The sequence below is a fragment of the Bradyrhizobium sp. CB82 genome (assembly GCF_029714405.1).
Taxonomy (GTDB): Bacteria; Pseudomonadota; Alphaproteobacteria; order Rhizobiales; family Xanthobacteraceae; genus Bradyrhizobium.
This window is the reverse complement of record NZ_CP121650.1, coordinates 6,490,884-6,601,153: the sequence shown is the minus strand read 5'-3', so window position 1 is coordinate 6,601,153 and position 110,270 is coordinate 6,490,884. Positions and strand designations below refer to the sequence as shown.

Genomic DNA, 110,270 nt, shown 5'->3' with positions numbered 1-110,270 from the left:
AGTCAATCGCGGCTCTTCGCGCATGTCGGCTGCGGGTCTTGGTTGTGTGGAAACTCGGGCCGGTCGGGCAGCTGTAGACGTCCTCATCAGGCAGATAGGCGAAAGTCCTGTTTGCCGAACCGGCCCTCCGCCTTGGCGTTTCGACGTCATGGGCTTGGGCAAGGTGACTGCAACGCCAGCCTCTTCGCAGACTAGTCATCTGGAATGAAAGTTCGTCACATAAAAGAGCGCAGGGACCTCTGAAGGAGAGTGCTTGTGGCCAATGCAGGTAGAGAGGCCGGCCGATTGCGCCGTTAAGCGAGATGCCCGGGTTACCTGCTGGGCACCCGAGACCTTCGAGAGCCGGCTGGGGTTGGTTATCCGCCGCTTCGCGGATTATTGCGACCCTCGTGGTAGTGCAATGCTACAAATCCTCCCTTAGGGGACGGTCGTGGCAAAAAGTTGAATTTGATCCTGTTGATGGTCGATGTCGTCGGGCCTTGGCGTCCGAATCTCACAACAATGCCGATGACCTCCGGAATGCTGGGTGCGTTCGTTAGAGAGGAATTAACCCGACTTGGTCTCCGCAACTGCGCCGGAAGTTGACTTGAATCAAGAGGTCGATGGGCGAATTGCGCTTTCATTCGCGTGTATTTTGGAGAGTGGCCAATGTCGGCGGAAAGTCATTTTGAGAGCCCGGATCAAACGCGGCAAGGCATGTCCATGAAGGCCCGAGCTGGCATCGTTCTTCTGGGATTCCTCGCCATTGCCGGCGCGCTCTTGTTCACCGAGCACAGGGCTCACGTGCTCGGATTGCTGATCTGGTTGCCCCTTCTTGCATGTCCGCTGATGCACTTCTTCATGCATGGAGGACACGGCCACCATCACGGCGGCGGTCGACCGAACGATCCAAGGAGCGTGTGATGCGCGACACCGCACCCGCCTATGGCCTCTGGAGCCTCGTCGTCGTCAATTCGGCAGTGTTCATCCTGTTCGCCTACAGCTTCTTCAAGCCGCAGACATCCCGCGACTGGCGCTCGTTCGGGGCCTTCAGCGCGTTTCTGATTGCGCTGTTCGTGGAGATGTACGGCTTCCCGCTCACCATCTACTTCCTTTCCGGCTGGCTGCAGTCGCACTACCCGAACGTCGACTGGTTCTCCCATGACGCCGGCCACCTGCTCGAGATGATGTTCGGCTGGAAGGCGAATCCGCACGCCGGACCGTTCCACATCTTGAGCTTCATCTTCATCGGCGCAGGCTTCGTCCTGATCTCCGCCGCGTGGAGGGTGCTGTACGATGCGCAGCAGATCCGCAGCCTCGCGACCACCGGCCCCTACAGCTACGTCCGACACCCGCAGTACGTCGGTTTCATCCTGGTGATGTTCGGCTTCCTGCTGCAGTGGCCGACGCTTCTCACGCTCGCGATGTTTCCGGTGCTGACCGTCATGTACGTCAAGCTGGCGCGCGACGAGGAGCGGGACGCGAGGTCGGAGTTCGGCGAGGCCTATACGAAGTACGCTGAGCACGTACCGGGCTTCATACCGCGGCTGAGCCGAATCCTCGGGCAGGGCTCGACCGGCAGTTATCGTCACGGCTGATCCGGGGCGGCCACGATGCGCGACACGCGGGGCCGCTGGCGACTATCCTCGATCCTCCTGGCGGCTTCCGGCATCCTGTTGGTTGGTGTCGGCATCTACTTTCTTTTCCTCCGGCCTCCATTGCTGCCAGAGGACATCCGGTACATGAGCCTTACCCCGGCTGAATTGCAGTCGATCGGGCCTGGACTGACATCGTGGCTAACCCACGTATTTCGCGTCATGGGCGGCTACGTGGCGGCTACGGGAGTGCTCGCGCTTACCCTGGCCTTGACGTCCTTCCGTGACCACCGCGCTGTGGCTGCGGCCGGCGCCGGGGTTGCCGGCGTGCTCTCGATTGGGTTGATGGCCGCCGTCAACTTCATGATCCATTCCGATTTCAAGGGGGTCCTGCTCGGCATGGCGCTCGTCTGGTGGGCGAGCATCGCAATGTTCGTCCGTGAATCCGCCCGTTCTTCGAAGGCCGGCGGCGAGCCGGGCGCGAGCCCCTGACCTACATCAATACCGGAACGGTGGATCCGTCCGACAATCGCGTCCCGAAAGGGCAGCCATGAGCGAAACCATTTTCACCGCCAAGGCGCTTACGAAGACCTACGTCTCCGGCGAGGTGACCGTGAAGGCGCTCAACAGAGTCGATCTGGAGATCGCCGAGAAGGAAGTGGTCGTGCTGCTCGGGCCCTCCGGCAGCGGCAAGACCACGCTGCTCAACATCATGGGTGGTCTCGACCGGCCAAGCAGCGGCAGGCTATTCTTCCGCGACCTGGACTTGACGGATCTCGAGGATCGCGAGCTGACGAGGTACCGCCGAGATCACGTCGGCTTCGTCTTCCAGTTCTACAATCTGGTGCCGAGCCTCACCGCGCACGAAAATGTCGCGCTGGTCACCGAGGTCGCCAAGAAGCCGATGCGCCCGGCCGACGCTCTCGCGCTGGTCGGGCTCGAAGAGCGGATGCATCACTTCCCCGCCCAGCTATCCGGCGGCGAGCAGCAGCGGGTCGCCATCGCCCGTGCGATCGCGAAGCGTCCGGCGGTGCTGCTGTGCGACGAGCCGACCGGGGCGCTGGACTCGAAAACCGGCATCCGCGTCATCGAGGTGCTGCTCGGGGTCAACCGGCAGCTCGGGACCACCACCGTCATCATCACGCACAACGCCAGCATCCAGGAAGTCGCCGACAGGGTGCTGTTCTTTGCGGACGGCAGGATCTCGAGGATCCGGAAGAACGAGAGCCGGCGCCAAGCGGCCGAGCTCACCTGGTGACGACATGACGACGCTCGACATCAAGCTGTTTCGGGACGTCAGGCGGCTCTGGGCGCAGGTGCTCGCCGTCGCCCTGGTCGTCGGAGGCGGTGTCGCGACGCTGGTGCTCGCCGTCGGTTCGCATCGGTCCCTGGAAGAAACGCGGATCGCGTACTACGAACGCTACGGCTTCGGTGACGTGTTCGCTCAGGCCAAGCGGGCACCCAAGGCGCTCGCCGACAGGATAGGAGAGATCCCCGGCGTCGCCGCCGTCGACACCCGCATCGCCAAGCTTGCGCTGCTGGACATTCCCGGCTTCTCCGAACCCGCCAGCGGGCAGTTCGTTTCGCTGCCCGACAACGCCGAGCCGCATCTCAATCGGCTCTACATGCGATCCGGGCGGCTTCCGGAGCCGGGACGGTCCGAGGAGGTCGTCGTCAACGAGCCGTTCGCCCGAGCCCACGGCTTCTCCGAAGGGGCGCGGTTCTCGGCCATCCTGAACGGCAAGAAGCGCGAGCTCGTCATCGTCGGCACGGCGCTGTCACCAGAGTTCGTCTACACGGTTGGGCCCGGCGACCTGATGCCGGATGACCGCCGCTACGCGATCGTCTGGATGTCGGAAAAGGCGCTCGCCGGCGTCTACGATCTCGACGGTGCCTCTCGGCGGTGTCGGTCAAGCTGCAGCCCGGCGCCTCCGAGCGCGAGGTGACCGCGCGGCTCGACGCCTTGCTCGACCCCTACGGTGGGCAGGCGGCCCATGGTCGCAAAGACCAGACCTCGCACGCCTGGCTCGACCATGAGCTCGACATGCTCAACAACATGAGCCGCACGCTGCCGCCGATCTTCCTTCTAGTCGCCGCCTTCCTGGTCAATCTCACCCTGACCCGGCTGGTCGCGCTCGAGCGCGAGCAGATCGGCCTCCTGAAGGCGCTGGGCTACGCCGACAGCAGCATCGTGCTGCACTATTTCAAGTTCGTCGCTCTCATCGTGGTGATCGGGATCGTCCTGGGCGGCGTGGCGGGCACATGGCTCGGACTGCGTGTCACTGCGTTGTTCGGCGACTTCTTCCACTTCCCGTTCCTGGTGTTCGCGAAGGCGCCGGATCTATACGTCACCGCCGGCGCGCTCAGCGCGGCCGCCGCCGCCGTGGGCGCGCTGCGGGCGCTGCGCGAAGTGGTCAGGCTGCCGCCGGCCGTCGCCATGCAACCGCCGGCCCCGCCGGTCTACCGGCGGCTGCTACCGGCGAGCATCCAGCTCGACCAGGTCGTGTCGCAGCCGACGCTGATGATGGTCCGCAACATCGCGCGCCATCCGGTCCGGGCGGCCTTCACGGCGCTTGGGATGGCGCTGGCCACCGCGATCCTGGTCGTCTCGCTGTTCACCCGCGACACCATGGAGCAACTGATCGACGTGACCTATTTCCTCGCCGACCGGCAGGACGCGACCATCGGCTTTTCCGAGAAGCGGATCGAGAACGTGGTGGAGCAAGTGAACCGGCTTCCGGGCGTTCTCGCTGCCGAGCCGTTCCGCGAGGTGCCCGTCCGGATTCGCCATGGCAACGTCGAACGGCGGATCATCATCAGCGGCCGGCCGGCCGACGCGGATCTGAGGCGCATCATCGATGCCGATCTTCGGCCGGTCGCGCTTCCGGAGACCGGCCTCGCCATCTCCGCCATGCTCGGGCACATCCTCGGGGTAGGGGCCGGCGACACGGTCGAGGTCGATTTGCTGGAGGGCGCCCGCCGTACCGTCAGCATGCCGATGGTGGCGACCGTCGAGGATTATTTCGGCATCAGGGGAATGATGGACATCGAGACGCTCCGCAAGCTGATGCGCGAGGCGCCCGTCGTGAACAGCGTGAACCTCAGCCTCGACGAGAACCGGAAGGAGGATTTCTACGCGGCCGTGAAGTCCATGCCGACGGTCGGCGGCGTGGCGCTGCAGCGCGTCTCTCTGGCGAACTTCCGCAAGACGGTCGCGCTGCTCGTCACCACGATGGCGAGCATCTACACCGGGCTCGCCGCCGTGATCGCGTTCGGCGTCGTCTTCAACAACGCCCGGATCTCGCTGTCCGAACGGGCGCGGGAATTGGCCAGCCTGCGCGTGCTGGGCTTCACCCGCGGCGAGGTGCTTCACATCCTCCTGCTCGAACTCGCCATCCTCACGCTGATCGCTCAGCCGCCGGGGTGGGTGATGGGCTACGGGCTCGCCTGGGTCATGAAGACGAACCTGGCCGGGGAACTGATGCGCGTGCGCCTCGTCGTCGAGCACTCCACCTACATGGTCGCCACGTCCGTCGTGGTGCTGGCGGCCACCGCCTCCGCAGCGGTCATCCGCGAACGCATCGACAAACTGGACCTCGTCGCGGTCCTCAAGACGCGAGATTAGCCATGTCGGCAAAGTGGACCAAACGTTTCATCGGCGCTGCGGCCTTGGCCGCCATGGCGGGAGGGCTGGCCTGGTTCGCCTGGCCCCGCCCGGTTCTCGTCGATCTCGCGACCGTCGCGAAGGGTCCGATCGAAGTCACGGCGGACGACGACGGCAAGACCCACGTGCGCCACGTCTACACCGTCTCGGCGCCCATAGCCGGAAAGGTGCTGAGGATTTCGCATCCGCTGGGCGAGCAGGGACCTTCGCTTCACGTCGGCGACGAAGTCGTGGCCAACCAGACGGTCATCGCCCTGATGCAGCCGACGCTACCGGGATTCATCGACGTTCGCTCGCGCGACCAGCTTAAGGCCGAGGTCCTGGCGGCGGACGCCGCCATCCAGCAGCAGGAGGCCGAGGTGCAGCGGATCGAAGCCGCGCTGGATTTTTCAAAGACCGAATTTCAGCGGGCCCAGACGCTCTCGCGGACGCAGACCATCTCGGCCCAGGCCTTCGACAAGGCAAAGTTCGACGTGGCCACCAACGAGGCCGCCTTGGCGAGCGCGAAGGCTCAGGTCGACATGCGCCGCGCGGTGCGTACCAGCCTGGCGGCCCGGTTGATGGACCCAGCCAACACCGCGCCCCCAGAGCCGACGTGCTGCGTCCGGGTGCTCGCGCCGGCGAGCGGACGGCTGCTGAAGATCGTCCAGGACAGCGAGGCGACCATCCTGCCCGGGACTCCCCTCGTCGACATCGGCAACCCTCTCGATCTGGAGGTCGTGGCCGACCTGCTCTCGACCGATGCGGTCCAGATCAAGATAGGTGCCCCCGTCCGGATCGACGGTTGGGGCGGTCAGCCCATCAAAGGGAAGGTCGTCCGCGTGGACCCCGCCGGCTTCCTGAAAGTCTCGGCGCTCGGCATCGAGGAACAGCGGGTCAGGGTGGCCATCGACTTCGCGGACCCGCCCGAGGCGTGGGCCTCGCTCGGGCACGACTATCGGGTCGTCGTCCACGTGACCACCTGGAGCGCTCAGGACGCCCTGGCCGTGCCCGTGAGCGCCTTGTTCCGGAAAGGCGACCAGTGGGCCGTTTTCGCCGACGACAGCGGCCGCGCGAAAACTGTGCCGGTCAACATCGGCCACCGGAATAACCGGATCGCCGAGGTTCTCGCCGGGCTCGGTGCGGGAGATCGGGTCGTGCTGCACCCCAGCGACCGGGTCACAGATGGAGGGCGGATCTCGGAGCGTTACGTTAGGTGACCGGCGCAGGTGTGGCGTGAAGAAGGTCGGCAGCAGCCTAAGGGTAGACAAACGTCTCGGTCGCTGCGCGAGGACCCCGCGTTCTCCCGTTCGTGTTTCAGGAATGCCTGCAATCCGTGAAGCTTGAAGACTTCATCGGATTCGTCGCTGAACACGACCGCGTCCCCGTCGAACGCGATACGAACTTCATCGCTCGGATCCTCTTGGCGAGCTTGGGGAGCCGTGCCGAGTTTCGCTGCGGCGGCCCCGGCTTCCATTGCCGCCCGCACGTCTATGATTTCGTTGGAGAGAAAGAGATCCAACTCCCATGCGGAAATGAAGGGGCCGAGCGAGCGACCGCTGGTAAAGCTGCCGGCCTTTATTCCGAGCCCGTATCGGTCGATGGAGTTGAACGCGCGAAGGGAGAGGTCGGGTGAATTCCGCGAGAGGAGAAACACCTCCACACACGGCTTTTGAGCCGGATCGTTCAGCCTCAACAGTCTTTCCACGACTTCGAAGCCCGGTCCTTTCTCAATGAGAGTGTCCTCTCGGTTGAGCTGCAACGCTGCGTAGACCTGAACCCCTTCGTTCAGGAAGACTGCATGCTCTTCCTCGAGATTGAAGAGGGAGCGGGTCGAACTATTCGCAGCGGTTGAGACCCGAGGGCTTCGCGTATGTCGGTCATGGTGCCTCCGTCCTCACTATAGGGTGGCTCGTACGGCGCTTCGCCGCTCATGGCGAACGCGCTCGTGCGCACGGTCTCGTGTTTCATCGGAATAGCTCTGCTGATGCTGTGATGTGAGCAGGTCGCGCGCCTTGCGGGCGCGGCCAAAGCTGTTGATTTATTGGAGGATCGGTGACACGCTTCCGAGCGGTGCCGGAGGCGAGAACTCGTTTTGCGCTATGAGCTCGCGCCTCGTTCGGTGCTAAGCCAAGAAGCGCTCAGTAGTCCCACCAGGCCGGGACCCAACGAAAGAGCTCGCCGGCGGCCGCGACACGTCCTATGGACGGGAACGGCATATGCGTGCCCACCAGCCACGAACCGGTCGCCACCAGCTCCCGCAAAAGTTCGAGCCGGACACGGGTCGCCTCCGCAGGGTCGTGCTCAAAGCCGTTGTGCCATTCGGGGTGGTCGAACGAGACCGGAAATATGGCGTCGCCAGCGAACATCAGCCGGTCGTCGCCGGAGGCCAGGCGAACCACGCTGTGCCCGGGGGTGTGGCCGCCGGTGCGACGGACGGCGACTCCGGGCGCAATCTTGGACTCTTCTTCGAAGAGCTGTAGCTGGCCGTGATATTCGTCCAGGAATTGCTTGGACGCCCGCCGAGCCAAGTCTGCGAGCACCGGCGGCATGGCAGTGCGGGAGAAGTCGGGGGAAGCCCAGAACTTGACCTCGGCGGCGGCCACGTGGATCCGCAGGTCCGGGCGCAGCCGCTTCTTCACGCCGTCGACGAGCAGTCCGCCAACGTGATCGAAGTGCATGTGGGTCAGCACCACGTCGGTCACGGAGCCAAGATCGATGCCAGCGGCCTCGAGGCGCTGGCCCCACTGTCCCGCCCGCGGAAAGTCCGGGTACTCCTCTCCCAGCCCAGCGTCGATGAGTATGGTTTGGCCGCCGCTACGCAGCACCACCTCGTTCAGTGCCCAATCGAACGCCTCCCGCGACAAGAACATGTTGTCCAGCCAGGCCGCCCGGACGGCCGGATCGGCATTGGTAGCCATGGACTCGGATGGCGGCGTTAGCACCCCATCGCTGATCACGAGCACCTCGATTTCGCCGATTCGCAGTGCATAGCGCGATGGAACCAGCTCGTCGGTCGCGGTTCTGCCGTGACGGGGGGTATTGTCGAGGTTCTTGATAGGCTTCTGCTTGATGCTGCGGATCGTCTGGTTCATCTTCAAGACTCCATTGCTTGACGTTGAGGTTCGGTCTTGATGTTGAATTCTGGATGGGCCGCGCTTCGCGTCGAGGCGCGGCCCGTGTTGCGTCGGGCGCCTACAGTTTGGTGACTTGCTCCGGATCGGCCGAGGCGAGTGCGGCGGTGCGCTCGGGCTTGGGCGGATAGATCCAGACGCCGTTGATCTCCTGCTTGGTTTTCTTGGCGACATCGCCGACCATTTCCACCGTGCGCTCCCAGCCCCGCGTGAACAGTGCGCCGGCTTCGCCAAGGTCGAGGCAGGTGACGTAGGCCTTCTGGTGATAGGGTCTCGTCGGGACGCCAAGCAGTTCTGCCGCGGCGTTGTTGCCGGCGAAGGCGCCCATCCGCGTGGCGTGCTGGCACGACATCAGCGCATAGTTGCCCTCGTCGTCGCAGGCGGCGCGAGCGGCATCGCCGGTGGCGAATACGTCGGGCACACCGGGCACGCGCAAACAGGGATCGACCAGCAGCCGGCCGAAGTTGTCGCGCTCGGCGGGGATCTGCTGCGTCAATGGGGCGGCGCGAATGCCGGCGGCCCAGATGACCGTCTCCGCCTCGATGTGATCGCCGTTTGAAAGCGTGACGCCGGATTTGTCCAGCGCGGCGACTCCGACGCCCACGCGGGTTTCCACGCCGACCTTTCGCAGGGCTTCCTCGATGACGGGGCGGGGGCCTTCGCCCATGTCGGGGGCGATCGACGGATTGCGTTCGACGATGATGACGCGCGGCTTTGCACCGTTGCCCAGGATCGCGCGCAGTCGCGTGGGCATTTCGGTTGCAGCCTCGATTCCGGTGAAGCCGCCGCCGGCAACGACGACTGTGTCGCGACCGTTCACCGCAGGCCGCTTCGGCAAGCTATGCAGATGTTTGTCGAGGGCAACCGCATCATCGAGCGAGTCGACGCTGAAACCATGTTCGGCGAGTCCGGGAATGTTGGGGCGGAACAGCCGGCTTCCGGTGGCCACGACCAGGCGATCGTAGGAAAGGGTCTTTCGCGTGCCTTTGTTGGTCGCGATCTGCACCATGCGAGACTTGGTGTCCACCGTCTCGGCACTGCCCTGCACGTGCACGACGTCGATGGCGTTGAGGACGTCGAGCAGGGGCGCGGTCATGGTTTCGGGTTTCGGTTCGTAGAGCCGCGGGCGAACCACCAGCGTCGGCTCGGGCGCAACCAGCGCGATCTCGAGCTCTTCGGGCGAAACGCCCTTGATATCGCGCAGGCGTGCTGCGGAAAGGGCGGCGTACATGCCGGCAAAGCCGGCGCCGATGATGACTAATCGCATGTGTTGGCTCCTGTGGTTGGACTTCCAATAGTCCGCGCGCTGCCGCTCGCTGCTTGTGCAGCGCTCGACGACCACGCGAAGAGGTGAAATGAGAGGTCTCGGTCCTTACGGACGGAGGCAGTCCGTTATCGATGACACCGGCATGAGGGTCTTACATGCCGGCGCGGCAGTCCGACGAACCGAGCGGCCAGCCGGAGCGAAGTGCGATCGGCTGTGCCGCCTTAGCCAAGCCCTCAAAGGGCAGCGGCGGAGCGGTCCTGATCATGATGGACGTGACCGGCTTGATCATTTGCAGCGACGGCGTGGGCACTTCGTCGTCCCCTCCCGCGGCTGACGTGAAGCGGACAGCCAACGAAAGTCCATACAACGTTGCCGTGGTAAGGCCTCTGCGCTGTGATGTGATTGGCAGCCGGCTGACGAAGTTCCTCCAGGTCATCTTTAGTCTCCGTCTGTTGGTTCGGACATGATGATGGTCTAACCGATCAGTCCTGCCGCTGCCCCAGAGGGATTGCCGTCACTGTAGAGCGATTGCTGCTAACGCATGCGCCTCCGGCAGTCGCGCGGTGTCTCGCCGGTCATTTTCCTGAACGCCGCAGCGAAGGCGGTCTGCGAGGAATAGCCAAGAGCGGCTGCGATCGAAACGATGGACTCATCGGTGTCGCGCAGCATGTTCATCGCCTGCTCGATCCGGTGCTGCCGCAGCCAGGCATGCGGCGACAACCCTGTGCTTTCCTTGAAGGCGCGGCAGAAGTGGAAGCGCGACAGACCGGCGTCCGAAGCCAGGGCTGCGAGCGAGACGTCCGCTTCGGCATCCGAGCGTAGGCGCTCGACCGCGCGGCGGAGCGCCGTCGGAGACAGCCCACCCAAGGTCGGCTGAAAGCGCGCCGGCGTACCGGCGTGCGCAGCCAACACCCGTGTGGCGAGAAGGTCGGTCATTTGTTGCCTGAACAGGGCATCAAGGGCCGCGCTACCATCCATTGCTTCCACTGCGCTCGTGAGCAATCGAGAAGTAATGAGGTCGGGGTGCGCGGTTCGCTCCAGGAGGTCACCGACCCCGGCCATCTCGGCTTCGCCTGCGACACGCTCGAGCGTTCTATGCGGTAGATAGAGCTGAACGACATCGACGGCTCCAGGAATGTCCCATCGGGCGCTCGAGCCGGCTGGAATGATCGTCACAACCCCACTGCGCGCCGTTCCGATCGCGACCGATCTTCCGCTGCGGCGCTCCAGCCGCTGTGTGCCGGTCGGATACGTCATGACGACGTGATCGGTCATTGGCTCGACGACATCGTGCAGAGCGCCGTGCTTCCAATGGGCAATCGCGCCACCGAATGGTTCCGACGCAATGCGTATCGGCGCGGTTCTTAGCACGCGCGCCATTTCGGCATCGGCGGCACGCCGTTCGCCGCTCGGCAAAATGCGATTGTGCATCTCGGGAGTGTCTGGGTGATTTTCGTGAAGATCGCGCTTGGTCGGCGTGCAGCTCATGGACCTGTCCTCGCCGTTGAGTGGCATTTCGTTTGAGCGTTGGGCGCGCCTTCTACTGCTCTGCAGGTCTTCGGTCTTTCCCAAAACGGGGGTGCTTTGCCTGATTTTGCTCCAAGCCGCTGTCACGCGTCTGCGACCTAGATCCCGCTCAATAGATGCGCACTGCCGCCCTTTGCTGACAAATGAGGCAATTGACGACTCGGGTGTTGAGTAGCGGGGCTGTGAAGGGACAACCGCGATGGATTGTCACAAAATTGCCGTGACCAAAGGACTCTAGACGGTCGTTCGCTCACGGCGGATAATGAGCTGATGTTCTGCGGACCTAGGGACAAACCGGCTCCGCGCAAGTTCACGGATGAGATCGACGCATGGCACAGGCGGGCGCCTACGGCGCGAAGCTCGGGCAGCCTTTGAACCTGAAGGACGCGCCCTCGCTGATTACGCGTACCCTGCGTAGTGCCGAACTCGCGGTTGTCGAGACGCGGGATGACAATCCCGTGCCGGGCCTCTGCGGCGCCTTGCCTTCTGACGATGCTTATCTCGTCAGTCTTAAGTTTCGCGATTACCCGAACTGCGAATGCTGGGAGCGCGGCAGGTGCGTCATCAAGGCGGATATCCGCAGCGGCGCGACATATCTGTACGATTTGAAACGCGATCCGCGCTACGTCATCGACAAGCCGTTCCACTCCTTGTTCTTCTATCTGCCGCGCTCGGCGCTCGAGGACATCGCCAAGCAGAGCGGCGCGCCGCGCATTGGCGAACTCGCCTATCAGCCCGGGATCGGCCATGACGACGCGATTGTCCGCCATCTCGGCGCGTCGCTGCACCATGCACTGCATCGGCCAAATGAAGCCAACCAGCTTTTCGTCGACCACATGATGCTCGCGCTGTCAGCGCATGTCGCGCAGGTCTATGGCGGGCTGCGGCGCAACACCGATCTCGCGCGCGGCGGACTTGCGTCGTGGCAGATGAAGCGTGCCTGCGAACGGCTGGAGTCCGACCTCGGTGGAAGCCTTTCACTCCAACAGATCGCCGCTGAGTTCGACCTTTCCGTCAGCCATTTTTCCCGGGCGTTTCGTATGTCCACCGGCTTGCCGCCGCACCAGTGGCTGCTGCACCAACGTATCAAGGCGGCCAAGCAGTTGCTGAGCGTTCGCGACCTGCCGCTGGCCGAGATCGCGATCTCGGCGGGGTTTGCCAATCAAAGCCACTTTACGCGGGTGTTCTCTTCGCTGGTCGGCGTCAGTCCGGGCGCGTGGCGCCGCGAGAAGCATGGCGGCTCGGAAACCGAAACATAGTCGGCTTACCCTCGCATCCTCTGCGATATGGCGTAGGCGGCGCGGCGCGCGGCAAAGATCTCGTCCAGGGGATGACCGATGCCTTCGGCGAGAGTTGCCGGATTGAAGTTCGCCTCATCGCACGTCTCGTTGGCTTCGACTCCCGTGATGACAATCGTGCCTAGCCGCACCGCTTCGCGCTCGTCTTCGTCCGGCCATCGGACGGTCACGTCCATGACGGGATCGCCGCTCCGGTCGAGCAGCGCCATCACGCTGAACCTGACGTCGCGTGCCGCGATCCGCTGATCGAGATCGTCGCTCAGGAAGTCGGCAGACTTTCCCCTGGCTTCGTCCTCGGTCAGCGTAACCTCTCCGCCGACCGGCTCGACCTTGAATTTGATGAAACGCGTCTCGCCCCTTGAGTTCGTCGCGGGAAAGGCGTGCACGCCCCAATAGGTCGTCCCTGCAAAGCTTCCCGGCAAAGGCCGCGCGGCGAGATAATTCGCCTGAAACAGCGTTTCGGGATTGGCGGCGGCGAAAGCCTTGACTCTTGCTGCATCGATCTTGCCGTCCGGCCCGGGAATGCGCGCCTTCAGGAAGTCCAACATCTGGTCGAGCGTTCTCGCAAAATGCACAGGCGCGTTTTGGGTAAAGATTTCCGAGCGCTGGCCGTCGCTGCCGAGCCGGAAGGCGAAACCGCGCAGGATAAGCTTGTCCGTGTCTGCGACCTTCGGATGGGCGCCGCCTACAGAGAAGCGCGCCAGCACGCGGGATGGCTTGATGAAGCTCCGGGATTTCGTGATCTCGCTAGCCTGATTCGATGGGGCATAGGTGCCGCGAACGCATCGGCCCTTGGCAAAGCTCGCGCGGGCCTTTGGCGGCGCGCCGGCTACCGCTCGCAGGGCTTCGATGATTGGCGCGGCGGTGGCGGCGCTGCTCGGGAACTCGGGCATTCCTGGTCTTCGGCCTGATCTTGGGTCTCGTTGTGGGCGCTGCGCGGGTCCGGTGTCTTCCCTGAATCGGCCGTGTCTTGTCCGATCCTGCTCGAGGCCTGGGATCGACAGCCGATCGAAGCCGCGAGCGATGGCGATCATCTAGTCTAGCGGACCAGCCGCGCCGCCGCGCCAGAGCGATTGACGTAATTCCAGAGCTATTGCTGCCAATCCGGGAATTCCCGATCGCTCGCCCGCTCGCGCGAAACCAACAATCATGATTCGAAGTCTGACGGCCGTTCTTCACGGCCGGGGCCGCGGGCTCCGCGCTCGGCGGCTTTGCCTTTGCGCATGGCGGCTGGATGCTCGCATCCTGGATCGGCTTTGCGCTGCCGGCCGCGGCGTTGATCTACGAAGTTAAACTACGGTGCACTCAATGACGGAACCGCCTTTGAGAGCCAAGGGCGTCGAGGGCTCATGAGTTGAGGACACGATTGACGGGAGTGATGTCCGTCGTTTCCGTTACCTGCCGGAACCTCGCACCTGGGGTATGGCGCGGTCGATATCGACCGCGTCATAGCCGTTGTGTAAAGCGGGCAGGGTATCAGTAATCATCCGGCACGTAGGCCGGCGCGCCCCAGCCAGGCTCGCTATATCCATAGCCGCCATAACCGCGGCCCCAGTAGCTGTTGGTGTGGTGCCAGCCGCCCAGACGGCACTGGCCGACGCCAGCCGCCAACTGGCCGCCACTCATCGCCGGGCCTGCCGCGCCAACGGCGTTTTCACTCGATGGGGTACACCAGCCCGGTCCGCGTCCCGCGGCAAGAGACGGGCTCGAGGTTGCGAGCGGCAAAATCGTGGCCATCAGAGCGGCCGCGCCGAGAAGTTTCAAACGCGTCATTGTTGTCTCCATTGCTTGGATTGACAGAGGGCCAATCCCTGCCGCCGCCAGCCGTTCCGCTGGAACGCTCGCGATTTCGCGAGCTGCAAAGATTTCATTGGGTTTCACGGAACAGCGTGGATCTGCACAGTCTTCACGTGAGCACATCTTGGCGAGCGCGCATCATCTGCGCGCGACCAGCACGCCCAGAAGAAACGCCACCAGCAGCGACGGCAGCGGCGCCTCGCGCACCATACCGCGCACGATGTCCGGCCAATGCTGGTCGGGATCGGTCTCGCCTGTCGGCCAGATTCCCCATTCCGATGCCAGCACGCCGATCTCGCGCGGCGTGAGCTTTGAGGCGTCGCGGACGCGGTAGATGGCGGCTTCCGAACGGTCCCGCGCGGGCAGCGCCATCAGCGTGCTGAGCGCGGTGCGCAGCGTCATCTCGCCGTAGCCTTGCAAGCGAACCGACTCTTCCGGGTCGGATGTCATGTGTCTTCTCCCTCACGCGGCGAAGTGACGGGCGAGGGTGAACACCGCCGTCGCGCAGAGAACCAGCGTGGAAACCGCGCCGGCGATGCCGCGCGCGAGGCGGGCGCGTGTCAGGTGCCTTGCCATGTGCCTCTCCTCTTCTTTCGAGGGAAATCGTGGCGCGGCCGGTTGGTTCCTCGGGCGGCGAGGCAATCGTGGTGCGGGGATGATGGCATATTGCCAGTGATTTGCCCGACGTGTCAAACGATTTCGTAAAATCCGTAAGGCGTCATGCCGTCAAGCGTCGACTCCTTTGCATGGGGTTGTTTTTCAAATTTTGGCGTGCCGCGACCGACGCCAGGGCATCGATGGATGCCGCGAGGATCTTCGTGCTGCTTCAGGTCTGCATCGTTGATGGCACGGCACGGGCAAGGATTCGGAAACTATCCGCCGTCTCTCCGTCCGCCGCTAACGAATCGAAAAAGATTCTGACGCACCTTTGGCCCCGCGAACGGGAATTGGGGAGTTTTTGATATGGACGGGCAAGCCATCCTGGAGAACGTGCGGCGCTATCGGGCGATCGCGTCATTGCACCGCCAGACGGCCGCGTTCCGGCCGCGTCAGAGCTGGTCTCTGCTGGAGCAGGCGAGCGAGTGGGAATCCCGCGCACTTGCGGAGCTCGAGGCTTACTTCGCTGGCGGCGATCGTCGCGTACAATTGAGGGTAGCGTAAACGGCGCGCGTGGTCTTGTTCCGACCGCGATCACGCCGGCGGTGGCATTTACCAGGGCCTCGTACGGGCCATTTCCGGAGGTGCACATCTATCGCGGGCCCTGAACAGGTGTGCTAGCCTGGTTGGAACCTCGGCCGCGTTCGCGGTGCAAAAGGGGATTTCCAATGAGCCGCACGGGAACGTTCTCCGGACCTAAGCTACGACCGTGGTCCTGGCAGGCCTTCGCGTTCGCCTTCATTATGGTAATGGTTTCGGCCGGCCTTCAGGGCGCCTGTGCTCTATTGGGCGCCCAGCTCTATTTCGCCGCGTTCCTGCCGGCCGTTTTCATCGTGGGGATCGTTGCGGGAGCGCCTGCGGCGGTGTTCGCCATACTGTTCACTGTTCCGCTGGTGTGGTGGGCCTTCATGCCGCCCTTCTTCGAATTCAGCCCGCTGACCCGTGCCGACGCGCATGACATCAATCTGTTCTTCCTGTTCAGCGTGCTGTTGATCGGCCTTGCCGATCTCTGTCGTCAGGCCATAACGATCATCAATGGCGGTGGCCTCAAGGCGACCGACAAGACGGTCGCGCCGAATTCATGATAGTACGCGCGGTGCCCGTTCCGCGTCGCGGACACGCGATGCGGCCAATGCGGAGCTCCAGCGGCAATTGAAAGCGGCGTCGGTTAGCGTCCGCGCAATTCCGGCACATCAGGCAGGTAGTTCGAACCCTCCGAACCCAGGAAATCGAACATCGCCTGCGCCGGCGGCAGCAGCACCTTGTCGCTGCGGCGGATCACATACCATTGCCGGACGATTGGCAGGCCCGCGACGTCCAAAATGACGAGGCGGCCTTCGGCGAGTTCATGCGCCACCGTATGTGCGGAGATGAAGGCGATGCCGAGGCCTGCGATCACCGCCTGCTTGATGGTCTCGTTGCTGCTCATTTCCATGCCGATGATCGGCTCGAGATCCGACTTCTGGAACAGGCCTTCCATCAGCGTCCGCGTGCCGGATCCCGGCTCGCGGGTGAGGAAGGTCTCGTGGACGAGGTCGGTCAAGTTGAGGCCGGAATCCTTCTCCAGCCAATGACCCTTCCGCGCGACGATGACGTGCGGGTTGCGCCCCAGCTGACGCACGTCGACCGTGACGTCGGCCGGTGGCCGACCCATCACCGCGAAATCGAGATCGTAGCCATGCATGGCCTCGCGGATTTCCTCGCGATTGCCGATAGTCAGCTTGATCTCGATCTTCGGATAGCGCTGCGAGAACGCCGCGATGGCGTGCGGCACGAAGTATTTTGCGGTCGAGACCGCGCCGAGATGTACCGTGCCGCCGGTTCGCCCCGCCAGAAGATCGAGCGCACCCTGGCAATCCGCGATCGCGGCTTCGACACGATCGGCGAGCGCCAGCACCTCCTGGCCCGCTTCCGTCAGTAACATGCCGTCGCCGGTCCGCTGCACCAGCGGCAGCCCCGCCAGATCCTGCAATTGCCGGAGTTGCTGGGTGACCGCCGGCTGTGTCAGCCCGAGATGCGTCGAGGCCGCCGTCACGCTGCCCTTGGCCGACAGCGCGGCGAGCGACCGGAGCTGCCGGATCGTCAGATGCCGGAGCTGGCTTGCCGGATGGCCATTATAAGAAAATTCTTTGGCGCTCATTATGAATAGAAATTTTCCTTATTGGCTTGGCCCTGTCAAATTCTTCGTGTTGGGACCAGCCGCTCCATTCCTCGATCCGGGAACGAGGACCGCGGCGGCCGCGAGGGGATGGACCCAAGATGACCGGACAACTCAGGCTGGACGACTATCTTCAACGGTATTTTGAAACCGCGCCCGAGGCGCTGGCCGTGGCGGCCGCGGTCGATGCCATTGCCGCCGCGGCGATCGAGATCGCCGACCTCACCGGCACCGGTCAGCTGTCCGATGCCTCGGGTTTGACTACCGGCTGCAACAGCGACGGCGATTTGCAGCGCGACCTCGACCTGCGGGCCGATGCCATCCTGCGCCGCTGCCTCGCCAAAGCGCCGATCGCCGCGCTTGCCTCGGAGGAGATGCGCGAGCCACAGATCGTCGATCGCGCGGCAAAAATCTGCGTCGCGATCGATCCGCTCGACGGCTCCTCCAACATCGACATCAACATGACCGTCGGCACGATCTTCTCGATCCTGCCGGCACCCGATGATCTCAGCCTCGCCTTCCACCAGCGCGGCTCGGCGCAGCTTGCGGCGGGGTTCGTCACCTACGGTCCGCAGACCTCGCTGGTGCTGACGCTCGGGGCTGGGGTCGACGTCTTCACGCTCGATCGCGCTCGCTCTTTCCACCTGGCGCGGCGCGGCGTGCAGATCCCCGAGACGGCCGACGAGTTCGCGATCAACGCCTCGAACCGCCGGCACTGGGATGCGCCGGTGCGCGCCTTCGTCGACGAATGCCTCGCCGGCGTCGACGGTCCGGCGAACCGCAATTTCAACATGCGCTGGGTCGCCTCACTCGTCGCAGAAGCCTATCGCATCCTGACTCGTGGCGGCGTGTTCCTCTATCCATCCGATGCGCGTCCCGGTTACGGCGACGGCCGCCTCCGCCTGACCTACGAGGCGCATCCGATGGCCTTCGTCATGGAGCAGGCCGGTGGCGCGGCCTCGACCGGGCGCGAGCGCATCCTCGATCTCGCCGCTCACAATCTGCACCAGCGCGTGCCGCTGATCATGGGCTCGCACCACGAGGTGCAGCGCGTCGAGGAGTTGCATTGCGATCCGCTGTTGGTCGCGAGCGTGTCCGCGCCGCTGTTCGCGCGGCGCGGCTTCTTCCGGCTGTGAGGAGGATAGCGCATGTCCAGGAAGCATCCGATCATCTCGATCACCGGCTCGTCCGGTGCCGGCACGACCTCGGTCAAGAAGACCTTTGAGCAGATCTTCTTCCGCGAGCGCGTCAATGCCGTCTACATCGAGGGCGACGCGTTTCACCGGTACGACCGGGCCGAGATGCGCACGCAGATGGCGAAGGAGGCCGAGCGCGGCAACAAGCACTTCAGTCATTTCAGCCCCGAGACCAATCTGTTCGAGGAGCTGGAGCGGGCGTTCCGCGACTATGGCGAGACGGGCACCGCGGTCACGCGCCACTACATCCACGACACCGAAGAATCCGCGTTGCATGGCGCACCTCCCGGCACCTTCACCGAATGGGAGCCGCTGCCGGAGAATTCGGACTTGTTGTTCTATGAGGGCCTGCACGGCGCCGTGGTCACCGACAAGGTCAATGTCGCGCGCTATGCCGACTTAAAGATCGGCGTCGTGCCCGTCATCAATCTCGAATGGATCCAGAAGCTGCACCGTGACCGGAGCGCGCGCGGCTATTCGACCGAGGCCGTCACCGACACCATTTTGCGGCGGATGCCGGACTACATCCACTACATCTGCCCGCAATTCACCGAGACCGACATCAACTTCCAGCGCGTGCCGACGGTCGACACGTCCAATCCCTTCATCGCGCGCTGGATCCCGACGCCGGACGAATCGATGGTCGTGATCCGCTTCAAGAACCCGCGCGGCATCGACTTTCCCTATCTGCTCTCGATGCTGCCGCACAGCTTCATGTCGCGCGCGAACTCGATCGTCTGTCCGGGCGCCAAGCTCGATCTCGCGATGCAGCTCATCCTGACGCCTTTGATCATGCAGCTCATCGAGCGCAAGCGAAGCCTGAAGTGATGCACGACAGCGACAACAACGGGAGGGTCCGATGAACATCTCGGTTCATGCCGAAGCCGACCTCAATGCAGTCAGCCATGCCGACCTCGCCAACGCCGTCCGCTTTCTCGCGGTCGATGCCGTCGAGAAATCGCAATCCGGCCATCCCGGCCTGCCCTTGGGCATGGCCGATGTCGCGACCGTTCTGTTCTCGCGATTCCTCAAATTCGACGCCGCGCATCCGAACTGGCCGGACCGCGACCGTTTCGTGCTGTCGGCTGGCCACGGCTCGATGCTGCTCTACGCGCTGCTCTATCTCACCGGCGGCGCCGTCAGCCTCGACGACATCAAGGCCTTCCGGCAATGGGGCTCGAAGACGCCGGGGCACCCGGAATACGGCCATACGCCGGGCGTCGAGACCACAACCGGCCCGCTCGGGCAGGGGATCGCCACCGCGGTCGGCATGGCGCTCGCCGAGCGCATGGCCAACGCGCAGCATGGCGATGGCCTCGTCGATCACTTCACCTACGTGATCGCCGGCGACGGCTGCCTGATGGAAGGCATCAGCCAGGAAGCGATCTCGCTCGCCGGTCACCTCCAACTCGACCGTCTCATCGTGCTGTTCGACGACAACGGCATCTCCATCGACGGGCCGACCTCGCTTGCGACCTCGGACGATCAACTCGCGCGTTTCGCCGCCTCCGGCTGGTCGGTCCGCCGCGTCGACGGACACGATCCGGAGGCCGTCGCCCAGGCGATCGCGGAAGAGCGCAAAACCGCAAGGCCGTCGCTGATCGCCTGCCGCACCATCATCGGTTACGGCGCGCCGGACCGTCAGGGCACCGAGAAAGCGCATGGCGCGCCGCTCGGCACCGAGCAGACGGCGGCCGCCCGTCGGACTCTCGGTTGGGACTATCAGCCCTTCGTGGTCCCGATCCCGGTCCTCAATGCGTGGCGCATGATCGGACGGCGCGGGCAGGTCGACCGTCTCGCCTGGCTCGATCGCTATGAGCGCGCAGACCCTGCGCAGCGCGAGCTGCTCATCGAGGGCAAGGTTCCAGCCCTGCCGAATGCCTATGCCCAGGCGTCGGCGAAATTGCGCGAGACCTTTGCCACCGAGCGTCCGAAGCTTGCAACGCGGCAGGCCTCGCAACAGGTGCTCGATGGCATCGCCTCGTCGATCCCGGGGTTGATCGGCGGTTCAGCGGATCTGACCCATTCCAACCTGACGCACGCGAAGACGCAGGTTCCGATCACGCGCGGCAGCTTCACCGGTGACTACATTCACTACGGCATTCGCGAGCACGGTATGGCTGCCGCGATGAACGGCATCGCACTGCATGGCGGCTTCATCCCCTATGGCGGCACGTTCCTCGCATTCTCCGACTATAGCCGGCCGGCGATCCGGCTTGCAGCCCTGATGCAGGTGCGTGTCATCCATGTGATGACCCATGACTCCATCGGGCTTGGCGAGGACGGCCCGACGCACCAGCCGGTCGAGCATCTCGCCGCTCTGCGTGTGATCCCCAATCTCCTGGTGTTCCGCCCCGCGGATGCCGTGGAGACGCTGGAGGCCTGGGACTGCGCGCTGGAAGCGACGACGCGTCCTTCGGTCCTGTGCCTGTCGCGTCAGGCTTTGCCGACCTTCCGCAGCGATGCGCGCGGCACGAACCGCGTCGCGCGCGGTGCCTATCTCGTCGTTACGCCTGAAGAGGGCCGCGATGTGACGCTGATCGCAACCGGATCGGAGGTTTCGATCGCGATCGAGGCCGCGCGCCTGCTCGCGACCGAGCGTATCCGTGCGGCCGTGGTCTCGGCGCCGTGCTTCGCGTTGTTCGAGGAGCAGCAGGAGGAGTACCGCGCTGCCGTGCTGGGCACTGCACCGCGCGTCGGCATCGAAGCTGCCGTCCTTGGAGACTGGCCGCGCTGGATCGGCGCGGACGGCGAATTCGTCGGCATGCGCGGCTTCGGCGCCTCTGCGCCGGCGCCAGTCCTCTACCGCGAATTCAACATCACTTCGCAGAGCGTTGCGGAGGCGGCCAGGCGCTCGGTCGCCCGCGCAGGCAAAGGACAATAGGAGGACGTCCCTTGGCACGCATTACCCTTCGACAACTGCTCGATCACGCAGCTCACCACGGCTACGCGGTCCCGGCGTTCAACATCAACAATATGGAGCAGGGCATCGCGATCATGCAGGCGGCGGCCGAGGTCGATGCGCCCGTGATCATCCAGGCCTCGCGCGGCGCGCGCAGCTATGCAGGCGATCTCATGCTTTCGCACATGATCGACGCACTGGAGCGGACCTATCCGGACATTCCCCTGTGCATGCACCAGGATCACGGCAACGACGAGGCGACGTGCGCATCCGCGATCGCGCACGGCTTTACCTCGGTCATGATGGACGGCTCGCTGAAGGCCGACGCCAAGACGGCGGCCGACTATGACTACAACGTCGCGATCACTCGCCGCGTCGTCGACCTCGCACATTGGGTCGGTGCCTCCGTGGAAGGCGAGCTCGGGGTGCTCGGCTCGCTCGAGCACCGCGGCGGCGAGCAGGAGGATGGTCACGGCGTCGAAGGCACGGTCAGCCACGACCAGTTGCTGACCGATCCCGATCAGGCGGTCGACTTCGTCCGCGCCACGAAGGTCGATGCGCTCGCGATCGCGATGGGCACCTCGCACGGCGCCTACAAGTTCAGCCGCAAGCCGGATGGCGACATCCTGGCGATGCGGGTGGTCGAGGAGATCCATAGTCGGCTGCCGAACACGCATCTTGTCATGCATGGGTCCTCGTCGGTACCGCAGCCGCTCCAGGACATGTTCAACCAGTTCGGCGGCGAGATGCCGCAAACCTGGGGCGTGCCGGTGGAGGAGATCGTCCGCGGCATCAAGAGCGGCGAAGGTCAATATCGATACCGACTGCCGCCTGGCGATGACGGCGGCGTTCCGCAAAGTGGCGTCGCAAGCGCGCTCCGAGTTCGATCCGCGCAAATTCCTGAAGCCCGCGATGGATGCGATGCGCGATCTCTGCCGCGAACGGTTCGAGCAGTTCGGCACCGCGGGCCATGCCAGCACGATCAAGGTCATTCCCATGAGCGAGATGGCGCGGCGGTACCGCGCGGGTGAATTGGACCCGCGCATCGACGCCCGCGAACCCGTCGCGGCCTAATCAATCAGAAAGAGCAGAGAAAAGAGCAGAGAGTACAGCAGGAGAGAGACATGAACGCACATGCAGGCACGGTCCGCGGCAAAGAGCGCTATCGCTCCGGCGTCATGGAATACAAGCGTATGGGCTATTGGGAGCCCGACTATGTGCCGAAGGACACCGACGTCATCGCGCTGTTCCGGGTGACGCCGCAGGACGGCGTCGACCCGATCGAGGCCTCGGCGGCGGTCGCCGGTGAATCCTCGACCGCAACCTGGACGGTGGTGTGGACCGATCGCCTGACCGCGGCGGAGAAATATCGCGCCAAGTGCTATCGCGTCGACCCGGTGCCGGGCACGCCGGGCTCTTACTTCGCCTACATCGCCTACGATCTCGACCTGTTCGAGCCAGGCTCGATCGCGAACCTCTCGGCCTCGATCATCGGCAACGTCTTCGGCTTCAAGCCGCTGAAGGCACTCCGGCTGGAGGACATGCGCTTCCCCGTCGCCTATGTGAAGACGTTCCAGGGGCCGGCCACCGGCATCGTGGTCGAGCGTGAACGCCTCGACAAGTTCGGCCGGCCGCTTCTCGGCGCAACGGTGAAGCCGAAGCTCGGTCTCTCCGGCCGCAACTACGGCCGCGTCGTCTACGAGGCGCTCAAAGGCGGGCTCGACTTCACCAAGGACGACGAGAACATCAACTCGCAGCCGTTCATGCACTGGCGCGACCGTTTTCTCTATTGCATGGAGGCCGTGAACCGCGCGCAGGCCACCTCCGGCGAGGTGAAGGGCACGTACCTCAACGTCACCGCCGCGACGATGGAGGACATGTATGAGCGTGCCGAGTTCGCCAAGCAGCTCGGCTCGGTCATCGTCATGATCGACCTCGTGATCGGCTACACTGCGATCCAATCCATGGCGAAGTGGGCGCGTCGCAACGACATCATCCTGCATCTGCATCGCGCCGGTCATTCGACCTATACGCGGCAGAAGAGCCACGGTGTGTCGTTCCGCGTCATCGCCAAATGGATGCGGCTTGCAGGCGTCGACCACATCCATGCCGGCACCGTGGTCGGCAAGCTCGAAGGCGACCCGAACACCACGCGCGGCTATTACGACGTCTGCCGCGAGGACTTCAATCCGATGAAGCTCGAGCACGGCCTGTTCTTCGACCAGTCCTGGGCGAGCCTGAACAGGATGATGCCGGTGGCTTCCGGCGGCATTCATGCCGGCCAGATGCACCAGCTCCTCGATTTGCTGGGCGAAGACGTCGTGCTGCAATTCGGCGGCGGCACGATTGGGCATCCCATGGGGATCGCGGCGGGTGCGACAGCCAACCGCGTGGCGCTGGAAGCGATGATCCTCGCCCGCAACGAGGGCCGCGACTACGTCCATGAAGGGCCGGAGATCCTGGCCAAGGCGGCACAGACTTGTACGCCGCTGAAGGCCGCGCTGGACGTCTGGAAGGACGTGACCTTCAACTACCAATCCACCGACACGCCGGACTTCGTGCCGACAGCGCTGGAATCCGTTTGAGGAGACATGAGATGAAGTTGACGCAAGGGTGTTTCTCCTACCTGCCTGATCTCACCGACGATCAGATCTACAAGCAGGTGCAGTACTGCCTCACTAACGGCTGGGCGGTGAATATCGAGTTCACCGACGATCCGCATCCCCGCAGCACCTATTGGGAGATGTGGGGCTTGCCGATGTTCGATCTTGCGGACGCCGCCGGCGTAATGATGGAGCTGGCCGAATGCCGCAGGGTGTATGGTAACAGCTACATCCGGATCAGCGGCTTCGATTCCAGCCATGGCTGGGAGTCGGTGCGGATCTCCTTCCTCGTCAACCGGCCTGCGAAGGAAGCCGAGTTCGAACTGGTGCGGCAGGAGGTTGCGGGACGCGCGATCCGCTACACCACCGTCCGCAAGCCGGCTGAGCACGCCTCAGTGTAAAACGCATTCGTTTCCGCGCGGAGCTCTCCCTGCTCCGCTTCCTCGGCGGACAACTGCTTCGTCGCCCGCTCGCGGCGAAGCCTTTTTCTTCGAGATGCCCATGCTTGAGCTGCCCCATGCGAAAACCACCGAGACGAGCGAGACCATTTTCGATCTCCGCAAGCAGGCCGAGGCGGCAGGAATCACCGAGACGCTGCGCGGGCTCGATCAGGAACTGATCGGTCTGAAGCCGGTGAAGAGCCGGGTACGCCAGATCGCCTCGCTCCTGCTAATCGAGCGGATTCGTCAGCGTGCCGGCCTCGTCGCCACGCCGCCGACGCTGCACATGTCCTTCACCGGCAATCCCGGCACCGGCAAGACCACCGTCGCGCTGCGCATGGCAAAGATCCTTCACGGCCTCGGCTTCGTGCGGCGCGGGCAGGTGATCTCGGTGACGCGCGATGATCTCGTCGGGCAATATATCGGCCATACTGCACCGAAGACCAAGGAGATATTGAAGAAGGCAATGGGCGGCGTGCTGTTCATCGACGAAGCTTATTACCTGCATCGTCCGGACAATGAGCGCGACTATGGCCAGGAGGCGATCGAAATCCTGCTCCAGGTGATGGAGAACCAGCGCGAGGACCTCGTGGTCATTCTCGCCGGCTATGGCGAGCGGATGACGAATTTCTTCGCCTCCAATCCAGGCTTCCGCTCGCGCATCGCCCACCACATCGAATTTCCCGACTATTCCGAACAGGAATTGCTCTTTATTGCGGATTTGATGTTGCAAGAGCGAGGATATCGCTTCTCGACTGCCGCGCGCGAGGCTTTCGAAAAGTACATCGCGCTGCGCCGGACACAGCCGTTCTTCTCAAATGCGCGTTCGATCCGCAATGCCGTCGATCGCATCCGCTTGCGCCAGGCCGACCGCCTGGTCGCCGATCTCGACCGTATGCTTGGAATTGCGGACCTCGAGACCATTGATTCCTCGGACGTACTCGCCAGCCGCGTGTTCAGCGGCGGGTCCGGCGAGCCGAGCGCGAAGCCATGACCCCCGAGATCGTCATCGCCCCGTCGATCCTCGCCGCGAACTTTGCAAGGCTCGGTGATGAGATCGCCGCGATCGATGCGGCTGGCGCCGACTGGATTCATTGCGACGTGATGGACGGGCATTTCGTGCCCAACATTAGCTTTGGCGCCGACGTGATCAAGGCGATCAGGCCGTTCACGAGCAAGACGTTCGATGTCCACCTCATGATCGCGCCGGTCGACTCCTATCTCGAGGCCTTCGCGAAAGGCGGTGCAGACATCATCACGGTCCATGCTGAGGCAGGTCCGCATCTCGACCGCTCGTTGCAGGCGATCCGCGCGCTCGGCAAGAAGGCCGGCGTGAGCCTGTGCCCGGCGACGCCGGAAGGCGCGATCGAATTTGTGCTCGATCGCGTCGATCTCGTTCTGGTGATGACGGTCAATCCGGGCTTCGGCGGGCAATCTTTTTTGGGATCGCAGATCGAGAAGATCCGGCGCATCCGCGCGATGATCGGAGACCGACCGATCCGGCTCGAGGTCGATGGCGGCGTCACGCGCGACAACGCGGCTGTGGTGGCCGCCGCGGGCGCGGATGCGCTGGTGGCGGGATCGGCGGTGTTCCGCGGTAACGGCAGCGCCGACTACGCGGACAACATCGCAGCCATTCGTGTTGCGGCGGAAACCTCCCGGGTTCCGAAGTTGCATTATGGTTCGACATCCTGATGCACGGCCGGCGAGGGCGAACTGGCCCCGATGATTCCGCCGTGACTTCGCAAACGCACTGCTGCTGCGATCGAGCGCGGTATCGGGATGCGATGGGCGCCTGGAACGCCGGGTGTTACGGCAGCCCGCCCTGAAATAAAAGAGCCGCCGGTTCAAGTTCCGTGCGGCTCGGCACGTCGCGGGCTGCATGCTTGCTGTCGCAACACTTTTGTACCCCGTTACCTCGTTTGCGGCCATACAAGGGAACTCATAGCCGGAATCTTTTGGCTTGACTGTGGCTTGCCCCACTCACGCCGCAACTTTGTGGCATGATGCGTACTGGCTGATGGCGAAATCTTTCCGAAGTTTGACCCAAGGCAAAGCGATCGGGCTGACGTCCACGTTAACTCTTCAGTGAGTGAGTGGCCCGCGCAGCAAATGTTTCGCACGAGTGCAATGTCCGTGACGCAAACCGGCGAAATAAGCTGGGCGTGAACGTGGAGGGAGATTCTCATGGAGAACGTTCGTCGATACCGTGCTCTGGCGTCCTTGTGCCGTCAGCAAGCGGCATATCGACCCCTGCAGAGCTGGGATCTTCTCGGCCAGGCCGAGCATTTCGAACATCTCGCCGAAGCGGAGCTGAAAGCTCACTTCGACGCCTGCAATACGCAAGCCGCTGACGATGCCGCGCCCGAGTGGCCGCGCACCGCCGCCGCGTAAGCGCGCGGCGCGCGCACTAATGCGACATCAGCGTCGGGACGGTCATCGTTTGCAGCATTGCGCGCGTGACGCCGCCCAGCACGCGCTCCTGTAAGCGCGAATGGCCGTAGCCGCCCATCACCAGGAGATCGAGGCTCTCGTCGGCCGCGAGTGACAGGATGGTCGGCTGAATGTCGGCGCGGCTCGCCGACAGGCTGATGATCCGAGCTTCCAGCCCGAGCCGTGCCAGATGTCTTGCGAGCTGATCCGCCGGGGCCGTGCCGGGCGCCGATGTGGCCTCGTTCACCGTCATGATGACGATGTCTTCGGCCCGCGACAGGAACGGCATCGCGTCGCGCAACGCGCGCGCCGCGACGCGGCTGCCATCCCAGGCGATGCCGATCCGCCGCGTCTTGAAGGTGCCGCGGAAGATATGCGGCAGGAACAGCACCGGCCCGCCCGCCTGGAACAAGATCTCCTGTGGCAGATCGCTGTCGAAGGATCCTTGATCTGCATCGGGCTGCAGCACGACGCTGAGGTCGTGCAGCCGTGCCATCGCGCCGACCATGTCGATCGCATCAGCCAGGATCGCGCCGACCGGCTGGCAGCTATAGGAAATACCGGCATGCCCGGCTTCCATCCCGAATACCGTGAGCGCCGTCTCGGCGCGCTCCATCGCACGTTCGCGCTCCATCTCGAAGACGGCGGCCACCGCCGCGCCGCCTTCCATCACATAAGCCGTGCTGGTTGCGACATAGCCGACCGAGACCGCGTCGAGATGGGCGTTGAAGCCGGCTGCGAGCGACACTGCGCCGTCGATGACCGGGCGCATGGCGCGTTCGGTCGGGATGTGGACGAGAATGTCTTTGATCATGGCGGCGCCTCCGGCGGAGATCATGGCCGTAATTTTTCACCGATCGCGGAGAATGCCTTGACCTGCATCAAACGCCGTCACCCGTGGCGGCACGTCGCAGCCTTCTTTGCCAAGAATTAATCGCGTGGACGGGACGTCGTAATGTTGTGTTGCCAATTTTGGAAGCAAGGCGACTGCTCATTCAACATGGACATTTCGACATGAACGATCACATCAATCCCAATTCGGCAAATCCACATGTCACTAAGCCTCGTGCGATCCTGAAACCCCGGCGCCTCGCGCTGCTCGGCACTGTGGCCGCGCTCGGTATTGCCGCGCTTGCCGTAGCTCCGGGCGGATATTCGCCGTTCAACGGCGCCTCCTTCACCTCGCCCGCGCTCGCTGCCGAGACGACGCCGACTCCGCCCGGCTTTGCCGACCTGGTGGCCAAGGTGAAGCCTGCCGTGATCTCGGTGCGCGTCAAGATCGACCAGGCCGACGACAAGAGCGCGATGTTGCAGCAGAACCGGATGGATTCGGATGAGGATTCGCCGTTCGACCAGCTTCCGAAGGAGTTCGGCTTCCGCCTGCCGAAGGGCATGCAGCAAATGCCCAACGGCATGCCGCAACGCCACCGCGTGATTACCGGCGAAGGCTCGGGCTTCTTCATCTCGGCCGACGGCTATGCTGTGACGAACAATCACGTCGTCGACCACGCCCAATCCGTACAGGTGACGGCGGACGACGGCACGATCTACACTGCCAAGGTCGCCGGCACCGATCCGAAGACCGACCTCGCGCTGATCAAAGTCGACGGCAAGAAGGACTTTCCGTTCGTGAAATTCTCCGAGCAGCGTCCGCGGATCGGCGACTGGGTGGTTGCCGTCGGCAATCCGTTTGGCCTCGGCGGCACGGTGACGGCGGGCATCGTCTCGGCCAACGGCCGCGACATCGGCGCCGGCCCCTATGACGACTACATCCAGATCGACGCCCCCATCAACAAGGGCAATTCCGGCGGTCCCGCCTTCGACATGAACGGCAACGTCATCGGCGTGAACACTGCGATCTTCTCGCCATCCGGCGGCTCAGTCGGCATCGGCTTCGACATCCCGGCCAACACGGCAAAGCTCGTCGTTGCCCAGCTCAAGGACAAGGGCTCGGTCACGCGTGGCTGGCTCGGTGTCCAGGTGCAGCCGGTGACAGCCGATATCGCCGAAAGCCTCGGGCTGAAGGAAGCGCGCGGCGCGATCGTCGACACCCCGCAGGACAACAGCCCGGCGTCCAAGGCAGGCATCGAGGCCGGTGACGTCATCACCGCCGTCAACGGCACCGCGATCAAGGACTCCCGCGATCTCGCCCGTACCATCGGCACGATAGCGCCGGGCAGCGCGGTAAAGCTCGACATCTGGCGCAGGGGCGAGAGCAAGACCGTGAGCGTGAACCTCGGCGAGCTCCCGAACGAGCGTCAGGCGACGGCGAAAGACAAGGCGGACGAAGGTCAGCCGACCGCCGGCACGCCGCGTCTCGGCCTCAGCCTCGCTCCGGCCGGCGACGTGCAGGGCGCTGGCAGGACGGGTGTTGTCGTCACCTCCGTTGATCCGGAAGGCCCAGCGGCAAGCCGCGGCATCCAGACCGGCGACGTCATCCTCAATGTCGGCGGCAAGGCCGTCGCCAGCATCGACGACGTCCGTGCCGAGCTGAAGCAGGCGAAATCCGCTGGCAAGCGTAGCGTGCTGCTGCAGGTGAAGAGTGCCGACGCGACCAAGTTCGTCGCCGTGCCGCTCGCTTAAACAAAGAAAACATCACGCACAAAGAGAGGCGGCCTGACGGCCGCCTCTCTCACGTCAGGCCGACTTGCTAACAACGGTGTCGCAAGCCGTCCGGGCCGATATAGGTCATGCCGGGTTCGCAGTACCCGCCGCGGAACGGTGCGGTCGCAATCGCGCCAGCCGTTCCGATCGCGCCGCCGACCACGCCTGCGGCTACGTCGCCCGGCCAGAAGCCTGAACCCTCATGGTAGTAGACCTGTCCATGGTGCCTTGCGCTCATCGATCGCGCGTGAGGCTCCTGCGCCAGTGCTGGCGCCGCCATGGCGGTGGTGAGGACTGCGGCTGCGGCCAATCGTTTCCAGTTCATGTGCTGTCTCCGTTGTCTTCACACGACTGGTCAACACCTGCCGCCTACAACCGTTTCGGGAACGGAGCGAGTTTCATTCGAAGATTGGCCGCGTTCCACATGGTCGCGGTCAGCGGCGAAATCCGCTGATTGAGGGATAATCCGGCGGCCCCCGATAACATTCGCGTTAACGGATCTGTTGCGGACAGGGTTCGGCCCAAAAATCAACATTAACTCAAGGCGGTCGCGAGTCGCCTTTTGCGGTTCGGCGGGCGAGAGACGGTTGCATCAGCGGAACTCTCAGTGGGGCGCCGCTTTTGTGGAACCGGAAACCTCGTCAGGGATCGGTGCCAACGATGGATCGATTGAAGGCCTTCGGCAGGAGCGTGTTGCTGCTCGTTGCGCTTGTGCTTTGCACTCAAAGCGCGCTGGGTCGTGACGACGGACGCTATTCGGATTCGCCGCTCAAGCCATGGTTCGACAGCCTGCGCAGCCACCTCGGTCCGTGTTGCTCCGATGCCGACGGCGTGGCGCTCGCCGACCCCGATTGGGAATCCTACGGGGGCCACTATCGCGTCCGCATCGACGGCCAGTGGGTCGAGGTGCCCGATGAGGCCGTCATCACCGAGCCCAACCGAGCCGGGCGCACCATGGTGTGGCCGGTAAAGACTGCGTTCGGCATTTCAATCCGCTGCTTCATGCCCGGCACCATGATCTGACGGCCAAGATCTGACGCGGCTAGCCATCGACATTGGGCGGCGCACGAGATCTTCGCGCGCGCCCAATCTGGTCTCACCGGGAGCGCTTCTTCGACTTTTTCTTCGAGCCCTTCCGCTTCGATGTCTTCTTCGGGACCTTCTTGCCCTTCTTGCGCGCCTTCGACAGGCCGATCGCGATCGCCTGCTTCCGGCTCTTCACGCGTCCACCACGTCCGCCACGACCGCTCTTGGCCGTGCCCTTCTTGTAGCGGCGCATCTCGCTTTCGACATCCTTGCCGGAGCTCTTCGAATAGCGCCGCTTCTTTGCTTTGCGTGCCATGAGCGTCCTCCCTTCAAGGACAGAACCGTTCCGAACTTGCATGGTTCCGTCCCGCATGCCGACACGACACGCGGTGTGGGAAGGGCGGTGGTGCAAGCGTGCGCGACATCCTTCTTGTGATGTTTGGCGAGAGGCCTCTGCGTGACGATCACCGATCCTGGCTCCGTCAGGAGGCGCTGGTTGAAATTGCAATCGACCATCCGGCGCGCTGCTGATCGCGGCAACGCCGTGTGGCGCGTGGGCGCGGGCGGCTGTCGCGCGCCAAAGAACAAAATCATCGCGCGCGGAACGGACTGGCAGCGGTGCGGATTAACCGCCATGGTCACGATCAACATCCTCGACAAGCCGATCGAACGCATCCGCGAGACCTGCGAGATGATGGGCGCGCGCGACAAGTTCGAACGCGCGCTGCCTGAGCTCGAGACCTTCCTCGAAGCGGAGATCGCCAGAGGCGAGACCAGCGAGGCGCGGCTCACCTATGACGGGCTCTGCTTCCTCAAGGAAGCCTTTGCGCGGAAGTGATGCGGCAGGTCAGAACGAATTGGCAAGCTCGATCTCGGCCTCCAGCGCCTGGATGCGCTTTGCTGCCTCGTCGAAGCTGAGGTCCCTCGCATACTGGCCGGGCTGATAGGCCTCCTGGCTCAGCCGCCTCAGCCGCAGGACCTGGGCCCGTGTCATCTGCGCGGCGAGGAAATCCTTGGCGTCGTATTTACCTTCCACTTGCATTTGCACTCTCCATCCCTGAATCGTGACTTGACTATATGTTCTTATTTTGTTCTAACAAGCCATGGACAACAGAATTAATGAAATTCGTCGTAAAATCAGCGCGTTAAGGTCAGAGATGATCGACCTTGAGGCGTCGGTGCGCGACCTCCTCAACCGCGATCGCGACTGCAGTGAAAGCGCGCTTCGATTGCTCGGATTGCGCCAGGACGTAAAGCAGCTGATCACCGACTGGAAGGCGGCCGGCGGCGGCGATCTCCTGCTCAATAGCGGCGAGTGGGTGAGCCACCGCGCGAACATCAAGAACGATCCCAAGCAGAACGGTCACAAAGCGGCCCGCATGGCCGTGCGCCGGTGAAACCGGGGGCTTGCCGTGGATGAGGACCCGGACGCGTACCGGATTCTGAAACTGCGCGCCGAGATTCTCGAACTTGGGTCGGCCATCCGCCAGTTGCAGCGTGCCGGCCTCGACGATGCCGCAGCTCAGCTCTCGATCGCACGCAAGCGCGCGATGGTAGAAGCGCTCGCGAAGTGCGGACCGCAAGGCGCAGCGCGCCCCTCAATCCGGCCTTGACATGCCTGACATCCGACGCGGCTGAATCGGGTACGTTACGCAACGTGCCGTAGGCTTCCGATGTCGGACACCAAAACGACGATCCTGCTGCGCCGACGCTTGACGAGGTCTGCGCAGATATCCTCACATCCGAGACGGCCGCGCGCGAGCGCGCCGCGATTCTACAGATGATCCGGATGGGCCGCTGCTCGATCGACGATCTGCGCCGCATCGGGCGCGACGCGCTCAAAGGGCGCCGACGATGTGGCGCCAGCTAAGAGTGCGATGGTGGCAATCTTAAAGAAAGAGCCCCGCGACGGGCGGGGCTTTCTCGGGGTGAATGCGCTCACTTGCTGGGCATGCTGCCGGCCTGATTGGTGCCGGGGCCGACATTGCCCTGGCTCGACGGATTGGCGGCTCCTCCGCCGCTCGACTTCATGTTTGCACCAGTTGTGGTCTGCGACGAGGTCGCTGACGAATGATGCTTCTTGTGAGTTTTGGCTTCAGCGGCGAATGGCGCGACGGCGAGGCCGGCTGCCAGGATCATGGCAAAGGCGAGCTGGGTCTTCTTCATGCGCGGAACTCCCTTGAGTTGAATTGACGCAGGGAGCCAACAGCGATCGGGCACGAGAGTTCCCGCGCACGTGTTGCATGCGCCCACACGCGCTTCAAGAATCCTTGTCGTCCATCAGGACGAACACGGCGCCTGTTAGTGTTGCGCCGATTGCAAAGCTCGTCACGAGTGTGATGACGAACACGAAAATGGTCGGGCTTCCGCCACTCCTGAGCAGCGCCGCAACGGCAGGATTGATGAGCACGAGCGTGAGACCGAAAATGAGCCCGAGCGCCGCGCCCATCATCGCCTGCGTCATCAGCGTGATGGCGGCTGCCGTCGAAACCAAACGTGGCGATTTTCGCATTCGCATCGTCGCCCTCGACAATCATTCCGAGAAACGCCCCGGATCATCGAGAGTTCCTCGAACACCTTAGCTTCAGCTTCCTGAACAAATATTCATGTGCGCGATCTTCAGGTGGCGTTCATGCGAGGTCTGAGAGGATTGGGACTGAAGCAACGACAAGGAAAGCTCGATCATGGGAAAGGTGATCTTTCTGTACCGCTCCCTTGCCTATCGCAACGCGGCTGCGGAAATGCTGCGCAAGGCGCGCACGTTGCCGCGTGGTGCGGAGCAGCGCGCCGCCCGAAGCTATGCGATGGCCCTGCGCGATCTGGAGCGCAGCGAAGCCTGGCTCGAGGGCCGCATCGCGGATGCGCCGCTGCAGATGCAGGCGGTGAGGGTGCGCGCCGGGCGCTAGCCAGAGGCGCGCTGCAATTCGCCGGCGATCGCAGCGTCGAATTGTTCGGCCGCCGGCAGAGCCTTCCGCGTCAGCGGCACTTCGAGGCGGCACAAAAGACCCTCGGCACGCCAATCGAATTGCGCCTGTCCGCCGAGCTGGGACTCGACGCTCGCGAGCAGGCTCTTGGTGCCGAAGCCGCGAGCCTTTGGCTGCCTGACCAGCGGCCCCCCGGATTCCTCCCAGGTCAGCGCGAGCATCTCGCCACTCACCTCCCAACCGATCGCAAGCCGGCCGGACCGCGTCGACAGCGCGCCGTATTTGGCCGAATTGGTGAACAGCTCGTGCAGCGCCAGCGCCAGCGTTTGCGCGGTCGCAGGCACGAGCTGCACTTCGGGACCCGACAGACGGATCTGGCCGCCGAGCGAATAGGGCGCGAGCTCCTCCTCGATCAGCTTGTTGATCTCGGCACCTTGCCAGCTCGACAGCGACAGGATGGTGTGCACGCGCGCCAGCGCATTGATACGTCCTTCGACGGCATTGACGTAGGTCTTGACGTCGTCGGCACGGGTCAGCCGGACGATTGATTGCGCGAGCGCCAGGGCGTTCTTGGCGCGGTGATCGACTTCGCGAGCGAGCAGATTCTGGCGCTCCTCGGCGCGCTTGCGCTCGGTGATGTCGACGGTGACGCCGCTCACCCGCACAACGCGACCATTTCCGTCCAGCGTCGCCGCCGCCGTTCCGACGCACCAGCGGACTTCGCCGTCCGGCCGCTGAATGCGGAATTCGGCTTCATAGGCACGCGTGCCCGTGTTGAATTCGGCGATCGCCTTGCGGAACTGATCGACGTCATCGGGGTGCAGCAGCGCCTGCACGCTGGCCGAGGTGACGTTGAATGTCTCGGGTGCAACGCCGAAGATGCGATACTGGCCTTCGTCCCACATCCAGTCGCCGTTGATCCAGTCCCAGTCCCAGGATCCCATCTTGCCGGCGGCGATCGCCATGCTGCGCCGCTGCTCGCTCTCGAGCAGCTTGGCGGTCGAGCTTTCGAGCTCGGCGGTGCGTGCGCGAACGCGATCCTCCAACTCCTGGTTCAGCCGCTCGAGCTCGCGCGTCTTGCGATAGAGCTCGGCGAACACTTTGATCTTGGCGCGCAGCACCTCCGGCACGACCGGCACCGGAACGTAGTCGACCGCGCCCATCTCGTAACCGCGCAGGCGGTCGATGTCGGAGACCTGGATTGCCGAGATGAAGATCATCGCAATCTTCTGGAAGCGCGGATGCTCGCGGATCATCGCCGCGAGCTCGAAGCCGTCGAGTTCGGGCATGCAGACGTCGACCAGGATCACCGCGATCTCGCTCTTCAGCAAGATTTCCAGCGCCTCGCGGCCGGAGGAGGCGATCACGAGGTTCTCGCCGAGGTCCTTGAGGATCACCTCATAGGCGAGCAGCTTGGCCGGCTGGTCGTCGACGAGGAGGATGTTGACCTTTTCGTGGTCCATACTCGGATTCCACTCAGCGATGCAGCCACATGCGGATCGCAAGCAGCAATTGATCGGTGTTGACGGGTTTGGCGAGGTAGTCAGAAGCACCCGCTTCCAGACATTTCTCCCGGTCGCCCTTCATCGCCTTCGCGGTCAGCGCGATGATCGGCAGTCGCAAAAAGGCCGGGTTCTCCCGGATGACGCCGATGGTCTGATAGCCATCCATCTGCGGCATCATGATGTCCATCAGCACGATCGCGATCTCCGGATTGGACTCCACCAGCGTCACCGCCTCGCGGCCTGTCGTGGCGGTCAGCACCTTCATGCCGCGCCGTTCCAAGACGCTCGACAGCGCGAAGATGTTGCGGGCATCGTCGTCGACGAGCAGCGCGGTCTTGCCGATGAGGTCCTCGTCGGAACTGTTCAGCTTCTCGAGCATGCGCTGCTTTTCGGTTGGCAATTCGGTGATCACCCGGTGCAGGAACAGCGCGGTCTCGTCGAGCAGGCGTTCGGGTGACTCCACGCCCTTGACCACGATGCTGCGCGCCATGGTGTGGAGCTCAGCATCCTCTTCCGCCGAGAGCTCTCGGCCGGTGAAGACCACGACCGGAATGTTCGACAGCGCCTCGTCGCTGCGAATTTGGTCCAGCACCTCGAAGCCGCTCATGTCCGGCAGACGCAGGTCCAGCACCACGCAATCCCAGCGCGATTCGCGCAGCGTCGAGAGCGCGCCGGCACCGGTGTCGGTCGCCACGATCTCGATGTCGTCGTGATGCAGCAGCTCGCGGATCGAGAGCTGCTCCGCCTCGTTGTCCTCAACGATGAGGAGCCGCTTGCGCCGGGGCCTTGCATATTCCTTGATCTGGCTCAGCGCTGCGGAAACGCCCTCGGTCGTGGTCGGCTTGTTGACGAAGGAGAAGGCGCCGCGGGCGAGCGCGTGCTGGCGGTCCTCGTCCAGCGTGATGATCTGCACGGGGATGTGGCGGGTCAGCGGATTGTGCTTGAGCTGGCTCAGCACAGTCCAGCCCAGCATGTCCGGCAAGAACACGTCGAGCGACACCGCCGTCGGCTGGTATTGCTTGGCGAGTTCGAGAGCCTCGGCGCCGCGTGCGGCGACCAGCACCTTGAACCCCTTGTCGCGGGCAAGATCGACCAGCACGCGAGCGTAATGCGGATCGTCCTCGACGATCAGCAGGATGGTATCCCCCGGTTCGAGATTGAGCCGGTCGTCAGGCAGTTGCTCGATGACGCGCTCGGGCGCAGTCGCCTGCGTTTGGAGCGCGGGCGGCTGGTTGGCCGCGGGCGCGGACCGTGACGCCAGTGTCGGTCCCGAGTATTTGAGCGGCAGGTACAACGTGAAGGTGGAGCCCTTGCCGGTCGCGCTGCGCAGGTGGATCTCGCCGCCGAGCAGGCTTGCGAGTTCGCGGCTGATGGCGAGCCCAAGGCCGGTGCCGCCATATTTGCGGCTGGTGCCGGCGTCGGCCTGCTGGAAGGCCTCGAAGATCAGCTTCTGCTTCTCCAGGGGAATGCCGATACCGGTATCGGAGACCTCGAACGCGATCACTGCCGGCACAGCATTGAGCACGGGGTGATCCGGCGTCCAGCCGCCGAGCGCGCCGGCGACCTTCAGCCGCACGCCGCCTTCGGCCGTGAATTTGAAGGCGTTCGACAACAGGTTCTTCAACACCTGCTGCAGCCGCTTGGAGTCGGTGACGATGCTGCGGGCGAGGTTCGGATCGACCTCGATGTTGAAGGACAGGTTGCGGTTCTCGGCCTCGTGCCGGAACGGACGTCCGACGGTTTCCAACAGGTTCGCGGTCAAGATTTCCTCGGCGTCGACGGTCACCGTGCCGGACTCGATCTTGGAAAGATCGAGAATGTCGCTGATCAGGTTCAACAGGTCGGTGCCGGCGCCGTGGATCGTGCGCGCGAACTCGACCTGCTTGGCCGAGAGATTGCCATCCGGATTGTCGGTAAGCTGCTGGCCAAGGATCAGGATCGAATTCAGCGGCGTGCGCAGTTCGTGGCTCATATTGGCGAGGAATTCGGACTTGTACTTCGAGGTCAGCGCCAGCTCGGTCGCTTTTTCCTCCAGCGCGCGGCGGGCCTGTTCGATCTCCTGGTTCTTGCGTTCGACCTCCACGTTGCGCTCGGCGAGCTGCTGCGCCTTCTGCTCGAGCTGCTCGTTGGTCTGCTGCAATTCGCGCTGCTGGGCCTGGAGCTCGCCTGCGAGCTGTTGCGACTGCTTGAGCAGGCCTTCGGTCTGCATCGTCGCCTCGATCGAGTTGAGCACGATGCCGATGGAGTCTGTGAGCTGTTCCAGGAAAGTCATTTGCGAGGTGGTGAATGAGGCGAGCGAGGCGAGCTCGATCACCGCCTTCACCTGGCTCTCGAACAGCACGGGCAGTACGACCAGGTTCTTCGGCACGACGCGCAGCAGCGCCGAGTTGACCGGCACCACGTCGGCGGGGATCTCCGCGACCACGCGCGGGCGCTTGTCGAGGGCACATTGCCCGGCGAGGCCATCACCGAATTGCAGCACCTGCGGATAGGGATAGGCGCCGTCGCCGGCATAGGAGGCAAGCAGGCGGAGCTGCGGGCTGTCCTCGTTCTCGATCTGGTAGATCACGCCGGCATGGGCGTTCACTAGCGGCGACAGCTCGGAGAGCAGCAGACGGCCGACGGTAGTGAGGTCGCGCTGGCCCTGAAGCATGTTGGTGAATTTGGCGAGGTTCGTCTTCAGCCAATCCTGCTCGGTGTTCACGTCCGTCGTGAGACGCAGGTTGGTGATCATTGTGTTGATGTTGTCTTTCAACTCCGCGACCTCGCCGCGGGCATCGACCTGGATCGACCGCGTCAGGTCGCCCTTGGTGACGGCGGTCGCGACCTCCGCGATGGCGCGCACCTGCGAGGTGAGATTCGCCGCCAGCAGGTTGACGTTGCCGGTGAGGTCCTTCCAGGTGCCGGCGGCGCCCGGCACGTTGGCCTGGCCGCCGAGCCGGCCCTCCACGCCGACCTCACGCGCCACCGACGTCACCTGATCGGCGAAGGTCGCGAGCGTCTCGGTCATGTTGTTGATGGTGTCGGCGAGTGCCGCGACCTCGCCCTTCGACTTCACGGTGAGGTTCTGCTTGAGGTCGCCGTTCGCGACCGCAGTCACGACCTTGACGATGCCGCGCACCTGCTCGGTGAGGTTCGCCGCCATGAAATTCACGGTGTCGGTGAGATCCTTCCAGGTGCCGGCGACACCGGGCACCTGGGCCTGGCCGCCGAGCTTGCCTTCGGTGCCGACCTCGCGCGCAACGCGCGTGACTTCGCCGGCGAAGGCGTTGAGCTGGTCCACCATGGTGTTGATGGTGTTCTTCAACTCGAGGATTTCGCCCTTCACATCGACCGTGATCTTGCGGGAGAGGTCGCCGCGCGCCACGGCGGTCGTGACTTCGGCGATGTTGCGCACCTGCGTGGTGAGGTTTGCGGCGAGCAGGTTGACGTTGTCGGTGAGGTCCTTCCAGGTGCCGCCGACGCCGGGCACCACCGCCTGACCGCCGAGCCGCCCCTCGGTGCCGACCTCGCGCGCCACGCGCGTCACCTCGGCGGCGAAGGAGCGGAGCTGCTCGACCATCGTGTTCAGCGTATCCTTGAGCAGCAGGATCTCGCCGCGGACGTCCACCGTGATCTTCTTCGACAGGTCTCCGCCCGCGATCGCGGTCGCCACCTCGGCGATGTTGCGGACCTGCGCGGTCAGGTTCGAGGCCATGAAGTTGACGTTGTCGGTGAGGTCCTTCCAGGTGCCGGCGACTTCAGGCACTTGCGCCTGGCCGCCGAGCTTGCCTTCGGTGCCAACCTCGCGCGCGACGCGCGTCACTTCCGATGCGAAGGCATTGAGCTGGTCCACCATGGTGTTGATGGTGTTTTTCAGCTCGAGGATTTCGCCGCGCACGTCCACGGTGATCTTGCGGGACAAGTCGCCACGCGCCACGGCGGTCGTAACCTCGGCGATGTTGCGGACCTGGGCGGTGAGGTTGCCCGCCATCGAGTTCACGCTATCGGTGAGATCCTTCCAGGTACCGGCGACGCCGGGCACGTTGGCCTGGCCGCCGAGACGGCCTTCGGTGCCGACCTCGCGCGCCACGCGCGTCACCTCACCCGCGAAGCGGTTGAGCTGGTCGACCATCGTGTTCAGCGTATCCTTGAGCTGCAGGATCTCGCCGCGCACGTCGACGGTAATTTTTCGCGACAAGTCGCCGCCGGCGATGGCGGTTGCGACTTCGGCGATGTTGCGGACCTGGGCGGTGAGGTTGCCCGCCATGGAGTTCACGGAGTCTGTGAGATCCTTCCAGGTGCCGGCGACGCCGGGCACCTCGGCCTGGCCGCCGAGCTTGCCTTCGGTGCCGACCTCGCGCGCGACACGCGTCACTTCTCCAGCGAAGGCGTTGAGCTGATCGACCATGGTGTTGAGCGTTTCCTTGAGTTGAAGGATCTCGCCCGACACGTTCACGGTGATCTTCTTCGACAGGTCGCCCTTGGCCACAGCGGTTGCGACCTCGGCGATGTTGCGGACCTGGCCGGTCAGGTTCGAGGCCATCGAGTTGACCGAGTCGGTCAAGTCCTTCCAGGTGCCGGCGACGCCACGCACCTGGGCCTGACCGCCGAGCTTGCCTTCCGTGCCGACCTCGCGCGCCACGCGCGTGACTTCGCCGGCGAAGGCGTTGAGCTGGTCCACCATGGTGTTGATGGTGTCTTTCAGTTCCAGGATCTCGCCGCGCACGTCCACGGTGATCTTCTTCGAGAGATCGCCGCCTGCGACGGCCGTCGTCACCTCGGCAATGTTACGAACCTGCGCGGTCAGGTTCGACGCCATCGAGTTGACGCTCTCCGTCAGGTCCTTCCAGGTACCGGCGACACCGAGCACGTTGGCCTGGCCGCCGAGCCGCCCTTCGGTACCGACTTCGCGCGCCACGCGCGTCACTTCGCCGGCAAACGCGTTGAGCTGGTCGACCATGGTGTTGAGCGTTTCCTTGAGCTGAAGGATCTCGCCCGACACGTTCACCGTGATCTTCTTGGAGAGGTCGCCGCTCGCGATCGCGGTCGCGACGTCGGCGATGTTGCGGACCTGCGCCGTCAGGTTCGAGGCCATGAAGTTGACGTTGTCGGTGAGATCCTTCCAGGTGCCGGCCACACCAGGCACTTGCGCCTGGCCGCCGAGCTTGCCTTCGGTGCCGACCTCGCGCGCCACGCGTGTCACTTCAGAAGCAAACGAGTTGAGCTGGTCCACCATGGTGTTAATGGTGTCCTTGAGCTCGAGGATTTCGCCGCGGACGTCCACGGTGATCTTGCGGGAGAGGTCGCCGCGCGCCACCGCCGTGGTCACGTTGGCGATGTTGCGCACTTGTGCGGTCAGATTGCCGCACATCGCATTGACGGAGTCGGTGAGGTCCTTCCAGGTGCCGGCGACGCCCGGCACGATGGCTTGGCCGCCGAGCTTGCCGTCGGTGCCGACCTCGCGCGCCACGCGCGTCACTTCCGAGGCAAAAGAGCGAAGCTGGTCCACCATCGTGTTGATGGCTTCCTTGAGCTGAAGAATCTCGCCGCGAACGTCCACGGTGATCTTCTTCGACAAGTCGCCGTTGGCCACCGCGATCGTCACCTCGGCGATATTGCGCACCTGGTTGGTCAGGTTGTTCGCCATCGAGTTGACGCTCTCGGTCAAATCCTTCCAGACGCCGGTCACTTCCGGCACCTGCGCCTGGCCGCCGAGCTTGCCTTCGGTGCCGACCTCGCGCGCCACGCGCGTCACCTCGGAGGTGAACACGCCGAGCTGCTTGATCATGGTGTTGACGATGGTCGCCGACTGCAAAAATTCGCCGCGCAGGGGGCGGCCGTCAACGTCGAGCTTGACGGTTTGCAAGAGGTCGCCCTGTGCCACGGCCGCGACCGCGCGCGTCACCTCACGCGTCGGCCACAGGAGATCGTCGATCAGCGTGTTGACCGAGCCTTCCATGTCGGCCCACGAGCCGGAGGCGAGCCCGAACTTCACGCGCTGCCGCGTCTTGCCCTCACGACCCACAACTTGGCCGACCAGCTCGAGCTGCTGCGCCATACGCTGGTTGGCGGCGATGATCTCGTTGAAGGTGTCGGCGATCTTGCCGTCGATACCCAGATAGTCGCCGCTCATGCGCACGGAAAAATCGCCGCTGCGCATCGCTTGCAGTGCAAGCAGTAATTCCTGCCGGGAATCGGCTTCCGGACTGCCATTCGCTTTTCGTTTGGGGAGGCGACGGCCGGACGCCGAAGCCGGTCCGGGATCGAGGTCGCTCATGTCATTCCCCCCGCAGGTGCGTCGCCGAATCCAAAGCAAATACGCAGTGTTGGAAATAGAACGTCAGCGCAATTCCAAATCAAGCTCCAACGTTGGAGCAGGAAAAACCGGAACCTGGCTCGCTCAGCCCGGTCGAGTTAACGCGCGCCACGGAAGGGGGTTCCAAGCGGGGCAGGAATTTTTCTTGTTGCGGTGTTCCGCGCGCGGAACGGCTGGGACGCGGTTTGGCTCGGAACGGAGCATGCAGCTCCCGGTTAGCCTGCAAAGCGAAGGAGCTTGTTATGAAAATCGTAACCCTGGTCGCCGCGGTGATCTTGCTGCTGGGCGGTGTATCCCATGCGCAGAACGGCGAGCCGAGCGGCCGCGGGGCCGTCACGGGAGACCCGGCGGCAAGTTCGGCGACGCCTGGCTCCGCACCGACGACGGGAGCTGCGACGCGGCCGAGCCGGAGCGGCAGCGGCACCTCCACTTCGGGCGGGCGGGACGACAATGGCGATCAGGGCAGGGACAAGATGCCGGAGAGCAATCGCACCGTGAAGCCGGAGAGCGAGCAGCATCATCCCGAACGCTGAGCCTACTTGTCGGCCAGCGTGCGCGCAGCGTCCCTGAGCTGCGATCGGAGGACCGGCAACTGTTCCCGCGCGAAGGCGCCGAGCGCATCATTGTCGGGCGCTTGCAGATAGCGCTCGAGCAGGGCGACGGCCTCTTCATACTCGGCGACCTGCGCCGCGTAGAATTGCCTGACATAGGCCGGGCCTTCATCGCCGGGGCCGGTGAGTGCGGCACCCGCTGTCGAGGCCTTGCGAACGTTCGGCTCGGCGCCGATCGCCTGCTGGATCTGTTTTAGCGCCTTGTCGCGCTTGGCCGCATCCTCGGCTCGCGCGGTCGCGAGGGTCTTGACCTCCTGATTGCCCCTGAGATCGGCGCTCTCGAGCAGGCCCTGCTGGAAGCGCCCGAACGCATAGAGACCGCTGATGACGTCGGTTGCGGTCGGCGTGCGCGCGGAATCGTGCCCTGCCCACGTTCGTTCGCCGCTATTGTCGGCGAGTACAGCGGTGCTCATCAGCAACAGGACAGTGGCGACGATCATGCGCATGGACCGTCAATGGCGGGCCCAAGCCGAAGTTCCCGCGACATTACGATCCGGTTAGGGCGGTTGCGCAGCGCAGCTCCGCCCCCCACCTGTTTCGATATGAAGCAATCGGATATCTTCAGGGAAAACGCCGAAAACTGCCTGCATCTTGCGGAGCGGGCCGAAGGGCAACCCACCTACAAGCGCTACCAGCGGATGGCGGAAGCCTGGACGGCGCTCGCGGAGGAGCAGGATTGGCTCGATGGCGAAATCCCGCCAGTCGCCCAATGCGTGCCGCAAAAGAAGCCGACATCATAGCCGCTCTCGCGTTCGTGAGCCCTCGGGTGAGATCGCTCACAAACGATGCGCGACCAACTGACGATAATCCGGAGACATAGTCGGTACTCATCGCGTTCGTTCATTTCCAGCAGGAGGATTGCAATGGCTCCCCGTCTGGCACTGTTCGCCCTCATCATGGCGTTTGGCATCTCCGCGACCTTCGCGACCCTGACGACGCTGCGGCAAGTCCATTTGGCGCACTCGTCGCCGGCCGCCGCACAGCACGCGCGCAGCTAGGCGCGCTTGACTTCCCTGATCCCCGCTGACGCACCGGAACCATTGGGGCTGCGGCGCGTAAGCGTCTTGAACAGAGACGACAGCGAGAAGCACAGACATGACGCAGCACAATCAAGGCGTCGTTCGCGACAAGCGCGCGGAGGAACAGCCGCGCGACAAGCAGCGCGCGCAGACCGTGCATAAATCCGGCGCGAAGGGGTCGCCGTCGAAGGAAGCAACGCGCGATCCCGAACTGAGTGATGGGAGCAAGACGCCGGGCTCGGGCATGACTCCTGATGATTCCGGCACGCCGCCGACCGGTTGAAATTCCGAGGAACGAATCCATCTCGGACGCGTAAGTGGATTGCTTCGGCTTCATACCCCCGGTGGGCCGTAAGCAATCTCCAAGGACGGCCCTGGCACCCCGTGCCGGGGTCGTTTGCTTTTGTGCTCTCGTATCGCGATCAATCCTCTGCGTTGCCGTCGGAAGCGTCCGGCGTGTGGCCCTCGGGGCCGCGACCGAACACGCCATAGTCGCTCGACTTGACGCCCGCCAGCCCGTCGATGCCGTCACTGGCGAGCCCAAGCTTGAGAAGTTCGCGCACCGCAGCGGCACGTGTCGGCATGCGGTGGCGGAAGCGGAAATCGTCGACTGCACTGAGTTCTTCTGGCGAGAGCATGACTTGCAGTCGCTCGGCGCGAAGATCGTTCATGGTTGGCCACTCAAAGTTGGCAAGGTGAGTAGGTTACTCAACGAACCAATTCGGCGCGGGTTCCGCCGACTCCTCAAAGTTGGCCAAATGAGTGAAATTATCACATAAAATCAATAACTTATGTAATTGTGGAAGTGGCTACGAAGGTCCATGTTGAACCAGAAAATCGCTCCAAGAACTGGAGAGAGCCATGCCCAATCAGGTCAGACTGCCGCGCAAACTATCCGAAGAGCCGGAGGCGCCGGAGCCGCGCCGGCCGAGTCATCGGAGGGTGATTGAGCAACTCGATCGCTGGGCCAATAGCCCGGCCCTGCAACCCCCACGAGGTCGCGATGCGGAAACGGAAACGTTCTGATCCCCACACATTCGAGCAACGGCTCGAACAGCAAAGACTTCGGCTCGAAGACGAGCTTGCAAGAGCGCCGGTTGGACGGCTGCGCGATCTGATCGCAGCCCGGATCGAGCAGTTGCAGACCGCGGCCGAGATGCACGAGTTTCTGTCGCTACGACGCTAGCCGGTTGGCCGATGCGTCCCCTTGCTGCGGATGATGGTGCACGACGCGCAGCTTGCGACGTAGCCACCACATCGACACGGCGACGGCTCCCCACACGAGCAGCGCGACTGCAAAGGCCGCTGCAACGCTTGCCAAAACGGTGAGGTAGAACACGGCTGCGAAGGCGGCGAGGCCGATGCTTCCCAACCCGGCGCCTGCGGCATCGAGCGCGGCAGCCTGCCGGCCGCGCCTTTCTCCGTTCAGAGCAGCCTTCTCCTTCTTGCGGCGTTCGTGGCGATCGATCAGCGTGGCGCTGGCACAGAAGATCGCGGGAAGCGCGAGGAACAGGCCGCCCACCGACGTGCCGAATTGCTTGCCGATGAAACCGGCCAGAACAGTCGCGATCCCCCCGAGCACGAAGCGGATGAGATATTCGTACCAATGCGTCTGCTTCAGGGACGACGGCGACAGCTTGACGGGCATCACGAGGATCCTCCGAAGCTCGCCAGCAGGCTGAACGCGACGGCGAGCCAGACGACGAAGGAGACGATCGTGGCCGACAGCGCCGCCATGTGCCATCGCATCAGCAATTGGCACACGACGAAGCTGTAGCAGGCGAGCGCAACGGCGCCATAGATCATCGTCCAGCTTTCGGCCGCGGCATAGGCCGCGCCGTGCTGGGCGACGGCAATGCCGAGCGTCGCCAGCGCGACCGAGGGCGCGGCGCCGAGCAGGCCGGCAAAGCTCTTGGGGCGCAGCATGTCGCTCAGGACCGCGAAGGCTGAGACGATCAGGCCCCCCGCAACGAAGCGTAGGATTTGCTCGGTCACGGCCGTCTCCGCGCTTTGCGCCGCACGAGTACGCGCGGTCTCAACAGCCGCTCGACCGCGGCGCCGAGCGCAAAGCCCGCCACCACGTCGCTCGCCCAATGCGCCAGCAGCACGATGCGCGTCAGCGACAGTCCGACGGCAACGGTGCGCAATGCGCGGCGCGGACCGCGCGGCAACAGGCCAGCTGCAGAGGCAAGCGCACCCATATGAACGGCATGTCCGGACGGAAAGGCGTCGCGCGATTTCCCCGATATCGGAATGCCGCGCCGATGGCCGCGGACGGTCAGCCGGTCAGGCCTCGTCTGGTCGAAAATCGATTTCAGGATATGCGGCAGCACTGCCGTCACGAGCGACACCGCAAGTACGTGATTGGCGATCGGTCGCGCCGCGGGACGTCGCGTCCAGGCGTAGAGCCAGCCGGCGGTGGCGAGGGCGAGCAGCACGTGCTCGTCGGCGCCCCACGTGAGCGCCTGGGCAGCCTCTTCCATGCCCGGGTTGGCATAAGTGGCGATTTCATCGGCGATCGCGATGTCGATCCGGGTCGGCTTGACTGTGACGAGTGCCATCGTTGTTTGGTCGGCGAGGGTGCTCCGTGTCAGGCTTGTAAAGCGGGGATACGAGCGAAGTTCCGCATCTCGTGGCCTTTAAGGCTGCCCGGATCCGCCCGCCGAACCATAGACCTGCCCCGTAGCGTAGCTCGCGTCCGCGGCGGCAAGCTGCACGTAGATTGACGCGAGTTCCGCCGGCTGCCCCGGACGCCCCATCGGCGTCTGGCCGCCAAATCGTTCCAGCTTCTCCATCGAGGCGCCCCCGGAGACCTGAAGCGGTGTCCAGACCGGGCCGGGCGCAACGCCGTTGACGCGGATACCGCGCGGACCAAGCTGCTTTGCCAGCGACTTGACGTAGTTCATCGTCGCCGCCTTGGTCTGCGCATAGTCGTAGAGATCGGGCGAGGGATCGTAGGCCTGTTCCGACGTGGTGCCGATGATGCAGGCCCCCGGTTTCAGATGCGGCAGCGCCGCCTTGATGATCCAGAACGGCGCGTAGATATTGGTCTTCATCGTCGCGTCGAAATCCTCTGAGGAGACATCGATGATCGACTCGTGCGCCTGCTGCCGCGCCGCATTGCAGACGAGGATGTCGAGGCCGCCGAGACCCTGCACCGTGCGTTCGACGAGCTCCCTGCAGAACGTCTCGCTCCGAAGGTCGCCGGGAATGGCGAGACCCACGCGGCCCTCCTTCTTGATCAGCGCGAGGACGTCCTGTGCGTCCGGCTCCTCACTCGGCACGTAGTTGATGGCGACATCGGCGCCTTCGCGCGCATAGGCAATCGCCGCCGCGCGACCCATTCCGGAATCGCCACCGGTAATCAGCGCCTTACGCCCGGCGAGCCGGCCTGAGCCCTTATAGCTGGTTTCGCCGTGGTCGGGTCGCGGGTTCATCTGGCTCGCAAGGCCCGGCCAGGCCTGCGACTGCTTTTTGAAGGGCGGTTTCGGGTAGCGTGATGTCGGGTCGATGAGTTTTTCTTCGGCCATGTGCTCGTCTCCTTTCGCTGTTGCGGGTGGCAGCGAACCTGCGGCAAGTGTTGTGCCCGCCGCCTGGACGACGTGTCTGCGCGATATCGATTGCCTGCGGCTCTCTCCGCCGGTTTCACCCTCAACGCGCGGACAGAGGCATCGTTGCTGGGAAGTGATGGGATGCCGACAGGTCAGGGCTGCCGGCATCCGCAATGCGGCGCAGCGTTCTTACTTGCTGGACTGGCCGACGCTGGGCGCCTTGCCGAGTTCCTGCGCCATGTCGAGATGGTGCTTCAACGCTGGCAGCGTCTTGCCGGCCCAGTTCTTCAGCTCAGGATTGTCGCCGCCATTGGCATAGCGCTCGAACAGCGATACCGCGTCCTTGTGTGCACTGAGCTGATAGGAGTCGTAATCCGAGCTGAAATCCTTGCCCGATGCATCCTTGAGCTTGTCGAGCTTGTTCTGGTGCGAACTGTCGAGTGCCGTCGGCGCCGTCGCCTGGACCTTGCCGCTGCCAACCAATTGCTTCAGCTCCGTCGAGGTTTTGGTGTGATCGCTCACCATTTGCTGGGCGAAGGACTTCTCCTGCGCGTTGCCCTTCTGCTCGGCGAGCTTGCTTGATTCGATTTCGAACATGTCGCTGATCGCAACTTCCTTGACGAAATCGGCCGTGGCGGGAGCCACGCCGAGCACCGAATTCACCCCGCTCTTCTCGCCGATTGATTGCGCGAGCACGGGGCCTGCGAGCAGGCAGCAGCCGAGTGCAATCAATGTGCATCTCATGATTCCTCATCCTCCGACTTGGCGGCGTACAGGACGCGGTCGCCGCGCTGGTGTTGTGTGGCGATCAACATTCGGTTTGAGCGCTTGTTCCAACGTCCCGCTAGTCGGTCGGATTGCGGCCGGTGCGCGGGTTGAGCGGCTTGGTCGGCCGCCGCCGCAGCCCTTCGGGCAGGAACGGCTCACCGCCTTGCGCGCTCGGCATCGCGCGCACGTCAGCGTAGCGCTGCGCCCTCTCATGCGGGGTTTCGTTGTTGTTGATTCGCCGCTTCACGTCGACGCCGCCGACGGGATCGTTGACGCCATGTTGGATGTCGCGGAAGTCACTCATGTCTCACGGCTCCCGTTTTCGTGCAATCAAGTGGGAGAACCGCGGCTTTTCAGCGTTGTTCCAGGCCGCAGCGGGGAACACGTGGCGAGAGCGCCGGAACGATCGCTTCGCGGCTTGGTTGGTCCGCAAAGCGAGTCTCAACGGAGATCTCACCATGATGGATCAAAGCGAAACAGGCACGCTGATCGGAAGCGACAAGGTCGAAGGGACTTCGGTCTATGGCGTCGACCGCAACAAGATCGGTTCGATCGAGCGCGTCATGATCGACAAGAAGAGCGGCCGCGTGTCCTACGCCGTGCTCGGCTTTGGCGGGTTCCTCGGGGTCGGCAACGATCACTATCCGCTGCCCTGGCAGTCGCTGAAGTATGACACCGATCTCGGCGGCTACGTCACCGGCATCACCGCGAATGAGCTGCGCAATGCCCCGCACTATGGCGAGGCGGCCGAATGGAATTGGAGCGACGACGCCAGGGTCCGCGCGCTGAATGCCTATTATGGCGTGCCGATTGTCTAGGCCATTCGTCGCACTATCGAGCAGGAGTTTCCGATGAGCAGGGAAAAGCCCACGGACGATCCCCGGCAGCAAAACGACTGGGGATCGCATGCACAGACGGACAAGCCCTGGAAGGGCAATCCGGAGAAGGAACAGAGGTCGGGCGAGGCGAAGCCCGATCTGGAGAAGTGGCACGAGAGCAAAACGCATTGAATGTGCGCACGTAGGGCGCGCGTGGCAGCTCGATGCCGCCCAGGTTCGACGTGGTTACAAGGGGAGAGCTCGCTACACTCTCGGTGCCATCGCCTGGCTTGACCTGCGATCCAGTATTCCAGAGACAGTCACGGCTTCGCAGATGGGGCGCGGCGTACCCGGTCAAGCCGGGGCGACGGCGCTATTCGGGTGACGAGCCGAACGAGCTTTCCTTGCATGTGAACTGACTGAGGAAATCAACCGTGGATGCTCAAACACGCGAGCGTGGACCGTCCGCGGAGCAATCAATGCCGAAGGACGGCTCGAACACCGGCCGCGAGCGTGCGGAGATGCGCACGCCGTCGCTCCGCGACCGGCTGCGCGAGCATTGGCTGCTCGCGTCCGCGGGTGCCCTTGTCCTGATTGCTGCGCTCTTGGCCGGCCTCGTCTACTGGCTGAACATCCGCCACTATGAATCGACCGACGATGCCTTCGTCGCCGCGCGCAGTTTTTCGGTGGCCTCGAAGGTCGCCGGCTACGTCGCGGACGTCCCCGTCACCGATAACCAGCACGTCAATGCTGGCGACCTGTTGGCGAGGATCGATGAGCGCGACTATCGGATCGCGCTCGACCAGGCCGAGGCGCAGGTCGCTGCGTCACAGGCCAATATTGGAAATGTCGAGGCCCAAATCGAGTCCCAGAAGGAGCAGATCAACCAGGCCAAGGCCCAGCTCGATCAGGCCCAGGCGCAGCTTAAGTTTGCGCAGGAAGAGGACGCACGGGCGCAGGACCTCGTCCAGAAGGGCGCCGGCACCGTCCAGCGCGCGCAGCAGACCCACTCCGACCTTCAGGCGCAGCAGGCCAACACCGAGCGTGCGAAGACCGCGGTGATCAGCGCCGAGCTCGGCATCAAGACGCTTGAGGCGCAGCTCGAAGGTGCGAAGGCGCAAGCGAAGCAATCGGAGGCGCAGCGCGATCAGGCCAGGCTGAACGTCGATTACACCAGCGTGCTCGCAGCGCAGCCGGGGCGCGTCGTCAAACTTAGCGGCGCCAAGGGCACCTACGTCACGCCGGGCCAGAGCCTGATGATGTTCGTGCCCGATGACGTCTGGATCGTCGCCAACTACAAGGAAACGCAGCTCAAGCACATGCGGCCGGGGCAGCCCGTCGAGATCCGCATCGATGCCTATCCCGACCGCAAGCTCACCGGTCGCGTGGACTCGGTGCAGCCGGGCTCCGGTACGGCATTCAGCCTGCTGCCGGCGGAGAACGCGACCGGCAACTACGTTAAGGTGGTGCAGCGCGTGCCCGTGAAGATCGTGGTCGACCGCTGGCCGGCCGATCTGCCGGTGGGGCCGGGCATGTCGGTCGTGCCCTGGACCCGGGTGCGATGACCGACATCACGCAGGGTGGCGCGGCGGCCGGCGGCTGGTCGCCCGAGCGTTCCGCGGCTGGCGGACACAGTCCCTATCTGATCGCCTTCGTCGTCTCCATTGCCACCTTCATGGAGGTGCTCGATACCACAATCGCCAATGTCTCGCTGCGCCACATCGCCGGCGGGCTCGCGGTCGGCCTCGACGAGAGCACCTACGTGGTCACGAGCTACCTCGTCGCCAATGCCATCGTGCTGTCGATCTCGGGCTGGCTCTCGACCGTGATCGGCCGCAAGCGCTTCTACATGATATGCGTTGCGACTTTCTCGGCGGCATCGCTGCTCTGCGGCTTCGCCTGGAGTCTCGAGGCTCTGGTACTGTTCCGCATCTTGCAGGGGCTCGGCGGTGGCGGTATGGCGACCAGCGAGCAGGCGATCCTTGCCGACTCTTTTCCGCCGCACAAGCGCGGGCAGGCGTTCGCCATCTATGGCGTGGCCGTCGTGGTCGCGCCGGTGATCGGCCCGACGCTCGGCGGCTGGATCGCCGACACGTATTCCTGGCACTGGGTGTTCCTGATCAACGTGCCGATGGGGCTCGTCTCGCTGTTCCTGGTCGGTACGCTGGTCAGGGAGCCGTCGGGCGCGGAAGAGGAGAGGACGAAGCTCCTGAAGAAAGGCCTGCGCGTCGACTATGTCGGCTTCATCCTCGTTGCGGTGGGATTGGGCTCGCTCGAATTCGTGCTCGATGAGGGCCAGCGCAACGACTGGTTCGGATCGACCATGATCGTTGCCTTTGCAGGCCTGGCTGCGTTCTGCCTGCTCGCGCTGATCCCATGGGAATTGACGCGCGAGGATCCCATCGTCGACATCCGCCTGCTCGGCCGGCGGCAGTTCGGCGCCTGCTTCGTGGTGATGCTGGGCACCGGCGCGGTGCTGATCTCGACGACGCAGCTCATTCCGCAGCTCCTGCAAACCGAGTTGAACTACACCGCGATGCTTGCGGGCCTCGCTTTGTCGCCCGGTGGCGTCGCCACGCTCATTCTGATGCCGGTGGTCGGGCGTCTCATCGGTATGGTGCAGCCGAAATATCTCATCATGATCGGCGCGGCCATCTGCGCCATCGCGATGTGGCACCTCACCGGGCTCAACGGCGACATTACCTACGGCTATGCGGCGATGGCGCGCATCATGCTCGCGCTCGGTCTGCCCTTCCTGTTCCTGCCGGTGACCACGGCGTCCTACGACGGCGTGCCGCAGGACAAGACCAACCAGACCTCCGCGCTCATCAACGTCGCGCGCAATATCGGCGGCTCGATGGGCGTTGCGTTGGCGCAGACGATTCTGGCCCAGCGCCAGCAATTTCACCAGAGCCGGCTGATCGAACATCTCGCGCCATCCGACCTAGGCTATCAACAGAGCGTGGACGCGATGACGCGGTTCTTTGAGGCGCAGGGCTCGAACGCGTCGGATGCCGCCTCGCAGGCGATCGCCTGGGTCGGCAGGACCTTGCAGCAGCAGGTCGATCTACTCGCCTATGTCGACGTGTTCGGGACGCTTGCGATCATCGCCGCGCTGATGATCCCCATCGCCGCCATCCTTCGCTCGATCGACCTGCACGCCCCGTCCCGCGGGCATTGATTGCTTTCGCAAACCGAACGATTTCCAACGTAGGTCTGATAAAGGAACTTATATGAAACCCCAAGATATTTCGAAGTAAGCTATAGTCCGAAAAGCCAGAATTCGACAGTGCTATTTTAGAACTATAGGCTCGATTTCAAGATTCTAATGGCGCGCGCCGCGTGGGCGGTCGATATCGCCCCGGCGCCGTCCCACAAGAGGAGGCGACCTTGTCCAAGCGAAACGCCACGGCTGCCGTCATCGGTGCCGGCGACTATATCGGTGCCGAGATCGCCAAGAAGTTCGCATCCGAAGGCTTCACCGTCTTCGCCGGCCGACGCAATGGCGACAAGCTCGCGCCGCTCGTTCGCGAAATCGAAGCGGCCGGGGGCGAGATTCATGCCCGCTCGCTCGATGCGCGCAAGGAGGAGGAGATCATCTCCTTCCTCAACGACGCAGACAAGCACGCACCGCTTCAGCTCTGCATCTTCAACGTCGGCGCCAATGTCAATTTCCCGATTCTGGAGACCACCGAGCGCGTGTTCCGAAAGGTCTGGGAGATGGCCTGCTATTCCGGCTTCCTCGCAGGGCGTGAGGCGGCGCGGCTGATGCTGCCGCGCGGCGGCGGCAACATCTTCTTCACCGGCGCAACCGCGTCCTTGCGTGGCGGCAGCGGCTATGCGGCGTTTGCCAGCGCCAAGTTCGGCCTGCGCGCGGTGGCCCAGGCGATGGCGCGCGAACTCGGTCCGAAGAACATCCATGTCGCGCACCTCATTATCGACTCCGGTGTCGACACGGCTTGGGTGCGGGAACGGCGAGAGCAGCTCTGGGGCAAGGAGGCGCTCGACAATCCCGACCTCCTGATGTCGCCAGCCTCCGTCGCGGAATCCTATTGGCAGCTCTACCAGCAGCCCAAGAGCGCCTGGACCTTCGAGATGGAGATCCGCCCCTTCGGAGAGAAATGGTGACCGCGGCGCAGAACTCCGGCTAAACTCGCGCCAGAAAAACATCCGGGAGGACGCCTACGTGAAGACCGCGATCACCGAACTGTTCGGCATAGACCACCCGATCATCCAGGGCGGCATGCATTTTGTGGGCTTTGCCGAACTCGCCTCCGCCGTCTCCAACGCCGGCGGGCTCGGCATCATCACCGGGCTCACCCAGAGAACGCCGGAGCTGCTCGCCAAGGAGATCGCGCGTTGTCGTGAGATGACCGACAAGCCGTTCGGCGTGAACCTCACCTTCTTGCCGACCTTCGCAGCTCCGCCCTATCCGGAATACATCGCCGCGACCGTGGAAGGTGGCGTGAAGATCGTGGAGACTGCTGGACGCAGCCCCGAACGATATATGCCGGCGCTGAAGGCTCACGGCATCAAAGTGATCCACAAATGCACCTCGGTGCGCCACTCGCTGAAAGCCGAGCGGATCGGCTGCGACGCGGTCAGTGTCGACGGTTTTGAATGCGGTGGCCATCCCGGCGAAGACGACATCCCCAACATGATCCTGCTGCCGCGCGCGGCGGAGGAGCTGAAGATTCCCTTCGTCGCCTCCGGCGGCATGGCCGACGGCCGCAGCCTCGTCGCGGCACTTTCGCTCGGCGCCAGCGGCATGAACATGGGCACGCGCTTCATCGCCACCAAGGAAGCCCCGGTCCACCAGAACGTGAAGAACGCGCTGGTCGCGTCGACTGAGCTCGATACCCGCCTGATCATGCGCGCGCTGCGCAACACCGAGCGCGTGCTGAAGAACGCCAACGTCGAGCGCCTGCTCGAGATCGAGCGCGAGAAGGGTGACAAATTGAAGATCGACGACATCCACGACCAGGTCGCTGGCGTCTATCCGAGAATCATGATCGAGGGCCAGATGGATGCCGGCGCCTGGAGCTGCGGCATGGTCGCTGGCCTCATCCAAGACATCCCCTCGTGCAAGGAACTCGTCGACCGCATCATGAGCGAGGCGGACGAAATCATCCGCGGCCGGCTGATGGGCTTCCTTGACGGCAAGACGTCGGCGCGCAAGGTCGCGTGACGTCCTATTTGCGGCGCCAAGGATCGCGATCAGCGATCCTGTTCGCGCGTTGCAAGGCACGCCGATCAACAACGCGTGTGTTGCCTCGCCCTGCGGCGTGCTGTTTGCTGACGGCTCAGTACTGGGCCGTCTCCGTAACTCGATGCAAAGCGAACCCGTGACCGTCAGGCGACGTGATCTTCTTGCGTTGATCGGCACGGTGGCCGGCAGCGCGGCCATGTATCATGCGATGACGAGCCTCGGGCTCGCATCGGAGTCGCGCTACAAGGGGCCGATTCGGCTCGAGGGTGACCCCAAGGGCGCCTCCGTGCTCGTGCTCGGCGCGGGCCTTGCCGGCATGACCGCGGCGCTGGAGCTGCGCAAGGCCGGTTACACTGTTCAGATCCTCGAATTCAACGGCCGGCCCGGTGGCCGAAACTGGACCTTGCGGGGCGGCGACACCTTCACCGAGCTCGGTGGCCACAAGCAGGTGTGCGAGTTCGAGGAAGGTCTCTATCTCAATCCGGGGCCGTGGCGCATTCCCTATCACCACCGCGCGCTGCTGGATTATTGCAAGCGGCTCGGTGTTACCCTCGAGCCGTTCAATCAGCTCAATCACAATGCTCTCTTGCATTCCGTGCGTGCCTTCGGCGGCATCCCGCAGCGGCTGCGCGCGGTGAAGGCGGATTTCCAGGGCCAGATCGCTGAACTGCTCGCTAAAGTCACGCAGCAGGGCAAGCTGGACGAGACCGTATCGAAGGAGGATCAGGAGATCCTGCTTCAGGCGCTGCGCTCCTGGGGTGCGCTCGACAATGGCTATGGCTACAAGGCCAATCTGATCTCGGCGGAATTCCGTGGCTACACCAAGGACCCGGGTGGGGGATTGACGGCGATGCCGGAGCCGAGCGAGCCTGTTGGCCTGTCGGAGGTGCTGAAGTCGCGGCTCTGGCGCTATTTGCGCGGCTTTGCACACTACAATTTCCAGACCACGATGTTCCAGCCGGTCGGCGGCATGGACATGATTGGCAAGGCCTTTGCGAAGGAGGTCGGCGACCTCATCCGCTACAATGCCAAGGTGACGCAGATCCGGCAGGACGCGCGCGGCGTCACCGTCAGCTATGTCGATGCCAAAAATCCCGGAGCGGTGCAGCAGGTGCACGCCGACTGGTGCGTCTGCACGATCCCGCTGACGATCCTGAGCCAGTTGCCGCTCGACGTCAGCGCCGCCATGAAGTCCGCGATCGATGCTGTTCCGTATGCCGCGTCCGTGAAGATCGGCCTGCAATTCAAGCGCCGGTTCTGGGAGGAGGACGAGGCGATCTATGGCGGCATCAGCTACACGGATCTACCGATCCGCCAGATCGCCTATCCCAATTACGGCTACAACGGCGCCGGGCGCGGCGTGTTGTTGGGGGCCTATTTGTTCGACGGTCCGAACTCCTACGAATTCACCGCGATGTCGCCCGCCGAGCGGGTCGCGCGCGCCGTCGAGTTCGGCGCCGCCATTCACCCGCAATACAAAAGCGAATTCGAAAACGGCATCGCGGTCGCCTGGCACCGGGTCCCCTTCGTGCTCGGTTGCAGCGGCGACTGGAGCGACGAGACGCGCGCCGCCCACTACAACAACCTCAGTCAGATCGACGGCCGCATCGTGCTCGCGGGCGAGCACGTCTCCGCACTGCCGGCCTGGCAGGAGGGCGCGATCCTCTCCGCGCTCGATGCGATTGCGCGCCTGCACGACCGCGTGGTGAGGACGTGATGGGTTCACGCGAGCGGCGATGGCCCTTGCGGCTTACCTTGACGGCGCTGATGATGCTGTCGGCAACCGCGCGGGCGCATGACGGTCCGGAAAACCGCACCTTTAGCTCGGGCTTCAATTTCGCGGAGACCACGGGCGAGGAGCTGTTTGTCAATGTCTGCCAGGGTTGTCACATGCCAGACGCGGCTGGAGCATCGGGCGCCGGCGCCTATCCCTCGCTCGTCGGCGACAAGAATCTGGAGGCGCGCGGTTATCCCGTCTATCTCGTGCTCAACGGCCGGCGCGCCATGCCGCCGTTCGGCGAGATGATGACCGACGCGCAGATCGCCGCCGTCGTGAACTATCTCCGCACGCATTTCGGCAACAATTACGATGACGCGGTGACGGCGAACGAGGTGAGGGACGCCCGCCGCTGAGGTCCAAGAGGGGGAGACGAATGAATTTGAGAACCGCCGCCGTCATCGGCGCATTGTTGTCGATCGCATATGGGAGCACGGCGCAGGCCGAAGTCACCCGGCACCCGATTCCGAACTCCACCTTTCCGATCGCGCAGGCCGTGCAGGTCACCGGCAACGCTACGACCTATTATGTCAGCGGCCAGGTGCCGCCGGTCGCCAATAAGGATGTCGATCCCCAGAGCCGAGAGGCCTATGGCGACACCAAAACTCAGACGGTCGGCGTGCTCAACCGTATCAAGGGCATTTTGGAGGGGCTTGGCCTCACCATGGGCGACGTCGTGAAGATGCAGGTCTTCCTGGTTCACAACGCCTCCGCACCGATGGACTTCAAGGCCTTCATGGAGGGCTACACCCAGTTCTTCGGCGGCAGCCAGCCCAACCTGCCGGCCCGCTCGGTCGTCGGCGTCGCGGCGCTCGCCAATCCCGGCTTCCTGGTCGAGATCGAGGTGATCGCGGTGAAGGACGCGAAATAGGCCGGGGGCGGTTGCAAAAACGTCAGAACGATCGCGCTTGCCAAAGCGCGCCTGCGCTGTCTGTATTCAGCGAGGTCGCATTTGCAGGAGCGCGAGATGAAGAAGACGATCACCAAGAACAATGTCTCGTGCAGGAAGGCTCTGCTGTCGACAGCCGTCGCGGCCTTGGTGCTCACCGGCGCGGCGTCCGCCGAAGGCCTGAGCCCGCCGCAACAGCTCTCCCACGATGTCTACAAGGAGCTGGTCGAGATCGACACGACCACCGCAACCGGCGACACCGCGCGCGCGTCCGAGGCGATGGCCGCGCGGCTGAAGGCGGCGGGCTACCCCGATTCGGACGTGCACGTCTTCTCGCCCGCGCCGCGCAAGGGCAATCTGGTCGCGCGCCTGCATGGCAGCGGCGCGCGCAAGCCGATCCTCCTGGTCGCCCATCTCGACGTCGTGCCGGCCCTGCGTGAGGACTGGTCGGTCGATCCGTTCAAGCTCGTCGAGAAGGACGGCTACTACTACGGTCGCGGTACCGCCGACGACAAACACATGGCATCGGCCTTCATCACCAGCCTGATCCGTTTCAAGCAGGAAGGCTACAAGCCCGACCGCGACATCATCGTTGCACTGGAAACGGACGAGGAGATATTTGACCGCGACGGTCTTGGTATCAACTGGCTGATCAAGAACAAGCGCGATCTCATCGACGCCGAATTTGCGTTGAACGAAGGCGCCGGCGTGGGCCTGAAGGACGGCAGGCCGATCCGTGTCGGCGTCCAGACCAGCGAAAAGATCCCCGTCAGCTTCCAGCTCGACGTCACCGATCCCGGTGGTCACAGCTCGGTGCCGCGCAAGAGCAACGCGATCTACAAGCTCGCCGAAGGACTGGTGCGCCTGTCCAAGTTCAACTTTCCGCTCAAGCTGAACGCGACAACGCGCGGTTGGTTCGAGAAGAGCGCGCAGTTCGAGAACGAGCAGACCGCGGCCGACATGCGCGCCGTGATGTCGGACAAGCCCGATCCGGCGGCGCTATCGTTGGTCCGGCTCGCTGCGAACCCCGTCTACAACGCCCAGCTCCGCACCACCTGCGTTGCGACCATGCTCCAGGGCGGGCACGCCGTTAACGCGTTGCCGCAGTCGGCGAGCGCCAAGGTCAATTGCCGCATCATGCCGGGCGAGCCGGTGGAGGAGGTCAGGGCGACCCTGGAGCAGGTGCTGGCGGACCCGGACATCAAGCTGACGCAGCTCGATACGGCGGTGGTCTCGGCGCCAAGTGAGTTGCATGAGGAGATCATGGGCGCGATCGAAAAGCTCTCGGGCGAGTTCTTTCCCGGTGCCATCGTGCTCCCGGTCATGAGCTCCGGCGCCACTGACGGCAGCTACCTGCGCAATGCGGGCATCCCGACCTACGGCCATTCCGGCATGGCGATCGACATTGGCGAAAACCGCATCCACGGCAAGGACGAGCGTGTTCCCGTGGCCTCGTTCTACAAGGGGCAGGAGTACCTTTACCGTCTGGTCAAAACGCTGGCTGGCGGTTCCTGAGCTTGCCGAAGGCCTGTGAATCGGTGATTGACTTCGGCGGCCGGTAACCCTGAAGGCAATCTGCTGCTGGAAATCCGCCTCGCACCTCCTAAATAAGGGTAATGCCCCTAATTGGGTTTCAGGAGGCGTCTCTTGGTCCTGAAATGCGTTTCTTTCGGCCTCGCCATCGCGCTCGTGCTCGCCTGCAGCGCGGCGATGGCTGACGACTACAAGTCTGACGAATATCTCGGCCTCGATCTTGCCAGGGCGGTGTTGTCGCCGAAGCGGCTCGGCCCTGCGACGCAATTCGCGCCCGTCCAGGTGGAAGCAAGAAGTGACGCGGCGCGTGCCGTGCCCGACGTCACGCCGAAGACGGTCGCGACCGAGCGCGTGAAGGCGCCGCAGCCGCGGGTTGCTCACGCGAAGAGCGCTGAGCCGCGTGGCGCTGCCCGCGCCAGGCTGGCGCACCGGCACACGAATCCGCTGGACGCGCAGGCGATGGACACGCGCATCCAGACCTGGCCGTGCAGGTCAGGCGGCATCTGCAACTGGAAACGCTAGAGCATGATCCGGACCCGAAGGGCCGCGTTAGCGCAAAGTGTGAAGCGGTTTTCCCTCGCGACAAACGCGGAACGCGATTGCGCGGAGATCATGCTCAAAAAGTAATCTGAAGTGCGATTGCATCGCGGTTCAGACGAGCAGCTTCATCCGCCCGTCGCAAAACGGTAGGCGCGGAGTCAAAAAACCGTCGGCTTGGAGTCAAGGGGCGCAGGCACCTTTCGTCGCGATTCGACGAAGGTTTCCTGAATGGCAACGCTCCGCGCCTCGCGTGCATGGACCCGGCGGCAGTTTCTCGTTCGCTCCACATCCTCCCTCGCGCTCGTCGGCCTCGGCTCTCTCGCAAGGCCACACCTCAGCCGCGCCGCCGACCGCCCGCTGATTACGGGTGGCATCCAGTCGGGCGACGTGTCCGAAGGATCTGCCATCATCTGGGCGCGCGCCGACCGGCCTGCGCGGATGCAGGTCGAATGTGCCACCGCCGAAAGCTTCAGGACGATCCTGTGCACGGCGTCCGCCGATGCGCTGTCGGACGCCGACCTTACCTCAAAGGTGCTGCTGCGCGGCCTCCCGCCCGGACAGGATATCTTCTACCGCGTGCGCTTCGACGACATCGCGACCGGGGTCACCGGCGAGATGCGCACCGGACATTTCCGAACCGCGCCGGCCGCTGGCCACTCGGTCTCATTCGTGTGGTCCGGCGACACCGCCGGGCAGGGCTGGGGCATCGATACGTCGCGTGGCGGCATGCGCAGCTACCGTACCATGCTCGACAATCGTCCGGACTTCTTCATCCATTCCGGCGACCACATCTATGCCGACTGCACCATTCCTGCCGAATTGAAGCTGCCCAACGGCGAGATCTGGCGCAACCTCGTCACCGAAGAGAAATCGGAAGTCGCGCACACACTGGCGCAATTCCGCGGCAACTACCGATACAATCACCTCGACGAGAATTTCCGTGCCTTCCATGCGGAGGTGCCTATGTTCGCGCAATGGGACGACCACGAGGTTACCAACGACTGGTCGCCTTATGGCAGTGTCGACGACACAGGCCTTGACGCCGATGGCACCTCGCGCCTCGTCGCGCGCGCGAGGCGCGCGTTTTTCGACTTCATGCCGATCCGCGAGATTCCGCAGCAGCAAGGCCGTATTTATCGGAAGATTGCGTACGGACCGCTGCTCGACGTCTTCATGATCGACATGCGCAGCTACCGCGACGGCACCTGGAACAAGGGCAGGGACCACGACGGCTGGATCTTGGGTCGTGAGCAACTCGCCTGGCTGAAGCGGGAGGTCGCCGCTTCGCGCGCGACCTGGAAGGTGATCGCTGCGGACCTGCCGATCGGTCTGATCAGCCTCGATGCCGTCGCGCTCGGCGACGGTCCACCCGACCGTCGCGAGCACGAGATCGCGGACCTGCTCGCCTTCATCCGGCGCGCCGGTGTGCGCAACATCGTCTGGCTCACCGCCGACATGCACTACACCGCGGCTCACTATTACGATCCCAACCGTGCAGTGTTCTCCGATTTCGAGCCGTTCTGGGAATTCGTCTCAGGTCCTCTCCATGCCGGAACCTGGGGACCGGGCGAGCTCGACAATACCTTCGGTCCGGTCGCGATGTACCAGAACGGCTGCAATGCCGAGCAGGGCGAGAATCTCGCGCCCTGCTTCGGACTCCAGTTCTTCGGCCGCGTCGACATCGATGGCCGCACGGAGGTCATGACGGTGACACTGAAGGACGTCGATAATCGCGACCTGTGGTCGGTCGACATCCACCCGCAGCCGCAAGTGCGGCCCGCTGTGGTGGCGCAGCATTCGTAAGAGGCTGGTGCCAGCTAACCCGATCTTGATTGGCCGCTCGGTGGCCGCCCCGCTATACTGCTAACCCCCGCCATGCCCTTCCACCACCGAAAACTCTGCTTGCGCGGCCTTTGCCGCGCGCATCCGGCGGGTCTTGGGCGAGATCGGCCGCAAGCACAATGCCACCGCCGCGCAGGTCGCGCTGAAGTGGCTGCTCGATCAGAAAGGCGTCGCGGCGATCCCGAAGGCATCGCGGCAGGAAAGCCAGCAGGCCAATCTCGATGCCTTGAAGATTACGCTCGACCACGACGATCTCAGAAAAATCGCCGTGCTGCCGAAGGACAAGCGTTGCGTCAATCCAGGCTTTGCTCCGGCCTGGGACTAGTTTCCCCGTCAATCCGTGTACATAGAGAAATGGCCCCGTCGGGGCCATTTCAGCGTGTGCATCAGTAGTCGTAGTGGCGGTGACTGCGCTTGATCACGACGACCTTGTCGCCGTGATGGCGCCAGCCACGATGCCAGCCGAAGTCGCGGTGCTCGCGGAATTCGGCGCGGGCGCCGTAGGAACCGTAATGGTGATTCCTGATCACCATCGTCTCCGCGCTCGCCACCGTCGGCGCCACGATCGCAAGCGCGCCGAGAGCCGCGACGACATAGCCAAGCTTCCTCATGATGTCCTCCTCCAATGAACGCCAATTTAAACCGCGCGTGCGCGCGAACGTTCCGGAGGAACCATCAGGAGAATTCTGAACGGCTGGTTCAGCTTCGGCCTTTGCGCTCACGTTCCGTTGTCGCAACGGTGCTGCGCAGGCGTCGGCGCACCGGTCTTGACGAACTTGCCGTCGCGAATCGTGTAATCGCCGCGCTCGCCGCGATTGAAGATCGCGCGCAGGCTGCCGTCCTTCTGTAACGAGAGACCGAACTCGCGCGTCTGATGCAACGCTGGAAAGAACACCACGATGTTGAGCAGGCCGTCCGCGTCAGTCGAGGCCGCCACCACCTCGTTCTCGTCCCTGGCGTCACCGAAATTGCGCTGGTACATCACGCGGCCGTCTGGCCTGGCCTCGTAGGTGAGCACCGCGCCTTTGTCGCTCTCGGGTGGGAGCGAGCAATCGACCGCCCAGGAGCCGAGCAGCCCCCAATTGATGATCGTCGCCGTCAGCGTCTCAGCGCCGGCTGCGGATACCAGCGCAAGCCAGACCAGCGCGGCCATCGTCCCGCGGACCAAGAACAATCCCGTCACTTCTGAAAATCCCCCGCAGCTGCCCGACGCAATGGCTTCAAGCCTAGCATTGTTATGCCGCACTGCAACTCGGCACGCTCATGCATGGTGCTTGCACCCGCACACCGCGCGGCGAATCATCTCCACAAAGACAGAGGAAGGGGAACGTCGCCATGACGGTTTTGTCGCGTCGCCAGCTTCTCGCCGATCGTTCCGCTATTTGATCCGCGTCAATGAGGCGGACCGCAGCTGCGCCATAATGCCGGCTTCGGGAGGCGATCGTGGATAGATCAATGCTGGATGAAGTCACCGATTTCGCGGGCGAGGCGCTGCCGGGGGGCACCGCCGTGCCGCCATACTCCGAGACCCAATTCCTGGCGGAACTCGGCGAGCGTATACGCTCCTCGCGCATGCGCTGCGAGCTGTCGCGGCGGGAGCTCGCGCGCAGGTCGGGAATTTCCGAGCGCTACATCGCGCAGATCGAGGCCGGCAAGGGCAACGTCTCGATCGTCCTCTTGTTGCGGCTGGCCTCCGCGATCCATGGCAGCCAGGCACAGGCGGCCTGAGGCGTCCTCTACCTCCGCGCCCTCTCCACATTTGCGATCCGCGCCGGCACGCCAAATTCCTTGCGGCAGACTTCCGCGAGCACGGCGACGCCCTCGCGGATCTGTTGGTGCGTGGGGCTGGCGAAGCAGAGCCGCAGCCGCGGGCCCGAATGGCCCTTGTTGGTCGACCATTCAGGGCCCGGATTGATCGAAACACCGGCCATGAGCGCCGCGTGGTAAAGCTTCAGCGTATCGACATGATCGGGCAACTTTACCCAGAGGAAGATGCCGCCTTTGGGCTCCTCGAACTCGGCAGCCGTTCCGAACTGTTCGTTCAGCGCCTCCATCAGTGTGTCCAGCTTGGTGCGCAGCGCGCGTGTCAGCGCGGGCACGTGGGTCGCGAAATGCGGCCGGCAATATTCGGCAAGCAGCATCTGCTCCAGCGCGCCGGAGCCGGCGTCCGTCTTCAGCGCCAGCATCCGTGACATCACCTCCCAGGGCGCGACGATGAAGCCGACGCGGAGCGCCGGCGCGATCGATTTGGAGAACGAGCCGATATGGATGACGCCGCCGGTGTCGCTCATCGCATGGATGGCCGGCGGACGCCGGCCTGACCAGATGAGGTCGGCATAGCAATCATCCTCGAAGATCGGCACGCCATGCTCGGCCGCAAGCCGCAACAGCTCGGCACGGCGGCTTTCCGGCATGATGCTGCCGGTCGGGTTCTGCACGGTCGGGATGGTGTAGATGTATTTCGGCCGAATGCCTCGGCGCTTCAGATCCGCGAGCGCAGACGCCAGCGCGTCCATGCACATGCCCTCGCCGTCGAGGGGGATGCCGACCGGATTCACGCCGAGCCGGCTCAGACGGTTCAGCGCGCCCTGGTAGGTTTCCTGCTCGACGATCACAGTATCGCCGCGCGCGAGCAGTGTGTGGTTGACGAGATCGAGCGCCTGCAAGGAGCCCGAGACGATCAAGAGATCGTCGACCGTGCAGATAATGCCGGCATCGCGCTTCAGCTTCGCGCTCAGGAATTCGCGCAAGGGCAAATAGCCCTGCGGACCGTGCGCCAGTCCGTAAGTAGCGAGGTTGCGGCCCTCGCGCCGCAGCACCGCATCGACCGCTGCGATCAGGCCATCGACCGGCACCTGCTCGGAATCATTGTTGCCGCCGACGAAGCTGTATTTGGCAAGCCCGGTCCAGCGCGCAGAAGGAGCCGGCAGCCCCGGCGGGAACAGGGGCGCGAAGTCGAAGCTGGCAGTCATGGGTGGTTTCCTCTTTTTGTTGAGCCAGCCGGCATTGCGCCGGCCGGCCTGTTACTTCTTGCCGACCGTTCGGGTCGGACGGCCCTGGCTGATGAAAGCGTAATGCGCATTGGCGACGCCGCCAACCATCAAGGCTTCGACTACCGGCTCGGCGATCTCGCCGGTGGCCGCCCAGTCGACGATGAAGTTTGCGCCGGTCCCGCCGCGCACGTCCTCGGTTGGGATGACCACTGAGACCGTCGCGAGGGGCCTGAGCGCGACCGGAGATTTCAGGTAGCTCTCGATCATCTTGCCGGCCGTGTCGAAATAGGCGATCCGCCTCAGCACGAGGGGCTGGGTCTCCGACGCATTGTGGACGCTCAACGTCACCGAGAAGTCGACGCGCAGCTTGCCCTGGCTCATCGCGATGCTGGAATAGGCTGGCACGTAGAAACCGCCGGAGACGGCGAGTTCCTCCTTCGGCATCGCCGTCAGCGAATCGGCAAAACTCTGTTCGATATTGACCTTCGGCTGTGCCGCGGCGGGCCGCGCCACGCCGAGCAAACCACCTGTCAGTGCGAGCACGATTGGCAGGACAATTGGCATGTGACGAATTGCTCGTTTGCCGCGCTGCACCCCGCCTCTAGGGTGCGGAAAAAAGGATTGCTTTGAGATGCACGAACTCATTCGCGATATCACTCTTTGTATCTTGTTTGCCTGGATGCTCGGGCTTTTGGCCCATTTCTCCCGCCAGCCGCTGATCCTGGCCTACCTTATCGCCGGCTTCTGCATAGGTCCATTCGGTGCCGGCTGGGTCAAGTCGCAGGAATCGATCGGCGTCATTTCCGAGCTCGGCCTGATCTTCATGCTGTTCATGATTGGACTCGAGATCGATTTGAAGAAGATCGTGCGGGCAGGGCGAGTGATCCTGTTCGCGGCCGGTGGCCAGCTCCTCGGCGGCTGCCTGCTCGGCATCCTGTTCTTCGTCGCCATGGGCCTGACGTTCGGGGGCGGTCATTTCGATGCGCTCTATCTCTGCGTGGCCTGCGCGCTCTCCAGCACGGTCATCATCGTCAAGGTGCTCTACGAGAAGCGCGAGCTGGACACGCTGCCCGGCCGCATCACCCTTGGCGTCCTGGTGCTCCAGGACATCTTCGCCATCCTGTTCCTCGCCGTGCAGCCGAGCCTTGCCGATCTGCAAGCGAGCGTCATCCTGCTCTCGATCGTGCGCGTCGCAGCGCTGGTCACGGCCGCGCTCCTCGTCAGCCGCTTCGTGCTGCCGCGCCTGTTCCACCAGATCGCCCGCCGCCCCGAGCTGATCCTTCTGGGGGCGCTCGCCTGGTGCTTCCTGGTTGCCGAGACCGCCGAGCGGTTGTCGCTGTCGCGCGAAATGGGGGCGCTGATCGCCGGCGTGTCGCTCTCGACCTTTCCTTACGCACTCGACGTCACCGCCAAGGTCACGACATTGCGCGACTTCTTCATTACCCTGTTCTTCGTTGCGCTCGGCATGACCATTCCGGTACCGAACATGTCGGTGATCGGGCTCGCCCTGATGATCGCTGCGTTCACGGTCGCGAGCCGGCTGGTGACCACTTTCGTGCCGCTCTATCTGATGCGACAGGGCCTCCGCGCGAGCTTGTTGCCGGCGATCAATCTGGCGCAGATCAGCGAGTTCTCGCTGGTCGTGATCCAGACCGGCGTCACCGATAACCACATCGTTCAGGAGACCGCCAATGCCGCCTCCTTCGCCTTCGTGATGCTCGCGGTGCTCTCGACCTTCGTGATGGTGAGGAGCGATGAGATCACGCGCTGGGCGATCGGCCCCTTGAAGCGGTTCGGCCTTCGCGATCTCGATCATGGCCATTCCCGGGAGGGGCACGAGCGCGGCCATGGCGAGGCGCGGCGGATTGTCATCCTCGGCTTTTTCCGCGCGGCGAGCGCGCTGCTCGCGGAGATCGAGCAGCAGGCGCCGGTTCTGCTTGAGCAGATCACGGTCGTCGATTTCAACCCCAATGTGTACCAGACGTTGCTTTCGCGTGGCCTGCACGTGATCTACGGCGACATCAGCAACGTCGACACGCTCGTCCATGCCGGCGTCGGCAAGTCCGAGGTGATCATCCTCAGCGTGCCCAATGCGCTGTTGAAGGGGGCCACCAACGAGAAGCTCGTCCGCCACGTCCGTGCGCTCAATCCCAGCGCCCTGATCGTAGCCACCGCCGATCTGATGTCCGACGTCGGCGAGCTCTATGCGGCGGGAGCCAACTACGTCACCGTCACCCGCCTCAGCGATGCCCATGAGCTCTTCACGGTCATCGAGGCGGCCCAGGCCGGCCTTCTGGAGGACAAGCGGGCCGAGCTTGACTTGAGATTGAGCGAGCGGCGCGAAGTGCTGCCTTAAAGCTCGCCCGGCAGCCTTCCACGCGGCGGGACAAGGCCTATATCTCTGGCATTCCCGGTGCAAGCCGGGTCCCGGCGGATCTGCCGAGGGCATATGCCGTTGCGTCCGGGACACTAGCGCTGGCGTCAGAGTCCGGCTAAGCCTCCGGCCAACAATAGCCAGAGATTGGGAAATGCCCGATACCGTACAGGAAGTTTTACAGGCCTTCGCCAAGGGTGAGCTCGTCGTCGTCACCGATGACGAGGACCGGGAAGGCGAGGGCGATCTGATCGTCGCTGCCTCGCTCTGCACCGCCGAGAAAATGGCGTTCATCATCCGCCACACCTCCGGCATCGTTTGTGCGCCGATCACCACCGAGGACGCTCGCCGCCTGCGGCTCGATCCGATGGTCGCCCACAACGACTCCGCGCACACCACGGCATTCACGGTCTCGATCGACTACAAGCCCGACGGCGGCACCGGCATCTCGGCCGAGGAGCGCGCCTCCTGCTGCCGCGCGCTCGCCAATCCCAATGTCGGCGCCGGCGATTTCGCCCGTCCCGGCCACATCTTTCCGCTGATCGCCAAGGACGGCGGCGTGCTCCTGCGCTCCGGTCATACTGAGGCCGCCGTCGACCTCTGCAAGCTCTCCGGCCTGCCGCCGGTCGGTGTCATCAGTGAGCTGATGAACGACGACGGCAGCGTGATGAAGGGTGAGCAGGTCGCGCGCTTCGCCGCCCAGCACAAGCTCAAGCACGTCACGATTGCCGATATGATCGCCTATCGCCAGGCGCGCGAGAAGCTGATCGAGCGGGTCTCGACCTTCGTCACCGAAAGCCCGATCGGGCCGCTCCAGGGCTATGCCTATCGCTCGCCCTTCGATTCCATCGCCCACGTCGCCTTCGTCTATAACGGCGTCGGCGACGGCAAGAACGTGCTGACGCGCTTTCACAAGCCGAACATCGTCAAGGAGATCTTCACCGGCCACAAGCGCATTCAGGCCGTGCTCGAGCAATTCAGGAAGGAGGGGCGCGGGGTCCTGATCTACTTGCGCGACGGCGCCGCTGGCGTTCCCGTTGAACCCTTGCCGAACGAGACCTCGGCGGAGGCGGACCGCAACCGGCAGTGGCGAGAAGTCGGCGTCGGCGCGCAGATCCTGCGCGATCTCGGCGTCACTTCGATCCGCCACCTGACCTCCTCGGTGCACGACTACAAGGGCCTGTCCGGCTTCGGCATCGAGATCGTCTCGAACGAGCAGCTCGAGACCTGACCGCCGCGCGAGCAGGTGCAACGTAATTGCACTTGGCACCGCGGCGCTTTAATTTAACGGTCAATTAGACGGAACCAGACGCGAAAGGACGTTTCATGAGCGTGCGCCCTCAGGCCAAGGACAAGCCGGCTGCGGCTTCTTTCCAGTGGGACGATCCGTTCCTGCTCGACGAGCAGCTCACCGAAGACGAACGCATGGTGCGCGACACGGCGCGAGCCTACGCCCAGGACAAGCTGCTGCCGCGCGTCACCCAGGCTTATCTCGAAGAGAAGACCGATCGCGAGATCTTTAACGAGATGGGCGAGCTCGGCCTGATCGGAATCACGCTGCCGGAGGAATACGGCTGTGCCAATGCGGGCTACGTCGCCTACGGCCTCGTCGCCCGCGAGATCGAGCGGGTCGATTCCGGCTACCGTTCGATGAACTCGGTGCAGTCCTCGCTGGTGATGTATCCGATCTACGCCTATGGCGACGAGAACCAGCGCAAGAAGTACCTGCCGAAGCTCGCCAGCGGCGAGTGGGTCGGCTGCTTCGGCCTCACCGAGCCCGACGCCGGTTCCGATCCCGCCGGCATGAAGACCCGCGCCGAGAAGGTCTCGGACGGCTATCGCCTCACCGGCAGCAAGATGTGGATCTCGAATGCGCCGATCGCCGACGTGTTCGTGATCTGGGCCAAGTCGGCCGAGCACGACAACCAGATCCGCGGCTTCGTACTCGAGAAGGGCATGAAGGGCCTCTCCGCGCCGAAGATCGGCGGCAAGCTGTCGTTGCGCGCTTCCATCACCGGCGAGGTCGTGATGGACGGCGTCGTCGTACCCGAGAGCGCGCTGCTGCCCAACGTGTCCGGCCTGAAGGGCCCGTTCGGTTGCCTCAACCGCGCCCGCTACGGCATTTCCTGGGGCGCGCTCGGCGCGGCCGAGGACTGCATGCACCGCGCCCGGCAGTACACGCTCGATCGCAGGCAGTTCGGCAAGCCGCTCGCCGCGACGCAGCTCGTGCAGAAGAAACTCGCAGACATGGAGACTGAGATCGCGCTGGGTCTCCAGGCCTCATTGCGCGTCGGCCGCCTGATGGACGAAGGCAAATTCGCGCCCGAGATGATCTCGATCGTCAAGCGCAACAATTGCGGCAAGGCGCTCGACATCGCCCGTGTCGCGCGCGACATGCATGGCGGCAACGGCATCCAGATCGAGTATCACGTGATGCGCCACGTCCATAACCTCGAGACGGTGAACACCTACGAGGGCACGCATGACGTCCACGCCTTGATCCTGGGACGTGCGATCACGGGCATTCAGGCGTTTTTCTAACGGCCGCGGAATTTCGTGGCCGCTGACTTGCTCGGCTGTCATCGTCCGCCACCGGTCGGCGCAAAAGCGCGGCCCGATGACAGGCTCCAGCGGACGACCCGGAAACCTCGCCTTCGCCTCGGACGTCGCCGAGTACTGGATACCCCGCTTTTGCGGGGCATGTCGGCGGAGAGTGCGGCGGCTTTGCGTAGGAAGTCCCATGTCCGATAACGACGACGTGCCGTTCAACCGCAATTTTCCGCTGAAGCCCGGCGTCGTCGAGGAAGTTCGTCCCGGCGTGCGCCGCGTGCTCTGCAACAATCCGAGCCCGTTCACCTTCACCGGCACGGTCAGCTACATCGTGGGCCAGGGCAAGGTTGCGATCATCGATCCGGGTCCCGACAACGAGGCTCATGCGGCGGCGCTGCTCGATGCGGTGCGTGGCGAGACCGTCACGCACATCCTGGTTACGCACACCCATCGCGACCATTCGCCCAACACTGGCCGGATCAAAGAGGCGACCGGCGCGACCGTCTATGCCGAAGGCCCGCACCGCGCCTCGCGACCGCGCTTCGAGAGCGAGAAGCACAATCCGGAATCGGGTGCCGACCGCGACTTCGCGCCCGACGTGACGGTTGCCCATGGCGACGTCATCGAAGGCTCAGGCTGGCGGCTCGAAGCCGTCGCGACGCCGGGCCACACCGCCAACCATCTTGCCTTCGGCTGGCCCGACCGGAAATTCAGCTTCGTCGGCGATCACGTGATGGGCTGGTCGACCTCGATCGTGGCTCCGCCCGACGGCTCCATGATCGATTACATGGACTCGCTCGACCGGCTCGCTGCGCGCGAGGAGGATCTCTATTTCTCCGGCCACGGTGCCGAGATTCCCGAAGGGCCGCGCTATGTGCGCTTCCTGATCCGCCATCGCAAGGCGCGCGAGGCCTCGATCCTGCATCGCCTTGCCAAGGGTGAGGCCGACATCCCGACCATGGTGCGCGCGATCTATATCGGCATCGATCCGAGGCTCACGACAGCGGCCGGCTATTCCGTGCTGGCGCATCTGGAGGACCTCGTCGCCCGCGGGGTTGTGGCGACGGACGGCGATCCCGTGATTTCCGGAACGTACAGGATGGCAAACGCCTGACCGTCATTCCCGGATGACGCTATTGCGTCATTTCTTCACCGTCTTCGCCGGCGGCTTGGCCGGGACGACCGGCACCTTCTTCGCCGGCTTCAGCGCATCAGCGTCGGCTGCGGTGTTGAGATCGTCGATGAACTTGCTGATGCGTGCGGCGTTGCTGCCGAGATCGCTGTCGAAGTAACGCGAGGCCGAGCGGATGTCGACGCGCGAGTCGTCGCCATCAGGCACGATGCGGATCGAGACATCCTCGCGGAAACCCATGATCGGCGTGCGTGCCACCGCCTCGATGCGGCCGATCCGGCGCGGCGGCTGCGGCGGACGCTCGTCGATGATCAGCCATTTGCGCTTGTTGGCGATCTGGAGCGACAGCGCATAGGCGCGGTCGACGGAAATCTCGAGTTCGATCGGCTCGATGTCGGGATAGAAGTGGCGTTGCTGCTCGGCCGAATAGAGGCCGGCATAGACAGCCGAATTGGCGCCGTCACCCGTGCGAAGGCGCGCCAGCGCCTCGAAGCGCGGCGGGTCGATCGGATCGGTGGTGATGTCGTGGATCGCCGGCAGTCTGCGGTATTGGAAGGCGAGATAGGCAGGATAGGCGAGGATCAGCGCGTTGATCAGGAAGGCGAACAGGATGCGCGCCATTCCGCGCGAGCCGTTCTGCCAGATCGCCGCAAAGCCCGCGAGCCCGAACAGGATGGAGAGCCCCGCGATCGCAAGCCCGCCGAAGAAGGTCGCCAGCGCCGGCTTGATCTCCAGAAAGCCGAAGCGGACGACGATGATCGAGACCAAGACCGCCACCACCGCGAACACCGCAAGATTGCGCGCCCAGGTGGCGAGCCCGGATACGGGCTCCGACTGGTAGGGAGCGGAAAACCTGCGGGCCATCGGGTGAGCTCTGCCGGGGTCTCGGGGCGGTGCCGGCCGATCTGGCGCGACAATAGGTCGTTGAGACCACGGCTCGGCTGCAAATTCAAGGGTTCCACGGGGCTCCCACGCCGTCATGCCCGGGTTTGACCCGGCCAACCACGCCTCTCTTGTGGCCCGAGACGCGGATGCCCGGGACGCAGCGCGAAGACACGCTTCGCGCTTCTGCCCGGGCATGACGCCTATGGTGACCTACGCCGCCGCGTTCGGGAAGCGGTAATCCTTGAACTGGTCGCGCAGCGCCGTCTTCAGGATCTTGCCGGTCGCGGTGTGCGGGATGCCGTCGACGAAGGCGACGTCGTCGGGCATCCACCACTTCGCGATCTTGCCGTCCATGAACTTCAGGATGTCCTCGCGCGTGGCGTTCTGGCCTTGCTTGAGTTGCACGATCAGGAGCGGGCGCTCGTCCCATTTCGGGTGGTAGACGCCGATCACGGCGGCCTCCGCCACCGCGGGGTGGCCGACCGCGAGGTTTTCCAGATCGATCGAGGATATCCACTCGCCGCCGGACTTGATCACGTCCTTGGAGCGGTCGGTGATCCGCATATAGCCGTCCTGGTCGATGGTCGAGACGTCGCCGGTGTCGAAGAAGCCTTCGCCGTCGAGAATGTTGGCATCAATGCGGTAATAGCCCTTGGCGACCGCCGGACCCGACACTTTCAGGCGGCCAAAGGTCTTGCCGTCCCACGGCAGCTCCTTGCCGGCGTCGTCGGTGATCTTCATCTCGACGCCGAACGGCGGATAACCCTGGCTCTGGAGCACGTCGAGCCGCGCGTCGCCGGTGGTCTCGGCAAATGGCGGCTTGAGCGCCGCGACCGTGCCGATCGGGCTCATCTCGGTCATGCCCCAGGCATGGCGGACGCGCGTTCCCATGTCGATGAACGACTTGATCATTGAGCGCGGCATCGCCGAGCCGCCGCAGATCACCATCTTCAGATGCGGCAGCTTCAGATTGTTGGCGGCCATGTGTTGGAGCAGCATCAGCCAGACGGTTGGAACGCCTGCGGTGTGCGTCACCTTCTCGGTCTCGAGCAGTTCGTAGACCGAGGCACCGTCGAGCTTGGCGCCGGGCATGACGAGCTTGGTGCCCTGCGAAGGCGCGGAAAAGGCGATGCCCCAGCTGTTGGCATGGAACAGCGGCACCACCGGCAGCATTGTCTCGGAGGCGCTGGTGCCGAGCGCGTCGACATTGTTGGCCATCAGGGCGTGCAGCACGTTGGAGCGATGCGAATACAACACGCCCTTGGGATCGCCCGTCGTGCCGGAGGTGTAGCACATGGCCGCGGCCGTGTTCTCGTCAAAATCCTGCCATGCGAACTTGCCGTCGGCCTTTGCGATCCACTCCTCATAGGCGACCGCGTTCTTCAACGTGGTCTGCGGCATGTGTGCCTTGTCGGTGAGGACGACATAGCACTCCACGCTCGGCAGCTTGTCGGCGAGCTTCTCCAGGATCGGAACGAAGGTGATGTCGGTCATCACGACGCGGTCCTGCGCATGGTTGATGATCCAGGCGATCTGCTCGGGGAAAAGGCGGGGATTGACGGTGTGGCAGATGGCGCCGATGCCCATGATGCCGTACCAGACCTCGAGGTGGCGCCAGGTGTTCCAGGCGATCGTGGCGACGCGGTCGCCGAGCTTGATGCCGTCGCGCTGCAGCATCTGCGAAACTTTCAGGGCGCGCGCGTGGATTTCGGCATAGTTGGTGCGATGGATCGGTCCTTCGACCGAGCGCGTGACGACCTCCTGCTTGCCATGAATCCTGGCGGCATGTTCGATGATCCGGTGGCAGAGCAGGGGCCAATCTTGCATCAAACCAAGCATTCCGACGTTCCTCCGAATAGGGCTGGACTTGTTATCGCTCTCAGCTCTGGGCCAAAGAATTGTCATGAATTTTAGCCTGCCGGACTTTTGCCGCAAATGGTCTTGTCGCGGCTATATGTCCGCCGGCGCGGCAATGATTGCCGTCGTGCTGGGGCTGTCGCTTGCGCCTGCCGCGGCGCGGAAATACAGCCCGCTCGACCTGTTCGGCTTCGGTCCGCCGCGGCCTCGCGGCGCCGTTCATCCGGCCAAGATTCCGGCCAGAATTCCCTTGCCGAGACCGCGGCCGGAAGCTGCGCCCAAGGAAGTGGCCAAACCTGTGCCGGAGCGGCCGGCGGCCGAAGAAAAACCTGGTGCCGACAAGCCGGCCGAACCGACGGCGCCGCCAGTCAAGCAGGCCTCGGCCTGCCGCCTCGCCCTGACCGAGGAGGTCGCAATTGCGCCCTCGATCCCCGACATTCATGGCCCGGGCGGCTGCGGCGGCGAGGATTTGGTACGGCTCGAGGCGATCGTGCTGCCGGACAAGCGCAAGGTGCAGGTCAAGCCGGCCGCGATCCTTCGCTGCAGCATGGCATCGGCCGTTGCCGACTGGGTACGCTCGGACGTGGCCCCGCTCGCGGCGAGCCTCGGCAGCACCATCAGTGATCTCGACAATTTCGATTCCTTCGAATGCCGTGGCCGCAACCGCATCGTCGGCGCCATGCTGTCCGAGCATGGCCGCGCCAATGCGCTCGACGTGCGCGCGTTCAAGCTTGCCAACGGGCAGTCGATCGGGCTGACCGACCGCACGGTGCCGCGGGAGTTGCGCGAGCGCGTGCTGAATTCGGTCTGCGCGCGCTTTTCAACCGTGCTGGGGCCGGGATCGGACTGGTATCACGAGGACCACGTCCATCTCGATCTGATGCAACGCCGCAACGATTACCGGATCTGCCAGTGGAACGTCTGGGATCCGTTGCCACAAATCGCCCCGTTGCTGCCGGCCGCGCGGCCCGAAGAGGCCCCGCCGCGCGAGGTGGCGGCCAAATCGGAGGAGACAAAGGAGGGCGCGGAGCAGGGTGATACGGTGAAGTCCGGCACGCCAAAGCCGGACGAGTCTGCCGGCGCCGCCCAAGCGTCCTGGAAGCCGGCAACAAAAAAGCGCCGGTAGCGAGCCGGCGCTTTTTCGAAAAGCCTCAGGCAAGCTCAGTACTGTGAAGTACTGTAGCCGCCACCACGCAGCGCGAGCTGCGAGTTGTACGGGGAATCGCCGTGCTTCGGCTCGAGCACGACCACGATGGTGCCGACCTTGACGCGGCTATAGAGGTCGATGGCGTCCTCGTTGGTCAGGCGGATACAGCCTGAGGAGATCGAGGCGCCAATATATTCGGGCTGATTGGTGCCGTGGATGCGGAATAACGTATCCTTGCCGCCCGAGTAGAGATACATCGCGCGGGAACCCATCGGATTATCCGGACCCGGCGCCACATAGGTCGGCACGCCAAGGCGCGAGATTTCACCCGGGGTCGGGTGCCAGGCAGGCCATTCGGTCATGCTGCCGATCTTGGCGATGCCCGACCAGGCCATGGCCTCTTCGCCGACGGTGATGCCGTAACGGATCGCTTTGCCGCCATCCATCACGTAGTAGAGGTAATGATTGTCGGAATCGACCACGATCGAGCCCGGCGACTCCTTGCGGTGGTAGTCGACGATGGCACGGCGGAACGGCTCGGCGACGGGGGTGTTCTCGTACCGAATCTTGGCAAGGAGTTCCTTGTCCTTCGGTTTAAAGGCCTTGGTGTCGGTCGCCTCGTAGTGCGTGGCCTGCATGCAGCCCGACAGCATCAAACCGGCGGCCAGAATTCCCAACTTAACTTTCAGCGACGACATTGGCTTGGTTCCAATCGAAACAAATTCCACGCGCGGAACACGAGCCTTCTGCCCAAATTCCACGATTCCGATAGGCCAATTATCGGTTGAAAGCTGCCACAATTCCAGCGTTTAGGGTTTTATCCCAGGCTGCAAGGCCCAAGCTGTGGCTTTTTTGCCGCAAGTTTTGAGGCTCTAAGCCGATTTTTGGGCACAGGATGCCAAGCTGTCGATGCCATGTCACGGTTACGCCACTTGTCGGCCACAAATGCAAACGCCCCGTTAATGTGATTGTCATCCTGCACCTGTCAGAATCGCGCTAAGGGCCGTGAGCCGGCCTTCTCGGCCCCGCTGGAGTAGTTCATGTTTTCGGTTTTCGTTCCCTCCGAGTCCTCCCTGAAGAAGGCCGTCGTCGAAGACCTCTCGGTGCTGCCGGAGAGCGCGGTGTGGATCGATCTGGTCAATCCCACCGGCGCCGAGGACAAGGCGGTGGAGCGGCTGGCGGGGATCGCGATCCCGACCCGGGAAGACATGCAGGAGATCGAGATCTCCAGCCGCCTCTATATCGAGAACGGCGCGCGCTACATGACCGCGACGCTGATGTGCCACTCTGATACCGACATGCCCCGGACCACGGCAGTGACCTTCATCCTCGGCGACCATCGCCTGGTGACGGTACGATACGACCTGCCCAAGCCCTTTGCGCTGGTCGAGGCCAAGCTCGCCCGTTCCTGTACACCCGCCATCACCGGCGAGATGGTGCTGATGGAACTTCTGGACGCCGTGATCGACCGCTGCGCCGACATTCTGGAACGCTGCGGCGCCGACATCGACCAGGTCTCGCACGACATCTTCGAGCCGGAGAGCGAGCGGCACGGTCATGCCAAGCAATATTCCCAGATCCTGATCGCGATCGGCCGCAAGGGCGACCTGACCTCGAAGGTCCGGGAAAGCCTGGTGTCGATCGGCCGCGTCGTCACGTTCCTGTCGGCCATCGTCGAAGGCGTGAAATGGTCCAAGGACATGCGCGAGCAGCTTAAGACCATGCAGCGCGACGTGGCATCGCTGACCGACCATGCCTCCTATCTCTCCAACAAGATCACCTTCGTGCTCGACGCCATGCTCGGCGTCGTCAATCTCGAGCAGAACAACATCATCAAGCTGTTCTCGGTGATGGCCGTGGTCCTGATGCCGCCGACGCTGATCGCGTCGATTTACGGCATGAACTTCAAGGCTATGCCGGAGCTCGAATGGGCGCACGGCTATCCGATGGCACTGGTGATGATGCTCGCCGCCGCGATTGTTCCGTACTGGATTTTCAAGTGGAAGAAGTGGCTGTGAGATAGCTACCGAACCGTTGCGCCGTTTGCAGACAGACAGTGAACGCATGTTGTGAAATGTGGCGCTGCGTAGACAGTATCTGGGTCAAAATCTCTGCCTCATTTCCTCAGCTAAAATTTGAGCGTTGGGCTGAACGTTTGGGCGAAACTTGTCTGCGATAAGCAACAAGTAGCCGCGAGGAACAGCCATGGTTGAAAAACGCAAAACGACGCCCCGCAACGTCATCGATCTGGCGAGCTATCGTCAGGTCCTGGCGAACGGCAAGGCGTCGTCGATGTCGGCACGGCTGTGCCGGCATTGTGGTGCTCCGCTGCTCGACGGTGAGAACGACGATGACTGCTCGACCGCATTCAATATAGCCGCTCAGCGGCTGCGCGAGACGCCGCGTCGGATTCGTGCCGATTGAGAAATGGGAGGGGTTAAGGCAATCCAGGTCTTGCGGCGGCTTCGTCTGGATTGCCTTGCTTCCGCTTCCGGACACGGATCATTCCTGGGGCAGCCCGCGCATCGTCGCGCAATTCCAGCGCCCTTAGCGCCTCACGATCTCGGCCACGGATAGCAGCGTCTCGGTGATCACGCCGTCGCGGCTGAACGGCGCAAGACGTTCCTCGACATCGCGCAGCATCGCCTCGACATGGTCGCCAAGTGCTTCGGGCGACGACGAGGAAAAGGTGAGCACACGCCGCGCCAGGTCGCGCAGGCTGATCTCGTGCCTCGTCTCGATCTTGATCACATCCGCTACGTGAAACGCGCTGTCACGGAAGAAGGCCGGCAGGTCGCGGTGCGTTCGCTCGCCGCGGCCGGCTTCTTCCCAGAGGCGGGACGGTGACCAACTGCGGCGGACCGCGTTGTAGTCATCGAGCCACGGATTGCGACCATCAGAAATTGAGAACGACGCGCAGACGGCTATCGCGCCTTGCGGTGCGACCAGCCGGTCGAACAGCACAAGCGCGGGCTCACGCTCCATCCAATGCAGGGCGCGCCCGATCGTCACGACGTCGAAGGACCCGATGTCGGCGGGAAGCATCTCGGCCTTGCTCTCGATCAGACTGAGATGCCGGCCGGCGCGCGCGGCTGCACGCCGTGCAGCATCGAGCATGTTCGGTTCCGGATCGACGCCGACGATGCGGCCGACGTAGGGGGCGAAGCCGAGCGCGAGCAGTCCGGGCCCGGTGCCGAGGTCGATCAGCGCGGATCGCTCGGTGAGGGCAATCTTCCGCGCGACGCTGCGAAAGAATTCCGGCGGATAAGGTGGCCGCAGATCCTCGTAGAGCGCCGCCGTCGTCGCAAATCGACCCATCGCTCTGCCGCGGTCCTTTCCTCGCCTACACGTGCTGGCCGCCGTTGATGTGGATCTCGGCGCCGTTCACGTAGGACGACGTCTCGGTGCACAGCACGTAGATGATCTTGGAGACCTCGTCGGGTGTGCCGAGGCGGTGCATCGGGATCTGCTGCTCGACGATCTTCTCGGTACCGGGCGACAGGATCGAGGTGTCGATCTCGCCCGGCGCGATTGCGTTGACGCGCACGCCGATGCGGCCGAAGTCGGAGGCCATCTCGCGCGTGAGCGCGGCGAGTGCGGCCTTCGAGGTGGCGTAGGCGGCCCCCGCAAAGGGGTGCACGCGCGAGCCGGCGATCGACGTGACGTTCACCACCGATCCCTTCGCCGCCTTCAACTCCTCGATCAGCCCGCGCGCGATCATGATTGGCGCGAAGAAGTTGACGTGGAAGACATGCGTCCACGTATCGAGATCGGTATCGACCGAGCCAAGCCTGGAGCCGCCAGGGCCCTTCGGCGAGATCGCGGCGTTGTTGACGAGAGCATGCAGCGTGCCGCCTTCGAGACGGCGGCGGATCTCATTGATCGCGCGCGTCGTGTCCTCGGGGTCGGCGAGGTCGACCTGGATGTGATCCTCGGGGCCGGCGTCCCACGGGCAGTCTTCCGGAAACGGATGCCGCGAGCAGGTAATAACGCGCCAGCCCGCCGAGGAGAAGCGGATCACGGTGGCGTGGCCGATGCCGCGGCTCGCCCCGGTCAGGAGCAGCGTGCGGCGCGGCGCATTGGATGAATGCGGCATGGAGGTCTTTCAGCTCAGGGATACATGCGCGTCTTGGACCATGACTGGCCCGGCGCGTCACGGCGAAATTCGATGCGGTCGTGCAAGCGGAATGGGCGGTCGTGCCAGAACTCGATGCGCAAGGGCGTGATGCGCCAGCCGCTCCAGCCCGGCGGCCGCGGCACCTCGCCGATGACGTATTTGGCGGCGACCTTCGCGATCGCCTGCTCGAAGGCGAAGCGGCTCTCCAGCGGCTGGGACTGCTTGCTCGCCCAGGCGCCGATCTGGGCCTGCTTGGGGCGGGTTGCGAAATAGGCGTCGGCTTCGGCGTCGGTCACCGGCGTCACGTTGCCGCGGATACGCACCTGCCGGCGCAGCGACTTCCAGTGAAAAAGTAACGCCGCCTTAGGGTTTGCGGCGAGTTCGCGGCCCTTCTGGCTCGCGATGTGGCTGTAGAAGACGAAACCGTCGGAATCGAAGCCTTTCATCAGCACCATGCGCACGTCGGGCAAGCCATCCGTGTCAACGGTTGCGAGCGCCATGGCGTTGGGATCGTTCGGCTCGCTCTTGATCGCCTCGTTCAGCCAGGCCTCGAACAGCGTAAACGGCTCGTCGGCGGCAGTGAAATCACCGGATGTTAAGGGTGTCTGGTGTTTCATCGAGGTCGTATCGGTCATGTCTGGAGTCCGAGTTGCGTTCCGCGGCCCAAAGCGCGTTGTTGTCCGCTTCTGCCCTATATAGGGCATGGGGGAGCGTTGGCCTATCGGCGATCCGGCCCGCCAGCCTCGTCATGACGATGATTCTCATCGGGGTCGGCACCGGCGGCTGTGGTCTATCCCGCAATGACGGCGGTACCCTTGCCGGGGGGCCGTTCGCCAAGGTGGACGAGAGCGACGTCACCGGCTCAATCGCTACTCAGGTGCCGACCGAGGGCGATCTCGCCTTCGCCCGCAATGCGGCCTCCGACGTGCTGAGCCGGGGCGACAAGGATGCCAGCCAGCACTGGGAAAATCCGCAGACCGGCGCGCGCGGCTCGGTGACCCCGATCGCGCAGTCCTATGCCGCCGAAGACGGCCGCAAATGCCGGGATTTCCTGGCGAGCTACGTCAATGGCCGGACCGAAAGCTGGCTCCAGGGCGCGGGCTGCCAGAGCGGCCATGGCCGCTGGGAGATTCATACGCTAAAGCCATGGCGGAGCTAGGATTCGCTCAGCGACCCTAGTTGCAAAAATGCCACGGGCACCCCAGATGATTGACAGCCGGGGCAGGGAGCCCTTTTGACATTATCGAGTTCCGTGAAGGGAGACGTGACGGATGCGCGACCCCTATGAGGTCTTGGGGGTGCCGCGGGGCGCCAACGCTGCCGCGATCAAGAGCGCCTATCGCAAGCTCGCCAAGAAGCATCATCCCGACAGCAACAAGAACGACCCGAAGGCAGCTGAGCGCTTCGCCGAGATCAACACTGCGAACGAGATCCTCGGCGACGAGGACAAGCGCAAGCAGTTCGATCGCGGCGAGATCGACGCCGAGGGCAAACCGCGCTTCCAGGGCTTTCCGGGCGGCGGCGGGGCGCGCGGCCGCGCCGGCCCCGGCGGCTTCGAATATTCGTTCCGCTCCGGTGGCGGCGGACCGGGCGGAAGCGCGTTCGAGGACATTCTCAACAGCATGTTCGGCGGCGCGGCGCGCGGTGCGCGGTCTGGTGGCGGCGGACCCCAGTTCGAGTTCGACACCGGCGGTGTCGGGGTCGATCTCGACCTCAACGTCGCCATGACGGTGTCGCTGGAAGAGGCGGTCCATGGCGGGGACAAGCGCGTCCGGCTGCCGACCGGCAAGGAGCTCAACGTCAAGATTCCGATTGGCGTGACGAGCGGCCAGCAGATCCGGCTGAAGGGGCAGGGCGAAACTGCACCCGGTCATCCGCCAGGCGACCTGCTCATCACCATCACCATCGCCCCACATCCGTTCTTCAAGGTTGATGGCGCCGACTTGCGGATCGATCTACCGGTCACGCTTTATGAGGCGGTGCTCGGCGGCAAGGTCCGCGTGCCAACGCTCGGCAATGCGGTCGAGCTGACGATCCCGAAAAACACCTCGAGCGGCCGGACCTTCCGCCTGAAGGGCAAGGGCCTGCCGAAGTCGGGCGGAGCCGGCGACCTCTTCGTCACCGCCCGCATCATGCTGCCTGACGGGAACGATGCCGAGCTTGAAGCATTGATGCAGAAGTGGCGGGACCAGCATCCCTACAACCCTCGCAGCTTGCTCGGCTAAGGCGTGATCCGCGCAAGTGGGGCCGGTTAGGCCTGGCGACAAACGCGCAAGCGTTTGCGCCGCGATCACGCGCTAAGAGAGCATTTCCTGGACAGGTGATGCTCCCATGGAGCATGGAGCGCGATGGCGCTTTAACGCTATCGCGTCCGGCGTGCCGGCAGCCGCAAGGCGGCCGCGAAAAGAGTGCGGCCTCGAGAGGGGGACCAGCGCGGTACCAAAAACCCCAATCGAGGCCGCCTGCGCCGATCGGCGGATCGAACGCCACTCATTTTCGCGTGATCATCCGGTGCGATAATGAGACGCGCCGATGTCTTGATTCCAAATTTTCAATGTCGGAATCTGGGCGAGCGCACCCAGCGCGTGATCTAGGTGCCGTTCTTCTCGGTCTGGTCGTAAACGGCGCGCGCCACCTTGGTCAGCCGGTCGCGGTCGCTGCCGCCGCTCACGACATAGCCGACGCCGCGGTCGGCCCAGAACAAGGCACCATCCTTGTCCACAGTGGTGTAACGCATCTGCGTCTCGCCGGTCTCGGTCTTGGCGGTATAGATCGTGAACCGCTCACCGGAGGCGCCCTCATACATCAGGAAGGAGGCCGGGCCGTTCGGCCCCGGCAATAGCCGGCCGCCGACGAGCTTCAGCCCGCTCGCCTCGAGATCTGGTGCAAATACCGTCCACCCACAGCGCTTGCTAAGCCAGGCCTGCAAGTGGGCGCGTTCGTTGCCGGGCACCTCGACGGGATGACGGACCTCCACGACGTAGAGGCGGTGGGCGTCGAGCGCGTCTTCGGTAAAGCTCTGGAAGGTCGAGGGCGAGGTGGTCGCGCCATGCACGAACCAGCCGACCGCGCCGCCGGCGACGAAGGCAACCAGGGCCGCCGCGGCGGCGCCATAGAGCCATTGCCTGGGCTGGCGCACCAGCCGCTCGAGCTCCAGCCGCGTCGGCACCGGCTCCTGTGCCACGGCGTCGTAGCGGGCGTGCAGCATCTCGGCCATTGCGCGCCAGGAGTTGACCCGCTCGGCCTCCTCGGGATGGGCGGCAAGCCAGGCCTCGACGTCGGCGCGGCGCTCGGCCGGCAACTCGCCGTCGACAGAGGCGTGCAGTTCGTCCTCGGTCACGGAAATCCTGCGCTCGTTCATATCGCTCGTCTCTGGCTCGTCGGCCCAAAATATCGTTCGCTGCTCAAATCCGTTCGTCCCCTCTGCGTGCACAGGGCGCGGGATTTCCGATGCATGGACCCTGCCATCATTTCACCCGCTTTAGCGCCGGACGCTCGCCGTCCAACGCCGCCTTGATGTGGGCCCGGGCGCGGGCGAGCCGCGACATCACGGTGCCGATCGGCACGCCCTGGATGTCGGCGACCTCGCGGTAACTCAGGCCTTCGAGCATCACGAGCAGCAGCACCGAGCGCTGCTCCTCCACCAGCGTCGCCAGCGCCTTCTCGATGTCCCGCCCTTCCGCCTCCGTCCCGCTGGCGTCGGGATTGTTCTCGCTGAGCTGCATGAACTGCGGCCGCCTTGCGAGCGAGCGGCGACGGTTCTTGTTGAGGTTGGTCAGGATGGTGTAGAGCCAGCTCCTGACGTCGCCTCCCAGAAACAGCCGCTCCGAGCGCAGCGCCCGCACCAGCGTGTCCTGCACCAGATCGTCGGCCACGTCGGCGTCGCGTGCGAGTGCCCGGGCGTAGCGGCGCAGCGCCGGGATCATGGCTTCGACACTCTGGCGAAACGCGCTCATGCCGCCTCGATTTTCCAACCCTTTGGCGCGAGCGCCTTCATCCATCATAACACCCGAATGGAACGGCTATTCCGGTGACCGAAACAGCGTTGACGCCGCGGATTTGGACTGTACCGCAAGTGAGGGCTGGTGTACCTCCAAACCTCGAAACCAGCTCGATTGGATGATGGCATGGCGCAGAATTCGGGTCTGATGCAGGGCAAGCGCGGGGTAATCCTCGGCGTTGCCAACAACCGCTCGATCGCCTGGGGCATCGCCAAGGCATGCCACGCCGCCGGCGCCGAGATCGCGCTCACCTATCAGGGCGATGCGCTGAAGAAGCGGGTCGAGCCGCTCGCCGCCGAGATCGGCGGCCTCGTGCTCGGCCATTGCGACGTCACGGACGCTGCGACCATCGATGCGGCGTTCGCGGTCGTGCAGGAGAAATGGGGCAAGATCGACTTCCTGGTGCACGCGATCGCCTATGGCGAGCAGCTCGACGGCCGCTATGTCGACACCACGCAGGAGAACTTCACCAAGTCGATGCTGATCTCCTGCTACTCGCTGACCGCGATCGCGCAGCGCGCCGAGAAGCTGATGACCGACGGCGGGTCGATCATCACGCTGTCCTATTACGGCGCCGAAAAGTGGATGCCGCATTACAACATCATGGGCGTGGCGAAGGCCGCACTGGAGGCCAGCGTGCGCTATCTCGCCGCCGACCTCGGCGAGAAAAACATCCGCGTCAACGCGATCTCGGCGGGGCCGATCAAGACGCTGGCCGCCTCGGGTATCGGCGATTTCCGTTACATCCTGAAATGGAACGAGGTCAACGCGCCGATGCGGCGCAACGTGACGACCGAGGATGTCGGCCGCAGCGCGCTCTATCTCCTGTCGGACCTGTCGCGCGGCGTCACCGGCGAGGTGCATCACGTCGATTCCGGCTACCACGTGCTCGGCATGAAGCGGCCGGATGCGCCGGATATGGCGCTGGGCGGGAAGGACTGACCATCCTCCGACAATGCCAGCGCCCACGATCTATTATCTTCGCCACGGCGAAACCGAGTGGAATGCGCTCGGGCGTCTTCAAGGCACGCGGGACATTCCGCTGAACGCACGCGGCCGCGGCCAGGCCCTGCAGGCCGCCGGCATCCTCGCCGACCTCTTTGCGCGCGAGGGCCGCGACAAGGCTTCGCTGCCCTATGTCTCGAGCCCGCTCGGGCGCGCGCGCATGACCATGGAGCTCGCGCGCGGCAAGCTCGGCCTGCCGATTGCCGACTATTCGCTCGATGACCGCCTGCGCGAGATCGGCTACGGTGCCTGGGAAGGACTGACGCTGCCCGAGAGCGAGGCCGCTGATCCCGACGTCTATGCGCGGCGCCTGGTCGACAAGTGGACGGTGGCGCCCTCGGACGGCGAGACCTATGCCGACGTCCAGGCCCGCATGCGCGAGTGGTACGACCAGCTCCGGACCGACACGGTCGCGGTCGCCCATGGCGGCACAGCGCGGGCGCTGATGGTCACGCTCGGGCTGGAGACGCCCGCGAGCGCCGCCGAGCTCTATATCGAGCAGGGCGTCGTTTACGTGTTCCGCGATGGCCGGCTGGAGAAGTATAGTTAAGGGCGGGAGGCACGGGCATTTGACCCTCCTTCCAGAGCGCGTTACCACACGCCGGAACCGATCCAGCGAGCAGCGATGTCCTTCAACACCTTCGGCCATATGTTCCGCGTCACCACCTTCGGCGAAAGCCATGGGGTGGCGATCGGCTGTGTGGTCGATGGCTGTCCGCCGCTGATCCCGCTCGATGAGGCGGACATCCAGCGCGACCTCGATCGCCGACGGCCCGGCCAGTCGCGCTTCACGACCCAGCGCCAGGAACCGGACCAGGTGAAAATCCTCTCCGGCGTGATGGCGCATCCGGAGACCGGCGAGCAGGTGACCACGGGCACGCCGATCGGTCTGCTGATCGAGAATACCGACCAGCGCTCGAAGGACTATTCCGAGATCAAGGACAAATTCCGCCCCGGCCACGCCGATTTCACCTACGAGGCGAAATACGGCCTGCGCGACTATCGCGGCGGCGGGCGCTCCTCAGCGCGCGAGACCGCAATGCGCGTCGCCGCCGGTGCGATCGCGCGAAAAGTACTGCCCGGCGTGACCGTACGCGGCGCGCTGGTGCAGATCGGCCCGCACAAGATTGACCGCTCCAAGTGGGACTGGGACGAGGTCGCCAAAAATCCGTTCTTCTGTCCGGACAAGGACAAGGCCATCTTCTTCGAGAGCTATCTCGACGGCATCCGCAAGAGCGGCTCCTCGATCGGCGCCGTCATCGAGGTGGTGGCCGAGGGCGTGCCGGCCGGATTGGGCGCGCCGATCTATGCCAAGCTCGATTCCGATCTCGCGGCCGCGATGATGACCATCAACGCGGTGAAGGGCGTCGAGATCGGCGCAGGCTTCGGCGCGGCCGAGCTCACCGGCGAAGAGAACGCCGACGAGATGCGCACCGGCAATGACGGCACGCGCTTTTTGTCCAACCATTCCGGCGGCGTGCTCGGCGGCATCTCCACGGGCCAGCCGGTGGTGGTGCGTTTTGCGGTGAAGCCGACCTCGTCGATCCTGCAGCCGCGCCGGACCGTCGATCGCAAGGGCGCCGACACCGAGATTTTCACGAAAGGTCGCCACGACCCCTGCGTCGGCATCCGCGCGGTCCCCGTCGGCGAGGCCATGATGGCCTGCGTGCTCGCCGACCACTTCTTGCGTGATCGCGGGCAGGTCGGGCGCTAACGTCGGGCGCCGGACCAGGGCGCTTCGTCGCCAAGCGCCCGCGGCTTACTTGCGGCGCGCCCCCGCAGCATCGACCCGTGCCTGGTTCACCAGCGCCTGTGCCGCCCACGCCGCGGCAGCGAGCGCCTCATCGACACTGGCGCCGCCGATGTCGCGGATCGCCAGTGCTGCCTCGCTGCCCATTACCATCGACAGTGCGTGCGCAAGGCGTTTGCGCGCCGAGGGTGACAGCTCCCCTTTCAGCGACTCGACGATCGGTTCGATGTATTTCATTCGGCGGCCGGGCCGCGGCGGCCGCCCGCTTGGATCGTTGTCGATCCAGACGGCCATGAACGAGCGCTCCATCACGTGCAGGCCGACCTCGTCATTCAGCATGAGCTTCATCATGTCGCGCGCGGCGCGTGAGATGCCGTCGGCCGGATCACCGCCAGGGCGCCAGAAGCGCTCCAAAGGCAACAGCCCGCGTTCCGTCGCGGTCTCGCTGATCAGCGCTTCGAGCGACGAGAAGTAGCGATAAGCAGTGGCGCGCGACACCAGCGCACGCTCGGCCACCTCGGCAAACGTCGGGTTGCGACCCTCGTCACGAAACGCCATCGCAGCGCTGATCAGGGCCTGGCGCGTGCGGCGCTTCTGGTTTGCGCGGCCATCAGTCTCGACCTGATCTCCATCCGCGCGTCGGCTTGACTTTCGATTCAACATATGTGAGACACTCGTCTTATTAAGAGACTTACGTCTTATTATAGACACTAATCCAACCAAAGGGAAATGGATGAACGACGAATTGAAGAAGACCTTTGATCGCATGATCGACCGCCACTTCCGTTTCGAGGCCGAAGATGACGTCGATGGCGTCTTGAGCACGATGATCGAGGACGTCGAGCACGATGTCGTCGGCTACCCCACCGGTCCGGTGCAAGGTAAGACTGCCGCTCGCGGCTTCTACGACTCATTGTTCGCCGACCTCTCGGGCGAGAAGGTAACCACGCTGCGGCGTTATTACGGGTCGGATTTCGTGGTCGACGAGAGCCTGTGGGTAGGAACCGCCCCCGGTGCGCCATTCGGAATTCCCGGTCATGGACGCAAGCTGAGCTTCCGACTGCTGCACGTGTTCGAAATGGCGGCCGACGGGCAGATCAAGCGCGAAAACGTGTGGCTCGATTTCGCGTCGATCCTGCAGCAGCTCAATGCGCCGCTGGCCGCCTGAGGACCATCGAGGAGAAAGTGCCACGTGGCCCTTAGCGTACTGCTGTTCGCCTGGCTGGTATTTACACGCATCGGCGTGCAGAGCCAGCATGCCAAACAGCGACGCGTTGCAACTTAGGTCCGTCGACGTCCCGGCTGAAGCGACCGGGACGTCGACTCCGGGATTGCCGAGATGGACATATCAGTGTTGCCTCGGAGGCCGCCATCGGCTCTCTGCGCAGCTTGACGCGGCGAAAGCTTCGTCAGCAAACTGTCGGCCATGGATGTAAGCGAACTCAACGCCATCACCGACTGGCTGATCGACGGCGCGCGCTCTGCCGGCATGCCGAGCCAGCTCGTGTCCCAATGCTGCGAGCGCATGGTCGCAGCCGGCCTGCCGCTGTCGCGGGTCGGCGTCTTCATCCGCACGCTGCACCCCGAAATCTTCGGGCGCAATTTCATCTGGCGGCAGGGTGTCCCCGAGGTTTGAGGTCGGCACGGTGGATTTCGAGATCCAGGAGACGCCGGAGTTCAGGAGGAGTCCGCTGAGCCTCGTCTTCAACCGTGGGCTCGAGGTGCGGGGCAACCCCGACAGTCCCGACGACATCGAGCGCTTTCCGTTTCTGCAGGATCTCAAACAGGAGGGGGCTACGGACTATGTCGCGATGCCGCTGCGCTTCCTCGACGACACCATCCACGCGATGACCTGGACCACCAAATACCCCGGCGGATTCAGCGATCTGCAGATCGCGGCGCTGCGCGCGCTGACGAAACCTCTGACGCGCATCACCGAGATCATCACGCTCCGCCGCACCGCGACGACGTTGCTCGACACCTATGTCGGCAACCGCGCCGGCGAGCGCATCATGGGCGGCCAGATCCGCCGCGGCCACACCGACACGATGCAGGCCGTGATCTGGTTGTCGGACCTGCGCGGCTTCACCGCGCTGTCGGACCGGCTGCCGGCCGAGACCGTGGTCGAGATCCTCAACCATTACTTCGACTGCCAGGTCGCCTCGATCCGCGCCCATGGCGGCGAGGTGCTGAAGTTCATGGGTGACGGCCTCCTGGCGGTGTTTCCGATCGACGAATATATCGGGGACGCGAACCACGTCTGCGCACGCGTGCTCGAGGCGGCTCGTGAGTCACGCTGCAGCGTCGATGCGCTTGCATTTCGGATCGGCGAGACGATCGAGCGCTTCCGCTTTGGCGTCGCGCTGCATGTCGGCAACATCCTCTACGGCAATATCGGCGGCGGCAACCGCCTCGACTTCACCTGCATCGGCCCCGCCGTGAATCTCGCTGCGCGGCTCGAGAAGATCGCCGGCCGGGTGGGACGAACGGTGGTGGCCTCCGAAGGTTTCGTGCGTGCCTGCGGCGCGGACTGGAATGAGCTCGGCGAATTCCCGATCGCCGGCTTTTCGAAGGCTCAGCGCGTCTACGGGCTCGCCGACGAGGCGCCGGTGGTGATGGCCTAAAGCGCGATGAGATTGGGATGAATCAGCATCGCGCCTTGGGTTATTGTTTGAGCATGATCACCGCGCAAACGCGTTCCGCTTTTGTCGCGAGGGAAAACCGCTTCACACTCTTCCTGATCATGCTCTCGGCCGTTCGGGCGTGAATGCGAGCGGAGACCATCACTTGAGTGCCAACATTATTCGAGCTGCGACCGAAAAGGACACAGCATCCAACTCCCACCCAAAGCGCGATGACGCCTGCTTCGAAGCGTATCGCACTTTGGCAAACGGAAGGCGTATCACGCCGCAGCGGGCGGGCCGAACCATGTGGTGAGCGCGTCAGCGAGCCCCGACTGCGTCCGATCGCTCACCCAGGCCACATAGCCATCAGGTCGAACCAGCACGGAGTCGGGTGCCGTGACTGCGCCGATCACCGGAAGCATCCACCTATCGGCGCATCTCGCATTGATCAGAGCAACCCGATCCCTCCATTGCGTGATGTCGAGGCTGCCGGGCTCACCGAAGTTGAGCAGGACCGGTCGTGCATCGTGCAGAAGACTGAAGACCCGTTGCGAACCGTTAGCTGTGACGAGATCGAGATCAGGCATGCGGAGTCCGAGCAGGGGATGTCCCTCGCCAAGATCGTAGTGAACGTCGAGACCCGACATCATCGCGGCGACACGCTTGCGCGGCTCGTCCATACCGAGCAACTCGGATACGGCCTCGCGCAAGGCCTCAATTCGGTCGTCGTAGCGAAGCAACGCGGTCTGCGCCATTGTGTTGCGCAGGACGCGCGCGGCGACCGGGTGGCGCTCGGAATGGTAAGTGTCGAGGAGAGTTTCCGGCGAGGTGCCGTTCACCACCTGGGCGAGCTTCCATCCCAGATTCACCGCGTCCTGCACGCCGATCTGGAGGCCCTGCCCACCCATCGGCGGATGCACATGTGCGGCGTCGCCGGCGAGCAGAATCCGCCCGTTCCGGTAGGACGCCGCCTGCCGCGTCATGTCGGTGAATCTGGAGATCGAGGTGGGGCTGTGAATCCCATAATCGGTCCCGTAGACGGCGATGAGCGCTTCGCTGAGATCGCGCAGCGTGGGTTCGGCGGTGTGTCCGGTGTGCGGTTCGGTCACCATGACGCCCACCGGTCCGTTCTCCAGGCGAGAGAAGGCATGGATGCCCCTCTCGTCGCGGCGAAGGCCCCATTGCGGCTCTTTGGCCGTCTCGATCTCGGCGAGCAGGCAACTGATCGTCGGATCCCAGCCGAGGAAGTCGATGCCGGCACCTTTCCGGATGGTGCTGCGTCCGCCGTCGCACCCGACGAGATAGTCCGCCCGCATCGAATGGCCATCGGCGAGCGCGATATCGACGCCGGTCTCGTCTTGTCCGATGTCCGTCACCTCGCGTCCGCGATAGATCGGTACCTCCAATTCACCGACCCAGTCGGCGAGGATGCGCTCGATCCGGTTCTGCCGCAGCGCGAGCCCGTAGGGGTGCCGGGTGGGAAAGTCGGTAATGTCCAGACGGATCCAGGCGAAGCCCGCGACCTGCGCCACCTGGCCCTGTGCAAGGAACCGGTCGGCCAGCCCGCGCTGATCGAGCATCTCGATGGTGCGTGCATGCAGTCCGCCCGCGCGCGAGCCGATGAGGTCCTGGCTGGTGCGCCGCTCGACGATGGCGACGTCGATAGCCGCCAGTGCCAACTCGCCCGCCAGCATCAATCCCGTCGGACCTGCTCCGACGATCACCACCGCATGCCTGGTCGACAGCAATTCAGTCATTCCGTGCTCCCATAGGTTCTGGCTTGGCCGGCGGTTCTACGGGATGGTCGGGGTCTTGAAGCAAGCCCCTTGCGCGCTACATATTTAAGTGGGAGGCAAGTGGTGTTGCCGTCCTTCATCCGTCCGCGACAGAGCGGAATTTCCCAGCTTGTTTTATCTTGGCGTTTTTCTGGCACTCGGCCGCCAGGCTGTGAGCTCGAGATTTACGGGCCGCTCCGCTTCGACGGGCGGTGCGCCTAGCTGCGGTCGCTGTGAATATACGACTGCTTCAATCCAAGCCTCAGGATCGTCAAGGTGATCCATATCAGCAGCATGGTCGCACGGTGGTGATACAGGAGACTAAACCTGTGGTAGCGCCGATCGCTAAAATTGGCGCAAATGCGCGCGGCCGACTGGCGCGTTCTATTCCTCGGGCTCGGTGGTGAACAGCAGCGGATAGCCCTTGGCGCGGCCGGCGTCTGTGGCGCGCGTCGCCTTGGTCTCGGCGACGTCCTTGGTGAAGACGGCGACGACGCAGGCGCCCAGCTTGTGCGCGGTGATCATGACCTTGTAGGCCTGATCCGCGGTCATGCGGAATTCGGCCTTCAGCACCAGGGTGACGAACTCGCGCGGCGTGTAGTCGTCATTGAGCAGGATGACCTTGTGCAGCCGCGGACGCTCGACTTTGGTCTTGGTCCTGGTTTTCGGCTTGGTGACGGTGTCGTTCATTCCGCCTCCGAAAAGCGCGAGAGGTTCCAACCGCGGCGCTTAAGACGCGGTCTTCTCACCATATTGCAGGACCTGCACCTTCTCCAAGGTGATCAGCCCGCTCGACATCATGCCATCCAGGATGGGCAGGAATGCGTTGATGTTGTCCTCGCTGTCGACGATCTCGATCACCAGCGGCAGATCCTCCGACAGCCGCAGGATTTTCGAGGTGTGCAGCCGGCTCGATTTGCCAAAACCCATCGGCCCGCGCAGCACGGTGGCGCCGGCAATGTGCCGTTCGCGCGCGCTGATCACGATCGCTTCATAGAGCGGCTTGCCGTCGAAATGGTCGTTCTCGCCGATGAAGATGCGGAGCAGGACTGCCTGACGGGGAATTTGCATGATCAGCTCCTTTTCAAGCGGTTGTAGCGGCTCGCCATCATATGACCGAGCCACACCGACACCAGCCAGCAGATGAGGGAGGTGGCGATATAAGACAACGCGGTATATTTCATGCCGCCGTGGAACAGGCGGAAGGTCTCCAGGCTAAAGGTCGAGAAGGTGGTGTAGCCGCCGCAAAAGCCGGTCATGACGAACTGCCGGCGCTCGGGTCGCGCCAGCAGGCGGCCGTCGGGGCCGGTGAGCGTCGCATAGAAGCCGATGATGAGGGATCCCGTGGCGTTGATGAACAGCGTCGCCCAGGGAAAGCCGGGGCCGGTGTCGAGCAAAAGGCCGACGAGCCAGCGCGTCATCCCGCCGATGATGCTGCCGGCAGCGACCCAGGCGTAAAGCAGGGCGCTGCGCCAGCGGGCACTGGAGGTGACGGTGGTCATCGCCTCTAGCCTCCGAGCCTGTCCGCAAGCAGGAAGCCACACGTCACGGCGGTGAGGCACAGGCCTACCGAGAAGACGATGTTGCCGAGCGCATGGAGTTGTTCGCCGTTGCGCGCCAGCGTCAGCGTCTGGAGGCTGAACGAGGACACGGTGGTGTAGCAGCCGAGGAAGCCCGTCACCGCGAACAGCCATGGCGTCGGGGCGGCGAAGATCGAGCCCGGATGCGTTGCCAGCGCACCGAAAATGCCGATCAGGAATGCGCCGGTGACATTGATGGTCATGGTGCCCCAGGGAAACGTTTCGCCGAAGCGCCGCGCGATCGCGCCGGAGAGGAAATAGCGCGCGCAGCCGCCGAGCACGCTGCCGATTGCGATTGCAAGTATACCGCTTACCACGTCGAATGACTCCCCACCTGTCCCATCATTGCCCCACTGGTTTCGCGAAGCCCTTGCCGATTGCAAACAGTCCCGCGAGCGAGACCAGCGCGAAGCCCAGGCCCGCAAGGAATGTGCCGGCCGGCCCATAGGCGTCCCACAGCGCGCCCGCGATGATGCTGGCCGCGAGCGTCGCAAGCCCTGTGAAAAGATTGAAGTAGCCGAATGCGGTGCCGCGCAAGTGTGGCGGCGCGGTATCGGCGACCAGCGCCGCGAACAACCCTTGCGTCAGTCCCATATGCAGGCCCCATAGCACGACGCCGAGCGCGAGGCCCGCAAGGCTCGGCAGCAACGCAAGCGCCAGATCGGCTCCAGCGAGGAAAACGAGCCCGAGCGCGAGAAGCCCGGTGCGGTTGATGCGGTCGGACAAGGCGCCGGCCGGATAGGCCGAGAGCGCATAGACGATGTTCATCAACACCATCACCGCCGGCACCCACATCGCGTTCAGCCCGATGTTCTGCGCCCGCAGGATCAGAAACGCCTCGCTGAAGCGTGCCAGCGTGAAGACGATGCCGACCGCCACGACGCGCCAATAGGACGTGCCGAGCTGTCGCATCGCGGCGGTATTAAGCGGGTTTCGCGACGGCTCGAGAGCCCCGTCATGTTCGGGTTCGCTGACGACGAACGCTATCAGGGCAAAGGAGAGGAACGCCGGCAGCACTGCGACCCAGAACACGGCTGTAAAATCGTCCGCCGTCCACCACATCAGGCCGATCGCTGCGAGCGGCCCGACGAAGGCGCCGATCGTATCGAGCGACTGGCGCAGGCCAAAACTCGCACCGCGCAATTGCGCCGGCGCAATGTCGGCGATAAGCGCATCGCGCGGCGCGCCGCGGATACCCTTGCCGACGCGGTCGATGAAGCGCGCCGCGACCAGCCATCCGGCGCTGGGGGCGAGCGGAAACAGCGGTTTGGTGCATGCGGCGAGCCCGTAGCCGAGCGCTGCGAGCAGCTTGCGCCGGCCGAGCCAGTCCGACAGCGCGCCCGAGAAGATCTTCGTGATCGAGGCGGTCGCCTCCGCAATGCCCTCGATGATGCCGACCGTCATGGTGGAGGTGCCGAGCACCGTGACCAGATAGACCGGCAGCAGCGCGTGGATCATCTCGGAGGAGACGTCCATCAGCATCGAGACGAAGCCGAGCACCCAGACGCCCCTGGGGACCGTGGTCACGGATGGATTTGGCGTCGTCGTCACGTCTCGCCCTTCGCATTCAGGCAACAAAAAACCCGCCACCGGCGGGTTGTCCATGCTCCCGCCGAAGGCAAGGCTTTCCAAAATGCCTCACCTCAAGCAGGAGTCATCAGCCCATACAATCTGATATCGCCGGGCGGTTATCGGGGGACTCCATCCCCATCTCTGTGACGAAACTAGCATGGAAATCGAGTGGCACAATAGGGTGGGGATGGTTGGTCACTGTGGGTTCGGTGCTGCGCAACGCCCCGGAATGACTATGAAGCGCGGGCGCGAAGCGGCGCGACCATGGCGGAGCTGCGGCAGCTTTGCGCAACAGCGTGTCCCCTAACTCGAATGTGAAGCTAGGTCGATCTTCGCGCTTTGCGGAAATGCATTTGCATGTCACCATCGCGTCATACGACGGGAGGGCGCGATGCGCTTGCTGATCTCGATCGGGGCTGTGCTGGTGGCCGGCGTGCTTGCCGGAGGCGACGTTGCGAGCATCGCGGCACCGGGAGCCGAATATCGGCAGCAGGCGGCGGACAAGGACGCGCAGACGGTCGATGTCGAGCTGATCCTCGCCGTGGACGTCTCCTACTCCATGGATATGGACGAACTCGCGATCCAGCGCGAAGGCTACGCCCAGGCGATCGTCTCCAGGGAATTCCTTCAAGCGCTCAAGGCCGGCCCGAACGGGCGGATCGCGGTGACCTATTTCGAATGGGCGGCTTCCAGCGATCAGAAGATCATCATTCCCTGGCGCCTGATCGACGGGCCCGAGACGGCGGATGCGGTCTCGACCGAAATCCTGAAGACGCCGATCCGGCGCGCCTCGCGCACCTCGATCTCCGGCGCGATCAACTTCGCGATGCCGCTGTTCGACGAGGATCCCTATAAGGGCCTGCGCCGCGTCATCGACATTTCCGGCGACGGTCCCAACAACAATGGCGGCCCGGTGACGGTGTCGCGCGATATGGCGCTGGAGAAGGGCATCGTCATCAACGGCCTGCCGATCATGGTCAAGGAGCCGTCCTATTCGACCATGGATATCGACAATCTCGACTACTACTACGAGGACTGCGTGATCGGCGGTCCCGGCTCCTTCGTGATCGCAATCAAGGACCGCGAGAAGTTCAAGGAAGCGATCCGCACCAAACTCCTGATGGAAGTCGCCGGCCGCGCGCCCGAGCGCAAGGTCGTGCACGTCGTCGACAAGGAGCCGCGCGTCAGCTGCCTGATCGGGGAAAAGATCTGGCAGGACCGCTGGGGCAGGTAGGCGGAGAACCGGTCCGCTCTCGGGCGCCGTTGCCGCTGAGCTCGTAGCTGACGAGGTCGTCCGGTCGCTCTGACGTCATTGCAATCTGCCTGTTTCGAAGTCCGCGTCGGCAGCAACTTTGTCCCTCCGCTCTGGCACCGTCAACTCGCCTCGAGCGTCGCCAGCTCCCGCTCGATCGTGCGCAGGTTTGAAAGCGCCGCCCCGAACGCGTGGTTTCCGATCCGTCGCCAGATCGCCGACGTCTGCTCCATCAGGTCCGGAATCGTCAATGGAAACTCCGCGGCCTGCTGCAAGGCCGCCTTCTCGTTGATGAGATATTCCCCGTTCAGCGCGAAAAGGACCTGCGCGACGCAGGTGAGGGCGCGGTAGGCACAGCCCGCGACATGGATCTGATCCTCACGCAGCGCGGCAAGCTCGGCATTCTCGATGCTGAACAGGATTTCCCACCGAAAGCGCCGGATCAACGCGTCGCGCAGCAGCTTCGGATAGGGCAGTGCGATCGACTTCAGCTCCGCGATTACCGCGCGCTCGTCGCGCAGAGCCTGACAACAGGCGATCTCGCCCATCCAGATCGCCGAGCAGAACCCGTGCGGATGCCCGGGCTGATAGTCCATGCTGACCAGTCCCGCCCGGCAGGCCTCCATCGTACGCCGGACCGCATCGATGTTCCGGTAGAGCAGGTCGACCTTCTGCCCCTCGATCGTCAGCCAGCCTCCGCCGACGATCCACGGCCCCCATTCGCCGATGGAGGTGATTGTCGTCGCCTCGGGATCGTCGGCGAGCTGTCGCGCGGCTCGTTGCAGACCATCCGTGTCGAGCTTGTCGTTGTCCGAGAAATACAGCCCGATGTCGTAGTCGGAGTTTTCGTGCGACGTTCCTCGTGCGCGCGAGCCACCGAGCACGATGGCCTCGATGCCCGGCACCTCGGCGAACGCGGTGACCAGTGGGCGGAGGAATGGATCGCGCTCGATGTTAGTCTGCGCTGTCATGGTCAAGCTCGCGGGGCGCTCGCGTTCTTTTCCGTGTTCCCCGTCCAGCGCATATGCTCCCGACGGCGCGAACTCGTCAACTCCCGGATGGTGGATCAGCGCCGGAGCACGCGGAACGGTATTTGTGCCATCGTCCGCGCATCACCTGTTCGGGCGCACGCCGCAGCGACTTCTGAAAATCCGGTCCGCTCCAAATCGCATCACGACGTCGGGACGCCGCTCGCCAGGTCCGAGTGCTCTGGCAAACTGGGCCTCAGCGCGGCCACTTCGACCAACTGGTTGACGAAGGAATATTTCAGGCCAAGCGCGCTAGCCTGGAGGCCGAAGCGGTGGCCTGGGCCAGGAAATGCCACCACATGCTCATGCAAAGCGGCTGCAAGGACGCGCGTTTCGTGTCGGGGGCATTTGCCATCAATCGCGCGTTGCCGAACCGCGGTGCGGCCATTTCCTCGCGAAAAGCTCTCGGAATCCACGGGTCCTTTACGTGGCTCAATCCGGCGTGCGGCAGGTTCAACATCAGTGCAGACCTTATCGTGCGCTGGACAGGAACCGCCTTGTTCGCGCGAGGTTTGTCCCTCGACACCTTCCGGAGTTGCATTGATGACGAACCTTACCAAGCTGCCGACCTGGGCCGACAAGGAACACGTCCATGCGGTCGTCGAAACACCGCGTGGCAGCAGTTGCAAGCTGGAATTCGATCCCAAGCTGAAGGTCTTCACGCTCGCCAAGCCATTGATGGCTGGCCTGACCCATCCCTATGATTGGGGCTTCATCCCCTCGACCAAGGCCGAGGACGGCGATCCGCTCGACGTCCTGGTGATCCACGATTCGCAGACGCATCCCGGTGTGGTGCTGCGCTGCCGGCCGATCGGAGTCGTCGAGGTCTCACAAAAAAGCAATGGAAAGGTGGAGCGCAACGATCGCCTCTTCGCCGTGCCCGACCGTTCGCCGCTGGAAACCGATCTCCAGGATGTCCGGCGTCTGCCCATCCGTGCCGTCGAGGAACTGGAGCAGTTCTTCCGTGCGACCGATGCGCTGGAAAAAAAGGAGTTGAAGTTTCTGGGATGGCATGGCCCGGGCCACGCCGTGAAGACGATCAAGCGGCTAGCGCGATAGGTGGCGGCCTTATCGCGCTGCGGCATCGACCTCAGCCGCCCCCGACCTATTTTGAGCGCGGCCTACCGTCGGGCACCCGCCCCGCAATTACCAACCAACGATGTACGATCGCCCATTTGTCGCGTCCGCGCGGATTGAAATCCAGGAGGGGCGACTTGGCACTTTGAAGTTCGAGGAAAAATTCGAGAGTTGTTTTGCGCGTGGTTCGATAGCGCGGCAATCGTTGCCTCGTGATCCAGCGATCCCATTCCCGGACGATCAGGAATTGTCGTCTTGTCCAATGAGCCATCGCATCCCGCTTGCGTACGGACCAAGGTCGCGCTGGAGGTCGGATGACGGAAGCGGCAGGCGGTCGTGCCTTGGTTCAACGGGATGTGTCTGTTGTCGAGCGCTCACTCGAGAGGGGCCAGCGATTGAATCGTCTCGTAAAGCGTTGAACACCTGGGCGGCCATTTCGCCCAGCTTAGTCAGGCTCCTATCGATGTCGCTGTGCATCCGGGCGAGTTCACGGGATCTCTGATATTTGCTGAACTGAATAATCTGAGCCGACATGGCAATGCTCCGGCGGTATTTTTTGCCAGAGTAGTCGCTCGTGCGCGGATTTGCCTATCTGCCAATTCAGGTGGCAGGTGCATTCTTTTTGATGGCAATCGCATTTGCCATCGACGAGCGCTGCCGTTCACGTTGGCGGGACGTTTCGCCTCTAATTCGGGAAGCTGAAATTCGGGAAGCTGACGACCAAACCGACTTCCCCGCCCGGCAATTAATCGGCCGGGGTTATATACGGGCCATAAAGTACGTCTCGCCGTCGCTTGTAGGTCTTCGAGATAGTCCGCATCGCGACGATGCAAATTACATAGCAAGCGATTTCAATGATCACTTGAGGCGTTCCGCATCAAAAAGAACATGTAACAATTGCGGACATTAACGGATTCCGCACGAGCTGGGACCGGCAGATTGGCCAGTTCCAAAGCAGGGCGCCGATCTTTTCTGCGTATGCGACATTTTTGTCACCGCTCGCAATCGCGGTAGAATCAGCGGCCACGTCGGCCCAGGCCTCAAGACAAACCCGCTACCAGCGGGCGTTGCAGGTGCTTGGCCATCAGCTCCGCCGCCTCGGCATAGCGCCGCGCTTCCAGCAGGTCGAGCAGGCGCAAATGCTCACGCACGTGCCGGCGCATGCCGTCGCGGTCGGCGAAGCTGCGATAGGCGAACAGGCGCCTGATCGAGTTCACCCGCTTGAGCGCTTCAACGAAGAACGGATTGCCGGCGCCGCGGATGATCTCCTCGTGGAACTCGCAGCCCGAGTGATAGATTTCGCCGATCGTCATCTTCTCCAGCTCGCCTTCCAGGACGCGAAGCTGGCGCTCGCGCAAACGTGCGATCATGTCCTGCGGCAGCGTGAAGTCGGGTTGCGCGATCGCCGCCGGCTCGATCACCGCGCGAAAAGCCATCGCCTTGGCTTGTGCTTCGGGGCTGGAGACCGTCTCGGCAAAGCGCCAGCCATAGCCCGGCAGGCGCGCGATCCAGCCCTCGGCCGCGATGCGGCCGAGCAACCGCTGCAGCTCGGCCCGGCTCAGATCATAGCGGCGCATCAACTCCGCTTCGGTGACGTCAGCCGGCAGCCGGCTCGCGAGTACGTCGCCCGCAATCGTCGCATAGACCTGTTCGCCGCGCTTGACGGCCGCGAGCGCGGGCTGGGCTGCGCCGCTGGTCGGATTCTTCGCCAGCACGAATCCGCGATGCGGCTCTCCGCGCGCCAGCCCCGCCGCCTCCAAAGCCTTCAGGCCGAGCCGGATCGGTGCGCGTGAAAGGTCCAGCGCGTCCGCAAGCTTTTGTTCGATCAAGCGATCGCCGGCCTTCATGCCTTCGCGCCGGGCGAGCGCCATGATTAAGCCGGCGAGGTGCTCGGCACGCTCGGAACCGGCTTTCCCTGCGGCGCGCAGTCGGGAACTGTCGAAAGTGGTCATTGCGGTGCACGCAAAGTTTAGGGCTTGACAGACTGTCACATGGATTGTTCTTTTATGCAATAATATACAATCAACCAGGGAGAGCCCCGATGGCGCGCGCGCCGGATGTTCATATTTGCGAGGTCGCTCCCCGCGATGGCCTGCAGAATCTCGACATCTTCGTTCCTACCGAAGCCAAATGCGCGCTGATCGACACGATCGCTGACGCCGGCGTGAGCGAGATCGATGCCGGATCCTTCGTGCCGCCAAAGATCGTGCCGCAATTCGCCGACGTCGATGCGGTGATGGCGCATGCGCTCACGCACAAGACAACGATCATCGGCGCGCTGGTGCCAAACCCGAAGGGCGCCGAGCGCGCCATCGCCGCCGGCGTCAACGCGGTCTATTTCGTCATCTCGGCGAGCGAGACGCACAACCGCGCCAATGTGCGTCGCTCGGTGGAAGAGCAGATCGAGGGATTTCGCGCGGTCCGCGCCGCGATCGACGCACGGCCGACGGACCAGCGGCCGCAACTGATGGGCGCGATCTCCACCTCCTTCGGCTGCTCCCTGGAAGGCGAGGTCAGTGAAGCGGCCGTGTGCCGGGTGGCGCGTGCCTTCGCCGAAGCGCGTGCCGACGAGATCGGGCTTGCCGATACCCTCGGCTACGCCACCCCCAAACTGATCGGGCAGATTGTGCAAGCGGTACGGCGCGAGGTCGGATCGGAGATGACGCTGCGATTGCATCTGCACGACACGCTCGGCGCCGGCCTTGCCAATGCGGTCGCCGGCCTCGAAGCGGGGATCCGCCGTTTCGATGCGGCGGTGTCCGGGCTCGGCGGCTGCCCCTTTGCACCAGGTGCGCGCGGCAACATCGTCACCGAGGATCTCGTGTTCATGCTGGAGCGCATGGGCCTCTGCACCGGCATCGATCTCGATCGCCTGATGCAAACGCGCGAGATTCTCGCCCGCCATATCCCGGCAAAACATCTGACGGGGCATCTGCACGAGGCGGGCATTCCCAAGGTGCTGCGGAGGGCGGCATGACGGCGGCCATGCGCGAGACCGCATCGGAGCTTCGTCCGCTGGCTGGCGTTCGTGTCATCGAGTTCAGCCAGATGGTGATGGGCCCGAGCTGCGGGCTGATCCTCGCCGATCTCGGCGCCGACGTAATCAAGGTCGAGCCGCCCAAGGGCGACCGCACCCGCTATTTCAAGGGGCCCGCTGCAGGCTTCTTCGCCACCTACAGCCGCAACAAGCGCAGTATCGCGCTGGATACGTCGACCGCGGAAGGCCTGAACATCGCGCGGCGGCTGATTGAGACCAGCGACGTCCTGATCGAGAACTTCCGGCCGGGCCTGTTGAAGCGCATCGGCCTCGACTACGAGAGCGTCGCGGCGTTTGCGCCACACCTGATCTATTGCTCGCTGAAAGGTTATCTGCCAGGCCCATACGAGAACCGCCTCGCGCTCGACGAGGTCGTGCAGATGATGGGCGGCCTCGCCTACATGACCGGCCTGCCCGACAGGCCGATGCGCGCCGGCGCCTCGGTCAATGACATCATGGGCGGCATGTTCGGCGTGATCGCGATCCAGGCTGCGCTGGCCGAGCGGCAGCGCACCGGCCGAGGTCGTTACATCCAAAGCGCACTGTACGAGAACAACGTGTTCCTGATGGCGCAGGCCATGATGTGCGAGGTGGTCAGCGGCCAGCCGTCGATCCCCTATTCGATCAAGGACAGCCCCTGGCCGGTCTACGACCTCTTCGACACCAAGGACGGCTCAAAACTGTTTGTCACCATCGTGGGTGAGGAGCAGTGGGAGGCGTTCTGCCGCGCCTTCGATCGCGAAGCCTGGCTGAAAGATCCGCGCTTTGCGACGAGCAACGATCGCGTCGACCACCGCAGCTGGCTGATCCCCGAAATCGCGAAGATCTTTGGGCAATGGGACAAGGCCGATCTCGCCGCGCGCCTTGAGCAGCTCGATCTGCCCTACGCGCCGGTGAACAAGCCCGGCGATCTCTTCGATGACCCGCATCTCAAACAGTCGGGTGGACTGACCGACATACACCTGCCCGACGGCGGCGAGGCAAAAACGCCGCTGTTGCCGATCTCCATGGACGGCCGACGCCTGCCCAACCGCTACGATCCGCCTCAGATCGGCGGGCAAACGAGTGAGATCCTGCGCGAGATCGGCCTTTCCCCGAACGAGATCGAAACGCTGCGACAAGCTGGAACAATCAGAGTCGCGCCGTCCTGACGCTTGGCGCGATCAAAACAGACCACAGGGAGGAGCACATGAGTATCACCAGGCGCCAGGTGCTGATCGCGGGCTCCGCATTGGCCGGCACGTCGCTGTTGCCGGGACGATTGCACGCGGAGGGCAAGCAGGTCTCGCTCGCCTTCGGACCGGTGTCGCCGGTCTACGCCATCGGCATGATCGCGGAGCTCAAGGGTTACTTCAAGGACGAAGGGCTCGATTCGAAGCTTGTGACCGGCAATGCCGGCACGTTCGGCCGCCAGACGCTGGCGGCAGGGCAGGCGCTGTTCGCGCACGGGGATGCCAGCCATCCGCTCCAGCTCAGCGCGCGCGGCAAGCCCTGCAAGATACTGCTCGCGACCGAGATGGTGTGCTCCTACGCCAACATCATGGTCCGGCAGGACCTCTACGAGAGCGGCATTAATTCGGTCGAGAGGCTTGCTGACTACAAGCGAGGAGACGGCGCCAAGCCGATCGTTGCAGCCACCGCGATCGGCTCGGGCACCTGGGTGTTCGGCACCTACCTGTTCGAGGCGCGCGGTCTCGCCGATAAGGTGAACTGGGTCGCCGGCGGAGGGCCGAACACGATGTTCCCCTCGCTCCAGACCAAGCAGTTCGACGCCATCATGGCGCCGCCGAGCTGGATTGTCGAAGTCGAGAAGAAGGGTTTTGGCAGGACGATCTACGACACCTCCAAGCCCGGCGTGTTCGAGAAGGATTTCGGCGGCACGCTGCCCGTGCTCGTGATCTACACCCTCCAGGACACGATCGAGCAGGACAAGGCGATGGTGCAGGCCTACGTCAACGCGATCTACCGCGCGATGGCGTTCGTGAAGGCGACGCCGCTGGTCGACGTGCAGGCACTGGTCACGCCGAAATACTTCTCCGGCATCGACCCCGATGCGATCAGCGCCGAGCTGGGCTTCGACAAGTCGACCTGGGCCTATGACGGCGCCATCGACAAATCCTCGTTCGAGCGTGGCGCCAAGCCCTGGTACCGCAAGGGCACCGACATTCCTGAAACCAAGTACGAGGATGTCGTCGACATGAGCTTCCTTGAGGCAGCCAGGGCGAAGTACAAATGATGGCCGTCGCACCCAGCGCGGGCCTCGCGCGCGCGAGAGACCAGGATGACAGGCCAGCGGCGCGCACGCGCATCGGCGTACAAGGTCTCGCCAAACGCTTCAACGCGTCCGGCCGCGAGTTCGTAGCGGTCGATGACGTGTCCTTCGAGGTGAAGCAGGGCGAATTCGTCGCGTTGCTCGGCCCATCCGGCTGCGGCAAGAGTACCATCCTCAACATGGTCGCGGGGCTGTTGCCGCGCTCGGGCGGACGCATCCTCATCGACGACGACAGCGTCGAGACCGGCAAGGTCAACCCCAAGGTCGGCTATGTCTTCCAGCGCGACACGCTGTTTCCCTGGCGCACCGTGGAGCAGAATATCGGCTATGGGCTGGAGATCGCAGGGCTGCCGAAGACCGAGCGTGCCCGGCGAGTCGCTTTGGCCATCGAGAAGGCCGCACTCACAGGTTTTGCGCCGAGCTTTCCGCGCATGCTGTCCGGCGGCATGCGCCAGCGCGTCGCCTTGATGCGCACGCTGATCCTGGAGCCCGAAATCCTGCTGATGGACGAACCGTTCGGCGCACTCGACACCCACACCAAGCTCGAGATGCACAAGACGCTGCTGGAGATCTGGGAGCGCGAGCGGCAGACCGTCCTGTTCGTGACGCACGACCTCGGCGAGGCGTTGACGCTCGCAAGCCGCATCATCCTGCTCTCGGCGCGGCCCGGGCGGCTCAAGGAGGATTTTGACGTCGCCATCCCGCGGCCGCGTGATCCCGTGGCCGTGCGCGAGACCGCCGAGTTCGGCCGCCTCTATTCCCACATCTGGCATTCCCTCGGCGAAGAGTTTCGCCGCACCAGGGCTGACTGACCATGGCCAAAAGCCGCATCGTCATCCTGTTCTGGCAACTGGCCATTCTCGCAGCTGTGCTCGTCATCTGGCAGTGGGGCTTTGAATGGAGCAAGGCGCTGCTGCCGAAAGCTTACGTGCCCAAAATCCTCGATCCCTATTTCGTGGCCAAGCCGTCGCTGATCTGGCAGAGCTTCCTGCGGCTTGGCTGCTTTGCCGATGCCGGCGGCTTTGCCGCCTGCATCAAGGGGAACGACAATAATTTGTGGCTTGCTACGCTGGTCACGCTGAAGAACACCTGGTGGGGATTCTTGTTCGGGTCGGCGAGTGGAATCGCGGCCGGCCTGATCCTCGGCCGTTCCGATTTCCTGGCCCGCGTGTTCGGTCCCTACATCGTGGCGCTCAACTCCATCCCGCGCATCGCGCTTGTGCCGCTCGTCATCCTGATCTTCGGCCTCGGCGATCTCTCCAAGATCGCGACCGCCTGGCTGGTTGTGTTCTTCGTGGTGTTCTTCAACACCTTCGAGGGGACGCGCGCGGTCGACCACGACCAGATCTCAGCCGCCCGTCTGCTCGGCGCCAGCGAATTCACTGTGCTGCGCACCGTCGTGATCCCATCCGCGCTCGCCTGGGTGTTCGCCTCGCTCCTGCCGGCAGTGTCCTTTGCGCTGATCGGCGTTATCGTCGGCGAGTTCATCGGCGCCGAACGTGGACTCGGCAAGCTCATCATCGAAGCGGAAGCACGTGCGAATGCCAGCGAGATGATGGTCGCCATCTTCGTCATGATGTTCGTTGGCATTCTGCTGGCGGTCGCCGTGCGCTCGCTGCAGTCCTACCTGTTGCGCTGGCAGCCGCAATTCGAGCCTTCGGCATAGGGGTTCGCGGCTTTCGTCGTTACCGGCTGAACCGTGCCACCAGCTCGACATGCGGCGTGTGGCGAAACTGGTCGACCGGCACCACGGTCTCTAGCCGGTAGCCGCCATCAATGAGCAGCCGCGCATCGCGGGCGAACGTCGCGACGTTGCAGGACACCGCGATCACGACCGGCAGCTTGCTTGCGGCGAGTTTCAGCGCCTGCGCCTGCGCGCCCTGGCGCGGCGGGTCGAACACGACGGCATCGAACTCGCGCAGCTCCTGCGGCACCAGGGGGCGGCGGAACAGGTCGCGCGGTGTGGCCATGATCGGCTTCAGGCCTGGGGTGCGTGCAGCCCTCGCCAGCGCCGCGACGGCGCCGGCATCGCTGTCATAGGCCGTGACGCGTGCTTTCTCCGCAAGTCTCAAGGCAAATGGGCCCACGCCGCAGAAGAGATCGACGATCTCCTTGGCCTTGCCGATGCGCTCGCTCACCAGCGCGGCCAGCGTCTCTTCGCCCGCCACGGTTGCCTGCAGGAATGAGCCCGGCGGCAGCGTCACCTCTGCGCGGCCCATGCGCAGCGTCGGCGGCAGCCGTTGCAGCACCAGCTCGCCATGCCGCGTCAGCCGCGCCAGGCGATGTTGCTCGGCAACGTGCGAGAGTGCCGCGACCATAGCCGCCGGCAGGGGACCGGAGCCGCGCACGTCGACGTCGAGACCGTTCCCGGTCGCGGTGACCTGGATGTCGAGGGGCTTCGTCACCGCCATTTTCGACGTCAGCGGTTCGGCGATCGCCCAGGCAGCATCGATTGCGCCGTCGAGCGCGGGATCGAGGATGGGACAGCGATGGATCGGGATGACGTCATGCGAACTTGTCGCGGCAAAGCCAACTTTGAGAATCTCATGCGTGCCGAGCCGGCCATGCAGCGTGATCCGCCGCCGGCCCGCGCCATGGGCGTCGACCAGCGGCGCCACCTCGCAGTCGACGCCGGCCTGTGCCAGCGTCTCGACCACGATGTTGCGCTTCCAGGCCTGGTACGGCGCGGCCGCCCAATGCTGGATCGCGCATCCGCCGCAGACGCCGAAATGCGGACAGAACGGCGCGATGCGCTCGGGGCTTGCCACATCCACTGCGAGCAGCTTGCGGCGGTCCGGATGATGGCCGGCGACGTGCTCGACTTCAACGGTCTCGCCGCCGAGCGTATAGGGTATGTAGATCGCCTCGCGCTCGCCGAGGCAGACGCCGTCGCCACGGTGGCCGACATGATCGATCGTCAGGCGCTCAACCACGGCGCGCGCCCAGGAAGAATTCGATGTTGCCGTCGCCACCCGGGATCGGCGAGGGGAATACCTCTATATCGGTGCAGCCGAGCGAGGCGGCGAAGGCCGCGATGTCGTCGCAGATCTGCTGACGCACGGCGGCGTCGCGGATAATCCCTTTCTTGTTGTGCTTCCGCTCGGCCTCGAACTGCGGCTTGATCAGCGCGAGCAGGCTCATCGGTGCGGCGGCAAGCGACAGCGCCACGGGTAGCACCGTCTTCAGCGAGATGAAGCTGACGTCGATGACGACGACATCGGGCCGCGCCGGCAGGCGCTTGCCTTCGTAAGAGCGGATGTCGGTCTCCTCCATCGAGACGATCTTGGGATGGCCGCGCAGCGAGGGGTGCAGCTGCTGGCGTCCGACGTCGAGCGCGAAGACGAGGCTCGCGCCATTGGCCAGCAGCACCTCGGTGAAGCCGCCGGTGGAAGCGCCGACGTCGAGGCAGATATGGTCTTCGATGTCGATGGGATAGCGCTCCAGCGCGCCGGCGAGCTTGACGCCGCCGCGCGAGACATAAGGGTGCGCAGGCTCGGCCTTGAGCACCGCATCCTCGGCGATGGTCTCGGAGGGCTTTGCGACGGGCTTGTCATTGGCGGTGACGAGCCCGGCCTCGATCGCCGCGCGCGCCCGCGCCCGACTCTCAAACAGACCGCGTTCGACCAGCAAAACATCCGCGCGCTTGCGGGGAGGGGACATCAGGCTCTCCAGAACCGGCTGAAGCGCTTATTTAGGCAAGAGTCGCGCGGCTGCCATCCGAACGCAAGTCTCGAACGCGGCGAGATCGTGCCAAACGTCGATGGGCATCTCGGCGGGCGTCACCAGCGGGCAGCCGTGCAGCTCCAGCGCGTGGACCATCATGAGATTGTCGACCAGGCCAAAATCCTCGATCGTCAATCCCTGCGCATCGATCAGGCGGCCATCCTCGGTGGTGATATCCATGAAGCGGCCGACGCGGTCGGCATAGACGGCGGGATCGTTGGAATAGGCGAGGCACAGCTTGCCGCGGCCGGCCATGTAGCCGAGCTCGTAGACGGTACCGGGATCGGCGCCGGCGCCGCGGAACGGTGTGAGATTGGCGATGATGCCGTCGGCTGCATCCATCATCGCTTCGTTGGCGGCGAAGATCTGGCGCGACGCATCGTGCGCTGCGAGATCAATCGCGTTATCGAGAGGATACAGGCCGTCGAGCCCATGCGTGGCGCAAGTCGCGGCCTTGCGCCGGCCGATCTCGACCGCATCCGGCAGGAACACGTCAGGACCTGCCAGATAGATTTTCATGGGGACCGTTCGAAATCAGACGAGCTGCGAACCGCGGCAAAAACTGCGCTCCCTCCCCCGCCTGCGGGGGCGGGTTGGGGAGAGGGTGTCTCCGCGAGCGAGAACCCCCAAGAGGAGAAAGCCCTCACCCGACGCTTCGCGTTCACCTCTCCCGCAAGCGGGAGAGGTCAACTCACGATCAGGCGAGCTTGACCGTCTCGGTCTTCACGTCCTTGCCGAGCGCCTCGAACACCTTGGCGACGATGCCCTTGGCGTCGAGACCGGCCCGGGCATACATCGCCGCCGGCGTGTCGTGGTCGAGGAAGACGTCGGGCAGCACCATCGTGCGGAACCGCACGGCGCCGCTGTCGAGCACGCCCTGGTCGGTCAGGAACTGCGAGACATGCGAGCCGAAGCCGCCAACCGATCCTTCCTCGATCGTGATCAGGATCTCGTGCTCGCGGGCGAGCTTGAGCACCAGGTCGGTGTCGAGCGGCTTCATGAAGCGCGCGTCCGCGATCGTGGTGGAGAGACCGTGAGCGGCGAGCTCGTCGGCCGCCTTCTCGCAATCGGCCAGGCGGGTGCCGAAGGAGAGCAGGGCGATCTTGCTGCCCTGGCGGACGACGCGGCCCTTGCCGACCTCGAGGGGAATGCCGACTTCGGGCATCTCGACGCCGCGGCCTTCGCCGCGCGGATAGCGCAGCGCGCTGGGACGGTCGTTGATTGCGACCTGGGTTGCGACCATGTGCACCATTTCGGCTTCATCCGCCGCAGCCATGATCACCATGTTCGGCAAGCAGCCGAGATAGGCGTTGTCGAACGAGCCCGCATGCGTGGCGCCGTCGGCTCCGACGAGGCCGGCGCGGTCGATGGCGAAGCGCACCGGCAGGCTCTGGATTGCGACGTCATGCACGACCTGGTCGTAGCCGCGTTGCAGGAAGGTCGAGTAGATGGCGCAGAACGGCTTGTAGCCCTCGGTGGCGAGACCGGCGGCAAACGTCACCGCGTGCTGCTCGGCAATGCCGACGTCGAAGGTGCGGTGGGGGAATGCCTTGTTGAAGATGTCGACGCCGGTGCCCGACGGCATCGCCGCGGTGATAGCGACGATCTTGTCGTCCTTCTGCGCTTCCTTGACGAGGCTCTGGCCGAACACGTTCTGGTAGGCCGGCGCATTCGGCTTGGCCTTGACCTGCGTGCCGGTCGCGACGTCGAACTTGACGACCGCGTGGTATTTGTCTGCGGAGGCTTCCGCCGGGCCGTAGCCCTTGCCCTTCTGGGTGACGACATGGACCAGGATCGGACCGGTCTCCATGTCGCGCACATTCTTCAGAACGGGCAGCAGGTGGTCGAGATTGTGGCCGTCGATCGGGCCGACGTAATAGAAGCCGAGTTCCTCGAACAGCGTGCCGCCGTCCATCATGAAGCCGCGGGAGTATTCCTCGACGCGGTTGGCCCGGTTGGCAATGATCTTGGGCAGGCGCTTGTTGATCTGCTTGGCCGCCTCGCGCAGCGTGCGGTAGGTCTTGCCGGAGTAGAGCCGCGACAGGTACGCGCTCATCGCGCCGACCGGCGGGGCGATCGACATGTCGTTGTCGTTGAGGATGACGATCAGGCGGGAGTTCATCGCGCCCGCATTGTTCATGGCCTCATAGGCCATGCCGGCGGACATCGCGCCGTCGCCGATCACGGCGATCACGTTGTTTTTGCCGCCGGAGAGGTCGCGCGCGACCGCCATGCCGAGGCCGGCCGAGATCGAGGTCGAGGAGTGCGCCGCGCCGAACGGGTCGTAGTCGCTCTCACTGCGCTTGGTGAAGCCGGAGAGGCCGCCGCCGGTGCGCAAGGTGCGGATGCGGTCGCGCCGCCCGGTCAGGATCTTGTGCGGATAGGCTTGGTGGCCGACGTCCCAGATCAGGCGGTCGCGCGGCGTATCGAAGATATAATGGATCGCGGTGGTGAGTTCGACCACGCCGAGGCCCGCGCCGAAATGACCGCCGGTCACGGAAACGGCGTCGATGGTCTCTTGCCGCAGCTCGTCGGCGACCTGGCGGACCTGTTCGATGTTGAGCTTGCGCAGGTCATCCGGCGTTCGGATGGTGTCGAGAAGCGGCGTCTTGCTGTATGCGTTCACGGCGATTTCCAATTTTAAGGGCCGGACGACCGCCCGGCGCGAGATGGGTTTGCATAATATTGGCGCAGCGCGAGCCCTGACTGTCGGAGCCACCTGCGCGGGGCGAAGCCCCCTTCAAGCTTAAGTGAGCCCAAGTGCGCTCCGGTTCAGTCTCTGTGATCTCTGTCACTTAGCTCGGCACCACCCGTCCCAGCCAATTTTATTAGCGATTTGAAGCGCTTACCATCAGCAATACTTGCTCACGAAAGGCTCTCAAATAGCCATAGTCCGCGCACCTTTACACCAAAGCCGCCGCCAAAGCCAACCCGTTAGCCCGTGGACAGGGTATGCACCTGCAAGCCCTGGGCCGGTTTGGTTAACCCCGGCTGCGGGCGGGCGGTTCCATCTCGCCGAGTTCCTCGGCAGGAATTTGACCACGGGGACAGGAATTTTCCAGCTCCAGCCGCCGCCAGGCAAACTCGCGGGCCGAGGCGTCGCCGATCGCGACCGCAAGCGCCGCGTCCGGCATGGCCATTCGTTCCCGTAGGGGAACCGGGCCGCACACGATCATGAAGAAGTCGTAGGCATGTGGCCGCTCGTTGGCCATCACGAACTGGAAATGGACGCGGAAGAACTGCCAGCGGAACACATTGTAATGCTCGGGTGCGATGATCTCTCGGAAGCGCACCGGCACGATGGCGGCGGGATTGCAGCGTGCCGCGCCGACGTCGATGCCGTGGCCCGCGATCGGATCGAACTGGAAGAAGTTCATCACGTCCTTGCGGGCCTGGCAGTCGATCCACTCGATCGAGGGCTCGACCGCGAGCTCGCGCAAACGATCGCGGAAATCCTGCGCCGCCGCGTGGTAGCCGACGACCGGACAATTGCCGCCGACCGTGAGCAGCATAACGCGGGCGCCGCGTTGCCCGAGCGCGGGATCAAGCTTGAGCGCGCGCGCCAGGATCTCGACGGCGAGGAATGAGCCCGAGGAGTGGCCGACCAGCACGATCTCCTCTGCGCGCGTGGTGCGCGCGACCATGCACAGATGCTCCGCAAAGCGGTCGATGCGCCGGTCCCATTCCGGCTGGCGGCGATGGGCGAATTCCCAGGTCCAGATGTGGTCGCGCAGGAGATAGAGCACATAGGTCCTCTCCTCCGTGTATTTCAGCGTGGTGCCGAGCAGTGCTACGAACAGTGCGGCGGCAGCGAGTAGGCTGAAGGGATCGGGGACGCCGAACGCATCCAGCCCTTTCTGGAACAGCCATGCGACGCCGGCCGCGCACAGCGCCTCTGCGAGCAGCACCAGATAGGGGTAGCTGACGAAAGTTGCGAATCGCCAGTTCGCCTTGGCGAAGCGCGTGATGGTGCCGCCGAACACGAGCTGGCAATAGACCCACAGCGCCGCGAAGACGGTCTTGCGAATCGGCTGGGCGAGGTCGCGCTTGATGAAATCCTCGAAGCGCAGGAAGTCGTAGGCGGTGCGGGTCTGCCAGTCGTCCGCGCGGGTCTCGATGCTCCAGGACGCGATCTCGCCTTCGCTCACATCCTTCGGCCGGCCCATCGTGGTCTTGAGCTGGTAGAGCCGGTCGAACTTGCGCAACTCGGTGCGGAACATGCGGTAATATCGCGCGAGCCCGCGCGGATCGTAGCCCTGCACATAGATGATGTGGCGGTTCTGAACGCGCACTGACCCTATGATCCCGCAAGCCGGCCTTGGGGCCCCGACAGGAAGTCCCAGCCTCTCTCCCCGATTGACGCGCTTGTTCGACGAAAATCCGTCGATGTTCGTCCGGACCGTTGGGCAGGTCCGCATTCTCTGCCCGGGACTATAGCAGTCCGCGGAGCAGGCCAAGAGCTATTTGCAGCCCGGCTGCGCGGCCTTCGGGCGCATTCCCTGAATATTCTGAATGGCTTGTGGGTATCGGGGAAGGGTGGCTATTGAACGTCGAGGGGCGCGGTGCCGTTCGCTTGGCCGCTGGCGTCCGTGGTGATCTTGTCGACGCGGGCCTCGGCCTGGCGCAAGAGTTCCTCGCAGCGGCGCTTCAAGGCCTCGCCGCGTTCATAGATCGCCACCGATTCTTCCAACGGCACCTTGCCCTCCTCGAGCCGCTTCACGATCGTTTCGAGTTCCTCGATCGCGCGCTCAAAGGTCAGCCTGGTGACGTCGATTTGGGTGTTTTCGGCCATATCCGTTTCCGATTACCCGCCCTTCGCTAGTTTACGAAGCAATATTTTGCGGGCGCAATGTGGCGGGTTTCGTCAAGCGCCCATCAGGGCGCCAACATGCGCCGTAACAGATTCTTTCAGTCCTTGCAGGTCATAACCGCCCTCGAGCACCGAAACGACACGCCCGCCCGCGCTCTTGTCGGCGAGGTCCATCAGCTTTCGTGTGACCCAGGCATAGTCCTCCGCGCGCAGGTTCAGGGAGGCCAGCGGATCGCGGTAATGCGCGTCGAACCCCGCGGAGATGATGAGAAGCTCGGGGCTGAACTTGGTCAGCTGCGGCAGGATCAAATTCTCGAAGGCGTCGCGGAATTCAGGGCCGCCATCCTCGGAGGCGAGCGGCGCATTGACGATGGTGTCATGATCGCCGCGCTCGGAGCGCGCGCCCGTGCCAGGAAACAGCGGCATCTGGTGGGTCGAGCAGTACATCACGGTCGGATCCGACCAGAAGATGTCCTGCGTGCCGTTGCCGTGGTGTACGTCGAAATCGACGATGGCTGCGCGCTTGATGCCGTATTTGCGCTGCGCGTGGCGGGCGGCGATCGCGACATTGTCGAAGAAGCAGAAGCCCATCGGCTTGCCGATCTCGGCATGGTGTCCGGGCGGGCGCACCGCGACGAAGGCGTTGCGGTGCTCGCCCGCCATTACGGCCTCGGTCGCGGCAACTGCGCCGCCGACCCCGCGCATGACAGCTTCCCAGGTGCCCGGCGACATCGAGGTGTCGCCGTCGATATAGACTTGGCCGCTGCTCGGCGCGATGTGGCGCAGCTCCGTGACGTAGTGCTCATTGTGGCAGAGCGTGACGAGGTCGAGATCGCCCTCCGGCGCCTCGTCGCGCACCAGGAACTGGAAGCGCTCGTGCGAGAGCGCTTCCTCCACCGCGCGCAGGCGGTCCGGCCGTTCGGGATGGCCCTGCGGCGTGACATGGTCGAGGCAGGCCTTGTGGGAGAGAAGAAGCGTGCTCATCAGGTCGGGCTCACTGCACACGGGCTTTTGACGTCGCTTGGCGCATCCCGCGCCAAAAGGCAATGCAAAACGCAATGTAGGGGGTTGGCCGGGAATGGCAAAGGTGGTCCCGTTCCGGGCCGTTTGATCCGGATCAATTGACGCGCAGGATGCGGCTTGGGGGGAGTGGGCCGATCGGGCCGTGCGCCCTGAAGAAGGCAAACAGCGCATCCGCATCATAGCCGCCATATTGCGCGGAGGTGCCTTGCTTGGCGACCGTGAAACCGTCGCCGCCGACGGCGAGATAGTCATTGAGGGTGACGCGGTAGCTCGATGCCGGATCGATCGGCTTGCCGTCGAGCGTCATCTTGTCGGCCACGACGCGCTCGCCGAACGGCTTTGACGCGTCCCAGACATAGCTGAAGCCGTTCGACACCTGGAGAATCCGCGGACGCGTCGGATCGAGCCATTGCTGCTCCAGCATCTCCTTGAGCTGGCTGCCGGTGAGCGTCAGGGTGACGAGGCGGTTGCGGAACGGCTGGCTTGCGAACACCTCGCCAAAGGACACCGCGCCATTCTCCTTCGGCACGATGTCGGTGCGGATGCCGCCGGGATTGGTGACGGCAATGACGGCGCCGCCGTCTTTGGCGTCCTTGGTGGCGGCAAGCTGCGCGTCCGCGATGATGTCACCGAGCGCGCTCTCGCCCGCCTCGTTGGGCACGCGCGACAGCGTCTGTGTCACCGAGCCAGCCGGACGGCTGGCGATGGGAGAAGCGAGCCTGTCGTAGGCCTCGATCAGGGCGGTCTGCTCGGTATCCTTGGCGAGGGAGGCATTGGCGACGATGACGTTCTCGGCTTTCGCGCTGACGACGTCGTGCGTCACCGGGTCGAGTGTGACGTCGATCGCGGTCACCAGCGTGCCGAACTTGTCTCCGCTGGTGACGAGACGGCCGTCGATTTGGCAGACGTAAGCACGATGCGTGTGGCCGCTCACGACGACGTCCACCGCGCGGTCGAACTTCTTGACGATGTCGACGATCGGCCCTGAAATGCCTGGGCATTCATTGTAGTCGCCGGTCGGCTCGCCGCCTTCGTGGATCAGGACCACGATCGCCTCGATGCCGCGCGCCTTCAGCTGAGGAACAAGCGCATTCACCGTCTCGGCCTCGTCGCGGAATTCGATCCCGGCAATGCCTTTTGGCG

General features: G+C 64.0%; 116 protein-coding genes, 4 pseudogenes and 1 riboswitch (1 of these 121 only partly in view). Of the genes and pseudogenes, 66 read left to right on the top strand and 54 right to left on the bottom strand.

Translation table 11 applies throughout. The features are described from left to right. Nucleotides 1-648: 648 nt before the first annotated feature. Genes QA640_RS32080 through QA640_RS32050 form a run of 7 tightly spaced genes read left to right on the top strand, consistent with a single transcriptional unit; the run spans nucleotide 649 to nucleotide 6,437 of the window. Nucleotides 649-903 (top strand): DUF2933 domain-containing protein, encoded by a 255-nt coding sequence (locus tag QA640_RS32080; RefSeq protein ID WP_283036836.1) that lies wholly within the window; start codon nucleotides 649-651, stop codon nucleotides 901-903. After that, on the top strand, nucleotides 903-1,577 hold the full coding sequence (locus QA640_RS32075) for an isoprenylcysteine carboxylmethyltransferase family protein (protein ID WP_283036835.1): 675 nt from the start codon (nucleotides 903-905) through the stop codon (nucleotides 1,575-1,577). Before QA640_RS32080 ends, QA640_RS32075 begins: the two co-directional genes overlap by 1 nt. Nucleotides 1,578-1,592: 15 nt before the next feature. After that, a complete protein-coding gene (locus tag QA640_RS32070) occupies nucleotides 1,593-2,066 on the top strand; it encodes a hypothetical protein (RefSeq protein ID WP_283036834.1) in 474 nt (157 codons plus the stop codon). Between the two features lie 58 nt (nucleotides 2,067-2,124). Continuing rightward, nucleotides 2,125-2,832, top strand: a complete 708-nt coding sequence (locus QA640_RS32065) for an ABC transporter ATP-binding protein (RefSeq protein ID WP_283036833.1) — start codon at nucleotides 2,125-2,127, stop codon at nucleotides 2,830-2,832. Nucleotides 2,833-2,836: 4 nt separating this feature from the next. Continuing rightward, nucleotides 2,837-3,520 (top strand): hypothetical protein, encoded by a 684-nt coding sequence (locus QA640_RS32060; protein WP_283036832.1) that lies wholly within the window; start codon nucleotides 2,837-2,839, stop codon nucleotides 3,518-3,520. Next, on the top strand, nucleotides 3,517-5,199 hold the full coding sequence (locus QA640_RS32055; RefSeq protein WP_283036831.1) for an FtsX-like permease family protein: 1,683 nt from the start codon (nucleotides 3,517-3,519) through the stop codon (nucleotides 5,197-5,199). The genes QA640_RS32060 and QA640_RS32055 overlap by 4 nt, the downstream gene beginning before the upstream one ends. A gap of 2 nt (nucleotides 5,200-5,201) precedes the next feature. Then, entirely contained in the window at nucleotides 5,202-6,437 is a 1,236-nt protein-coding gene (locus tag QA640_RS32050; RefSeq protein ID WP_283036830.1) for an HlyD family efflux transporter periplasmic adaptor subunit, read from the top strand. Here the strand turns inward: QA640_RS32050 and QA640_RS32045 are convergent. The 4 genes from QA640_RS32045 to QA640_RS32030 all read right to left on the bottom strand — a co-directional run bounded on the left by QA640_RS32045 (nucleotide 6,425) and on the right by QA640_RS32030 (nucleotide 11,049). After that, the gene (locus QA640_RS32045) at nucleotides 6,425-7,009 is read right to left on the bottom strand and encodes a 5'-nucleotidase (protein ID WP_349253757.1); all 585 of its coding nucleotides are present in this window, start codon (nucleotides 7,007-7,009) and stop codon (nucleotides 6,425-6,427) included. The two genes, QA640_RS32050 and QA640_RS32045, sit on opposite strands and share 13 nt — an antisense overlap. Before the next feature lie 349 nt (nucleotides 7,010-7,358). Next, nucleotides 7,359-8,312, bottom strand: coding sequence for an MBL fold metallo-hydrolase (locus QA640_RS32040; protein ID WP_283036828.1), 954 nt, complete (start codon nucleotides 8,310-8,312; stop codon nucleotides 7,359-7,361). A 100-nt stretch (nucleotides 8,313-8,412) separates the two neighbouring features. Then, a complete protein-coding gene (locus QA640_RS32035) occupies nucleotides 8,413-9,618 on the bottom strand; it encodes an NAD(P)/FAD-dependent oxidoreductase (RefSeq protein ID WP_283036827.1) in 1,206 nt (401 codons plus the stop codon). 534 nt (nucleotides 9,619-10,152) lie between these two features. Then, nucleotides 10,153-11,049: an AraC family transcriptional regulator gene (locus tag QA640_RS32030; protein WP_283042948.1), complete on the bottom strand. Its 897-nt coding sequence runs from the start codon at nucleotides 11,047-11,049 to the stop codon at nucleotides 10,153-10,155. Nucleotides 11,050-11,474: 425 nt separating this feature from the next. Between QA640_RS32030 and QA640_RS32025 the strand changes: the two genes are divergently transcribed. Continuing rightward, a complete protein-coding gene (locus QA640_RS32025) occupies nucleotides 11,475-12,404 on the top strand; it encodes an AraC family transcriptional regulator (protein WP_283036826.1) in 930 nt (309 codons plus the stop codon). Between the two features lie 5 nt (nucleotides 12,405-12,409). Here QA640_RS32025 and QA640_RS32020 read toward each other — a convergent pair whose 3' ends face one another. The 3 genes from QA640_RS32020 to QA640_RS32010 form a co-directional block, all read right to left on the bottom strand. Further along, entirely contained in the window at nucleotides 12,410-13,336 is a 927-nt protein-coding gene (locus tag QA640_RS32020) for a catalase (RefSeq protein ID WP_283036825.1), read from the bottom strand. Nucleotides 13,337-13,919: 583 nt separating this feature from the next. Beyond that, nucleotides 13,920-14,216: a hypothetical protein gene (locus QA640_RS32015; RefSeq protein WP_283036824.1), complete on the bottom strand. Its 297-nt coding sequence runs from the start codon at nucleotides 14,214-14,216 to the stop codon at nucleotides 13,920-13,922. Nucleotides 14,217-14,378: 162 nt separating this feature from the next. Then, nucleotides 14,379-14,690, bottom strand: a complete 312-nt coding sequence (locus QA640_RS32010) for a hypothetical protein (protein WP_283036823.1) — start codon at nucleotides 14,688-14,690, stop codon at nucleotides 14,379-14,381. A 513-nt stretch (nucleotides 14,691-15,203) separates the two neighbouring features. Here QA640_RS32010 and QA640_RS32005 point away from each other — a divergent pair. Together QA640_RS32005 and QA640_RS32000 are read left to right on the top strand one after the other, a co-directional pair. Continuing rightward, entirely contained in the window at nucleotides 15,204-15,401 is a 198-nt protein-coding gene (locus tag QA640_RS32005) for a hypothetical protein (RefSeq protein ID WP_283036822.1), read from the top strand. A 164-nt stretch (nucleotides 15,402-15,565) separates the two neighbouring features. Next, a complete protein-coding gene (locus tag QA640_RS32000; protein WP_283036821.1) occupies nucleotides 15,566-15,982 on the top strand; it encodes a DUF4118 domain-containing protein in 417 nt (138 codons plus the stop codon). 83 nt (nucleotides 15,983-16,065) lie between these two features. Here QA640_RS32000 and QA640_RS31995 read toward each other — a convergent pair whose 3' ends face one another. Next, entirely contained in the window at nucleotides 16,066-17,037 is a 972-nt protein-coding gene (locus QA640_RS31995; RefSeq protein ID WP_283036820.1) for a LysR family transcriptional regulator, read from the bottom strand. 119 nt (nucleotides 17,038-17,156) lie between these two features. Between QA640_RS31995 and QA640_RS31990 the strand changes: the two genes are divergently transcribed. From QA640_RS31990 to QA640_RS31950, 9 genes and pseudogenes are all read left to right on the top strand, one after another. Continuing rightward, entirely contained in the window at nucleotides 17,157-18,191 is a 1,035-nt protein-coding gene (locus QA640_RS31990; protein ID WP_283036819.1) for a class 1 fructose-bisphosphatase, read from the top strand. Nucleotides 18,192-18,203: 12 nt separating this feature from the next. Then, nucleotides 18,204-19,079 (top strand): phosphoribulokinase, encoded by an 876-nt coding sequence (locus QA640_RS31985; RefSeq protein WP_283036818.1) that lies wholly within the window; start codon nucleotides 18,204-18,206, stop codon nucleotides 19,077-19,079. A 31-nt stretch (nucleotides 19,080-19,110) separates the two neighbouring features. Beyond that, nucleotides 19,111-21,135 carry a transketolase gene (gene tkt, locus QA640_RS31980; protein ID WP_283036817.1) on the top strand — a complete coding sequence of 675 codons (2,025 nt, stop codon included), beginning with the start codon at nucleotides 19,111-19,113 and terminating at the stop codon, nucleotides 21,133-21,135. A gap of 11 nt (nucleotides 21,136-21,146) precedes the next feature. Further along, nucleotides 21,147-22,227: pseudogene (gene fba, locus QA640_RS31975) on the top strand (class II fructose-bisphosphate aldolase). 50 nt (nucleotides 22,228-22,277) lie between these two features. Continuing rightward, on the top strand, nucleotides 22,278-23,738 hold the full coding sequence (locus QA640_RS31970) for a form I ribulose bisphosphate carboxylase large subunit (protein WP_283036816.1): 1,461 nt from the start codon (nucleotides 22,278-22,280) through the stop codon (nucleotides 23,736-23,738). Between the two features lie 11 nt (nucleotides 23,739-23,749). Continuing rightward, nucleotides 23,750-24,157 carry a ribulose bisphosphate carboxylase small subunit gene (locus QA640_RS31965; protein WP_283036815.1) on the top strand — a complete coding sequence of 136 codons (408 nt, stop codon included), beginning with the start codon at nucleotides 23,750-23,752 and terminating at the stop codon, nucleotides 24,155-24,157. Between the two features lie 100 nt (nucleotides 24,158-24,257). Next, nucleotides 24,258-25,190 (top strand): CbbX protein, encoded by a 933-nt coding sequence (gene cbbX / locus QA640_RS31960; RefSeq protein WP_283036814.1) that lies wholly within the window; start codon nucleotides 24,258-24,260, stop codon nucleotides 25,188-25,190. Then, on the top strand, nucleotides 25,187-25,891 hold the full coding sequence (gene rpe, locus QA640_RS31955) for a ribulose-phosphate 3-epimerase (RefSeq protein ID WP_283036813.1): 705 nt from the start codon (nucleotides 25,187-25,189) through the stop codon (nucleotides 25,889-25,891). Before cbbX ends, rpe begins: the two co-directional genes overlap by 4 nt. Nucleotides 25,892-26,383: 492 nt before the next feature. After that, the gene (locus QA640_RS31950; protein ID WP_283036812.1) at nucleotides 26,384-26,590 is read left to right on the top strand and encodes a hypothetical protein; all 207 of its coding nucleotides are present in this window, start codon (nucleotides 26,384-26,386) and stop codon (nucleotides 26,588-26,590) included. A 16-nt stretch (nucleotides 26,591-26,606) separates the two neighbouring features. On the opposite strand, the gene QA640_RS31945 is transcribed toward QA640_RS31950, so the two are convergent. Continuing rightward, a complete protein-coding gene (locus QA640_RS31945) occupies nucleotides 26,607-27,443 on the bottom strand; it encodes a universal stress protein (RefSeq protein ID WP_283036811.1) in 837 nt (278 codons plus the stop codon). Between the two features lie 200 nt (nucleotides 27,444-27,643). Here QA640_RS31945 and QA640_RS31940 point away from each other — a divergent pair, with 200 nt between their 5' ends. After that, entirely contained in the window at nucleotides 27,644-29,212 is a 1,569-nt protein-coding gene (locus tag QA640_RS31940; RefSeq protein ID WP_283036810.1) for a Do family serine endopeptidase, read from the top strand. A gap of 67 nt (nucleotides 29,213-29,279) precedes the next feature. Here the strand turns inward: QA640_RS31940 and QA640_RS31935 are convergent, their stop codons facing one another. Continuing rightward, nucleotides 29,280-29,558 carry a hypothetical protein gene (locus QA640_RS31935; RefSeq protein WP_084801502.1) on the bottom strand — a complete coding sequence of 93 codons (279 nt, stop codon included), beginning with the start codon at nucleotides 29,556-29,558 and terminating at the stop codon, nucleotides 29,280-29,282. Nucleotides 29,559-29,893: 335 nt separating this feature from the next. Here QA640_RS31935 and QA640_RS31930 point away from each other — a divergent pair, with 335 nt between their 5' ends. Continuing rightward, nucleotides 29,894-30,256 carry a hypothetical protein gene (locus tag QA640_RS31930; RefSeq protein ID WP_283036809.1) on the top strand — a complete coding sequence of 121 codons (363 nt, stop codon included), beginning with the start codon at nucleotides 29,894-29,896 and terminating at the stop codon, nucleotides 30,254-30,256. A 73-nt stretch (nucleotides 30,257-30,329) separates the two neighbouring features. Here the strand turns inward: QA640_RS31930 and QA640_RS31925 are convergent, their stop codons facing one another. After that, the gene (locus QA640_RS31925) at nucleotides 30,330-30,575 is read right to left on the bottom strand and encodes a DUF6496 domain-containing protein (protein WP_283036808.1); all 246 of its coding nucleotides are present in this window, start codon (nucleotides 30,573-30,575) and stop codon (nucleotides 30,330-30,332) included. A 180-nt stretch (nucleotides 30,576-30,755) separates the two neighbouring features. Here QA640_RS31925 and QA640_RS31920 point away from each other — a divergent pair, with 180 nt between their 5' ends. Further along, on the top strand, nucleotides 30,756-31,097 hold the full coding sequence (locus QA640_RS31920; RefSeq protein WP_283036807.1) for a hypothetical protein: 342 nt from the start codon (nucleotides 30,756-30,758) through the stop codon (nucleotides 31,095-31,097). Nucleotides 31,098-31,106: 9 nt separating this feature from the next. On the opposite strand, the gene QA640_RS31915 is transcribed toward QA640_RS31920, so the two are convergent. Then, a complete protein-coding gene (locus QA640_RS31915) occupies nucleotides 31,107-31,301 on the bottom strand; it encodes a DUF3072 domain-containing protein (protein ID WP_283036806.1) in 195 nt (64 codons plus the stop codon). 115 nt (nucleotides 31,302-31,416) lie between these two features. Here QA640_RS31915 and QA640_RS31910 point away from each other — a divergent pair, with 115 nt between their 5' ends. Together QA640_RS31910 and QA640_RS31905 are read left to right on the top strand one after the other, a co-directional pair. Next, complete coding sequence (locus QA640_RS31910) at nucleotides 31,417-31,656, top strand: hypothetical protein (protein WP_283036805.1); 240 nt, start codon at nucleotides 31,417-31,419, stop codon at nucleotides 31,654-31,656. Nucleotides 31,657-31,671: 15 nt separating this feature from the next. Continuing rightward, the gene (locus tag QA640_RS31905) at nucleotides 31,672-31,872 is read left to right on the top strand and encodes a hypothetical protein (RefSeq protein WP_283036804.1); all 201 of its coding nucleotides are present in this window, start codon (nucleotides 31,672-31,674) and stop codon (nucleotides 31,870-31,872) included. Between the two features lie 325 nt (nucleotides 31,873-32,197). Here QA640_RS31905 and QA640_RS31900 read toward each other — a convergent pair whose 3' ends face one another. Beyond that, nucleotides 32,198-32,425 carry a hypothetical protein gene (locus QA640_RS31900; RefSeq protein WP_283036803.1) on the bottom strand — a complete coding sequence of 76 codons (228 nt, stop codon included), beginning with the start codon at nucleotides 32,423-32,425 and terminating at the stop codon, nucleotides 32,198-32,200. Nucleotides 32,426-32,519: 94 nt separating this feature from the next. After that, on the bottom strand, nucleotides 32,520-32,777 hold the full coding sequence (locus tag QA640_RS31895) for a hypothetical protein (protein WP_283036802.1): 258 nt from the start codon (nucleotides 32,775-32,777) through the stop codon (nucleotides 32,520-32,522). Between the two features lie 166 nt (nucleotides 32,778-32,943). Between QA640_RS31895 and QA640_RS31890 the strand changes: the two genes are divergently transcribed. Next, entirely contained in the window at nucleotides 32,944-33,165 is a 222-nt protein-coding gene (locus tag QA640_RS31890) for a hypothetical protein (protein ID WP_283036801.1), read from the top strand. Here QA640_RS31890 and QA640_RS31885 read toward each other — a convergent pair. Continuing rightward, nucleotides 33,162-34,646: an HWE histidine kinase domain-containing protein gene (locus QA640_RS31885; RefSeq protein ID WP_283036800.1), complete on the bottom strand. Its 1,485-nt coding sequence runs from the start codon at nucleotides 34,644-34,646 to the stop codon at nucleotides 33,162-33,164. The two genes, QA640_RS31890 and QA640_RS31885, sit on opposite strands and share 4 nt — an antisense overlap. Before the next feature lie 13 nt (nucleotides 34,647-34,659). After that, nucleotides 34,660-40,947 (bottom strand): HAMP domain-containing protein, encoded by a 6,288-nt coding sequence (locus tag QA640_RS31880; RefSeq protein WP_283036799.1) that lies wholly within the window; start codon nucleotides 40,945-40,947, stop codon nucleotides 34,660-34,662. A gap of 281 nt (nucleotides 40,948-41,228) precedes the next feature. Here QA640_RS31880 and QA640_RS31875 point away from each other — a divergent pair, with 281 nt between their 5' ends. Continuing rightward, on the top strand, nucleotides 41,229-41,519 hold the full coding sequence (locus QA640_RS31875; protein WP_283036798.1) for a hypothetical protein: 291 nt from the start codon (nucleotides 41,229-41,231) through the stop codon (nucleotides 41,517-41,519). 2 nt (nucleotides 41,520-41,521) lie between these two features. Here QA640_RS31875 and QA640_RS31870 read toward each other — a convergent pair whose 3' ends face one another. Further along, complete coding sequence (locus tag QA640_RS31870; protein WP_283036797.1) at nucleotides 41,522-42,043, bottom strand: DUF4142 domain-containing protein; 522 nt, start codon at nucleotides 42,041-42,043, stop codon at nucleotides 41,522-41,524. 96 nt (nucleotides 42,044-42,139) lie between these two features. Here QA640_RS31870 and QA640_RS31865 point away from each other — a divergent pair, with 96 nt between their 5' ends. The 3 genes from QA640_RS31865 (at nucleotide 42,140) to QA640_RS31855 (ending at nucleotide 42,899) form a co-directional block, all read left to right on the top strand. Beyond that, nucleotides 42,140-42,337 (top strand): hypothetical protein, encoded by a 198-nt coding sequence (locus QA640_RS31865; RefSeq protein ID WP_283036796.1) that lies wholly within the window; start codon nucleotides 42,140-42,142, stop codon nucleotides 42,335-42,337. A 123-nt stretch (nucleotides 42,338-42,460) separates the two neighbouring features. Next, nucleotides 42,461-42,595: a hypothetical protein gene (locus QA640_RS31860; protein ID WP_283036795.1), complete on the top strand. Its 135-nt coding sequence runs from the start codon at nucleotides 42,461-42,463 to the stop codon at nucleotides 42,593-42,595. Between the two features lie 97 nt (nucleotides 42,596-42,692). Next, on the top strand, nucleotides 42,693-42,899 hold the full coding sequence (locus QA640_RS31855; protein ID WP_283036794.1) for a hypothetical protein: 207 nt from the start codon (nucleotides 42,693-42,695) through the stop codon (nucleotides 42,897-42,899). A gap of 139 nt (nucleotides 42,900-43,038) precedes the next feature. Here QA640_RS31855 and QA640_RS31850 read toward each other — a convergent pair whose 3' ends face one another. Further along, nucleotides 43,039-43,287, bottom strand: coding sequence for a hypothetical protein (locus QA640_RS31850; RefSeq protein ID WP_283036793.1), 249 nt, complete (start codon nucleotides 43,285-43,287; stop codon nucleotides 43,039-43,041). Between the two features lie 332 nt (nucleotides 43,288-43,619). On the opposite strand from QA640_RS31850, the gene QA640_RS31845 reads away from it, so the two are divergent. Then, nucleotides 43,620-43,802, top strand: a complete 183-nt coding sequence (locus QA640_RS31845; RefSeq protein ID WP_283036792.1) for a hypothetical protein — start codon at nucleotides 43,620-43,622, stop codon at nucleotides 43,800-43,802. On the opposite strand, the gene QA640_RS31840 is transcribed toward QA640_RS31845, so the two are convergent. From QA640_RS31840 to QA640_RS31815, 6 genes are all read right to left on the bottom strand, one after another. Then, entirely contained in the window at nucleotides 43,791-44,264 is a 474-nt protein-coding gene (locus QA640_RS31840) for a DUF3147 family protein (RefSeq protein WP_283036791.1), read from the bottom strand. The genes QA640_RS31845 and QA640_RS31840 overlap by 12 nt on opposite strands. Next, nucleotides 44,264-44,611 (bottom strand): DUF3147 family protein, encoded by a 348-nt coding sequence (locus QA640_RS31835; protein ID WP_283036790.1) that lies wholly within the window; start codon nucleotides 44,609-44,611, stop codon nucleotides 44,264-44,266. The genes QA640_RS31840 and QA640_RS31835 overlap by 1 nt, the downstream gene beginning before the upstream one ends. After that, nucleotides 44,608-45,177, bottom strand: coding sequence for a phosphatase PAP2 family protein (locus tag QA640_RS31830; protein ID WP_283036789.1), 570 nt, complete (start codon nucleotides 45,175-45,177; stop codon nucleotides 44,608-44,610). The genes QA640_RS31835 and QA640_RS31830 overlap by 4 nt, the downstream gene beginning before the upstream one ends. 78 nt (nucleotides 45,178-45,255) lie before the next feature. Then, complete coding sequence (locus tag QA640_RS31825) at nucleotides 45,256-46,146, bottom strand: SDR family oxidoreductase (protein ID WP_283036788.1); 891 nt, start codon at nucleotides 46,144-46,146, stop codon at nucleotides 45,256-45,258. 210 nt (nucleotides 46,147-46,356) lie between these two features. Next, nucleotides 46,357-46,911 carry a DUF4142 domain-containing protein gene (locus QA640_RS31820; protein WP_283036787.1) on the bottom strand — a complete coding sequence of 185 codons (555 nt, stop codon included), beginning with the start codon at nucleotides 46,909-46,911 and terminating at the stop codon, nucleotides 46,357-46,359. Between the two features lie 100 nt (nucleotides 46,912-47,011). Further along, complete coding sequence (locus QA640_RS31815; RefSeq protein WP_283036786.1) at nucleotides 47,012-47,239, bottom strand: hypothetical protein; 228 nt, start codon at nucleotides 47,237-47,239, stop codon at nucleotides 47,012-47,014. A gap of 154 nt (nucleotides 47,240-47,393) precedes the next feature. On the opposite strand from QA640_RS31815, the gene QA640_RS31810 reads away from it, so the two are divergent. The 13 genes and pseudogenes from QA640_RS31810 to QA640_RS31750 form a co-directional block, all read left to right on the top strand. Further along, nucleotides 47,394-47,753 carry a PRC-barrel domain-containing protein gene (locus QA640_RS31810; RefSeq protein WP_283036785.1) on the top strand — a complete coding sequence of 120 codons (360 nt, stop codon included), beginning with the start codon at nucleotides 47,394-47,396 and terminating at the stop codon, nucleotides 47,751-47,753. A 33-nt stretch (nucleotides 47,754-47,786) separates the two neighbouring features. Continuing rightward, the gene (locus tag QA640_RS31805; protein WP_283036784.1) at nucleotides 47,787-47,945 is read left to right on the top strand and encodes a hypothetical protein; all 159 of its coding nucleotides are present in this window, start codon (nucleotides 47,787-47,789) and stop codon (nucleotides 47,943-47,945) included. A gap of 242 nt (nucleotides 47,946-48,187) precedes the next feature. Then, nucleotides 48,188-49,318, top strand: coding sequence for an HlyD family secretion protein (locus QA640_RS31800; RefSeq protein WP_283036782.1), 1,131 nt, complete (start codon nucleotides 48,188-48,190; stop codon nucleotides 49,316-49,318). Further along, nucleotides 49,315-50,934: a DHA2 family efflux MFS transporter permease subunit gene (locus QA640_RS31795; RefSeq protein ID WP_283036781.1), complete on the top strand. Its 1,620-nt coding sequence runs from the start codon at nucleotides 49,315-49,317 to the stop codon at nucleotides 50,932-50,934. The genes QA640_RS31800 and QA640_RS31795 overlap by 4 nt, the downstream gene beginning before the upstream one ends. Nucleotides 50,935-51,143: 209 nt before the next feature. Next, complete coding sequence (locus tag QA640_RS31790; RefSeq protein WP_283036780.1) at nucleotides 51,144-51,881, top strand: SDR family oxidoreductase; 738 nt, start codon at nucleotides 51,144-51,146, stop codon at nucleotides 51,879-51,881. A gap of 58 nt (nucleotides 51,882-51,939) precedes the next feature. Further along, nucleotides 51,940-52,941 (top strand): nitronate monooxygenase family protein, encoded by a 1,002-nt coding sequence (locus QA640_RS31785; protein WP_283036779.1) that lies wholly within the window; start codon nucleotides 51,940-51,942, stop codon nucleotides 52,939-52,941. A gap of 142 nt (nucleotides 52,942-53,083) precedes the next feature. Further along, entirely contained in the window at nucleotides 53,084-54,679 is a 1,596-nt protein-coding gene (locus tag QA640_RS31780) for a flavin monoamine oxidase family protein (RefSeq protein ID WP_283036778.1), read from the top strand. Between the two features lie 26 nt (nucleotides 54,680-54,705). Then, nucleotides 54,706-55,095, top strand: coding sequence for a cytochrome c (locus tag QA640_RS31775; RefSeq protein WP_283036777.1), 390 nt, complete (start codon nucleotides 54,706-54,708; stop codon nucleotides 55,093-55,095). 20 nt (nucleotides 55,096-55,115) lie between these two features. Beyond that, nucleotides 55,116-55,610: a RidA family protein gene (locus QA640_RS31770; RefSeq protein ID WP_283036776.1), complete on the top strand. Its 495-nt coding sequence runs from the start codon at nucleotides 55,116-55,118 to the stop codon at nucleotides 55,608-55,610. Nucleotides 55,611-55,706: 96 nt separating this feature from the next. After that, nucleotides 55,707-57,143, top strand: a complete 1,437-nt coding sequence (locus tag QA640_RS31765) for a M20/M25/M40 family metallo-hydrolase (RefSeq protein ID WP_283036775.1) — start codon at nucleotides 55,707-55,709, stop codon at nucleotides 57,141-57,143. Nucleotides 57,144-57,275: 132 nt separating this feature from the next. Further along, on the top strand, nucleotides 57,276-57,683 hold the full coding sequence (locus tag QA640_RS31760; RefSeq protein WP_283036774.1) for a hypothetical protein: 408 nt from the start codon (nucleotides 57,276-57,278) through the stop codon (nucleotides 57,681-57,683). A 246-nt stretch (nucleotides 57,684-57,929) separates the two neighbouring features. Beyond that, on the top strand, nucleotides 57,930-59,504 hold the full coding sequence (locus tag QA640_RS31755) for an alkaline phosphatase D family protein (protein WP_283036773.1): 1,575 nt from the start codon (nucleotides 57,930-57,932) through the stop codon (nucleotides 59,502-59,504). Nucleotides 59,505-59,634: 130 nt separating this feature from the next. Continuing rightward, a pseudogene (locus tag QA640_RS31750) lies at nucleotides 59,635-59,868 on the top strand (aldo/keto reductase); the annotation flags it as partial. Nucleotides 59,869-59,929: 61 nt separating this feature from the next. On the opposite strand, the gene QA640_RS31745 reads toward QA640_RS31750, so the two are convergent. Both QA640_RS31745 and QA640_RS31740 read right to left on the bottom strand, forming a co-directional pair. Continuing rightward, nucleotides 59,930-60,154: a hypothetical protein gene (locus QA640_RS31745; protein ID WP_283036772.1), complete on the bottom strand. Its 225-nt coding sequence runs from the start codon at nucleotides 60,152-60,154 to the stop codon at nucleotides 59,930-59,932. Between the two features lie 107 nt (nucleotides 60,155-60,261). Beyond that, nucleotides 60,262-60,696 (bottom strand): hypothetical protein, encoded by a 435-nt coding sequence (locus QA640_RS31740; RefSeq protein ID WP_283042947.1) that lies wholly within the window; start codon nucleotides 60,694-60,696, stop codon nucleotides 60,262-60,264. 302 nt (nucleotides 60,697-60,998) lie between these two features. Between QA640_RS31740 and QA640_RS31735 the strand changes: the two genes are divergently transcribed. Further along, complete coding sequence (locus QA640_RS31735) at nucleotides 60,999-61,271, top strand: helix-turn-helix domain-containing protein (RefSeq protein WP_283036771.1); 273 nt, start codon at nucleotides 60,999-61,001, stop codon at nucleotides 61,269-61,271. Between the two features lie 8 nt (nucleotides 61,272-61,279). On the opposite strand, the gene QA640_RS31730 is transcribed toward QA640_RS31735, so the two are convergent. Together QA640_RS31730 and QA640_RS31725 are read right to left on the bottom strand one after the other, a co-directional pair. Next, complete coding sequence (locus tag QA640_RS31730) at nucleotides 61,280-62,515, bottom strand: PLP-dependent aminotransferase family protein (RefSeq protein ID WP_283036770.1); 1,236 nt, start codon at nucleotides 62,513-62,515, stop codon at nucleotides 61,280-61,282. 51 nt (nucleotides 62,516-62,566) lie between these two features. Further along, the gene (locus QA640_RS31725; RefSeq protein ID WP_283036769.1) at nucleotides 62,567-63,100 is read right to left on the bottom strand and encodes a DUF3124 domain-containing protein; all 534 of its coding nucleotides are present in this window, start codon (nucleotides 63,098-63,100) and stop codon (nucleotides 62,567-62,569) included. 67 nt (nucleotides 63,101-63,167) lie between these two features. On the opposite strand from QA640_RS31725, the gene QA640_RS31720 reads away from it, so the two are divergent. The 4 genes from QA640_RS31720 (at nucleotide 63,168) to QA640_RS31705 (ending at nucleotide 68,574) form a co-directional block, all read left to right on the top strand. Beyond that, entirely contained in the window at nucleotides 63,168-64,892 is a 1,725-nt protein-coding gene (locus QA640_RS31720; protein WP_283036768.1) for a cation:proton antiporter, read from the top strand. A 172-nt stretch (nucleotides 64,893-65,064) separates the two neighbouring features. Further along, nucleotides 65,065-66,141 carry a 3,4-dihydroxy-2-butanone-4-phosphate synthase gene (gene ribB / locus QA640_RS31715; RefSeq protein WP_283036767.1) on the top strand — a complete coding sequence of 359 codons (1,077 nt, stop codon included), beginning with the start codon at nucleotides 65,065-65,067 and terminating at the stop codon, nucleotides 66,139-66,141. Between the two features lie 95 nt (nucleotides 66,142-66,236). Then, on the top strand, nucleotides 66,237-67,451 hold the full coding sequence (locus QA640_RS31710; protein ID WP_283036766.1) for an acyl-CoA dehydrogenase: 1,215 nt from the start codon (nucleotides 66,237-66,239) through the stop codon (nucleotides 67,449-67,451). A 199-nt stretch (nucleotides 67,452-67,650) separates the two neighbouring features. After that, nucleotides 67,651-68,574, top strand: coding sequence for an MBL fold metallo-hydrolase (locus QA640_RS31705; RefSeq protein WP_283036765.1), 924 nt, complete (start codon nucleotides 67,651-67,653; stop codon nucleotides 68,572-68,574). A gap of 27 nt (nucleotides 68,575-68,601) precedes the next feature. Here the strand turns inward: QA640_RS31705 and QA640_RS31700 are convergent, their stop codons facing one another. Further along, entirely contained in the window at nucleotides 68,602-69,456 is an 855-nt protein-coding gene (locus QA640_RS31700; RefSeq protein WP_283036764.1) for a DUF1499 domain-containing protein, read from the bottom strand. A gap of 231 nt (nucleotides 69,457-69,687) precedes the next feature. After that, on the bottom strand, nucleotides 69,688-71,316 hold the full coding sequence (locus tag QA640_RS31695) for a fatty-acid--CoA ligase (protein WP_283036763.1): 1,629 nt from the start codon (nucleotides 71,314-71,316) through the stop codon (nucleotides 69,688-69,690). Nucleotides 71,317-71,380: 64 nt separating this feature from the next. Between QA640_RS31695 and QA640_RS31690 the strand changes: the two genes are divergently transcribed. After that, on the top strand, nucleotides 71,381-72,460 hold the full coding sequence (locus tag QA640_RS31690) for an extensin family protein (protein ID WP_283036762.1): 1,080 nt from the start codon (nucleotides 71,381-71,383) through the stop codon (nucleotides 72,458-72,460). 35 nt (nucleotides 72,461-72,495) lie between these two features. Here QA640_RS31690 and QA640_RS31685 read toward each other — a convergent pair whose 3' ends face one another. Further along, complete coding sequence (locus QA640_RS31685) at nucleotides 72,496-73,179, bottom strand: L,D-transpeptidase (RefSeq protein WP_283036761.1); 684 nt, start codon at nucleotides 73,177-73,179, stop codon at nucleotides 72,496-72,498. A gap of 342 nt (nucleotides 73,180-73,521) precedes the next feature. Between QA640_RS31685 and QA640_RS31680 the strand changes: the two genes are divergently transcribed. Both QA640_RS31680 and QA640_RS31675 read left to right on the top strand, forming a co-directional pair. Continuing rightward, nucleotides 73,522-74,499: a magnesium transporter CorA family protein gene (locus tag QA640_RS31680; protein WP_283036760.1), complete on the top strand. Its 978-nt coding sequence runs from the start codon at nucleotides 73,522-73,524 to the stop codon at nucleotides 74,497-74,499. Between the two features lie 187 nt (nucleotides 74,500-74,686). Further along, complete coding sequence (locus QA640_RS31675) at nucleotides 74,687-74,905, top strand: hypothetical protein (RefSeq protein WP_283036759.1); 219 nt, start codon at nucleotides 74,687-74,689, stop codon at nucleotides 74,903-74,905. A gap of 123 nt (nucleotides 74,906-75,028) precedes the next feature. Here the strand turns inward: QA640_RS31675 and QA640_RS31670 are convergent, their stop codons facing one another. Genes QA640_RS31670 through pdxH form a run of 3 tightly spaced genes read right to left on the bottom strand, consistent with a single transcriptional unit; the run spans nucleotide 75,029 to nucleotide 77,233 of the window. After that, a complete protein-coding gene (locus tag QA640_RS31670) occupies nucleotides 75,029-75,799 on the bottom strand; it encodes a class I SAM-dependent methyltransferase (RefSeq protein WP_283036758.1) in 771 nt (256 codons plus the stop codon). A 25-nt stretch (nucleotides 75,800-75,824) separates the two neighbouring features. Next, nucleotides 75,825-76,577, bottom strand: a complete 753-nt coding sequence (locus QA640_RS31665; RefSeq protein ID WP_283036757.1) for an SDR family oxidoreductase — start codon at nucleotides 76,575-76,577, stop codon at nucleotides 75,825-75,827. Nucleotides 76,578-76,591: 14 nt separating this feature from the next. Then, on the bottom strand, nucleotides 76,592-77,233 hold the full coding sequence (gene pdxH, locus QA640_RS31660) for a pyridoxamine 5'-phosphate oxidase (protein WP_283036756.1): 642 nt from the start codon (nucleotides 77,231-77,233) through the stop codon (nucleotides 76,592-76,594). A gap of 113 nt (nucleotides 77,234-77,346) precedes the next feature. Here pdxH and QA640_RS31655 point away from each other — a divergent pair, with 113 nt between their 5' ends. Beyond that, a complete protein-coding gene (locus tag QA640_RS31655) occupies nucleotides 77,347-77,757 on the top strand; it encodes an RT0821/Lpp0805 family surface protein (protein ID WP_349253644.1) in 411 nt (136 codons plus the stop codon). Between the two features lie 112 nt (nucleotides 77,758-77,869). Continuing rightward, nucleotides 77,870-78,823 carry a DnaJ C-terminal domain-containing protein gene (locus QA640_RS31650; RefSeq protein WP_283036754.1) on the top strand — a complete coding sequence of 318 codons (954 nt, stop codon included), beginning with the start codon at nucleotides 77,870-77,872 and terminating at the stop codon, nucleotides 78,821-78,823. A gap of 365 nt (nucleotides 78,824-79,188) precedes the next feature. Here QA640_RS31650 and QA640_RS31645 read toward each other — a convergent pair whose 3' ends face one another. Next, the gene (locus QA640_RS31645; protein WP_283036753.1) at nucleotides 79,189-79,959 is read right to left on the bottom strand and encodes an anti-sigma factor; all 771 of its coding nucleotides are present in this window, start codon (nucleotides 79,957-79,959) and stop codon (nucleotides 79,189-79,191) included. A gap of 106 nt (nucleotides 79,960-80,065) precedes the next feature. Next, on the bottom strand, nucleotides 80,066-80,554 hold the full coding sequence (locus QA640_RS31640; protein WP_283036752.1) for a sigma-70 family RNA polymerase sigma factor: 489 nt from the start codon (nucleotides 80,552-80,554) through the stop codon (nucleotides 80,066-80,068). A 171-nt stretch (nucleotides 80,555-80,725) separates the two neighbouring features. On the opposite strand from QA640_RS31640, the gene fabI reads away from it, so the two are divergent. From fabI to aroC, 3 genes are all read left to right on the top strand, one after another. After that, entirely contained in the window at nucleotides 80,726-81,541 is an 816-nt protein-coding gene (gene fabI, locus QA640_RS31635) for an enoyl-ACP reductase FabI (protein WP_283036751.1), read from the top strand. 13 nt (nucleotides 81,542-81,554) lie between these two features. Further along, complete coding sequence (locus tag QA640_RS31630; protein ID WP_283036750.1) at nucleotides 81,555-82,154, top strand: histidine phosphatase family protein; 600 nt, start codon at nucleotides 81,555-81,557, stop codon at nucleotides 82,152-82,154. A gap of 75 nt (nucleotides 82,155-82,229) precedes the next feature. Beyond that, entirely contained in the window at nucleotides 82,230-83,318 is a 1,089-nt protein-coding gene (aroC, locus tag QA640_RS31625; RefSeq protein WP_283036749.1) for a chorismate synthase, read from the top strand. A gap of 45 nt (nucleotides 83,319-83,363) precedes the next feature. Here aroC and QA640_RS31620 read toward each other — a convergent pair whose 3' ends face one another. Further along, nucleotides 83,364-83,912: a TetR family transcriptional regulator gene (locus QA640_RS31620; protein ID WP_283036748.1), complete on the bottom strand. Its 549-nt coding sequence runs from the start codon at nucleotides 83,910-83,912 to the stop codon at nucleotides 83,364-83,366. Nucleotides 83,913-84,120: 208 nt separating this feature from the next. Here QA640_RS31620 and QA640_RS31615 point away from each other — a divergent pair, with 208 nt between their 5' ends. The 3 genes and pseudogenes from QA640_RS31615 to QA640_RS31605 all read left to right on the top strand — a co-directional run bounded on the left by QA640_RS31615 (nucleotide 84,121) and on the right by QA640_RS31605 (nucleotide 86,121). Continuing rightward, on the top strand, nucleotides 84,121-84,522 hold the full coding sequence (locus tag QA640_RS31615; protein WP_283036747.1) for a nuclear transport factor 2 family protein: 402 nt from the start codon (nucleotides 84,121-84,123) through the stop codon (nucleotides 84,520-84,522). A 258-nt stretch (nucleotides 84,523-84,780) separates the two neighbouring features. Beyond that, nucleotides 84,781-85,978, top strand: a pseudogene (locus QA640_RS31610) (adenylate/guanylate cyclase domain-containing protein). 17 nt (nucleotides 85,979-85,995) lie between these two features. Beyond that, a complete protein-coding gene (locus QA640_RS31605) occupies nucleotides 85,996-86,121 on the top strand; it encodes a hypothetical protein (RefSeq protein WP_283036746.1) in 126 nt (41 codons plus the stop codon). Nucleotides 86,122-86,256: 135 nt separating this feature from the next. Here the strand turns inward: QA640_RS31605 and QA640_RS31600 are convergent, their stop codons facing one another. The 6 genes from QA640_RS31600 to QA640_RS31575 form a co-directional block, all read right to left on the bottom strand. After that, nucleotides 86,257-87,735, bottom strand: coding sequence for an FAD-dependent monooxygenase (locus QA640_RS31600; protein WP_283036745.1), 1,479 nt, complete (start codon nucleotides 87,733-87,735; stop codon nucleotides 86,257-86,259). A gap of 402 nt (nucleotides 87,736-88,137) precedes the next feature. After that, a complete protein-coding gene (clpS, locus tag QA640_RS31595; protein WP_283036744.1) occupies nucleotides 88,138-88,443 on the bottom strand; it encodes an ATP-dependent Clp protease adapter ClpS in 306 nt (101 codons plus the stop codon). 39 nt (nucleotides 88,444-88,482) lie between these two features. Continuing rightward, on the bottom strand, nucleotides 88,483-88,824 hold the full coding sequence (locus QA640_RS31590; protein ID WP_283036743.1) for a DUF190 domain-containing protein: 342 nt from the start codon (nucleotides 88,822-88,824) through the stop codon (nucleotides 88,483-88,485). A 2-nt stretch (nucleotides 88,825-88,826) separates the two neighbouring features. Further along, entirely contained in the window at nucleotides 88,827-89,255 is a 429-nt protein-coding gene (crcB, locus tag QA640_RS31585; protein ID WP_283036742.1) for a fluoride efflux transporter CrcB, read from the bottom strand. A gap of 5 nt (nucleotides 89,256-89,260) precedes the next feature. Further along, nucleotides 89,261-89,650: a fluoride efflux transporter CrcB gene (gene crcB / locus QA640_RS31580; protein ID WP_283036741.1), complete on the bottom strand. Its 390-nt coding sequence runs from the start codon at nucleotides 89,648-89,650 to the stop codon at nucleotides 89,261-89,263. A gap of 25 nt (nucleotides 89,651-89,675) precedes the next feature. Then, the gene (locus QA640_RS31575) at nucleotides 89,676-90,938 is read right to left on the bottom strand and encodes an MFS transporter (protein WP_283036740.1); all 1,263 of its coding nucleotides are present in this window, start codon (nucleotides 90,936-90,938) and stop codon (nucleotides 89,676-89,678) included. A 36-nt stretch (nucleotides 90,939-90,974) separates the two neighbouring features. Next, nucleotides 90,975-91,051, bottom strand: a riboswitch (Fluoride riboswitch). 245 nt (nucleotides 91,052-91,296) lie between these two features. Between QA640_RS31575 and QA640_RS31570 the strand changes: the two genes are divergently transcribed. Then, nucleotides 91,297-92,139 carry a DUF1194 domain-containing protein gene (locus tag QA640_RS31570; protein WP_283036739.1) on the top strand — a complete coding sequence of 281 codons (843 nt, stop codon included), beginning with the start codon at nucleotides 91,297-91,299 and terminating at the stop codon, nucleotides 92,137-92,139. Nucleotides 92,140-92,279: 140 nt separating this feature from the next. Here QA640_RS31570 and QA640_RS31565 read toward each other — a convergent pair whose 3' ends face one another. Both QA640_RS31565 and QA640_RS31560 read right to left on the bottom strand, forming a co-directional pair. Then, nucleotides 92,280-93,128, bottom strand: a complete 849-nt coding sequence (locus QA640_RS31565) for a nucleotidyltransferase domain-containing protein (RefSeq protein WP_283036738.1) — start codon at nucleotides 93,126-93,128, stop codon at nucleotides 92,280-92,282. Between the two features lie 76 nt (nucleotides 93,129-93,204). Next, nucleotides 93,205-93,457 (bottom strand): annotated as a pseudogene (locus QA640_RS31560) (hypothetical protein); the annotation flags it as partial. A gap of 271 nt (nucleotides 93,458-93,728) precedes the next feature. Here QA640_RS31560 and QA640_RS31555 point away from each other — a divergent pair. Then, nucleotides 93,729-94,244: an inorganic diphosphatase gene (locus tag QA640_RS31555; protein WP_283036737.1), complete on the top strand. Its 516-nt coding sequence runs from the start codon at nucleotides 93,729-93,731 to the stop codon at nucleotides 94,242-94,244. A 1,058-nt stretch (nucleotides 94,245-95,302) separates the two neighbouring features. Here QA640_RS31555 and QA640_RS31550 read toward each other — a convergent pair. Further along, a complete protein-coding gene (locus QA640_RS31550) occupies nucleotides 95,303-96,214 on the bottom strand; it encodes a GntR family transcriptional regulator (RefSeq protein WP_283036736.1) in 912 nt (303 codons plus the stop codon). Between the two features lie 89 nt (nucleotides 96,215-96,303). Here QA640_RS31550 and QA640_RS31545 point away from each other — a divergent pair, with 89 nt between their 5' ends. From QA640_RS31545 to QA640_RS31525, 5 genes are read left to right on the top strand one after another with little or no spacing between them, the layout of a single operon-like run. Then, nucleotides 96,304-97,239 carry a hydroxymethylglutaryl-CoA lyase gene (locus tag QA640_RS31545; protein ID WP_283036735.1) on the top strand — a complete coding sequence of 312 codons (936 nt, stop codon included), beginning with the start codon at nucleotides 96,304-96,306 and terminating at the stop codon, nucleotides 97,237-97,239. Further along, nucleotides 97,236-98,450, top strand: coding sequence for a CaiB/BaiF CoA-transferase family protein (locus tag QA640_RS31540; RefSeq protein WP_283036734.1), 1,215 nt, complete (start codon nucleotides 97,236-97,238; stop codon nucleotides 98,448-98,450). The genes QA640_RS31545 and QA640_RS31540 overlap by 4 nt, the downstream gene beginning before the upstream one ends. A gap of 38 nt (nucleotides 98,451-98,488) precedes the next feature. Then, nucleotides 98,489-99,535 carry an ABC transporter substrate-binding protein gene (locus QA640_RS31535; RefSeq protein ID WP_283036733.1) on the top strand — a complete coding sequence of 349 codons (1,047 nt, stop codon included), beginning with the start codon at nucleotides 98,489-98,491 and terminating at the stop codon, nucleotides 99,533-99,535. Continuing rightward, the gene (locus QA640_RS31530) at nucleotides 99,535-100,383 is read left to right on the top strand and encodes an ABC transporter ATP-binding protein (RefSeq protein WP_283042946.1); all 849 of its coding nucleotides are present in this window, start codon (nucleotides 99,535-99,537) and stop codon (nucleotides 100,381-100,383) included. Before QA640_RS31535 ends, QA640_RS31530 begins: the two co-directional genes overlap by 1 nt. A 2-nt stretch (nucleotides 100,384-100,385) precedes the next feature. After that, nucleotides 100,386-101,237, top strand: coding sequence for an ABC transporter permease (locus tag QA640_RS31525; protein WP_283036732.1), 852 nt, complete (start codon nucleotides 100,386-100,388; stop codon nucleotides 101,235-101,237). Nucleotides 101,238-101,256: 19 nt separating this feature from the next. On the opposite strand, the gene QA640_RS31520 is transcribed toward QA640_RS31525, so the two are convergent. From QA640_RS31520 to QA640_RS31485, 8 genes are all read right to left on the bottom strand, one after another. Next, nucleotides 101,257-102,504 (bottom strand): methyltransferase, encoded by a 1,248-nt coding sequence (locus tag QA640_RS31520; RefSeq protein ID WP_283036731.1) that lies wholly within the window; start codon nucleotides 102,502-102,504, stop codon nucleotides 101,257-101,259. Further along, a complete protein-coding gene (locus QA640_RS31515) occupies nucleotides 102,497-103,231 on the bottom strand; it encodes a TlyA family RNA methyltransferase (RefSeq protein WP_283036730.1) in 735 nt (244 codons plus the stop codon). The genes QA640_RS31520 and QA640_RS31515 overlap by 8 nt, the downstream gene beginning before the upstream one ends. A gap of 27 nt (nucleotides 103,232-103,258) precedes the next feature. Then, nucleotides 103,259-103,813 carry a nucleoside 2-deoxyribosyltransferase gene (locus QA640_RS31510; protein WP_283036729.1) on the bottom strand — a complete coding sequence of 185 codons (555 nt, stop codon included), beginning with the start codon at nucleotides 103,811-103,813 and terminating at the stop codon, nucleotides 103,259-103,261. A 178-nt stretch (nucleotides 103,814-103,991) separates the two neighbouring features. After that, nucleotides 103,992-105,920, bottom strand: coding sequence for a 1-deoxy-D-xylulose-5-phosphate synthase (dxs, locus tag QA640_RS31505; protein WP_283036728.1), 1,929 nt, complete (start codon nucleotides 105,918-105,920; stop codon nucleotides 103,992-103,994). 355 nt (nucleotides 105,921-106,275) lie between these two features. Then, complete coding sequence (locus QA640_RS31500; RefSeq protein WP_283036727.1) at nucleotides 106,276-107,586, bottom strand: hypothetical protein; 1,311 nt, start codon at nucleotides 107,584-107,586, stop codon at nucleotides 106,276-106,278. Nucleotides 107,587-107,834: 248 nt separating this feature from the next. After that, complete coding sequence (locus tag QA640_RS31495; RefSeq protein ID WP_283036726.1) at nucleotides 107,835-108,086, bottom strand: exodeoxyribonuclease VII small subunit; 252 nt, start codon at nucleotides 108,084-108,086, stop codon at nucleotides 107,835-107,837. 72 nt (nucleotides 108,087-108,158) lie between these two features. After that, nucleotides 108,159-109,088, bottom strand: coding sequence for a histone deacetylase family protein (locus tag QA640_RS31490; RefSeq protein ID WP_283036725.1), 930 nt, complete (start codon nucleotides 109,086-109,088; stop codon nucleotides 108,159-108,161). 133 nt (nucleotides 109,089-109,221) lie between these two features. Then, on the bottom strand, nucleotides 109,222-110,270 hold the 3' portion of the coding sequence (locus QA640_RS31485; RefSeq protein ID WP_283036724.1) for a bifunctional metallophosphatase/5'-nucleotidase. Its footprint extends 619 nt past the window's final position; 1,049 of the gene's 1,668 nt are visible here — the last part of the coding sequence; the start codon falls outside the window, past its right edge; the stop codon is at nucleotides 109,222-109,224.

Coding starts and splice junctions, on each gene's coding strand:
- QA640_RS32080 (WP_283036836.1), top strand. CDS start 649: ATGTCGGCGGAAAGTCATTTTGAGAGCCCGGATCAAACGCGGCAAGGC.
- QA640_RS32075 (WP_283036835.1), top strand. CDS start 903: ATGCGCGACACCGCACCCGCCTATGGCCTCTGGAGCCTCGTCGTCGTC.
- QA640_RS32070 (WP_283036834.1), top strand. CDS start 1,593: ATGCGCGACACGCGGGGCCGCTGGCGACTATCCTCGATCCTCCTGGCG.
- QA640_RS32065 (WP_283036833.1), top strand. CDS start 2,125: ATGAGCGAAACCATTTTCACCGCCAAGGCGCTTACGAAGACCTACGTC.
- QA640_RS32060 (WP_283036832.1), top strand. CDS start 2,837: ATGACGACGCTCGACATCAAGCTGTTTCGGGACGTCAGGCGGCTCTGG.
- QA640_RS32050 (WP_283036830.1), top strand. CDS start 5,202: ATGTCGGCAAAGTGGACCAAACGTTTCATCGGCGCTGCGGCCTTGGCC.
- QA640_RS32040 (WP_283036828.1), bottom strand. CDS start 8,312: ATGAACCAGACGATCCGCAGCATCAAGCAGAAGCCTATCAAGAACCTC.
- QA640_RS32035 (WP_283036827.1), bottom strand. CDS start 9,618: ATGCGATTAGTCATCATCGGCGCCGGCTTTGCCGGCATGTACGCCGCC.
- QA640_RS32030 (WP_283042948.1), bottom strand. CDS start 11,049: ATGCACAATCGCATTTTGCCGAGCGGCGAACGGCGTGCCGCCGATGCC.
- QA640_RS32025 (WP_283036826.1), top strand. CDS start 11,475: ATGGCACAGGCGGGCGCCTACGGCGCGAAGCTCGGGCAGCCTTTGAAC.
- QA640_RS32020 (WP_283036825.1), bottom strand. CDS start 13,336: ATGCCCGAGTTCCCGAGCAGCGCCGCCACCGCCGCGCCAATCATCGAA.
- QA640_RS32015 (WP_283036824.1), bottom strand. CDS start 14,216: ATGACGCGTTTGAAACTTCTCGGCGCGGCCGCTCTGATGGCCACGATT.
- QA640_RS32010 (WP_283036823.1), bottom strand. CDS start 14,690: ATGACATCCGACCCGGAAGAGTCGGTTCGCTTGCAAGGCTACGGCGAG.
- QA640_RS32005 (WP_283036822.1), top strand. CDS start 15,204: ATGGACGGGCAAGCCATCCTGGAGAACGTGCGGCGCTATCGGGCGATC.
- QA640_RS32000 (WP_283036821.1), top strand. CDS start 15,566: ATGAGCCGCACGGGAACGTTCTCCGGACCTAAGCTACGACCGTGGTCC.
- QA640_RS31995 (WP_283036820.1), bottom strand. CDS start 17,037: ATGAGCGCCAAAGAATTTTCTTATAATGGCCATCCGGCAAGCCAGCTC.
- QA640_RS31990 (WP_283036819.1), top strand. CDS start 17,157: ATGACCGGACAACTCAGGCTGGACGACTATCTTCAACGGTATTTTGAA.
- QA640_RS31985 (WP_283036818.1), top strand. CDS start 18,204: ATGTCCAGGAAGCATCCGATCATCTCGATCACCGGCTCGTCCGGTGCC.
- tkt (WP_283036817.1), top strand. CDS start 19,111: ATGAACATCTCGGTTCATGCCGAAGCCGACCTCAATGCAGTCAGCCAT.
- QA640_RS31970 (WP_283036816.1), top strand. CDS start 22,278: ATGAACGCACATGCAGGCACGGTCCGCGGCAAAGAGCGCTATCGCTCC.
- QA640_RS31965 (WP_283036815.1), top strand. CDS start 23,750: ATGAAGTTGACGCAAGGGTGTTTCTCCTACCTGCCTGATCTCACCGAC.
- cbbX (WP_283036814.1), top strand. CDS start 24,258: ATGCTTGAGCTGCCCCATGCGAAAACCACCGAGACGAGCGAGACCATT.
- rpe (WP_283036813.1), top strand. CDS start 25,187: ATGACCCCCGAGATCGTCATCGCCCCGTCGATCCTCGCCGCGAACTTT.
- QA640_RS31950 (WP_283036812.1), top strand. CDS start 26,384: ATGGAGAACGTTCGTCGATACCGTGCTCTGGCGTCCTTGTGCCGTCAG.
- QA640_RS31945 (WP_283036811.1), bottom strand. CDS start 27,443: ATGATCAAAGACATTCTCGTCCACATCCCGACCGAACGCGCCATGCGC.
- QA640_RS31940 (WP_283036810.1), top strand. CDS start 27,644: ATGAACGATCACATCAATCCCAATTCGGCAAATCCACATGTCACTAAG.
- QA640_RS31935 (WP_084801502.1), bottom strand. CDS start 29,558: ATGAACTGGAAACGATTGGCCGCAGCCGCAGTCCTCACCACCGCCATG.
- QA640_RS31930 (WP_283036809.1), top strand. CDS start 29,894: ATGGATCGATTGAAGGCCTTCGGCAGGAGCGTGTTGCTGCTCGTTGCG.
- QA640_RS31925 (WP_283036808.1), bottom strand. CDS start 30,575: ATGGCACGCAAAGCAAAGAAGCGGCGCTATTCGAAGAGCTCCGGCAAG.
- QA640_RS31915 (WP_283036806.1), bottom strand. CDS start 31,301: ATGCAAGTGGAAGGTAAATACGACGCCAAGGATTTCCTCGCCGCGCAG.
- QA640_RS31910 (WP_283036805.1), top strand. CDS start 31,417: ATGATCGACCTTGAGGCGTCGGTGCGCGACCTCCTCAACCGCGATCGC.
- QA640_RS31900 (WP_283036803.1), bottom strand. CDS start 32,425: ATGAAGAAGACCCAGCTCGCCTTTGCCATGATCCTGGCAGCCGGCCTC.
- QA640_RS31895 (WP_283036802.1), bottom strand. CDS start 32,777: ATGCGAATGCGAAAATCGCCACGTTTGGTTTCGACGGCAGCCGCCATC.
- QA640_RS31890 (WP_283036801.1), top strand. CDS start 32,944: ATGGGAAAGGTGATCTTTCTGTACCGCTCCCTTGCCTATCGCAACGCG.
- QA640_RS31885 (WP_283036800.1), bottom strand. CDS start 34,646: ATGGACCACGAAAAGGTCAACATCCTCCTCGTCGACGACCAGCCGGCC.
- QA640_RS31880 (WP_283036799.1), bottom strand. CDS start 40,947: ATGAGCGACCTCGATCCCGGACCGGCTTCGGCGTCCGGCCGTCGCCTC.
- QA640_RS31875 (WP_283036798.1), top strand. CDS start 41,229: ATGAAAATCGTAACCCTGGTCGCCGCGGTGATCTTGCTGCTGGGCGGT.
- QA640_RS31870 (WP_283036797.1), bottom strand. CDS start 42,043: ATGCGCATGATCGTCGCCACTGTCCTGTTGCTGATGAGCACCGCTGTA.
- QA640_RS31865 (WP_283036796.1), top strand. CDS start 42,140: ATGAAGCAATCGGATATCTTCAGGGAAAACGCCGAAAACTGCCTGCAT.
- QA640_RS31860 (WP_283036795.1), top strand. CDS start 42,461: ATGGCTCCCCGTCTGGCACTGTTCGCCCTCATCATGGCGTTTGGCATC.
- QA640_RS31855 (WP_283036794.1), top strand. CDS start 42,693: ATGACGCAGCACAATCAAGGCGTCGTTCGCGACAAGCGCGCGGAGGAA.
- QA640_RS31850 (WP_283036793.1), bottom strand. CDS start 43,287: ATGAACGATCTTCGCGCCGAGCGACTGCAAGTCATGCTCTCGCCAGAA.
- QA640_RS31845 (WP_283036792.1), top strand. CDS start 43,620: ATGCGGAAACGGAAACGTTCTGATCCCCACACATTCGAGCAACGGCTC.
- QA640_RS31840 (WP_283036791.1), bottom strand. CDS start 44,264: ATGCCCGTCAAGCTGTCGCCGTCGTCCCTGAAGCAGACGCATTGGTAC.
- QA640_RS31830 (WP_283036789.1), bottom strand. CDS start 45,177: ATGGCACTCGTCACAGTCAAGCCGACCCGGATCGACATCGCGATCGCC.
- QA640_RS31825 (WP_283036788.1), bottom strand. CDS start 46,146: ATGGCCGAAGAAAAACTCATCGACCCGACATCACGCTACCCGAAACCG.
- QA640_RS31820 (WP_283036787.1), bottom strand. CDS start 46,911: ATGAGATGCACATTGATTGCACTCGGCTGCTGCCTGCTCGCAGGCCCC.
- QA640_RS31815 (WP_283036786.1), bottom strand. CDS start 47,239: ATGAGTGACTTCCGCGACATCCAACATGGCGTCAACGATCCCGTCGGC.
- QA640_RS31810 (WP_283036785.1), top strand. CDS start 47,394: ATGATGGATCAAAGCGAAACAGGCACGCTGATCGGAAGCGACAAGGTC.
- QA640_RS31805 (WP_283036784.1), top strand. CDS start 47,787: ATGAGCAGGGAAAAGCCCACGGACGATCCCCGGCAGCAAAACGACTGG.
- QA640_RS31795 (WP_283036781.1), top strand. CDS start 49,315: ATGACCGACATCACGCAGGGTGGCGCGGCGGCCGGCGGCTGGTCGCCC.
- QA640_RS31780 (WP_283036778.1), top strand. CDS start 53,084: ATGCAAAGCGAACCCGTGACCGTCAGGCGACGTGATCTTCTTGCGTTG.
- QA640_RS31770 (WP_283036776.1), top strand. CDS start 55,116: ATGAATTTGAGAACCGCCGCCGTCATCGGCGCATTGTTGTCGATCGCA.
- QA640_RS31765 (WP_283036775.1), top strand. CDS start 55,707: ATGAAGAAGACGATCACCAAGAACAATGTCTCGTGCAGGAAGGCTCTG.
- QA640_RS31755 (WP_283036773.1), top strand. CDS start 57,930: ATGGCAACGCTCCGCGCCTCGCGTGCATGGACCCGGCGGCAGTTTCTC.
- QA640_RS31745 (WP_283036772.1), bottom strand. CDS start 60,154: ATGAGGAAGCTTGGCTATGTCGTCGCGGCTCTCGGCGCGCTTGCGATC.
- QA640_RS31740 (WP_283042947.1), bottom strand. CDS start 60,696: ATGGCCGCGCTGGTCTGGCTTGCGCTGGTATCCGCAGCCGGCGCTGAG.
- QA640_RS31735 (WP_283036771.1), top strand. CDS start 60,999: ATGCTGGATGAAGTCACCGATTTCGCGGGCGAGGCGCTGCCGGGGGGC.
- QA640_RS31730 (WP_283036770.1), bottom strand. CDS start 62,515: ATGACTGCCAGCTTCGACTTCGCGCCCCTGTTCCCGCCGGGGCTGCCG.
- QA640_RS31725 (WP_283036769.1), bottom strand. CDS start 63,100: ATGCCAATTGTCCTGCCAATCGTGCTCGCACTGACAGGTGGTTTGCTC.
- QA640_RS31720 (WP_283036768.1), top strand. CDS start 63,168: ATGCACGAACTCATTCGCGATATCACTCTTTGTATCTTGTTTGCCTGG.
- ribB (WP_283036767.1), top strand. CDS start 65,065: ATGCCCGATACCGTACAGGAAGTTTTACAGGCCTTCGCCAAGGGTGAG.
- QA640_RS31710 (WP_283036766.1), top strand. CDS start 66,237: ATGAGCGTGCGCCCTCAGGCCAAGGACAAGCCGGCTGCGGCTTCTTTC.
- QA640_RS31705 (WP_283036765.1), top strand. CDS start 67,651: ATGTCCGATAACGACGACGTGCCGTTCAACCGCAATTTTCCGCTGAAG.
- QA640_RS31700 (WP_283036764.1), bottom strand. CDS start 69,456: ATGGCCCGCAGGTTTTCCGCTCCCTACCAGTCGGAGCCCGTATCCGGG.
- QA640_RS31695 (WP_283036763.1), bottom strand. CDS start 71,316: ATGCTTGGTTTGATGCAAGATTGGCCCCTGCTCTGCCACCGGATCATC.
- QA640_RS31690 (WP_283036762.1), top strand. CDS start 71,381: ATGAATTTTAGCCTGCCGGACTTTTGCCGCAAATGGTCTTGTCGCGGC.
- QA640_RS31685 (WP_283036761.1), bottom strand. CDS start 73,179: ATGTCGTCGCTGAAAGTTAAGTTGGGAATTCTGGCCGCCGGTTTGATG.
- QA640_RS31680 (WP_283036760.1), top strand. CDS start 73,522: ATGTTTTCGGTTTTCGTTCCCTCCGAGTCCTCCCTGAAGAAGGCCGTC.
- QA640_RS31675 (WP_283036759.1), top strand. CDS start 74,687: ATGGTTGAAAAACGCAAAACGACGCCCCGCAACGTCATCGATCTGGCG.
- QA640_RS31670 (WP_283036758.1), bottom strand. CDS start 75,799: ATGGGTCGATTTGCGACGACGGCGGCGCTCTACGAGGATCTGCGGCCA.
- QA640_RS31665 (WP_283036757.1), bottom strand. CDS start 76,577: ATGCCGCATTCATCCAATGCGCCGCGCCGCACGCTGCTCCTGACCGGG.
- pdxH (WP_283036756.1), bottom strand. CDS start 77,233: ATGACCGATACGACCTCGATGAAACACCAGACACCCTTAACATCCGGT.
- QA640_RS31655 (WP_349253644.1), top strand. CDS start 77,347: ATGACGATGATTCTCATCGGGGTCGGCACCGGCGGCTGTGGTCTATCC.
- QA640_RS31650 (WP_283036754.1), top strand. CDS start 77,870: ATGCGCGACCCCTATGAGGTCTTGGGGGTGCCGCGGGGCGCCAACGCT.
- QA640_RS31645 (WP_283036753.1), bottom strand. CDS start 79,959: ATGAACGAGCGCAGGATTTCCGTGACCGAGGACGAACTGCACGCCTCT.
- QA640_RS31640 (WP_283036752.1), bottom strand. CDS start 80,554: ATGAGCGCGTTTCGCCAGAGTGTCGAAGCCATGATCCCGGCGCTGCGC.
- fabI (WP_283036751.1), top strand. CDS start 80,726: ATGGCGCAGAATTCGGGTCTGATGCAGGGCAAGCGCGGGGTAATCCTC.
- QA640_RS31630 (WP_283036750.1), top strand. CDS start 81,555: ATGCCAGCGCCCACGATCTATTATCTTCGCCACGGCGAAACCGAGTGG.
- aroC (WP_283036749.1), top strand. CDS start 82,230: ATGTCCTTCAACACCTTCGGCCATATGTTCCGCGTCACCACCTTCGGC.
- QA640_RS31620 (WP_283036748.1), bottom strand. CDS start 83,912: ATGGCGTTTCGTGACGAGGGTCGCAACCCGACGTTTGCCGAGGTGGCC.
- QA640_RS31615 (WP_283036747.1), top strand. CDS start 84,121: ATGATCGACCGCCACTTCCGTTTCGAGGCCGAAGATGACGTCGATGGC.
- QA640_RS31605 (WP_283036746.1), top strand. CDS start 85,996: ATGAATCAGCATCGCGCCTTGGGTTATTGTTTGAGCATGATCACCGCG.
- QA640_RS31600 (WP_283036745.1), bottom strand. CDS start 87,735: ATGACTGAATTGCTGTCGACCAGGCATGCGGTGGTGATCGTCGGAGCA.
- clpS (WP_283036744.1), bottom strand. CDS start 88,443: ATGAACGACACCGTCACCAAGCCGAAAACCAGGACCAAGACCAAAGTC.
- QA640_RS31590 (WP_283036743.1), bottom strand. CDS start 88,824: ATGCAAATTCCCCGTCAGGCAGTCCTGCTCCGCATCTTCATCGGCGAG.
- crcB (WP_283036742.1), bottom strand. CDS start 89,255: ATGACCACCGTCACCTCCAGTGCCCGCTGGCGCAGCGCCCTGCTTTAC.
- QA640_RS31575 (WP_283036740.1), bottom strand. CDS start 90,938: ATGGACAACCCGCCGGTGGCGGGTTTTTTGTTGCCTGAATGCGAAGGG.
- QA640_RS31570 (WP_283036739.1), top strand. CDS start 91,297: ATGCGCTTGCTGATCTCGATCGGGGCTGTGCTGGTGGCCGGCGTGCTT.
- QA640_RS31565 (WP_283036738.1), bottom strand. CDS start 93,128: ATGACAGCGCAGACTAACATCGAGCGCGATCCATTCCTCCGCCCACTG.
- QA640_RS31555 (WP_283036737.1), top strand. CDS start 93,729: ATGACGAACCTTACCAAGCTGCCGACCTGGGCCGACAAGGAACACGTC.
- QA640_RS31550 (WP_283036736.1), bottom strand. CDS start 96,214: ATGACCACTTTCGACAGTTCCCGACTGCGCGCCGCAGGGAAAGCCGGT.
- QA640_RS31545 (WP_283036735.1), top strand. CDS start 96,304: ATGGCGCGCGCGCCGGATGTTCATATTTGCGAGGTCGCTCCCCGCGAT.
- QA640_RS31540 (WP_283036734.1), top strand. CDS start 97,236: ATGACGGCGGCCATGCGCGAGACCGCATCGGAGCTTCGTCCGCTGGCT.
- QA640_RS31535 (WP_283036733.1), top strand. CDS start 98,489: ATGAGTATCACCAGGCGCCAGGTGCTGATCGCGGGCTCCGCATTGGCC.
- QA640_RS31530 (WP_283042946.1), top strand. CDS start 99,535: ATGGCCGTCGCACCCAGCGCGGGCCTCGCGCGCGCGAGAGACCAGGAT.
- QA640_RS31525 (WP_283036732.1), top strand. CDS start 100,386: ATGGCCAAAAGCCGCATCGTCATCCTGTTCTGGCAACTGGCCATTCTC.
- QA640_RS31515 (WP_283036730.1), bottom strand. CDS start 103,231: ATGTCCCCTCCCCGCAAGCGCGCGGATGTTTTGCTGGTCGAACGCGGT.
- QA640_RS31510 (WP_283036729.1), bottom strand. CDS start 103,813: ATGAAAATCTATCTGGCAGGTCCTGACGTGTTCCTGCCGGATGCGGTC.
- QA640_RS31495 (WP_283036726.1), bottom strand. CDS start 108,086: ATGGCCGAAAACACCCAAATCGACGTCACCAGGCTGACCTTTGAGCGC.
- QA640_RS31490 (WP_283036725.1), bottom strand. CDS start 109,088: ATGAGCACGCTTCTTCTCTCCCACAAGGCCTGCCTCGACCATGTCACG.